100 protein-coding genes and 12 pseudogenes are annotated in these 94,987 nt (G+C 43.5%); 103 read left to right on the plus strand and 9 right to left on the minus strand.

The window, feature by feature from the left end:
• The 18 genes from DW059_RS05465 to DW059_RS05540 all read left to right on the plus strand — a co-directional run.
• On the plus strand, positions 1 to 832 hold an 832-nt coding region (locus DW059_RS05465; RefSeq protein WP_147326029.1), incomplete at its 5' end, for a tyrosine-type recombinase/integrase.
• The gene (locus DW059_RS16405; RefSeq protein WP_242986132.1) at positions 819 to 1,385 is read left to right on the plus strand and encodes a hypothetical protein; all 567 of its coding nucleotides are present in this window, start codon (positions 819 to 821) and stop codon (positions 1,383 to 1,385) included. The genes DW059_RS05465 and DW059_RS16405, both read left to right, overlap by 14 nt.
• A gap of 140 nt (positions 1,386 to 1,525) precedes the next feature.
• Positions 1,526 to 2,326, plus strand: coding sequence for a tyrosine-type recombinase/integrase (locus DW059_RS16410; protein ID WP_242986133.1), 801 nt, complete (start codon positions 1,526 to 1,528; stop codon positions 2,324 to 2,326).
• Positions 2,310 to 2,717 carry a DUF6262 family protein gene (locus tag DW059_RS05475; protein WP_117592877.1) on the plus strand — a complete coding sequence of 136 codons (408 nt, stop codon included), beginning with the start codon at positions 2,310 to 2,312 and terminating at the stop codon, positions 2,715 to 2,717. The genes DW059_RS16410 and DW059_RS05475 overlap by 17 nt, the downstream gene beginning before the upstream one ends.
• A gap of 20 nt (positions 2,718 to 2,737) precedes the next feature.
• Positions 2,738 to 3,118, plus strand: a complete 381-nt coding sequence (locus DW059_RS05480; protein ID WP_117592879.1) for a TnpV protein — start codon at positions 2,738 to 2,740, stop codon at positions 3,116 to 3,118.
• A 131-nt stretch (positions 3,119 to 3,249) separates the two neighbouring features.
• Positions 3,250 to 3,546, plus strand: coding sequence for a hypothetical protein (locus DW059_RS05485; protein ID WP_117698104.1), 297 nt, complete (start codon positions 3,250 to 3,252; stop codon positions 3,544 to 3,546).
• Between the two features lie 172 nt (positions 3,547 to 3,718).
• A complete protein-coding gene (locus DW059_RS05490) occupies positions 3,719 to 4,057 on the plus strand; it encodes a hypothetical protein (RefSeq protein WP_442969766.1) in 339 nt (112 codons plus the stop codon).
• Between the two features lie 208 nt (positions 4,058 to 4,265).
• Complete coding sequence (locus DW059_RS05495) at positions 4,266 to 4,781, plus strand: type II secretion system F family protein (protein WP_117698106.1); 516 nt, start codon at positions 4,266 to 4,268, stop codon at positions 4,779 to 4,781.
• The gene (locus tag DW059_RS05500) at positions 4,775 to 5,998 is read left to right on the plus strand and encodes a type II secretion system F family protein (protein ID WP_117698107.1); all 1,224 of its coding nucleotides are present in this window, start codon (positions 4,775 to 4,777) and stop codon (positions 5,996 to 5,998) included. The genes DW059_RS05495 and DW059_RS05500 overlap by 7 nt, the downstream gene beginning before the upstream one ends.
• A 95-nt stretch (positions 5,999 to 6,093) precedes the next feature.
• On the plus strand, positions 6,094 to 6,318 hold the full coding sequence (locus DW059_RS05505; RefSeq protein WP_330408293.1) for a Flp1 family type IVb pilin: 225 nt from the start codon (positions 6,094 to 6,096) through the stop codon (positions 6,316 to 6,318).
• A gap of 36 nt (positions 6,319 to 6,354) precedes the next feature.
• Positions 6,355 to 7,797 carry a DUF5702 domain-containing protein gene (locus DW059_RS05510; RefSeq protein WP_117698108.1) on the plus strand — a complete coding sequence of 481 codons (1,443 nt, stop codon included), beginning with the start codon at positions 6,355 to 6,357 and terminating at the stop codon, positions 7,795 to 7,797.
• A gap of 158 nt (positions 7,798 to 7,955) precedes the next feature.
• Positions 7,956 to 8,702, plus strand: coding sequence for a TadE family protein (locus DW059_RS05515; protein WP_117698109.1), 747 nt, complete (start codon positions 7,956 to 7,958; stop codon positions 8,700 to 8,702).
• A 104-nt stretch (positions 8,703 to 8,806) separates the two neighbouring features.
• Complete coding sequence (locus tag DW059_RS05520; RefSeq protein ID WP_117698110.1) at positions 8,807 to 9,211, plus strand: prepilin peptidase; 405 nt, start codon at positions 8,807 to 8,809, stop codon at positions 9,209 to 9,211.
• A 59-nt stretch (positions 9,212 to 9,270) separates the two neighbouring features.
• Positions 9,271 to 9,411 (plus strand): hypothetical protein, encoded by a 141-nt coding sequence (locus tag DW059_RS15875; RefSeq protein ID WP_158552046.1) that lies wholly within the window; start codon positions 9,271 to 9,273, stop codon positions 9,409 to 9,411.
• Positions 9,395 to 10,627 (plus strand): DUF6382 domain-containing protein, encoded by a 1,233-nt coding sequence (locus DW059_RS05525; protein WP_117698111.1) that lies wholly within the window; start codon positions 9,395 to 9,397, stop codon positions 10,625 to 10,627. The genes DW059_RS15875 and DW059_RS05525 overlap by 17 nt, the downstream gene beginning before the upstream one ends.
• A gap of 87 nt (positions 10,628 to 10,714) precedes the next feature.
• A complete protein-coding gene (locus DW059_RS05530) occupies positions 10,715 to 11,815 on the plus strand; it encodes a rhomboid family intramembrane serine protease (RefSeq protein ID WP_242986136.1) in 1,101 nt (366 codons plus the stop codon).
• A 79-nt stretch (positions 11,816 to 11,894) separates the two neighbouring features.
• Positions 11,895 to 12,887, plus strand: a complete 993-nt coding sequence (locus DW059_RS05535; RefSeq protein WP_117698112.1) for an SCP2 sterol-binding domain-containing protein — start codon at positions 11,895 to 11,897, stop codon at positions 12,885 to 12,887.
• A 15-nt stretch (positions 12,888 to 12,902) separates the two neighbouring features.
• On the plus strand, positions 12,903 to 13,322 hold the full coding sequence (locus DW059_RS05540; RefSeq protein WP_022242880.1) for an HIT family protein: 420 nt from the start codon (positions 12,903 to 12,905) through the stop codon (positions 13,320 to 13,322).
• 58 nt (positions 13,323 to 13,380) lie between these two features.
• Here the strand turns inward: DW059_RS05540 and DW059_RS05545 are convergent, their stop codons facing one another.
• Positions 13,381 to 14,463, minus strand: coding sequence for an undecaprenyldiphospho-muramoylpentapeptide beta-N-acetylglucosaminyltransferase (locus DW059_RS05545; RefSeq protein WP_117698113.1), 1,083 nt, complete (start codon positions 14,461 to 14,463; stop codon positions 13,381 to 13,383).
• A gap of 150 nt (positions 14,464 to 14,613) precedes the next feature.
• Between DW059_RS05545 and DW059_RS05550 the strand changes: the two genes are divergently transcribed.
• The 3 genes from DW059_RS05550 to DW059_RS05560 all read left to right on the plus strand — a co-directional run bounded on the left by DW059_RS05550 (position 14,614) and on the right by DW059_RS05560 (position 17,876).
• Entirely contained in the window at positions 14,614 to 16,017 is a 1,404-nt protein-coding gene (locus tag DW059_RS05550; protein ID WP_117698114.1) for a hypothetical protein, read from the plus strand.
• A 119-nt stretch (positions 16,018 to 16,136) separates the two neighbouring features.
• The gene (locus tag DW059_RS05555) at positions 16,137 to 16,436 is read left to right on the plus strand and encodes a hypothetical protein (RefSeq protein WP_117698115.1); all 300 of its coding nucleotides are present in this window, start codon (positions 16,137 to 16,139) and stop codon (positions 16,434 to 16,436) included.
• Between the two features lie 93 nt (positions 16,437 to 16,529).
• On the plus strand, positions 16,530 to 17,876 hold the full coding sequence (locus tag DW059_RS05560; protein ID WP_117698116.1) for a glucose-6-phosphate isomerase: 1,347 nt from the start codon (positions 16,530 to 16,532) through the stop codon (positions 17,874 to 17,876).
• A 193-nt stretch (positions 17,877 to 18,069) separates the two neighbouring features.
• Here the strand turns inward: DW059_RS05560 and DW059_RS05565 are convergent, their stop codons facing one another.
• Entirely contained in the window at positions 18,070 to 19,881 is a 1,812-nt protein-coding gene (locus DW059_RS05565) for a methyl-accepting chemotaxis protein (RefSeq protein WP_117698117.1), read from the minus strand.
• Positions 19,882 to 20,132: 251 nt separating this feature from the next.
• Between DW059_RS05565 and DW059_RS05570 the strand changes: the two genes are divergently transcribed.
• The 20 genes and pseudogenes from DW059_RS05570 to DW059_RS05665 all read left to right on the plus strand — a co-directional run bounded on the left by DW059_RS05570 (position 20,133) and on the right by DW059_RS05665 (position 35,550).
• Complete coding sequence (locus tag DW059_RS05570; protein ID WP_117698118.1) at positions 20,133 to 21,314, plus strand: cell wall hydrolase; 1,182 nt, start codon at positions 20,133 to 20,135, stop codon at positions 21,312 to 21,314.
• A 132-nt stretch (positions 21,315 to 21,446) separates the two neighbouring features.
• Complete coding sequence (locus DW059_RS05575) at positions 21,447 to 22,373, plus strand: SPFH domain-containing protein (protein ID WP_022242887.1); 927 nt, start codon at positions 21,447 to 21,449, stop codon at positions 22,371 to 22,373.
• A 100-nt stretch (positions 22,374 to 22,473) separates the two neighbouring features.
• Positions 22,474 to 23,463, plus strand: coding sequence for an ornithine carbamoyltransferase (argF, locus tag DW059_RS05580; protein ID WP_117698162.1), 990 nt, complete (start codon positions 22,474 to 22,476; stop codon positions 23,461 to 23,463).
• A 6-nt stretch (positions 23,464 to 23,469) separates the two neighbouring features.
• A pseudogene (locus DW059_RS17550) lies at positions 23,470 to 24,445 on the plus strand (biotin--[acetyl-CoA-carboxylase] ligase).
• A gap of 94 nt (positions 24,446 to 24,539) precedes the next feature.
• Positions 24,540 to 24,887 (plus strand): DUF6145 family protein, encoded by a 348-nt coding sequence (locus DW059_RS05590; RefSeq protein WP_022242890.1) that lies wholly within the window; start codon positions 24,540 to 24,542, stop codon positions 24,885 to 24,887.
• Position 24,888: 1 nt separating this feature from the next.
• Entirely contained in the window at positions 24,889 to 25,659 is a 771-nt protein-coding gene (locus tag DW059_RS05595) for a type III pantothenate kinase (RefSeq protein WP_117698119.1), read from the plus strand.
• Positions 25,656 to 26,626, plus strand: a pseudogene (gene dusB, locus DW059_RS05600) (tRNA dihydrouridine synthase DusB). Before DW059_RS05595 ends, dusB begins: the two are co-directional and overlap by 4 nt.
• A complete protein-coding gene (locus tag DW059_RS05605) occupies positions 26,623 to 27,258 on the plus strand; it encodes a hypothetical protein (RefSeq protein WP_117698120.1) in 636 nt (211 codons plus the stop codon). The pseudogene dusB and the gene DW059_RS05605 overlap by 4 nt, the downstream one beginning before the upstream one ends.
• Before the next feature lie 29 nt (positions 27,259 to 27,287).
• Positions 27,288 to 27,767, plus strand: a complete 480-nt coding sequence (greA, locus tag DW059_RS05610; RefSeq protein ID WP_117698121.1) for a transcription elongation factor GreA — start codon at positions 27,288 to 27,290, stop codon at positions 27,765 to 27,767.
• An 18-nt stretch (positions 27,768 to 27,785) separates the two neighbouring features.
• Positions 27,786 to 29,270, plus strand: a pseudogene (gene lysS / locus DW059_RS05615) (lysine--tRNA ligase); the annotation flags it as partial.
• Between the two features lie 245 nt (positions 29,271 to 29,515).
• Positions 29,516 to 29,737 (plus strand): DUF6462 family protein, encoded by a 222-nt coding sequence (locus DW059_RS05620; protein ID WP_005340583.1) that lies wholly within the window; start codon positions 29,516 to 29,518, stop codon positions 29,735 to 29,737.
• Between the two features lie 8 nt (positions 29,738 to 29,745).
• Positions 29,746 to 30,204, plus strand: a complete 459-nt coding sequence (locus DW059_RS05625) for a DUF6462 family protein (protein ID WP_004611514.1) — start codon at positions 29,746 to 29,748, stop codon at positions 30,202 to 30,204.
• Positions 30,205 to 30,207: 3 nt separating this feature from the next.
• Entirely contained in the window at positions 30,208 to 30,492 is a 285-nt protein-coding gene (locus DW059_RS05630) for a DUF6462 family protein (protein WP_005340582.1), read from the plus strand.
• A gap of 153 nt (positions 30,493 to 30,645) precedes the next feature.
• The gene (locus DW059_RS16725) at positions 30,646 to 30,768 is read left to right on the plus strand and encodes a hypothetical protein (RefSeq protein WP_004611516.1); all 123 of its coding nucleotides are present in this window, start codon (positions 30,646 to 30,648) and stop codon (positions 30,766 to 30,768) included.
• Between the two features lie 273 nt (positions 30,769 to 31,041).
• On the plus strand, positions 31,042 to 31,188 hold the full coding sequence (locus DW059_RS05635; RefSeq protein ID WP_227135588.1) for a hypothetical protein: 147 nt from the start codon (positions 31,042 to 31,044) through the stop codon (positions 31,186 to 31,188).
• 292 nt (positions 31,189 to 31,480) lie between these two features.
• Positions 31,481 to 31,576: pseudogene (locus DW059_RS17555) on the plus strand (ParM/StbA family protein); the annotation flags it as partial.
• A gap of 130 nt (positions 31,577 to 31,706) precedes the next feature.
• The gene (locus DW059_RS05650; protein ID WP_055261068.1) at positions 31,707 to 32,180 is read left to right on the plus strand and encodes a PcfB family protein; all 474 of its coding nucleotides are present in this window, start codon (positions 31,707 to 31,709) and stop codon (positions 32,178 to 32,180) included.
• 38 nt (positions 32,181 to 32,218) lie between these two features.
• Positions 32,219 to 33,199, plus strand: a pseudogene (locus tag DW059_RS17790) (type IV secretory system conjugative DNA transfer family protein); the annotation flags it as partial.
• A 91-nt stretch (positions 33,200 to 33,290) separates the two neighbouring features.
• A pseudogene (locus DW059_RS17795) lies at positions 33,291 to 35,170 on the plus strand (DUF4368 domain-containing protein).
• A 26-nt stretch (positions 35,171 to 35,196) separates the two neighbouring features.
• Complete coding sequence (locus DW059_RS05665; RefSeq protein WP_117698124.1) at positions 35,197 to 35,550, plus strand: TnpV protein; 354 nt, start codon at positions 35,197 to 35,199, stop codon at positions 35,548 to 35,550.
• Between the two features lie 58 nt (positions 35,551 to 35,608).
• Here the strand turns inward: DW059_RS05665 and DW059_RS05670 are convergent, their stop codons facing one another.
• Entirely contained in the window at positions 35,609 to 36,601 is a 993-nt protein-coding gene (locus DW059_RS05670) for an AraC family transcriptional regulator (RefSeq protein ID WP_117698125.1), read from the minus strand.
• Between the two features lie 205 nt (positions 36,602 to 36,806).
• Between DW059_RS05670 and DW059_RS05675 the strand changes: the two genes are divergently transcribed.
• The 11 genes from DW059_RS05675 (at position 36,807) to mobQ (ending at position 47,383) form a co-directional block, all read left to right on the plus strand.
• Entirely contained in the window at positions 36,807 to 37,391 is a 585-nt protein-coding gene (locus DW059_RS05675; protein WP_040462692.1) for an MptD family putative ECF transporter S component, read from the plus strand.
• Positions 37,388 to 38,131, plus strand: coding sequence for an energy-coupling factor transporter transmembrane component T (locus DW059_RS05680; RefSeq protein ID WP_004797307.1), 744 nt, complete (start codon positions 37,388 to 37,390; stop codon positions 38,129 to 38,131). The genes DW059_RS05675 and DW059_RS05680 overlap by 4 nt, the downstream gene beginning before the upstream one ends.
• A gap of 12 nt (positions 38,132 to 38,143) precedes the next feature.
• Positions 38,144 to 39,616 (plus strand): ABC transporter ATP-binding protein, encoded by a 1,473-nt coding sequence (locus tag DW059_RS05685; protein ID WP_117698126.1) that lies wholly within the window; start codon positions 38,144 to 38,146, stop codon positions 39,614 to 39,616.
• Positions 39,613 to 41,358, plus strand: coding sequence for an ABC transporter ATP-binding protein (locus tag DW059_RS05690; protein WP_117698127.1), 1,746 nt, complete (start codon positions 39,613 to 39,615; stop codon positions 41,356 to 41,358). Before DW059_RS05685 ends, DW059_RS05690 begins: the two co-directional genes overlap by 4 nt.
• A gap of 14 nt (positions 41,359 to 41,372) precedes the next feature.
• Positions 41,373 to 43,109, plus strand: a complete 1,737-nt coding sequence (locus tag DW059_RS05695) for an ABC transporter ATP-binding protein (protein ID WP_004797310.1) — start codon at positions 41,373 to 41,375, stop codon at positions 43,107 to 43,109.
• Between the two features lie 11 nt (positions 43,110 to 43,120).
• Positions 43,121 to 43,492 carry a metal-dependent transcriptional regulator gene (locus DW059_RS05700; protein ID WP_117698128.1) on the plus strand — a complete coding sequence of 124 codons (372 nt, stop codon included), beginning with the start codon at positions 43,121 to 43,123 and terminating at the stop codon, positions 43,490 to 43,492.
• 478 nt (positions 43,493 to 43,970) lie between these two features.
• Positions 43,971 to 44,384, plus strand: a complete 414-nt coding sequence (locus tag DW059_RS05705; RefSeq protein WP_062808220.1) for an RNA polymerase sigma factor — start codon at positions 43,971 to 43,973, stop codon at positions 44,382 to 44,384.
• 103 nt (positions 44,385 to 44,487) lie between these two features.
• Positions 44,488 to 44,940, plus strand: a complete 453-nt coding sequence (locus DW059_RS05710; protein WP_117698129.1) for an RNA polymerase subunit sigma-24 — start codon at positions 44,488 to 44,490, stop codon at positions 44,938 to 44,940.
• Positions 44,941 to 44,950: 10 nt separating this feature from the next.
• The gene (locus tag DW059_RS05715) at positions 44,951 to 45,412 is read left to right on the plus strand and encodes an RNA polymerase sigma factor (protein WP_009296689.1); all 462 of its coding nucleotides are present in this window, start codon (positions 44,951 to 44,953) and stop codon (positions 45,410 to 45,412) included.
• Between the two features lie 48 nt (positions 45,413 to 45,460).
• A complete protein-coding gene (locus tag DW059_RS05720; protein ID WP_024739841.1) occupies positions 45,461 to 45,751 on the plus strand; it encodes a DUF3847 domain-containing protein in 291 nt (96 codons plus the stop codon).
• A gap of 186 nt (positions 45,752 to 45,937) precedes the next feature.
• Positions 45,938 to 47,383, plus strand: a complete 1,446-nt coding sequence (mobQ, locus tag DW059_RS05725; protein WP_117698130.1) for a MobQ family relaxase — start codon at positions 45,938 to 45,940, stop codon at positions 47,381 to 47,383.
• A gap of 107 nt (positions 47,384 to 47,490) precedes the next feature.
• Here mobQ and DW059_RS05730 read toward each other — a convergent pair whose 3' ends face one another.
• Both DW059_RS05730 and DW059_RS05735 read right to left on the minus strand, forming a co-directional pair.
• Entirely contained in the window at positions 47,491 to 47,781 is a 291-nt protein-coding gene (locus DW059_RS05730; RefSeq protein WP_002596328.1) for a type II toxin-antitoxin system YafQ family toxin, read from the minus strand.
• Positions 47,778 to 48,056 (minus strand): type II toxin-antitoxin system RelB/DinJ family antitoxin, encoded by a 279-nt coding sequence (locus tag DW059_RS05735; protein ID WP_005924829.1) that lies wholly within the window; start codon positions 48,054 to 48,056, stop codon positions 47,778 to 47,780. The genes DW059_RS05730 and DW059_RS05735 overlap by 4 nt, the downstream gene beginning before the upstream one ends.
• 126 nt (positions 48,057 to 48,182) lie before the next feature.
• Here DW059_RS05735 and DW059_RS05740 point away from each other — a divergent pair, with 126 nt between their 5' ends.
• From DW059_RS05740 to DW059_RS05885, 31 genes and pseudogenes are all read left to right on the plus strand, one after another.
• Positions 48,183 to 48,581, plus strand: coding sequence for a cysteine-rich VLP domain-containing protein (locus DW059_RS05740; RefSeq protein WP_117698131.1), 399 nt, complete (start codon positions 48,183 to 48,185; stop codon positions 48,579 to 48,581).
• A 112-nt stretch (positions 48,582 to 48,693) separates the two neighbouring features.
• Complete coding sequence (locus tag DW059_RS05745) at positions 48,694 to 49,428, plus strand: phage replisome organizer N-terminal domain-containing protein (protein ID WP_117698132.1); 735 nt, start codon at positions 48,694 to 48,696, stop codon at positions 49,426 to 49,428.
• Positions 49,425 to 50,288, plus strand: a complete 864-nt coding sequence (locus DW059_RS05750; protein WP_117698133.1) for an ATP-binding protein — start codon at positions 49,425 to 49,427, stop codon at positions 50,286 to 50,288. Before DW059_RS05745 ends, DW059_RS05750 begins: the two co-directional genes overlap by 4 nt.
• A gap of 64 nt (positions 50,289 to 50,352) precedes the next feature.
• Positions 50,353 to 50,526, plus strand: a complete 174-nt coding sequence (locus tag DW059_RS05755; RefSeq protein WP_005924807.1) for a transposon-encoded TnpW family protein — start codon at positions 50,353 to 50,355, stop codon at positions 50,524 to 50,526.
• A 77-nt stretch (positions 50,527 to 50,603) separates the two neighbouring features.
• Positions 50,604 to 50,969, plus strand: coding sequence for a hypothetical protein (locus tag DW059_RS05760; RefSeq protein ID WP_117698135.1), 366 nt, complete (start codon positions 50,604 to 50,606; stop codon positions 50,967 to 50,969).
• A gap of 85 nt (positions 50,970 to 51,054) precedes the next feature.
• A pseudogene (locus tag DW059_RS05765) lies at positions 51,055 to 51,888 on the plus strand (VirD4-like conjugal transfer protein, CD1115 family); the annotation flags it as partial.
• Positions 51,889 to 52,022: 134 nt separating this feature from the next.
• Positions 52,023 to 52,151, plus strand: a pseudogene (locus tag DW059_RS05770) (Maff2 family mobile element protein); the annotation flags it as partial.
• Between the two features lie 414 nt (positions 52,152 to 52,565).
• Positions 52,566 to 54,767: a HelD family protein gene (locus DW059_RS05775; RefSeq protein WP_117649098.1), complete on the plus strand. Its 2,202-nt coding sequence runs from the start codon at positions 52,566 to 52,568 to the stop codon at positions 54,765 to 54,767.
• A gap of 100 nt (positions 54,768 to 54,867) precedes the next feature.
• Positions 54,868 to 55,199 (plus strand): annotated as a pseudogene (locus DW059_RS17565) (winged helix-turn-helix domain-containing protein).
• 400 nt (positions 55,200 to 55,599) lie between these two features.
• The gene (locus DW059_RS05785; protein ID WP_117649095.1) at positions 55,600 to 55,995 is read left to right on the plus strand and encodes a plasmid mobilization protein; all 396 of its coding nucleotides are present in this window, start codon (positions 55,600 to 55,602) and stop codon (positions 55,993 to 55,995) included.
• On the plus strand, positions 55,967 to 57,598 hold the full coding sequence (locus DW059_RS05790; RefSeq protein WP_117649093.1) for a relaxase/mobilization nuclease domain-containing protein: 1,632 nt from the start codon (positions 55,967 to 55,969) through the stop codon (positions 57,596 to 57,598). Before DW059_RS05785 ends, DW059_RS05790 begins: the two co-directional genes overlap by 29 nt.
• Before the next feature lie 25 nt (positions 57,599 to 57,623).
• Positions 57,624 to 58,136: a DUF5720 family protein gene (locus tag DW059_RS05795; protein ID WP_117649091.1), complete on the plus strand. Its 513-nt coding sequence runs from the start codon at positions 57,624 to 57,626 to the stop codon at positions 58,134 to 58,136.
• Positions 58,137 to 58,139: 3 nt separating this feature from the next.
• Positions 58,140 to 58,526: a cysteine-rich VLP domain-containing protein gene (locus DW059_RS05800; protein WP_117649089.1), complete on the plus strand. Its 387-nt coding sequence runs from the start codon at positions 58,140 to 58,142 to the stop codon at positions 58,524 to 58,526.
• Between the two features lie 121 nt (positions 58,527 to 58,647).
• Entirely contained in the window at positions 58,648 to 59,376 is a 729-nt protein-coding gene (locus DW059_RS05805) for a replication initiator protein A (protein WP_117649087.1), read from the plus strand.
• A gap of 63 nt (positions 59,377 to 59,439) precedes the next feature.
• Positions 59,440 to 60,291: an ATP-binding protein gene (locus DW059_RS05810; protein WP_117649085.1), complete on the plus strand. Its 852-nt coding sequence runs from the start codon at positions 59,440 to 59,442 to the stop codon at positions 60,289 to 60,291.
• On the plus strand, positions 60,288 to 60,485 hold the full coding sequence (locus DW059_RS05815) for a transposon-encoded TnpW family protein (RefSeq protein ID WP_117649083.1): 198 nt from the start codon (positions 60,288 to 60,290) through the stop codon (positions 60,483 to 60,485). The genes DW059_RS05810 and DW059_RS05815 overlap by 4 nt, the downstream gene beginning before the upstream one ends.
• Positions 60,486 to 60,619: 134 nt before the next feature.
• Positions 60,620 to 62,239, plus strand: coding sequence for a recombinase family protein (locus DW059_RS05820; RefSeq protein ID WP_117649081.1), 1,620 nt, complete (start codon positions 60,620 to 60,622; stop codon positions 62,237 to 62,239).
• 91 nt (positions 62,240 to 62,330) lie between these two features.
• Positions 62,331 to 62,414: pseudogene (locus DW059_RS05825) on the plus strand (Maff2 family mobile element protein); the annotation flags it as partial.
• A 3-nt stretch (positions 62,415 to 62,417) separates the two neighbouring features.
• Positions 62,418 to 63,290, plus strand: a complete 873-nt coding sequence (locus tag DW059_RS05830; protein ID WP_117698137.1) for a VirB6/TrbL-like conjugal transfer protein, CD1112 family — start codon at positions 62,418 to 62,420, stop codon at positions 63,288 to 63,290.
• A 12-nt stretch (positions 63,291 to 63,302) separates the two neighbouring features.
• The gene (locus DW059_RS05835) at positions 63,303 to 63,710 is read left to right on the plus strand and encodes a PrgI family protein (protein ID WP_117698138.1); all 408 of its coding nucleotides are present in this window, start codon (positions 63,303 to 63,305) and stop codon (positions 63,708 to 63,710) included.
• Positions 63,658 to 65,754 carry a VirB4-like conjugal transfer ATPase, CD1110 family gene (locus tag DW059_RS05840; RefSeq protein WP_242986138.1) on the plus strand — a complete coding sequence of 699 codons (2,097 nt, stop codon included), beginning with the start codon at positions 63,658 to 63,660 and terminating at the stop codon, positions 65,752 to 65,754. Before DW059_RS05835 ends, DW059_RS05840 begins: the two co-directional genes overlap by 53 nt.
• Positions 65,750 to 66,628, plus strand: a pseudogene (mobV, locus tag DW059_RS05845) (MobV family relaxase); the annotation flags it as partial. The gene DW059_RS05840 and the pseudogene mobV, both read left to right, overlap by 5 nt.
• A gap of 8 nt (positions 66,629 to 66,636) precedes the next feature.
• The gene (locus DW059_RS05850; RefSeq protein ID WP_002596257.1) at positions 66,637 to 67,491 is read left to right on the plus strand and encodes a ParB/RepB/Spo0J family partition protein; all 855 of its coding nucleotides are present in this window, start codon (positions 66,637 to 66,639) and stop codon (positions 67,489 to 67,491) included.
• 45 nt (positions 67,492 to 67,536) lie between these two features.
• A complete protein-coding gene (locus DW059_RS05855) occupies positions 67,537 to 67,767 on the plus strand; it encodes a YdbC family protein (protein ID WP_002596258.1) in 231 nt (76 codons plus the stop codon).
• A 70-nt stretch (positions 67,768 to 67,837) separates the two neighbouring features.
• Positions 67,838 to 68,029, plus strand: coding sequence for a stage II sporulation protein R (locus DW059_RS05860; protein ID WP_117698139.1), 192 nt, complete (start codon positions 67,838 to 67,840; stop codon positions 68,027 to 68,029).
• A 54-nt stretch (positions 68,030 to 68,083) separates the two neighbouring features.
• Positions 68,084 to 70,087 carry a recombinase family protein gene (locus DW059_RS05865; RefSeq protein WP_117698140.1) on the plus strand — a complete coding sequence of 668 codons (2,004 nt, stop codon included), beginning with the start codon at positions 68,084 to 68,086 and terminating at the stop codon, positions 70,085 to 70,087.
• Positions 70,084 to 71,079: a helicase gene (locus DW059_RS05870; RefSeq protein ID WP_117698141.1), complete on the plus strand. Its 996-nt coding sequence runs from the start codon at positions 70,084 to 70,086 to the stop codon at positions 71,077 to 71,079. Before DW059_RS05865 ends, DW059_RS05870 begins: the two co-directional genes overlap by 4 nt.
• A gap of 137 nt (positions 71,080 to 71,216) precedes the next feature.
• Positions 71,217 to 74,666 carry a YodL domain-containing protein gene (locus tag DW059_RS05875; RefSeq protein ID WP_442969765.1) on the plus strand — a complete coding sequence of 1,150 codons (3,450 nt, stop codon included), beginning with the start codon at positions 71,217 to 71,219 and terminating at the stop codon, positions 74,664 to 74,666.
• Entirely contained in the window at positions 74,624 to 75,286 is a 663-nt protein-coding gene (locus tag DW059_RS17800) for a DUF4316 domain-containing protein (RefSeq protein WP_330408299.1), read from the plus strand. Before DW059_RS05875 ends, DW059_RS17800 begins: the two co-directional genes overlap by 43 nt.
• Positions 75,287 to 75,290: 4 nt before the next feature.
• Complete coding sequence (locus DW059_RS05880) at positions 75,291 to 75,503, plus strand: transposon-transfer assisting family protein (protein ID WP_117698142.1); 213 nt, start codon at positions 75,291 to 75,293, stop codon at positions 75,501 to 75,503.
• Between the two features lie 182 nt (positions 75,504 to 75,685).
• The gene (locus DW059_RS05885) at positions 75,686 to 76,801 is read left to right on the plus strand and encodes a PDDEXK nuclease domain-containing protein (protein ID WP_117698143.1); all 1,116 of its coding nucleotides are present in this window, start codon (positions 75,686 to 75,688) and stop codon (positions 76,799 to 76,801) included.
• Positions 76,802 to 76,850: 49 nt separating this feature from the next.
• On the opposite strand, the gene DW059_RS05890 is transcribed toward DW059_RS05885, so the two are convergent.
• Positions 76,851 to 78,221 carry a relaxase/mobilization nuclease domain-containing protein gene (locus DW059_RS05890; RefSeq protein ID WP_117698144.1) on the minus strand — a complete coding sequence of 457 codons (1,371 nt, stop codon included), beginning with the start codon at positions 78,219 to 78,221 and terminating at the stop codon, positions 76,851 to 76,853.
• Positions 78,170 to 78,511, minus strand: a complete 342-nt coding sequence (locus DW059_RS05895) for a MobC family plasmid mobilization relaxosome protein (RefSeq protein WP_117698145.1) — start codon at positions 78,509 to 78,511, stop codon at positions 78,170 to 78,172. Before DW059_RS05895 ends, DW059_RS05890 begins: the two co-directional genes overlap by 52 nt.
• A 390-nt stretch (positions 78,512 to 78,901) precedes the next feature.
• Here DW059_RS05895 and DW059_RS05900 point away from each other — a divergent pair, with 390 nt between their 5' ends.
• From DW059_RS05900 to DW059_RS05945, 11 genes are all read left to right on the plus strand, one after another.
• The gene (locus DW059_RS05900) at positions 78,902 to 79,561 is read left to right on the plus strand and encodes a response regulator transcription factor (protein ID WP_117698146.1); all 660 of its coding nucleotides are present in this window, start codon (positions 78,902 to 78,904) and stop codon (positions 79,559 to 79,561) included.
• Positions 79,558 to 80,952, plus strand: coding sequence for a sensor histidine kinase (locus DW059_RS05905; RefSeq protein ID WP_117698147.1), 1,395 nt, complete (start codon positions 79,558 to 79,560; stop codon positions 80,950 to 80,952). Before DW059_RS05900 ends, DW059_RS05905 begins: the two co-directional genes overlap by 4 nt.
• Positions 80,945 to 81,784 (plus strand): hypothetical protein, encoded by an 840-nt coding sequence (locus DW059_RS05910; RefSeq protein ID WP_117698148.1) that lies wholly within the window; start codon positions 80,945 to 80,947, stop codon positions 81,782 to 81,784. The genes DW059_RS05905 and DW059_RS05910 overlap by 8 nt, the downstream gene beginning before the upstream one ends.
• Before the next feature lie 161 nt (positions 81,785 to 81,945).
• Positions 81,946 to 82,812, plus strand: coding sequence for an ABC transporter ATP-binding protein (locus DW059_RS05915; RefSeq protein ID WP_117698149.1), 867 nt, complete (start codon positions 81,946 to 81,948; stop codon positions 82,810 to 82,812).
• Positions 82,813 to 82,865: 53 nt separating this feature from the next.
• Positions 82,866 to 83,591, plus strand: a complete 726-nt coding sequence (locus tag DW059_RS05920) for a hypothetical protein (RefSeq protein WP_117698150.1) — start codon at positions 82,866 to 82,868, stop codon at positions 83,589 to 83,591.
• Between the two features lie 14 nt (positions 83,592 to 83,605).
• Positions 83,606 to 84,826: a hypothetical protein gene (locus DW059_RS05925; RefSeq protein WP_117698151.1), complete on the plus strand. Its 1,221-nt coding sequence runs from the start codon at positions 83,606 to 83,608 to the stop codon at positions 84,824 to 84,826.
• 170 nt (positions 84,827 to 84,996) lie between these two features.
• Positions 84,997 to 86,037, plus strand: a complete 1,041-nt coding sequence (locus DW059_RS15880) for a hypothetical protein (protein WP_158552049.1) — start codon at positions 84,997 to 84,999, stop codon at positions 86,035 to 86,037.
• A 203-nt stretch (positions 86,038 to 86,240) separates the two neighbouring features.
• The gene (locus tag DW059_RS05930) at positions 86,241 to 87,050 is read left to right on the plus strand and encodes a C39 family peptidase (protein WP_158552051.1); all 810 of its coding nucleotides are present in this window, start codon (positions 86,241 to 86,243) and stop codon (positions 87,048 to 87,050) included.
• Between the two features lie 26 nt (positions 87,051 to 87,076).
• Positions 87,077 to 87,496: a hypothetical protein gene (locus DW059_RS05935; protein WP_117698153.1), complete on the plus strand. Its 420-nt coding sequence runs from the start codon at positions 87,077 to 87,079 to the stop codon at positions 87,494 to 87,496.
• A gap of 84 nt (positions 87,497 to 87,580) precedes the next feature.
• Positions 87,581 to 88,255, plus strand: coding sequence for a hypothetical protein (locus DW059_RS05940; protein ID WP_117698154.1), 675 nt, complete (start codon positions 87,581 to 87,583; stop codon positions 88,253 to 88,255).
• 49 nt (positions 88,256 to 88,304) lie between these two features.
• Complete coding sequence (locus tag DW059_RS05945; RefSeq protein WP_242986139.1) at positions 88,305 to 88,754, plus strand: winged helix-turn-helix domain-containing protein; 450 nt, start codon at positions 88,305 to 88,307, stop codon at positions 88,752 to 88,754.
• A 20-nt stretch (positions 88,755 to 88,774) separates the two neighbouring features.
• Here the strand turns inward: DW059_RS05945 and DW059_RS05950 are convergent, their stop codons facing one another.
• Positions 88,775 to 89,032: a helix-turn-helix domain-containing protein gene (locus DW059_RS05950; RefSeq protein WP_117698156.1), complete on the minus strand. Its 258-nt coding sequence runs from the start codon at positions 89,030 to 89,032 to the stop codon at positions 88,775 to 88,777.
• A gap of 172 nt (positions 89,033 to 89,204) precedes the next feature.
• Here DW059_RS05950 and DW059_RS05955 point away from each other — a divergent pair, with 172 nt between their 5' ends.
• On the plus strand, positions 89,205 to 89,540 hold the full coding sequence (locus DW059_RS05955) for a hypothetical protein (RefSeq protein ID WP_117698157.1): 336 nt from the start codon (positions 89,205 to 89,207) through the stop codon (positions 89,538 to 89,540).
• A 93-nt stretch (positions 89,541 to 89,633) separates the two neighbouring features.
• On the opposite strand, the gene DW059_RS05960 is transcribed toward DW059_RS05955, so the two are convergent.
• Positions 89,634 to 89,984, minus strand: coding sequence for a helix-turn-helix domain-containing protein (locus DW059_RS05960; RefSeq protein ID WP_002593580.1), 351 nt, complete (start codon positions 89,982 to 89,984; stop codon positions 89,634 to 89,636).
• A 524-nt stretch (positions 89,985 to 90,508) separates the two neighbouring features.
• Between DW059_RS05960 and DW059_RS05965 the strand changes: the two genes are divergently transcribed.
• From DW059_RS05965 to DW059_RS06000, 8 genes and pseudogenes are all read left to right on the plus strand, one after another.
• The gene (locus DW059_RS05965) at positions 90,509 to 90,949 is read left to right on the plus strand and encodes a sigma-70 family RNA polymerase sigma factor (RefSeq protein ID WP_006859230.1); all 441 of its coding nucleotides are present in this window, start codon (positions 90,509 to 90,511) and stop codon (positions 90,947 to 90,949) included.
• Positions 90,933 to 91,181, plus strand: coding sequence for a helix-turn-helix domain-containing protein (locus DW059_RS05970; RefSeq protein WP_002593582.1), 249 nt, complete (start codon positions 90,933 to 90,935; stop codon positions 91,179 to 91,181). The genes DW059_RS05965 and DW059_RS05970 overlap by 17 nt, the downstream gene beginning before the upstream one ends.
• Positions 91,182 to 91,621: 440 nt before the next feature.
• Entirely contained in the window at positions 91,622 to 91,816 is a 195-nt protein-coding gene (locus DW059_RS05975) for a DUF6462 family protein (protein WP_055264249.1), read from the plus strand.
• Positions 91,817 to 91,917: 101 nt separating this feature from the next.
• Positions 91,918 to 92,097, plus strand: a complete 180-nt coding sequence (locus DW059_RS05980; protein ID WP_227700698.1) for a hypothetical protein — start codon at positions 91,918 to 91,920, stop codon at positions 92,095 to 92,097.
• A gap of 37 nt (positions 92,098 to 92,134) precedes the next feature.
• Positions 92,135 to 93,376: a tyrosine-type recombinase/integrase gene (locus tag DW059_RS05985; RefSeq protein ID WP_117698158.1), complete on the plus strand. Its 1,242-nt coding sequence runs from the start codon at positions 92,135 to 92,137 to the stop codon at positions 93,374 to 93,376.
• A 175-nt stretch (positions 93,377 to 93,551) separates the two neighbouring features.
• A pseudogene (locus DW059_RS05990) lies at positions 93,552 to 94,061 on the plus strand (hypothetical protein); the annotation flags it as partial.
• Positions 94,062 to 94,272: 211 nt separating this feature from the next.
• Complete coding sequence (locus DW059_RS05995; protein WP_005330834.1) at positions 94,273 to 94,719, plus strand: hypothetical protein; 447 nt, start codon at positions 94,273 to 94,275, stop codon at positions 94,717 to 94,719.
• Between the two features lie 62 nt (positions 94,720 to 94,781).
• Positions 94,782 to 94,987: Type 1 glutamine amidotransferase-like domain-containing protein (locus tag DW059_RS06000; protein WP_158552054.1), on the plus strand; the 206-nt coding region annotated here is incomplete at its 3' end.

A 94,987-nucleotide genomic window follows, 5' to 3' on the forward strand; every position in this document is an offset into this window, starting at 1 on the left:
TTCACAATTTTTAAAATATCTGGATGGACAGAGTAAGAAAGTAACTGAACTGGAGATACAAGATATAGCGGATTATGTATCTATTTTGGATGTGTCCGATATTAAATATTCCACGTTTAACCGATATATAACTCATATACATACATTTCTACAGTTTTTGAAAATGAAAAATATTGAAGTGTTGAAGTTTTATCCGGAACGATTTTTAAAAAAAGGTTTTCCAGAACACAACGAAAGAAGTGTTCCAGAAAAAACAATTGCTCATCTGATTAAGGAGTTGCCGGCATTCCCAGAGCATTTACAGTTGATGTATTTGATTTTGTTTTGCACAGGAATTAGGAAAAGCGAGGTTTGTACAATAAAATCGGGAGCCTTTTATTCACAAGGCAATGAGAATTGGATGCGCATATATCAAAGCAAAATGCGGAGGGAAAAAGTCATTCCTGTTCCGAGTTTATTGGTTGGACTGGTGAACGATTATGAAAAAAAGTACGGAATAAAAAATGGGGAGTATTTATTCAAAAATAAAAAAGGTGGTGCATTTAATGGACAGACATTTTCAAATCAGATGATTCGGGAGTGTAAGGCTCGTGGGATTGCCTGTGGAGATTATATCTTTAGAGCACACGATTACAGACATAACCTTGCAACTTCAATGTACGGAAATGGAGTTTCTATACAAGGGGTACGAGATTATCTGGGACATTCAAGTGAGAATATGACAAAACAGTACATTGATTTCATGCCGGAACGTATTGTATCGGCTGAAGATAAATATTTTTCAAGAAATCAGTCATTTAAATTGAAAGGAGTAGAAGATGATGAAAGGTAATATTAATTTGATTTCTTATGACTGTTATCAACAAGCTACAGAAAAACAGTTGGCTGGGCTGAAATGGAAGGAAAACAGGGTGTACTACATATCAGAGATTCGTAATGAAAAGATACAGGATGAGATTTATGGGTATATCGATGATAGATGTAGACGTTTATCATTATCAACAGCCGTAAATGATATTTACAGATTTGATCTGTTGAAAGAATTTCTGAATGAGAAGTGTACAAGCTGTAGCAGCATTACTGATAAAAAATGGGAAGAACTGGAGAGAAGCTATAAAGCATTTTTATATAAAAAAGGATTGGCGCTGTACGTTAGAAGAAATAGACCGGATAGGCGGAATGTTGAGCAACAAAATAGCGCTCAGGTTTCTTTTCTGAAAATGTATTATGAGTATGTTGTGAAGTGTAAAACAGCAGATATTCCAGAAAATGAAAAAGATGTATGGGATATGAGAAAGCTGGATATTGTGCCAAGGAGTAATCCGATTCGTGGAAGATATAGATTAGATTTTCGTGAGATAGGCAGAGAGAATTTAAAGAGATAATAAAGAGAATATTGTATAGCCACTGCCAGACAAAAGCAATGGGTAGTATAAAAGGCGAATTGTGTGGATTCCGTCGGTTTGCTAGATTTATGTATGATCGGTTTCCAGAAGTAAAGCATTTTACAGAAATTAGCAGGGATATGATAGAAGATTATCTGGTTTATATAAAAACGGATACCGGTCTTACATCAGTCAGTTACACAACAGAACTGTCGGTTTTGGATAATCTGCTGGATGAAATTGGGCGGGAACTGGAAATAGAAAATTTATGCAATCTTTTTCTGTCCAGTGATTGCAGAGCATATGACAACGCTTTGCCAGAAGCGTATTCAGATGCAGAAATCAGGAGATTTAATAGTGCATTAACAAAATTAAAGCCCCAGTTAGGAAGATGTCTAATAATACATCAGATGCTCGGTACAAGAATAGAGGATACGTTGACTTTGCGAAGGGATTGCTTATCTGAGAAATCTGGGCATTATTTTATAACTATTCTCCAGCATAAAACAAGGAAATACAAAAGACCAGTCAGCGATCAGCTGGCAGAAGTGATTAGAAAAGCAATAGAAGTTTCAGAAAAGGACCATCCAGATTCAGAATATATTTTTTTGCAAGATAATGGGAAATTATATACAGATTCAATGCTGAAATATCATGTAAATATCATGATTTATGAAAATGATATCAGGGATGATAATGGAAATTATTTTGAGTTTCGTACACATCGTTTTAGACACACTTTTGGAGTAAAACTTACAGAAATGAAATTAGATGATGATAGCATTGCAAGGCTGTTGGGGCATAAGGATACACGAACCATACCACATTATCGGCGGTTAAGAAACGAAGCATTAGCGGAGGATACAAAGGCTGTACGAGATGAAATGAATGAATTATTAGCACAATACAGGAGGGAAAAGGAAAATGCAGAAACACGATAAAATGGTAGCACTGGCAAAAGAAAAAAGTGCGGAAATGACGGAAACAGCAATAACAGCTATTGAAACAATGTATAGAAAAAATATAAAAATTTCAGTTGCTGAACTTACAAAATTAACAGGACTTTCCAGAGGTTTTTTCTATAATAATCCGAATGTGAAACAGGTCATGATGGAATTGAAGGAAAAACAACAGGGAATGATATTGCGAAATCCTAAAAGCGATGCTATTGCAAAAGCACAGGAAGCACGGATTAAGAGTTTAGAACAGAAATTATCCGATAGTGTTCCGAAAAACGAATATGAGAATCTACAGAAAAAATATGAAGAATTACAAGTGAAATATAGTCAAATGAAAAAGGGAACACTGTTGAAGATGTACGACCAATTATAGGAAGAAAAGGAGAATATTTTATGCAGAACGAAATTTACGATGAGAAAAATGGACTTACTTATATGTTATGTGGTGATTATTATTTGCCGGAATTGGCACTTAAAGATATTGAACCAACATATGGGAAATATGGGATGCTTCGTAAAAGCTATTTACAGGAACACAGAAGGGCAAAATATCAAATATTGTTGTTACAAGGAAAACTTGTTGAGCATTTGAATCAGATTGATGCAGAAGCAAGGGATAGGGAAGAACAATTAGTAAAACAGATGATGGAGAAACAAGGAATTACAGAGAAATTAAAAAGACAGGACAACATGGAATGGACTAGGAGGATGAATACCATTTGTCATGATGCAGAAGAGATGATTTTGACGGAAATGATATACACGAAAGGATAATGAACTGTATTGGATAGCAAGAATTTTGCAGCCCGGATAGCAAAAAAGTGGAAGTCCGGATAGCAAAAAAATGGAAGTCCGGATGGCAGGATTCTTGCTGTCCGGAAAGATAAAAAAGTGAGGGATTAAAAATGTTGGTTAAGTACATAATAAAAGTGTTTTTGTGTTTGATTCTTGTAGTAATGACATTGATTTGCTGGTTATTAAAAATTCCTATGATGTTGGGAAATATTTTTCTTTACTTTTTATCAATTATATTTATTCTGACAGGTGTTTTGAGCTATGGATTTGCATTGGAATCTGCAAGAGAATGTGGTCGAATGATAATAATTGGGATGGCATTTGGTGCAATACCAGACTTTGTCCCATTTTTGGGAAAAAGTTTAGAGACATTGGTTGACAAACTGTTGAGTATGATAAATGAATGAGAAAGTCGATATGAAAGAGGGCTGTGAAAGGTTCTCTTTTCTTTTTGCAACTGTGAAATGGCAAGATAATAACGTTATATACATTGTGTATTAAGTACAGATATTGTATTTCTGCATGATGGGAACATAGGGAGTCCATATAAAGGCACTGAATACCGGACACTCCGGCAGCCTGAGTACCGGACATGCCAATTCGGCAATGGATATGGTAAGCCGCCTTGAGACGATGGTGCTGATGGGAATGGATATGCCGCTGGCAGCAATCCAGAGCCAGATAGCATCGGCCATTGATATTATCATACAACTTGGCAGAATCCGGGATGGCAGCAGAAAATTGCTGCAGGTTGTAGAAGTGAAGGGGGTAGAAAATGACAAGGTATGTTTACACGAGCTCTTCCGGTTCCGGGAGAAAAAAGAACAGGGAAGCATCGGCGGAATCTGGGAGAAGAAAGGAGAACTTCTCTATCAGGAAAAATTACAGGCTGCCGGATTATCGTCAATATCATTTTAAGAAAAGACAGTTTTTATTATATGTTGGAGAATTTCTGCTGCTGGATATTCTGATAGGCTGGCTATTTTATCAGTCCACTCTGGCACTTCTTGCAGGATTTGGTTTATGTCCAGTATTTCTTCGAAACAAAAGGAATTCTGCTAAGATACAGCGCCAGAATGATTTAAAGCTTCAGTTTAAGGATGCACTGCTATCGGCAGCAGGAGCAATGCGGGCAGGATATTCCATTGAAAATGCGTGGCGGGAAGCAAAAAAAGATGTGATACAGCAGTATGGCATGGAAAGTGATATGGCGGTGGAAATGCGCCAGATGATACACCAGATGGACTGTAATGTGCCATTGGAGCAGCTGTTAGAGGATTTTGCAGAGCGGAGCCGGATAGAGGATGTAGAGCAGTTTGCGGGAATTTTTTCTTATGCCAAGCGGAGCGGCGGGGATTTTACTGCAATTATGGGAAATACAGTTCGGCAGATGGCAGAGCGGATGGAATTGCAGGAAACCATAGAGACAGCATTGACAGCAAGGAAGATGGAACAGAAGGTAATGAATGTAATTCCCTTATTTATACTGGCATTTGTCAATGTGACATCGGGAAGCTTTTTGGAAGCATTGTATGGGAATGTGGCGGGGGTGCTGATTATGACAGGGTGTCTTATTCTCTATGGACTGGCATATCTTTGGTCAGAGAAAATCGTAAGACGTATTGGAGAAAGTATATGTTAAAGCAAATGAAGAAGCAAAAGAAAAAGCTGGCAATTCTGGTACTTCTGGCAGCAGTTTTACTGGGAATTGCAGCGGAGTGGATGCAAAAGCAGGAATCTCATTTTAAGGAGAACCGTTTAATAAGAAATGAACCGGGGGAAGGAGACTATCAGGAATCCTTAAATTATATAGAAGAAGATAGCGGGGAAAAAGGGCAGATTGTATTAAATCTACAGGAACGCACTTTAACAGCAGCGGAATGGAAAGAGATATTGCCGGAGGCAGAAAAAGAAGCAGAAGAAGTATTTCGAAACGGGCAGCAGGCAGACCATGTTAGTGGACAGGTGGTTTTATGCGAACGTGTTAAAAATGGTCTCATTTCCGTGGAATGGAAGTTAGAACCGGATATCTGGATTGATTTACAGGGAAATATAGAGGAAGAAAATCTTTTGTCGGGGCAGGTGGTGAATGCTACCGCAATTTTGTCGAATGGAAAAAATCAGGCAGAGTATTCCTTTCCCATCTGTCTTTATCCTTCAGAAAACCAGAATGAAACCAATCTGGGGAAAAAGATAGAACAATATCTTTATAATCAAAATGCAGAAGAAAAAGAAGTGGAGCTGCCACAGAATATGGATGGTGTAGCACTTCGCTGGGAAGAAGAAACCGAGAAGCCGTTGGTTATTTTTCTCTTCCTGGGGATATTTGCAGCAGTAGTGATTCTATGGAGTGGGAAAAAGGAACAACAGGATGCAAAAAAACGTTGGGAAGAGGAATTGGTAAAAGATTATCCGGAAATGGTTAGTCGATTGGGATTATTATTAGAAGCCGGTATGTCATTGCGTCAGGCGTGGAAGAAGCTGACAGATACATATGAGAGTAAGCAGAAGAAGCAAAGACTGCCAAAACGTGCCGGTTACGAGGAAATGCTGCTTACCAGAAGAGAATTAGAGGATGGAATGGGGGAAAGCCTGGCATATGAGCGGTTTGGAGAACGATGCGGGCTGGCATCCTATCGCAGGTTTGCATCTATTCTGACACAGAATCTCAAGAAGGGAACGGTAGGAATCGGCAGAATTCTTGCAAAAGAATCAGAGGATGCATTTTCCCAGCGAAAGACTATGGCGCAGCGACTGGGAGAGGAAGCAGGAACAAAATTATTGTTTCCCATGCTAATGATGATGGTGGTGATTATGGTCATTCTTGTTGTGCCTGCATGTATGACCATGCACATATAAGTACCAGGCAGCCGTAAGAAGCTGTCGGTGGCAGGCTTCGGCTGTAAGGAGATAACAGGTAACTAAAACAATAGGTAAATAAAGGAGGAAGGAACATGAAAGATGTAGTAAATGTAAAACGAACAAATCCAATGAACGTTGTAAAAAGAATAAAAGGAAGTCTGACCCGGTTTTTAAAAGAGGAAGATGGAGTAGGTGTTGTGGAAGTGGTTCTGATTCTGGTGGTTCTGATTGGACTGATTGTTATTTTTAAATCAAAACTGACGGTTCTTTTAAACAGTATCTTTTCGACAATTACCCAGCGGACCGGTTCTTTGTAGAAAATGGAAAGAGCAAGGGAAAAAGGGAGTATTACATTGTTCTTAAGCCTTGCATTGACGATGATTTTAAGTCTGGTATTTACTCTGCTGGAATCTGCACGCCTCTATGGATTAGAGGCGCAGAGCAAAATGGAAACGGAACTTTTGCTGGAATCCAAAATGGCAGAGTATGATACCGCACTTTTTGAGCAGTATCATCTCTATTTCCTGGAGGCAGGCAGGAAAGGAGAGCCGGAACTTAGTAGTCTGGAACAGTCATTGCAGGAACTTGGAGAAGAGAACCTTAGGGCGAAGCCGGGATTCTTAAAAATGTCATATACCAATCTTTATGAGATGCAGTTAGAGAACTGCTATATTACGAATTATACAATGGCAACCGATGATGCGGGAGCTGAATTTCGAAGGCAGGCAGCAGATTATGTAAAGCGTACCATGGGAATTGCGGCCATTGAAAAATTATATGAAAAGGCAACAGAAGCAAAGGAACTGACGGAAGACAATAAAGACATCGAGAAGAAGTTCGAAGCTGCTATTCAGGAGACCGATACACAGAGTGGGCTGGAAAGAAACACAAAACGGAATGCCGCAAATCAGAAGAATGAGAATCCACTGGATTATGTAAAAGAACTTAAGAATAAAAGTATCCTGTCACTGGTGGTAGAAGATGTATCAGCGGTATCGACACAGACCATTGATTTATCCGATGATATTGCAAAGAGAACCTGTTTTACAGGAAATGGGCAGGCACAGCAGGAGGATATGACAACGGGACTTTTCTTCCGGGAATATTTATTGAAGCAGTTTAGTGATTACCGAAATCAGAGTGAGTCGGAAGTGTTGCAATATGAGATGGAATATCTCATTGCAGGGAAAGATTCTGATGTGGCAAACCTTGCTGGCGTTGCAGAACGCATGCTGGCGATTCGTGAGGTGGCAAACTATATTTATTTGAAAGGGGATGCCGAGAAAACGGCATTGGCGAATACCATAGCACTTGTAACTGCGGGCTGGACAGCTAATCCGGCGGTAGTCAAGGTGGTAGAAGAAGGAATTCTTGTGGCATGGGCATTTTCAGAAAGCATAAAAGATGTAAAAACGCTTTTAAAGGGTGGCAAGGTTCCTTTTTTAAAAGGAAATGCCGAGTGGACATTAGACGTTGGAGCATTGTCGGAATCCTTTGCAAAAGAAGAGGAAAGTAAGACCAGTGAAAGTGGTTTAAGTTATGGGGATTATTTAAGAATTTTATTATATCTTACCGGACAGGAGAAGCTTACCTATCGGGCAATGAATCTGATGGAGCAGAATGTCAGGCTGCTGCCGGACCGGGAGAATTTTCGGATGGACTGCATGATTGGTAGTATGGAAATACAGTGCAGTTATCTGTCAAAACCATTGTTCTTCGGGTGGTTTGGAAGTGGCGAAGGCTTCAAAGGAGATTATCATTTTCAGGAAAAAAATTCATTTTCCTATGTTTATTAACAAAAGAAGAAAGGGGGTGCATAAAGGTGTCTCTTCTCAGAATTCAAATAAAAAATCAATATAAAAAAACTCTCTCTAACCCAGATAATACAAATCTATTGTATAGCAATTCTACGAACAGAAAAGAGACACCTTTATGTGCCTCCACAACGGCGTCTATGACAATAGAAGCAGCTATCGCATTGCCACTGTTTGTAATCTGTATACTATCGGTAATCTTTCTTTTCCGGGTATTGGAATTACAGCAGGATGTGGAATATGCCTTGCAATATGCTGCCAGAAAAAGTGCCATTCATGCACATATGACACATGAAAGCGGGCTGGAATCTGTTGTGCCAATTGCAGAAGCAAAAATCATATTTCAAAGAAAATTAGAAGAACTGAAAGCACCGGTAATTTATGTGGAAGGGGAAGAAAAGGGATTCTCTTTTTGGCGTTCTGAATTAATGGGAAATGATATTGATTTATGTGTATCTTATCGGATTGAAAATCCATTACAGTTATTGGGACTATTTTCTTATGACATGGATCAGCGGGCAAAAGTGCATAAATGGATTGGTTATACAGGCAGTGGAAATGAAGATGGAACTTATGTCTATATTACAGAGACAGGGAAATCCTATCACTGGTTTTCGGACTGTACCTATTTGGATTTGAGCATTCTGGCAGTGCCGGAAGAGACGGTATCCGGATTACGGAATGATTCCGGGGCGAAATATAAAGATTGCGAAAAATGCCGCATAGGAAAGAAAGATACCAAAACAGTATTTGTAACAGAATATGGAGAGGCAGTGCACAATAGTCTTTCCTGCAGTGGGTTAAAGCGTACCGTATACCGTATTTTGCTGGAAGAAGCGGGAAATCATTCATCTTGCGGAAAATGTGAAAAGAGAAAAGCTTCCTGAGGGAATAAACGTATCAGATAAAGAAACGGCAGATAGCAGGTTATAAGCAGTAAGTAGTAGATAGCAAATAACGAATAATAAGGAGATAAGGGGATGGTGACGATATGTTCTGTACTTGGAATGTTGGGGATATGTTCCATCGAAGATATCCGAAAAAAGAAATACAAAGCATAAGAGTATTGTGTTTTGGCATTGGTGGGATTTTACTGCATCTCTGGCAGAGAAACCAGTCATTATACAGCATGTTAGGAGGGATTGCCGTCGGGGCAGCAGTTATTATTTTGTCACTGGTGTCTGGTGGAATTATTGGAATTGGCGATGGACTGGTACTTTGTGTAGCGGGAATTTACATTGGAGGAATCAATACCATGCGTCTGCTTTTGACGGGACTTTTCCTATCCTCTCTGTATGCACTGGTATTGCTGTTCATGCACAGAAAAAGACGAAAAGACACCATTCCTTTTATTCCGTTTCTGCTGGCAGCATATCTCATTCTGTTGATTTTATAAGACAATGGAAAAAGAAATGTTATCTGCCGGCTTCTTATACCATAGAGGCGGCAGTTATAGTGCCAATGATATTGGCAATATTCTGTACCCTGATTGTAGTCAGTTACGAACTGCATGACAGGGTAAAGATGGCGGCAGAAGAAAGCAGCAAGAACAAAATAGAATGTATGGAGGAAATTTATATTGGAGATATGTTATAAGAGAAATCTGAATCAGAGTTATATGTTTATTACATCAGATCCCGCGTATTCCGGATATCAGATTCATATGTGCCGGCAGAATCATATTCATAATTTATTGCAGTTTGAACCGGTAGTTTCAGAAGGGGAGACACAGTTTCGATATGAAATTACCGGAAAACGTTCTTTGGATCATGTTTTGGAGAGCAGTGATTTTGCCATAGATATGTTTGCAAAAATGTTAGAAACTTTATTGGGAATCTGTCAGGAAATCCGGCCATATCTTTTGGAGGAAGAGGGAATTCTATTAGACCCGGAGAGTATTTATCTTGAGAATGGAACCAAGAAGTTCTATTTCACCTATTGCCCCGGCAGACAGGAACCTGTTACAGAAGGATTCCGAAAGCTGATGGAATATCTTCTGGCAAAGATTAATCATGAAGATGAACAGATGGTTCTTGCATCTTATGAGGCATATCAGAAATCAACAGAAGAAGGATTTTCTTTGGGTGAAATCCTAAGGATATTATATCAGTACCGGCAGCAGGATGTAGAGGATTATGTACCGGTCCGGCAGAAATCTGTTTCATCTAAAAAGGTAGAGGCATTGCAGAAGGGCATTATGCCATGGGAGCAGGAAAAGAAAGATGCAGCTGTGGAGGAAAAGCCAACTGCAAAGAAAAAGAAGGGGTATTGGAAAAAATATGAGATAGATACAATTGAAAAGGATGATGAATATTATAAGAAGGATGCTCAAAGCCGTGGCTGGAATATGGCAATGGAAGAAAAATTGCAGGAGTGCATTGCTGCAATCAGCCGGATTCCGGCATTCTTAACAGGAAAGATAAATCATGAGAAGGAGGAGGAACCAATCGTGTGTACACCTATGGATTACAAAGAAATGCAGGAGGAAAATCCGACCGTTTATCTTGGAACGGAGCGGGCTCCGGAAGGAGTTCTGCGTTACGATGGAAAAGAGGATATTTCGAATATCCGGATGGAGTATTTTCCTTTTATCATAGGTAGCAGTGAGCAGGCGGACGGAAATGTATGTATACAGGGAGTCAGCCGCATGCATGCCCGCATTACCAGAGAGAAAGAGGATTATTATGTGGAAGATTTAAATTCCATGAACGGAACATGGCTCAATGGGAAAATGCTGGCATATCGTGAGAAGGAGCAGTTATGCATGAATGATGTGATTCAGCTGGGACGTGAGCGGTTTACATTTCTTTAAGAAAAAGGTTATATTTCCTTCGTTGACAGTGTCTTTTGAAAGTGTTATTGTCAGATTCATAAAAGACTGGAAGAAGGATAAGTTATATTGATTCAGAAAATAGATGCATGTTTAAAAGAGCGGGGATATTCCTTTATCAAAGTGTCACCGGAAGAGGTTGGGGTATACTATAGATTTACAGAAGGAAGGGCACAGGTGGTTGCTGGAATATTTATGCATCCGGGATTTGTACTGGAAACAGAAAAATTGCAGGCAATTCAGACAAAACTGCAGGAGCTGTTTCTTCATCCGGAAGGAAGGATTCCGGGCTGTGAACAGAATATGGCAATCTATCAGGTGGAGTTACTGACGTTACTGGTTGCAGATGATATAGGACAGGCACGTATGCTCTGTGGCAGCTGTCGGAATGTCTGGCTTATTAATGAGCAGACAGGGCAGCTTATGATTTTTGAAAACCAGCCGGGAGATTTCTATGGATTAAGAGATACATTACAGGAACAGATATCCGGTGGTGGAAGGCAAAGAGGTTATGCTTCACAGGGGTATGCACAGACGGATAATTACCGTAGAACAGAAGAGAAGCGAGGTCTTACTTTGTGGCAGAGGATAAAACAGTATCCGTCCTGGTGTAACGCCGGCATTGTTTTGATAAATATCATAGTATTTCTGTCATTGAGCGTACTTGGCGATACGGAATCTGCAGCTTTTATGGAACAACATGGAGCAGTATTTCTGCCGGATGTATTTGGACAGGGAGAATGGTGGAGACTGTTTACGGCCATGTTTTTACATTTTGGACTGGCACATCTTGCAAATAATATGATTGTATTATTCTGGACTGGAGACAGACTGGAACGTCTGATAGGAAAGTGGCGCTATCTTATCATTTATTTTGGCGCAGGATTGTGCGGTAATCTGCTTTCACTTCTGGTAACACAGGGCAAAGGAACCCTGACGGTGTCAGCAGGTGCCTCAGGTGCCATTTTTGGTGTATTTGGAGCTTTACTCTGGGTAATAATTGCCAACAGAGGAAGGGTAGAAGAACTGAATATCAGAGGAATTGTAATTATGATTGCATTGAGCCTATATTATGGATTTACCAGTACCGGAGTGGACAACTGGTGTCATGTAGGCGGACTGATTAGCGGATTTTTCCTGTCACTGCTTCTATATCGCAGAAAGGATTGATTTTATTCCGGAAAATTTATATACTGTTGATATATGATTGAATGAAGTAAGATGAAAAACTTAAGATACGGAGGCAGAAATGAAAGTAAATATATATTACGGTGGTAGAGGACTTCTGGATGATCCTACTTTATATGTAATCGGGAAAATGGAAGAAGTTTTAAAAGAGCTTCGTGTCAGTGTGGAACGATATAATATATACGAGCACAAGAATAGCATCTCTACGTTGCCGCAGACCTTAAAGGATGCAGATGGAATCATTCTGGCAACGACAGTAGAGTGGCTTGGAATTGGTGGTTATATGCAGCAGTTTTTGGACTCCTGCTGGCTTTACGGAGACAAGGAAAAGATTAAGACAACCTATATGCAGCCAATCGTTATGTCAACCACGTATGGAGAACGTGAAGGGGAACTGACATTGTCCAATGCATGGGAAATTTTAGGCGGTCTGCCGTGCAGTGGAATGTGTGGCTATGTAGATGATCTGGTAAGCTTTGAAATGAATCATGACTATTCCCTGATTATTGAGAAAAAAGCAGAAAATCTTTATCGTACAATTTCTCAGAAACAGAAGAGTCTGCCGACTTCTAATCAGGCGGTAACCAGAACCATCCTGCGGACACAGCAGATGGATTTAACACCACAGGAGAGTGAGCAGTTATCACAGTACGTGGCAGATGATTCTTACGTAAAGAAACAGAAAGAAGATATTGAAGAATTAGCGTCCATGTTTAAGGATAAGTTAAGTGTACAGCAGAATGACACGCAGACAGAATATATTACAGAATTAGAAAGCCATTTTGTGCCACAGGGGGATTTCACGGCGAACTATCTCTTTATGATTGAAGAGAAAAAGAAACCATTGGTAGTCGAAGTAGCAGGAGAAGAGTTAAACTGCTATTATGGACAACAGGAAAATGTAGATGTATATGCGAAACTTACGGGAGAAGTCATGAATAATATTTTAGCTGGCAGAATGACATTCCAGAGAGCATTTATGACCGGTGAGATGACCGCAAAAGGAAACTTTAAGACATTGCGTACCTTAGATCAGATTTTTATTTTTGAATAGAAAGAAGGAGTAACCATGAAAGACGATAATTGTATTTTTTGTAAACTGGCAGCAGGCGATATTCCGACAAATACCGTATATGAGGATGATACATTCCGTGTCATTATGGATGCCAATCCTGCAACAAAGGGACATTCCTTAATTATTCCCAAAGACCACTTTGCAAATCTTTATGAAATGGATGAGGAAGTAGCAGCAAAAGCAATGAAGCTTGCTAAGAAAATGGCAGTTCATATGAAAGAAAAATTAAACTGTGATGGATTTAATTTACTTCAGAACAATGAAGAGACTGCAGGACAGACAGTATTTCATTTCCATATGCATCTGATTCCAAGATACAAGGGAGACAAGAATGATGATATTTTAAAATATACTCCATTAGAGCTTTCTGATGATGAAATGAAAGAAATTCTGGATATGATAAAAGTAAAATAAAAAAGAAAAATAAAGGTGTAAAGTCTTATATAGAATCAGGACTTTACACCTTTTGCACTTATGCTTTCTTCTTCTTTTTCTCACTGGCTTCTTCAATGAGCTTAAGAATAGTATGAATAGAATCTAACTGCTGGCTGGACTTCATATTAGAAATATAAGTCTTCTTTTCTGTCATGACTTTCTTAATGGCAGCATCTAAGGTTTCTTTGGTCAGATTCTCTTCTTCAATTACATAGCTATACCCTTGTTTTTCAAAAGAGCGGGCATTTAAAATCTGGTCACCACGGCTTGCAGCAGCAGACAGTGGAATCAGAATATTTGGCTTGTGAAGAGCAAGCAATTCACAGATTGCATTTGCACCGGCACGGGAAATGACAAGAGAGCTTAAAGCAAACATATCCCGAAGTTCTTTCCCGGCATATTCAAACTGGACATAGCCGGAACGGTTGTTATATAATTTATCTATATTTCCTTTCCCACAGAGATGGATAATCTGATAGTTGGCAAGCAGGTCATCTAAGAGACCACGTACCGCATCATTAATAAATTTGGAACCGCTGCTTCCACCGACTACTAAGATAACCGGTTTATCCATGGTAAAACCACAAAGTCTGGCAGCCTGTTCTTTGTCGCCGCTTAAAAGTTCCTGGCGGATTGGAGAACCGGTAAGAACTGCCTTATCCTTTGGAAGATAGTCTATAGTTTCCGGGAAATTACAGCAGACCTTGCAGGCGGCTGGAATTGCAATTTTATTAGCAAGACCAGGTGTCATATCGGATTCATGAATAATAGCAGGAATACGGAGGCGTTTCGCTGCGAGAACGACAGGAACGGAAACGAATCCACCTTTCGAAAAGACAACGTCCGGTTTGATTTTTCTTAAAAGAGATACAGACTGTGCGTAGCCTTTGATCACACGGAATGGATCTGTGAGATTACGGAGATCCTTATAACGACGGAGTTTTCCTGAGGAAATTCCATAATAAGGAATGTTCTGTTCTTCAATTAACTGTTTTTCCATGCCGGCATAGGAACCGATATAAGAGATTTCATAACCAGCCTCTTTTAAAGCAGGAAAAAGAGCAATGTTTGGAGTTACATGACCGGCGGTACCACCGCCTGTTAAAACGATTTTTTTCATGAAAAGAATCCTTTCTTTAATATCAGATTACTTACAATGTAAAATGATTTGCTGAATAATATATTATACTCTTGGTAAAAAAAGTCAACTCTATTTAAAACCTTATACAATCGTAAAAATACCAGAAAATAAAGCGGGGGGTATGTGAAAATGAAAGCATTGTATTATCGGTACTTATTTGAAAATGTGGAAAATGGAATGATTCAGGCAGGCAGTATCTATAACGAGGAGAATGACTGCAGTGTGAATTATGTATACTTATCCGGAAATCCTACGAACAGTAACATAAACGACGGTGTAAGCAGTAAAGACAGCAGTAGAACAAATGATATAACAGGCATCGGTATCTTGGACAAAAGAACCATCAGAAGACTGGCCGGTGCACCGATAGATCTTGTGGTAGTAGGAGAATATACGAGGGACTGTCTTGGCATATTGTATGCACTATTGCAAAATACGACGATTCAGACGGTGATTATGCCTTATGTAGCACCGATTCACCGGATGCTGGTGGAGCAGTGGATATCGGAGGAACAGGATATGGAAGAGAAGGCATTACCGGAACAATGGATATTGGGGCCGGAAATGTCACCGGAAAAACGATTAGAATTTTCCTGCCTCATCCGGCATCCTTACCATGCATTAAAGAATATGGGGGTGGAAAATGTCTATTTATTATATGGAAATTGTCCGCCCTGTTCCCTGGACGCAGTGCAGAATGCCAGAAAAGGAAATTATTTCGAACTGGCAGATGCAGAGGATTTAGAAACGATAAAGATTATGGAACGGGAATACATTCCGGTGGTCAAGGCCGGATGCATCATTAAAAATAAGTGGGTATTTTATTTTTCTGCATATGGAATGAATGTAATGGAACTATATCAGTTTACCAGAAGATATTATACGAAAGAAGGCTATGACAGGGCACTTCGTCATCCGGAAAATATACAGTATCAGGCGGGAATGCAACGGTTATTAGAGGCATATAAGAAGACTTACGGTTTGGAAGCATTTGCAGCAGTTATTATGTATGCAGGTCCGGGTCAGGTAAAAGAAAGCGGAAGTAAAATCAATGGTGCCATGTATGAACAGTCTTTTGGCAGAGAAAATCATTGTTCTCCGTATCTGGATGCCGGCAGAACGGTATGCATGTTAAAATGTATCCAGCGAAATGATTATGGAATGCTCCGGAACCAGTTTACCAGGGAGAGCAGAACCCTTCGAATGGGCGTACTGTTTTTGGGAAATATTGATATGCACAAAAATATGGAAGAGATTTTAAAACGTTATCGGGGCTATGGAAAGACGGTACGGATTGTATCGATTCCCGGCAATGACGATGTGTCAAAATGGAATCCGGAATTTCCGTGGAAATTTGAAGGAGAAGGTATCCGTTATTGGGTTGGAAATATCAATGAGCGAATGGATACGAAGATACTAAAAGATATTCTGCTGGCTGGGTCCTATAACCGGATTATCAGCGTAAATGAAGAATATGGCTACTGCCTTTCCGGCTATATGTTGGATGGGGAAGAATATCAGCAGCTTTTGTAGAAGACCGCAGAAACAAAGGGAAAAATGGAAAAAGATGCGGCGAAAACACGGCGTTGTCCTCTTTTCAAATGGAATGTTCCTTTTTATAATAGAAAGAAAAAGGAAAAGAGGTTATAAGAATGGGAGCTTTCATGAATTTGGTGTATGAATATGCAAATTACATAATTCTGGCAGGAATGCTCTTACAAATGATAATAATTCTGCAGGTTCTGGTTAAAGTGAACCGGACAGACCGCAGATTACAAATGATACAGGGAAAAGTAGAAGATTATCTGAATGTCATATTAACTGAAGACAGTGGAAAAGAAGAACCATTGGTATCGAGACAGGAAGAACAGATGCGGGATTCTATTGAAAAGAAGAGAAAACAGCAGGAAGAAGCGGTATTTAATGCTGTTTTGAAGGAAATTTTTCCTTGATAAATGCATATAGGTTTGATAAAATAAACTCTAATGAAATTTTATTCATAATTAGGGAATTGTGTATAGAAAAAACAAAGGAGTGAATTTGAAATGAGTAAAGTAACATTTGATTACTCAAAGGCAGCTTCCTTCATCAGTGAAGAAGAAGTTGGCTATATGAGCAAACTTGTAGACAATGCAAAAAAAGAGTTATTGGATAAAACCGGAGCCGGAAATGATTTCTTGGGCTGGCTGGATCTTCCGGTAGATTATGATAAGGAAGAGTTCGCAAGAATTCAGAAAGCAGCAGCTAAGATTCAGTCTGATTCTGAAGTGTTAGTAGTAATCGGAATCGGTGGTTCTTACCTTGGTGCAAGAGCCGCAATCGAATTCTTAAGACATGGATTTTATAATAATGTTTCTAAGGAAGTTCGTAAGACTCCTGAGATTTATTATGCAGGAAACAGCATCAGCGGAAGCTACTTACAGGGACTGCTTGATGTAGTAGGAGACCGTGATTTCTCCGTAAATATTATTTCAAAATCAGGAACAACAACTGAGCCTGCAATCGCTTTCCGTATCTTCAAAGAAAAGTTAGAGAAGAAATATGGTAAAGAAGAAGCTGCAAAGAGAATTTATGCAACCACAGATAAAGCAAAGGGAGCATTAAAACATCTTGCAGATGAAGAAGGATATGAGACATTTGTAGTACCGGATGATGTCGGAGGACGTTTCTCCGTACTTACCGCTGTAGGACTTCTTCCAATCGCAGTAAGTGGTGCAGATATCCAGAAATTAATGGATGGAGCTGCAGAAGGAAGAAAACTTGCTTTAGAGCAGGATTTCACAGAGAATGATGCATTACAGTATGCAGCAGTTCGTAACATTTTATTAAGAAAAGGCAAAGCAGTAGAAATTCTTTGCAACTACGAGCCAAGTCTTCATTATGTATCTGAATGGTGGAAACAGTTATTCGGAGAGAGTGAAGGAAAAGACCAGAAGGGTATCTTCCCGGCATCTGTAGATTTAACAACAGACTTACATTCTATGGGACAGTTCATTCAGGATGGTTCCAGAATTATGTTTGAGACTGTTATGAACGTTGAGACTCCGAAGCACAATATCACAATTCAGGAAGAACCGGTTGACTTAGACGGATTAAATTATCTTGCTGGAAAAGATATGGACTTTGTAAATAAGAGTGCAATGAACGGAACCATTCTTGCACATACCGATGGTCAGGTTCCAAACTTCATGGTAAAGATTCCAGAACAGAACGAATTCTATTTAGGAGAATTATTCTACTTCTTCGAGTTTGCATGTGGTGTCAGCGGATACCTGCTTGGAGTAAATCCATTTAACCAGCCAGGTGTAGAAAGCTACAAGAAGAACATGTTCGCATTACTTGGAAAACCAGGTTATGAAGAAGCAAGAGAAACATTAATGAAACGTTTATAAAAACTGCTGAAGCAGGGTAAGATGGAATCATTTAAATTTGAATCAGTCCTTGCATTACAGCAAAAAAAGAACTCCATCCGATTGGAATATCCAGCCGGGTGGAGTTCTTTCTATGCTTTACAGGAAATTGCTTTCCTGTAAAGTAAAAAACGCTCCGCGAGAATGTGCCAAGGCACATTCTTTGTTATGCATATTATAAAGTAAATGAATTCATATTTTCTTCCAGGATGGAAGCAATCTCTTTCAGACGATTTGCATTTTCCATGATTTCCTGCATAACATTGCTGACTTCCATAACGGAAGCGGAAGTTTCTTCGGTACTTGCTGCATTCTGCTGGGCAATTGCGGTAAGATTCTGTACGACATCCACAACATCTCCACGGGCTTTATCAAGCTGTGTTGTTTTGGTAGCAATCTCGCCTACGCCACTGATAGAAGAACTGATTCCATCACGAACCTGTTCGAATACCTGACCGGTCTTATGTACGTTTTCGCTCTGCAGGTTCATAATAGTTTTAACCTCATCCATGGTCTTAACTGCTTTTTCAGAATCTTCAATCAAAGCATGGATAATCTGGTCAATCTGGTTTGCAGATTCATTGGACTGGTCAGCCAGTTTCTGAATCTGCGATGCAACAACGGCAAATCCACGTCCTGCCTCACCAGCACGGGCTGCTTCGATAGAAGCATTTAAGGAAAGCAGGTTTGTTTCTTCTGCGATGGAAGAAATCAAAGTTGTAGCCTCTTTAATCTTCAGGGCAGAGATATTAGTTATATTGGTCTGTTCATAAATAACATCAATAGAAGCAATTGCCTGCTGGTTGATGTTGTCCAGCTCTTTCAGGGTGGCAGCAGCTTCTTCGCTGGATTCACGCATCAGGTTAGCAGTGCTTGTAAGATTTTCAACCTGACTGTTGGTATGTTCAATCATGTTACCCATATTAACGATATCATCGGTAGCTTTCTGGGTTTCGGAAGCCTGGTTGGTAGCTCCGGTAGCAATTTCATTTACTGCAGTTTCTACATTTCCTACGGTTGATGTTGTGTGGGATGCATTGGTATCCAGTTCAGTAGATGCATTGTAAAGCAGTTCACTCTGGGACTTAATCTGTGAAACAATTGTAACTAACTTCTCACGTAAATCTCCGATAGCTCTTGCCATCTGCCCGGTTTCATCTTTACGTTTGCTGATGCGGATAGTAGTCGGGCTTTCCGCAAAGTTCAGGGAAGAGAAACGTTTGATAACATTGGTAATCTCTACAATCGGACGGGTCATTTTACTTGCAATAAGGAAAGAAATGATTCCCAGTACAATAAAGATAACAATTGCGGCACCACCGGCGCGGGCATAAATTGCATCCTTAGCACTTAAAATATCTCCACGGTCAGCGGTAATGACCAAAATAGCTGCTTTATTAGAAGTAACATAGTAAGCCGCATATTTTTCAGCACCTCTGAATTCATAGATTGCCATACCCTTCTGCTGTTCTTTACCTGCTTCCAAATCAGCTACCACCTGTTTAATAGCGGCATTTTCTACAGGTTGTCCGACTTTACTTTCATCCGGATGGTAAATCATGGTTCCATCTGAACCAACCACATAGGCGTAACTGGAATCCAGATTATTGATACGGACATCACCGATCAGAGTTTCAAGATATGCCTGATTTAAAATAATGTTACCGCTCCGGTTCAGGGCAGCATCAACATTTAATCCGCAGGTATCACAGACATCACGCATATAGCTTTCAGCCAGAGTGGAAATTGCATTATCCGCAACCGGTATAATCATAATCAGAAGAGAAGCAACACTGATGATAATACTCAGCAGAACTAACTGTACAACATTAAAGCGCATGGAGTGAAGTCCGGCCTTTTTCTCCTTCTTCGCCTTCTTCTCCTTAGGCGCTTTTGGTGCTTTCTGCACTTTCTGCGCTTTCACAGGCTTTGGAGCCTTTACTGGATTCTGCTTCAAAGCAGAATCTTTTTGCTTACGTTCCTTCATAAAAATACATCCTCCTTGATAACCATTACGAAAAAGACGAAATCTTTTCTTGTGATTTTGCGTAATTATTATTAGGAAATTATATCATGAATTGGATAAAAAGTACAGAAACTTGACAAATTAAAAATTACTTTTGTTATAATCCGTGATGTAACAAATTTGTAATAAATGTAATAAAAATGAATAAAATGACATATACTTGTTAATAATCCTTAAAAAAGAAAAACAAGGTATATGTTATGGAGGTCAAAATGAATTTAAGAAAAAGAGTGATTGAGAGCACAATTATAGCAGTGATGCTTACCGTTGTCACAGCAGTCACAGCAGTTATGCAGACAGCACCAGTAGAAAATGTACCAGAACCGCAGCAGGAAACAAAAGCTGTGGCAGATGTACAGGCAGGTGGCTCCGCCGGCATTATAGAAGAATTGGCATCATTGGGAGACGCGGCAACCGAGCAGGCATCCATTGAACGTGCAGATGTAGTGGTTGTTGCAGAAGCACAGGAAGAGGAGCCTCAGCTTAGTGAGGAGCAGCAGGCATGGAACAGTAAGCTTATGGCAAATGTGGATGATTTCTTATATATAAGAAGCTCCGCAGATGGAGAGTCTGAAGTAATTGGAAAATTATATAAAGGTGCAGCAGCTGATATCGTAGAGACATTAGATGGCTGGTATCATATTACATCCGGTTCTGTAGACGGATATGTAAAGAGCGAATATTGTGTGGCAGGTCAGGAAGCATATGCTTATGCACAGACCGTATGTGACACCGTAGCAACCGTAACCACCGGTGGTCTTCGTGTCCGCAGTGAAGCAAATCCGGATGCATCTGTTATCAAGGCAGCATCAGAAGGAGATAAGCTTGTAGTTGATACACAGACAGAATCTCCGGAAGGATGGGTCGCAGTCAGCTTAAAGAATTCCACTGCATTTGTATCTGCAGATTATGTAACCGTATCCTTAAATGTAGCATCAGCAGTTTCCATGGAAGAAGAAAGAGCTGCATTGGAAGAGAAGGCTGCAGAAGAGGCAGCAAAGAAAGCTGCACAGACTACAACAACCATGGTAACACAGAATGCATCTGTAGCAGCAAACTGTGATGAAGTAACACTTCTTGCTGCATTAATCCAGTGCGAAGCAGGCAGTGAGTGTTATGAAGGCCAGCTGGCAGTCGGAGCAGTTGTTATGAACCGTCTGAGAAGTGGTGCATATCCATCCAGCCTTTATGATGTAATTTACCAGAGCGGTCAGTTTACACCAGCAGGAAACGGAAAAGTTGCATCTGTTATTTCAAGCGGTGTCAGCGGAAGCTGTTTACAGGCAGCACAGGAAGCATTATCCGGTGTAGATAATACCGGTGGAGCATTAAGTTTCCGTCGTGCAAGTTCCGGTCAGGCAGGAGTAGTCATCGGAAACCATGTATTTTTCTAGGAAAATGTAAGAAAATATAAGAGAGTATAAAGTCAGGGTGTCAAAAGAAGTTTTTGGCACCCTGTTGTAATCTTGGAAAAAGTATAGTAATATGTGAATAGTTATTCAAAATATAAGTTTTGGAGGGTAAAAATGGAAGGATTAATAGCACTTATCATTTTAGTAATACTAGTACTGGTAATTATTGTATCCTGTATCAAGATTGTACCGCAGGCAAATGCAGTTGTTGTAGAGCGTTTGGGCGGATATCTTGCAACCTGGGGCGTAGGTCTTCATTTTAAAGCACCGTTTATTGACCGTATCGCAAAGAGAGTTCTTTTAAAAGAGCAGGTGGTTGATTTCCCACCACAGCCGGTAATTACCAAAGATAATGTAACCATGCAGATTGACACCGTTGTATATTTCCAGATTACAGACCCGAAGTTATTTGCTTACGGTGTTGAAAATCCGATTATGGCAATCGAAAATCTGACAGCAACCACACTTCGTAATATCATCGGTGATTTGGAATTAGATGAGACCCTTACTTCAAGAGAGACCATCAATACCAAGATGAGAGCTTCCCTGGATGTGGCAACAGACCCATGGGGAATCAAGGTAAACCGTGTAGAGTTAAAGAATATCATCCCACCAAAGGCAATTCAGGATGCCATGGAGAAACAGATGAAGGCAGAGCGTGAAAGACGTGAAGCAATTCTTCGTGCAGAAGGTGAGAAGAAATCTACGATTCTTGTAGCAGAAGGTAAGAAAGAATCAGCAATCTTAGATGCAGAGGCAGAGAAGACTGCCGCAATTTTACGTGCAGAGGCACAGAAGGAAGCAACCGTAAAAGAAGCAGAAGGTCAGGCAGAAGCAATCTTAAAGATTCAGCAGGCAAATGCAGACGGACTTCGTTTCTTGAAAGAAGCAGCACCGGACGATGCTGTATTACAGCTTAAGAGCCTGGAAGCTTTTGCAAAGGCTGCGGACGGAAAGGCAACAAAGATTATCATTCCATCTGAGATACAGGGCGTTGCAGGACTGGTAAAATCAATTACAGAGGTTGCCGGAGATAAATAATTAAAAAGGAAACCATAAACCTAAAATGAAATCGGGCTGCCACATCTATGTAGGACAGCCCGTTTTGTATCAAAGAGTAAGAAGAAAAGAGGAAAAAGCAATGAATTTAAAAGGACGTAATTTCTTAAAACTGATGGATTTTGAACCAGAAGAAATCCTCTATATGATAGATCTGGCAGCAGACCTGAAAGCAAAGAAGAAACAGGGTATTCTGCATGACAGCCTGATTGGGAAAAACATTGCCCTGATTTTTGAAAAAACCAGTACCAGAACCCGCTGCTCATTTGAAGTGGCAGCCCATGACCTTGGCATGCACGTAACTTACCTTGACCCGTCAGGCTCCCAGATTGGAAAGAAAGAGAGCATTCCGGATACCGCAAGAGTTTTGGGACGTATGTTTGATGGAATCGAATATCGTGGCTATGGGCAGGATATCGTAGAAGAACTGGCAAAATATGCAGGCGTTCCGGTATGGAACGGACTGACCAATGAATTTCATCCGACCCAGATGTTAGCAGATATGCTGACCATCCGCGAGCATCTTGGCAGATTAAAGGGCGTAAAGCTGGCATATATGGGAGATGCCCGTTATAATATGGGAAATTCCCTGATGGTAACCTGTGCAAAACTGGGAATGCATTTTGTGGCATGTACCAATAAAAAATATTTCCCGGATCCAAAGCTGGTTACATATTGTGAAGATGTGGCATCCCGCACAGGCGGAACCATTACTCTGACAGAAGATGCCATGGAAGGAACCAGGGGTGCAGACATTGTCTATACTGATGTGTGGGTATCCATGGGTGAGCCGGAAGAGGCCTGGAAAGAGCGTATTACAGACCTGATGCCATATCAGGTAAATAAGAAGCTGATGGATAATGCAGGAGAGCAGGCGTTGTTTATGCATTGTCTCCCGGCATTCCATGACCTTAAGACCAGGATTGGACAGGATGTCTATGAGAAATTCGGATACTCCGAGCTGGAAGTAACCGATGAAGTATTCGAAAGTGAGAAATCCATCGTATTTGATGAAGCAGAGAATCGTATGCATACGATTAAGGCAGTTATGCTTGCAACTTTAGGAGAATAAGAACCTATGAAAGCAAAAATACTTGCAGCACTGCGGGAAGCGGAAGGTTATGTTTCCGGACAGGAGCTTTGTGAACGCTTTGGTGTATCAAGAACGCAGTGTGGAAGGCAATCAATCAGTTGAAAAAGGATGGCTATGAAATTGAAGCGGTGCAGAACCGGGGCTACCGGATTGTAGGCGCACCGGATATCTTAAGCGAAAATGAATTGAGCAGCATCCGTAAAACAGACTGGATTGGAAAGAAAATCTATTATTATGATGAAACAGATTCTACTAATGTAAGAGCCAGCCGTCTTGCAGAAGAGGGTGCAGAGCATGGAACCCTTGTGGTGGCAGACCAGCAGGATGCCGGAAAAGGCAGACGGGGAAGAGGCTGGAGTTCCCTGCCGGGAACCGGAATCTTTATGACACTGATTTTAAAACCGGAGCTGAATCCTTCCAATGCATCCATGCTGACACTGGTGGCAGCCATGGCAGTGGCAAAGGGCATTACCCGCTGCACCGGTATGGAAGCAAAGATAAAGTGGCCAAATGATATTGTCATCAACGGTAAGAAAGTAGTAGGAATTCTGACGGAAATGAGTGCACAGATGGATTATGTAACCATATTGTGGTTGGTATAGGCATCAATGTAAATAATGAAAGTTTTCCGGAAGAAATTGCGCAGAATGCCACCTCACTTCTGTTACAAAGTGGAAAACGGGTAAACCGCGCAGCATTAATAGAAGCTGTCTGGGAAGAATTCGAGCATTATTATGACCGGTTTATGGCATATCAGGATTTACGGGATCTGCGGAAGGAATACGATGCAAGTCTTGCCAATAAAGGGCAGAAGGTAAGAGTGTTAGACCCGAAAGAGCCATTTGAGGGAGTGGCACAGGGCATTACCGACCGGGGCGAATTAATCGTGGATACCTGGGAAGCAAGAAAACTGGTGTCTTCCGGGGAAGTATCTGTCCGCGGGATTTATGGATATGTATAGATATGCATCGAGATAGATGTTTATAGGATAGACAGGAAAAGCCACATTTACCAGATATAAAAAAGGCATAAATAAGAAAAAGGAGTATGAATATATGGAGCAGGAAGAAATCGTTTTATGCGGTTCCAGCGCTTATACCAAGAAATTCTATCTGAATCCGTTGTTTAACGGACTTCCGGAGGGAATTAAAGAGGACTTGAATATTCTTTGTGTACTGTATACAGAGGATATCGGAGGAACACTGCAGCTTATATTTGACAAAGAGGGAAATCTTAATTTCCGGACGGAATGTGAGGATGGAGATTTCTTCTATGATGAAATCGGCAGTGTGTTAAAAATCAAACAGATGCAGCGGGAAAAGACAGAGCTCTTTGAATCGCTTGAAATGTATTACCGTGTATTTTTCCTGGGAGAAGAATTCACAGAAGATAAGGAGGACTAATATGTTACTGGCAATTGACGTAGGAAATACCAACATTACCATTGGAGTGTTTGATAAGGAAAAATTAATCACAACATTTCGTATGACAACAAAAATGCAGAGAACTTCTGATGAATACGGTATTACAATCATTGATTTATTAGAGCATAACGAGATTTCCCATAATGAAATCAAGGATGCCATCATTTCATCGGTAGTACCAAATGTCATGCATTCCCTCTGCAGTGGAATGATTAAATATTTTGATATTCAGCCAATGGTTGTGGAACCGGGCGTGAAGACAGGAATCCGTATCACATCCGAGAATCCGGCACAGATTGGCGCAGACCGTATTGTAGACGCTGTAGGTGCATATGAGCTTTATGGCGGACCGGTTGTAGTAATCGACTATGGTACAGCAACCACCTATGACTTCGTCAATGGAAATGGAGATTTCTTCGCAGGAGTAACTTCCCCGGGAATCCGCATTTCTGCAAAGGCACTCTGGGAAGATGCCGCAAAGCTTCCGGAAATCGAGATTAAGAAACCGTCTACCATCCTTGCAAGAGAAACTATCAGCAGTATGCAGGCAGGACTGATATTCGGACAGATTGGACAGACAGAATATATCGTAAAAAATATGATAAAAGAATCCGGACTTAAGGATGTAAAAGTAGTTGCAACCGGCGGACTGGGTAAAATCATTGCAAATGAGACAAAATATATTCAGTACTACAATCCGACACTGACATTAGAAGGAATGCGTCTTATTTACGCAAAACAGAAACGATGAAACTGACAATAGGAAATGTAACACTTGATAATAATTTGATATTAGCACCAATGGCAGGGGTAACAGACCTGCCATTTCGTGTACTTTGCAAAGAACAGGGAGCAGGACTTATCTGCATGGAAATGGTCAGTGCTAAAGGCATTTATTATAATAATAAGAATACCGAGAGCCTGCTTGCCATTGATGAGCGGGAGCATCCGGTTTCCCTGCAGCTTTTTGGCTCCGACCCGGAAATTATGAGCGAGATGGCAAAGCGTATCGAGCATCGACCTTTTGATATTCTTGACATCAATATGGGATGTCCGGTGCCAAAGGTAGTCAATAATGGTGACGGCTCTGCACTGATGAAAAATCCGATTCTGGCAGGTGAAATCATCGAAAAAACAGCAAAAGCCATAAAGAAGCCTCTGACGGTAAAAATCAGAAAGGGCTTTGATGATGCCCATGTCAATGCAGTAGAGATGGCACATATTGCGGAAGAGTCCGGGGCAGCTGCCATTGCGGTGCATGGACGGACCAGGGAACAGTATTACTCCGGCAAAGCGGACTGGGAGATTATCCGGAAAGTGAAAGAAGCAGTAAAGATCCCGGTCATCGGAAACGGTGACATTTTTACCCCACAGGATGCGTACCGGATGCAGCAGGAAACCGGCTGTGACGGGCTGATGATAGCAAGGGGAGCACAGGGAAATCCATGGATATTTGCACAGATTAACCATTTCTTAGAAACGGGGGAAGAACTGCCGAAGCCATCCGCCAAAGAAATGGTGGATATGGTGCTGCGTCATGCAAAGATGCAGATTGCCTTTAAGGGCGAATTTACCGGAATGCGGGAAATGCGTAAGCACGCACCTGGTACACCGGCGGCTACAAGCATGCATCCAGCTCGAGCCTGCTCAATGAAGTGGAGACTTACGAACAGCTGGAGGAATTATTAGAAACCTTTGCATCATATAATGAAGCATGAAATGGTGGAAAAAATTAAAAAGTCTTTTACGCAGGAATAAAAGCAATCTGCAATCGGAAAACAGGAACAGCCGTCAGGAACAGAATAACTTTATTGAAAAAGAAATTTATTTTCCCTGCAATGCATTTTTTCGGAAAATAATCGAAGCAGTATTAGAGCAGAAAGGCATTTCCTACCGGGACATGCGGCTGTTTGTCATTGATGCGGAAGCGGGGGAATATCTTCAGCAGGAGGAAGAACAGTATATGCTCCGGCAGCTTTATCCGGGACTTAATGTATATACGCTTTGCACCGGTCAGTCAGAACATCACCAAGGGGAAATAGAGTATCTCTATGAGGAACTGGGACTGATAGTAGAAGTGATTGGAAAAGAGGAAAATGCAATTCAAAAGGGAACCGGTCCGGAAGAGGGCAGACTGATACTGGATTTTGAAGCTGAGGGAAGAATCCGGGAAGAATTTCTGTCGGAAAAAAGTATCTATATTTCCATTTATAAAAGGAACTGGTATCAGCGGGCAAATCTTGACATTGAGGTACCTATTGGGTATAATATTATGATTGTTAAGGGAACCGGTTTTACAGGCTGTGAAGCGGTTTCAGATCGATTAGAGCGAGAATTTTATGCAGAATAGAAAATCTATAAAAGGAAGGGCTAATAAGCATGGATAAGAAAAACATTTTGACCTATCAGGGTTTACAGAAACTGGAAGACGAGTTACAGAATCTGAAAGTGGTCAGAAGAAAAGAAGTTGCACAGAAGATTAAAGAAGCAAGAGAGCAGGGAGACTTATCTGAGAACGCTGAGTATGATGCAGCAAAAGATGAGCAGCGTGATATCGAAGCAAGAATCGAACAGATCGAGAAAATCTTAAAGAATGCAGAAGTCGTAGTAGAAGAAGAAGTTGATTTAGACAAGATTAACATCGGATGTCAGGTAAAAATCCTTGATATGGAATTCGATGAGGAACTGGATTATAAAATTGTTGGTTCTACAGAGGCAAACAGCTTAAAGGGAAAGATTTCCAACGAGTCTCCGGTTGGTAAAGCATTAATCGGTGCCGGCGTTGGTGACGTAGTAGAAGTTGAGACCCAGATGGGTAACTTAAAATATAAAGTATTAGGAATCCAAAGATCAAACTAACAGATTAGGAGAACAAAGATGGCGGAACAGAAGAACGTACAGGAACAGGATATTAACCAGTTAATCAAGGTGCGCCGTGATAAGTTAAAAGAACTTCAGGAAAATGGAAAAGATCCGTTCCAGATAACCAAATATGATGTAACAAACCACAGCACAGATATCAAAGACGACTTTGATGCTTTTGAGGGAAAAGAGGTATCTATCGCAGGTCGTATGATGTTCAAACGTGTGATGGGAAAAGCTTCTTTCTGTAATGTACAGGATTTAAAGGGAAGCATCCAGGCATATGTTGCAAGAGACGAAATCGGAGAAGATTCCTATAAAGATTTCAAGAAATATGATATCGGAGATATTTTAGGAATCAAAGGAAAGGTATTTAAGACCAAGACCGGAGAAATCTCTATCCATGCATCTGAGGTAACTTTATTATCCAAGAGCTTACAGATTTTACCGGAGAAGTTCCACGGACTTACTGATACCGATACCAGATATCGTCAGCGTTATGTAGACCTTATCATGAATCAGGAATCCAAGCAGACTTTCATCAAACGTTCCCAGATTATCAAGGAAATCCGTAATTTCTTAGCTGGACGTGACTTCATGGAAGTTGAGACTCCTATGCTGGTTTCCAATGCAGGTGGAGCAGCCGCAAGACCGTTTGAAACACATTATAATGCATTAAATGAAGATGTAAAGCTCCGTATTTCTCTTGAGTTATACTTAAAGAGACTGATTGTTGGTGGCTTGGAGCGTGTTTACGAAATCGGACGGGTATTCCGTAACGAAGGTGTTGATACCCGCCACAATCCGGAATTTACATTGATGGAGTTATACCAGGCATACACCGATTATGAAGGCATGATGGAACTTACCGAGAGCATGTTCCGTTATCTTGCAGAAAAAGTATGCGGCACTACAAAGATTACTTACAATGGCATTGAAATCGACCTTGGAAAGCCTTTTGAGCGTCTGACCATGAACGATGCCATCAAGAAATATGCCGGCATCGATTTTGATACCGTAGCAGATGATGAAGCTGCAAAGGCGCTGGCAAGAGAACATCACATTGAATTCGAAGAGCGTCATACCAAGGGTGATATCATCAACCTCTTCTTCGAAGAATTCTGTGAGAAAGAACTGATTCAGCCGACCTTTATCATGGATCATCCGGTAGCAATTTCTCCGCTTACCAAGAAGAAACCGTCTGATCCAACCAAGGTAGAACGTTTTGAATTATTTATCAATACATGGGAAATGTGTAATGCATATTCCGAGTTAAATGACCCGATTGACCAGCGTGAGCGTTTCGCAGCACAGGATGCCGCATTCGAAGCTGGTGATGAGGAAGCAAACCATACTGATGAAGATTTCTTAAATGCATTGGAGATTGGTATGCCGCCTACCGGTGGAATCGGATATGGAATCGACCGTCTGGTTATGCTGTTGACAGATTCACCGGCAATCCGTGACGTATTGCTCTTCCCGACAATGAAGAGCTTGGATAAATAAACCTAGTGTTTATGCGGGGTTGAGGCATTTGAGTACGTCAAAGGACGCATTAAAAGACGCATTTTGACATAGTCATTTACATCAGTATGAAAGAGTACACAATCTGAAAAGAAAAAGATTCAATCAAATATGAACTACTAAGAGGACATTTTCTAAAGAAATTTAGAAGATGTCCTCTTTTTTGCGTTATGGAGAAAATACGTCATTTGTTATGAAGTCAAAGTGAAAGGAGCACAGCAATGAATGAATCAAAGAAGAAAGATAGATATGAGGATGCAAAAAAGTTTGTAAGATATTCAGATGGTGCAAAAATGTACAGTATGGGAATGACAAAATTTCAAGAAGTGGCTAAGGATGCCAAGGCTTGTTATAAAATTGGTCAGCTTGTACTTGTTAATACAGAAATATTGGATAAGTATCTTGAAACTTTTCATATTACAGATTCTGAGTTTTATAAGTAGGTGATGTTATGGTAAATACATTGAGTGGTTCAGTTTGTGCCTATAGAAAAGAAACTGTAAAACCAAGATTTATTCGTATTGATGAGGTAATGGCTTTATTAGATGTAACACAAGATGAGGCAATGGATATAGCGTTGGCTGCTGGAGCAAGATATCAGCTTGCAAAGATTATATTAGTACATAAGGAAAGGTTGATGAAATTTATGAAACATTCTGCAAGAGTTCCTAGTTCAAATAAAATTGTGGAAAAGAAGTTTGTGAGAATCGGAGAGGGTTCAATGACTTACAGCATAGGACATCATAGATTTATCGAAATGGCTAGAGCAGCTGGAGCTGTATATAAGATAGGCGAAGCAAAAGGAAATACTATTCTGATTAATCTGGAGGTGTTTGATGAATATATGGAGCAATTCAGAGAACCGCCAACAGAAATGAAACATCCATTGCCAAATGTGAAAGGAGACTGATGAATGAGTTACTCATATAAGTGCTATTCAGATACAAAGGATTTTATGAAAAAATTTGTCAATGCAGAGGAAGGAGCGATTATTTATGGGATAAGTAAATCGAGAATCATAGTAATTGCGAGAGAGGCAGGAGCAGTCTATAAAGTCGGTAATTCAGCATTAATCAATACGGAATTATTTGAAAAATATCTTGAACGATTCAGAGAGCCGGCAAGAGAACTGCCTAAGCATACATGGAACAAATTAAAGGAAATGACAAATACACCAAAAACTGGTGAAAATTCGTAAAAATACACCAGTGGTGTCACTTCCGTAAAATTAAAGTGCATTGTAGAATATCAATTGTCCAAGAGAGATTGGACATAACAATTGAATAATCAGTTACAGATTTGCAAAGTAGTTTGCACTACAGAATTTCTGTAGGTAGTAAAATTACGGGGCATGTACCTGGAGGATGAAAGTCACAGCTATCATATTAGTAGTCTGATGGATCGAAAGATGAAGGGCGAGAAGCTGGATGGAAATCTGGTAAAAGGAATCGGCATGTTGCGTAAGGATAATTAACCACAGAGGGCGAGAAGTTCGTCCTTATCCTCAAAAGGCTAAAAGAGGAGATAGTGCTTCTGATAATTCAGAAGGGCGTCGTGAAACACATTTTGTGGCTCGTCTGTAACTCCCGGAGGTGAGAACACCTCTTTGTACACGGGGCGATATAGGAGTCTAGAAGACTGGCGTGTACCTACATGCTTAGCGTTAAGCATAGCCATGTAGACTATATCACTTCCAAATTCAAATTCTGTCTATATGGCAACTAATTTGAAGGAGGATAAAGTGGTGATGGGATTTAGCATAGCATTAATAATTATTGTTCTTATCGTATTGTATTCGTTAGCTAGGACGGCAGGAGAGTCGGACAGGACAATGGAACAGATAAGAGAGCAATCACTCCTTGGAAGGGAGGAGAGCTCTGGTGGGAACAGTTGAAAAAAGAGATAAGCATAAGAAACGCAGGTTTGTATCTCCAGAAGAAAAGCTTGAAAGAGAATTAAAAGATTGTATGCATTGTAGATTCTTCTGGGGACATAACAACAGATGTGCCAATGGAACATGTTGTAAACCATCTAAGAAAAAAGAACAGAAACTTCCGACGGAATGTGTCGGATGTCCATATTATCAAGGGAATGGTTATTGTTTTCCTTGTATGCGAAAGCTGATAGGAAAGTAGGTGGTTAAGATGTTCAAGTGGCTGTTTAAGAAGAAAGGATGTGCAAAACATATGAATAACAAGTTAGAAGTAATCGGCATTGATCATGGCTGGTCAATGATGAAAACAATCTCTCAGGTATTTGTCACAGGTGTTAAAGGCTTAACACTGAACTTTTAGCACAGGGATACAGTGTGGAAGAGGTCGAGAGCAGTAAGTATGGCAATGAAAACACAGCTTCACAGGCTGTTGGTTCCACCCTAAATCAAGTTGGTGCAGATAAGGAAGGAGGTACACCGTGCAGGAGGAAACAACACAGAAAACCATTGCTCTTGCAATCAAGACTTCCAAACTGACCGCAAGCGTGTTACAGAAGGCGATGAAGATGTATCTGGAACACCAGAAGCATAAGGAGCCTTCCCATGGGAAAATCCCGGTAAAAAAGCTGGTCGGTCAGGGAGAGGGTGCAAAGTCCATTGAGGTTACGGATAGCAATATTAAATCCTTTGAGCGTGTTGCAAGGAAATACAATGTCGATTTCGCAGTAAAAAAGGATAAGACCATGGAACCACCCAAGTATCTTGTATTTTTCAAGGGCAAGGATGCCGATGTGATTGCACAGGCATTCAAGGAATTTGTCAAAGTTAATGAGAAAAAACAGCAGCGTCCGTCACTCAGACAGAAACTGAAAGGACTTCAGAAGATTGTTGCACAGAATAAAAATAAGGAGCGCAGCAGAGAGAAAAATAAGGACAAGGGACAGAGCTTATAAGCAAGGTCATTGACGGGATTGTGAAAGATTTGCAGTCAATTCCGAAAACTCTCAAAGAAAAAACAAAAGGGGTAAATAAAAAGCAGCTTGCCCTGAAATGTGCTCCCTATGTGATCTTCGGGTATGTTCTGAATAAGGTTTCATGGCTGTATGGACAGCAGGCAGGTGATAACACCTTACAGAAGGTGTTGGACACAATCAATGGGATTGGAGGTGCGTTCCATAATCCGCTACCAAGTTTTCTGCCGAGGGATTTACTGGTAGGAGTGGGTTGCGGAATTGGATTTCGTATGGTAGTTTATTATAAAGCGAAAAATGCAAAGAAATTCCGGCAGGGAGTGGAGTACGGTTCAGCAAGGTGGGGAACCGCCAAGGATATTGAACCGTATGTTGATCCTGTATTCGAGAACAACGTATTATTAACTGCAACGGAGAGACTTATGATGTCAGGCAGACCAAAACAGCCGAAGTATGCGAGAAATAAAAACATACTTGTAATCGGTGGTTCCGGTTCCGGCAAGACCAGATTTTTTGTTAAGCCGAACCTCATGCAGATGCACAGTTCCTACGTTGTGACTGATCCCAAAGGCACAGTCCTCGTGGAATGTGGCAAAATGCTGTCTAAGAATAATTACCGGATCAAGGTGCTGAACACGATTAACTTTGCAAAATCAATGCATTACAATCCTTTCGCTTATATCCGTAGCGAAAAGGATATTCTGAAACTCGTAAACACAATCATTGTAAATACCAAAGGGGAAGGACAGCAAGCCTCTGAGGATTTCTGGGTGAAAGCGGAAAAGCTCTATTATACAGCCCTGATCGCATATATCTGGTACGAAGCACCGGAGGAGGAACAGAATTTTTCCATGCTGATTGATCTGGTAGATGCCAGTGAAGCAAGGGAAGATGATGAGAATTTCAAAAATGCGGTTGATCTGCTGTTTGAGGAGCTGGAACAGGAGAACCCGAACCACTTTGCTGTCAGACAGTATAAAAAATACAAGCTGGCGGCAGGTGATATATGCTCTAAGTGACTTCTTAATCATGGTTTTTGTCATGGTTAGTGAAGCAGTCACTTAGAGCATTTTCATTTCAGGAGGTACAGCCATGAGAAACGAAAAAATCACCCCACTGTACGAGCGTTTGAGCCGCGACGATGAGTTACAGGGCGAGAGCAATTCCATATCCAACCAAAAGCAGATGTTAGAGGATTTTGCCCGCCGGAACGGGCTGCCCAACCCTACGCACTTTACCGATGATGGTATCTCAGGCACCCGTTTTGATCGCCCCGGATTTTTGGCGATGATGGAGGAAGTGGAGGCAGGGCGTGTAGAGGCAATCGTCATCAAGGACATGAGCCGGTTGGGGCGCGACTATCTAAAGGTCGGTCAGGTCATGGAGGTTTTGCGGCAGCGCGGAGTTCGGCTGATTGCGATCAATGACGGTGTGGACAGTCTGAAAGGCGATGACGATTTTACCCCGTTCCGCAACATTATGAATGAATTTTACGCCCGTGATACCAGCCGGAAAATCCGCTCTGTGTTTAAGTCAAAAGGCATGAGTGGCAAGCACCTGACCGGCACTGTGATTTACGGCTACTTATGGGACGAAAAACGGGAGCATTGGCTGGTAGATGAGGAAGCTGCCGAAGTGGTACGCCGTATATTCTCCCTCACGCTGGAGGGATATGGGCCTTACCAGATCGCCTGCAAATTATCCACAGACAGGATTGAAATTCCTGTCGTACACCTTGCCCGATTCAACGAAGGGGTGAACCGTTCAAAGCCGGTCAAAGACCCCTATGGATGGGGATCATCTACCATCGTGAATATCTTGAAAAAACGAGAGTATTTAGGGCACACCATCAATTTCAAGACCCGCAAGCACTTTAAGGACAAGAAAAGCCACTATGTTTCTGAGGACAAATGGACGATCTTTGAGAATACCCATGAAGCCATTATCGACCAGCAGACCTTTGATTTGGCGCAGAAAATCCGCAGCAATGTACGGCGTTATCCAAACGGCTGGGGCGAAGCGGCTCCCCTCACAGGCTTGCTCTATTGTGCCGATTGTGGCGGCAAGATGTATGTCCACCGCACCAACAATGGCAAGCGGGTTTCTCAATATACCTGTTCCAATTATACCAAAGTTCCGTGTGGGACACGATGCTCCACTCAACACCGTATCAATGAGAGTGCCGTTCTGACATTGGTTTCCGACACGCTCCGGGCTATCGCTGAATATTCCAAAAATGACCGGACGGAATTTATTCACACTGTTCAGGAGACGCAGGTTGCTCAACAGAGTGCCGATATATCGAAAAAGCGCAGGCGTCTGGCTGCTGCCCAAAAGAGAGCCGGAGAACTGGAAAAACTGATTTGCAAAATCTATGAGGACAACGCCCTCGGCAAGCTGCCGGATGCACGATATAGGGCGCTTGATGCACAGTATGCCAAAGAGCAGGACGCACTTGAGATTGAAATTGCGGAGCTGGAAAAGGCTGTTACCGGCTACGAGCAAAGCCAGAAATCAGCGGAGAAATTTATAGCCCTGATTGATAAGTATGAGAATTTTGACACGCTGACAAACACCATGCTCAACGAGTTTGTAGAGAAAATCCTTGTCCACGAACGCGCCCGAAAAGGCAGTCAGGACACCACGCAGGAAATTGAAATCTACTTCAATTTTTTAGGACGTTATATCCCACCATCCTTACAGCCGGTTCCTTTAACCCCGGAGGAACAGGAAGAACTGCGAAAGAAGGAGGAACGCAAGGACAGGCTTCACCAGAACTACTTACGCCGCAAGGCCAACGGCAAGCAGAAGGAATGGGAAGAACACTACAACGCCAAACGCAAGGCCCAGGTGGAGGCAGCAAAGGCCACAATCCGGGCCGAGGACATGGAGAAGGGCATTTTTACCACCGTCAGCCAGTTACCCAGCAGGAGCCGCGCAAGGCCACCGTATCGGCCAGTGCCACAGTTTAACCATCACAGTGCAAAGGAGAATGAACATGAGCGAATTGACTTACACCCGCTGCGGAGATTACTACATCCCTGATCTGAAACTTTCCGAGCAGCCGGAGGCCCCCATCGGCAAGTATGGCCGTATGCGGCAACGCTACCTGAAGGAACACCGGCCCGGCCTTTACAGCAGCTTGATTTTGAGCGAAAAGCTGTACCCGCACCTGTTGGAGATTGACTGGGCGGCGCGGGAGCGGATGGACGCCATGCTGCCCCGCATGATGGAGGCGGCGGGCGTCACCGAGGAACTGAAAGCCCGTGACCCCATGCGCTGGGTGGGGCTGATGAACACGCTGAAAGCACAGGCGGAGGAAGTTATTTTTCAAGAATTGATTTACGCATGAAATTTTAAGCATAAGTAAGGCGGATTTTGCTGACAAGCGGCAAATCCCGGCCTTAGTCTTATCCGTTTTCCAAATTCTTTGAACGCCTATATTCCAGCGGCGATAGTCCAAATTGCTTTTTGAATACCGAAGCAAATTTGCTCTGGTTTATATATCCAACCTGCTCCGCTGCCTCTGCTACAGACAGCTTTGTGGTAGAAAGTAATTCTGCGGCTTTTTTCATACGGGTTTCACGCAGATACACGGAGATGTTCTGTCCAAAAACTCCCCGGAAATAGTTTTTCAGGCTGGTTTCACTGACGGAAAACTGTGCAGCCAGTTCCCACGCAGGATGGTGCTGGCGCAGATCAGAAGTGATGATTTTTTCCACACGCTTTGCAATATCTACCTGTGTTTCTGTGAAGAATGTGCAGGCTTGAGAAGGCGGTATTTCTTTCAGATTCTGGAGCAGCGAAAAAAGCGCCAGGGTATAGATTTTCATTTGCATAATGGAAAGCGGCACAGAGATATCCAACAAGGACCACAGTTTTTTTAGTATTTCTTCTATTTCGGGAGAAATGGCCGAGATATAAGTGCTTCCAGCCGGGCAGTAAAGCTCTCTGATTTTGTGGAAATCAATATCAAATTCCGTTTGTATCCAGGCACTTTGCTCTGCTGCGGCATCCATATCAATAAAAAACTCCATACCTTCATAAATTCGGCGGGGATAAACATATTGCTGTCTGGCAAAGCGTTCTGTCAGAGATATTTCACCGTCTTTCACATACACAAAGTTTCCGTTATTCAGAATGAGCTCACACCGCCCGGTTACGCAGTAATTTAAGAGCAGCGGGCCTGTTTCTATGGAGCCATTATCACGAAAGTCCGGAGCTGCCCATGTGGGTGAATTTATAAAAATATAGGCTAAGGTGAGTCCGGGAAACAATGGGAAAAAGGTCATAGAGCCTTTTCCATCTTTCTCTTTTAAGATGAGCTCGGCGCTATATTCACTGCGTTTTATGGATATACCGGGGACTTCAATGCTTTTCTTAATGATTTCATCTATCTTCATTTCATAACTCCTACTATTCGGTTTTTTGGCGGGCCTGCTTGAATTGGCAATTCTATTATAAAAGCAGGAACCCAGCCAGTCAACCTTAAAACTCGTTGCTGTTTGGAGCTAAAAAGACGATTGGTTGTAGAGAACTGTGTCGTACTATGGTATCTTATAAAGAGGTTAGTAAATGCTAACCAGCAAATGAATGGAGGTATTCGTTATGAATAACAAGTTACAAACAAAAGACCTGATTAACCTCGGTCTGTTCACGGTTCTTTACTTTGTCATCGGGTGCTGTGTTGCTATTCCCATTGGGTTTGTTCCGATCTTTCTTCCTGTCCTCGGAAGTCTGTGGTCGCTGATTACCGGCATCCCTTTCATGCTGTTCCTCACCAGGGTTAAGAAATTCGGCATGGTTACAATCATGGGCGTTTTGAGCGGCCTGCTGATGGGGCTTACCGGCATGGGTTTCTGGGGTGTGCCTATGGGGCTGATTTTCGGCTTGCTTGGAGACCTGATTTTGAAATCCGGCGATTATAAAAGTGCAAAGAAAAGTATTCTTGGTTATGCAGTATTCAGTCTGTGGATGGTCGGTACATACATCCCCATGTATTTTATGGTCGAGGACTCCTGGGCCAGCTTTGCCGCCAGTTTCGGTGAGGAATACGCCGATCGGGTAATGGCGGTCATGCCGATGTGGAGCATTATCCTTGTGGTTGCCGGGATTTTTGTCTTTGCCATTTTGGGCGGTCTGCTTGGAAAAGCACTCCTGAAAAAACACTTTGCGAAAGCGGGAATTGCATGATGGAGGGGGTATCCTTCTCTGCCACAACGGACAATCGCAGAGGGATTCGGCTTGATCCGCGCACGAAGTTGATTTTGCTGCTGACGGTTACTACATTGATGTTCAGCACCAGCAACGAAGGGATTATGAATTTTATAAAACCTGTGTTAAGCCTGATCCCCTTTGTGCTGATCCTGTCGGAACGCCGCTTCAAAACGGCAGGCAAGTATCTGTTTTTATATCTTGCCTGTTTTGTATTGGAACGCATAGCTCTGACGACATTAAGTGGTCTGTTGTCCTTTGTGGTTTTGGCAATTACATCCATTATGACGCGGTTTGCCCCAGGCATTATGACGGGGGCCTATCTGCTTTCTTCAACCTCAGTCAGTGAGTTTATCGGTTCTATGGAACGTATGCACCTGACAGAAAAAATTATAATTCCTATGTCTGTTATTTTTCGTTTCTTCCCCACAATCAGCGAAGAATACCAGGCAATCCGGGACGCAATGAAAATGAGAGGCATACGATTTGGTGGGAAAAACCCATTTTTAATGGTGGAATACCGTCTTGTACCGCTGATGGTGTCCGTTGTAAAAATTGGGGATGAACTTTCCGCCGCTGCACTGACGCGGGGGCTTGGCGCTCCGGTCAAACGGACCAACGTATGTCAGATTGGTTTTCATATTCAGGACATGATTGCTGTTCTGCTCTGTGCTTTATGTTTTGCGCTGTTTTTGATGGGACAGTATTTTGTTTTTTAAGGGGGTGAGCTTATGATAAAGATTGACCATATTTCATTTTCCTATGGAGAAGAAAACGAAAATACCGGGGGCGTCCGGGATATTGATCTAAATATAGAAGATGGTCAGTTTGTTGTCCTCTGCGGTGAAAGCGGGTGTGGAAAGACCACGATTACCCGCCTGATTAACGGGTTGATCCCTCATTATTATGAGGGACAGATGGCGGGAGAAGTATGGGTAAATGGGGAAAAGGTTTCCGAGCAGCCTCTTTACGATACAGCCGCAGTTGTAGGCAGTGTGTTTCAAAACCCCCGGTCCCAGTTTTTCAATGTGGATACAACCAGTGAAATTACATTTGGCTGCGAAAATCTTGGACAGCCAGAAAAAGACATCCGAGAACGGTTTGCAAAAACGGTTCTGGATTTCCGGCTGGAGAAGCTGATGGATCGTAATATCTTTCACTTATCCGGTGGAGAGAAACAAAAAATTGCCTGTGCCGGAGTATCCATTATGGAACCGGATGTTCTCGTTATGGACGAACCCTCGTCCAATTTGGATGCAGCGTCCATCCTTGATTTGAGAAAGATTCTTGCGTTCTGGAAGTCGCAGGGGAAAACAATTATTGTATCGGAACACCGGCTTTATTATCTCCGTGGTCTGGCGGATCGGTTTATTTACCTGGCAGAGGGGCAGGTGAGCCGTGATTATTCTGCGGCAGAATTTGAGCAGCTCACGGAGCAGCAGCGATCTAATATGGGACTGCGCACATTTGCTTTAGAGCGTCTCCTGCCTCCGGTTCTACCGCAGCAGGAAAAGACTGCCCTTGCGCTCCATAATTTCCGCTTTGCCTATAAAAATGAACCGGAAACCTTACATATCATGGATTGTGAAATTCCCACAAACCGAATTGTTGGGATTATTGGGAATAACGGTGCCGGTAAATCCACGTTCTCTCGCTGTTTCTGCGGCTTGGAGAAGCGCTGTGGGGAGATTGTCTGGAACGGAAGAAAATACCGTCCGAAAGACCGGCTGAGTACCTGCTATATGGTCATGCAGGAGGTAAATCATCAGCTTTTTACCGAGTCGGTTCTTGATGAAGTGCTGATTAGTATGGAGGAAGAAAACCAGGAGCGGGCAGAGGAAATCCTGAACCGGTTAGATTTGCTGGCTTTTAAGGACAGGCATCCCATGTCCCTTTCCGGCGGCCAAAAACAGCGGGTAGCGATTGCCTCGGCAATCGCTTCTAAACGCTCTATTTTATTTTTTGATGAACCGACCAGCGGCCTTGATTATAAACACATGAAAGAGGTTGCAAATGTCCTGCGACAAGTCAGGGACACGGGTATTACCGTGTATGTCATTACTCATGATCTTGAGTTGATATTAGACTGTTGTACGGATATTGTCCATTTTGAGAACGGTTCCATCATTGACCAATTCCAAATGGATGAGGCGGGTCTTGAAAAAATCAGAAACTATTTCATAAAGGGGGTATCTGTAAAATGAAGGAGGAAAAGAAGGAGTCACCCATAGGCATCTTATGGGGATGGGGCAAACCCTATCACGGGAAATTCATCGGCAGCATTGCCCTTGCGGTATTAGGCGTAGCCTGCCAGATGGTGCCTTATTTCTGTGTAGCTCATATTGTTACGCTGATGTTGTCCGGGGATCAGAATTTTTCGCACTATACAGCAGCTTGTGTTATTGCGCTTTGCGGTTATTTGGGAAAAGTCATATTCTCAAATCTTTCCACAACAATTTCTCACACAGCGACCTATTACACGCTGCGAGATCTCCGGGAGAATATTACCGAAAAACTGGCCCGCGTCCCGATGGGGACGATTTTAGATACTCCGTCCGGTCAGTATAAAACGACGATTGTTGACCGGGTAGAAGGGATGGAGCCAACCTTCGCGCACCTGATCCCGGAAATGACTGCAAATGTGCTGGTGCCTTTGGTAATTGTCGTGTATCTATTCGTCATGGACTGGCGCATGGCTCTCCTGTCCCTTGTCACGCTGGTGGTGGGCCTTGCTGTTATGTCTGCTGGCATGAAGAACTATCCCGTTAAGTGGGAGGGCGCGGTTAAAGCGGGAAAGAAGATGGCAAACGCCATTGTAGAGTACATTGGTGGGATTGAGGTAGTCAAAGCATTTAGTCAATCCGCCGGTTCCTACAAAAAATATTCTGACGCAGTAAACTACAATGCCAACTACTATGTGGGCTGGATGAGAGAAAACCAGAAAACCATGAGCGCCTACAACGCCATTTTGCCCTCGGTGTTGATCTGTGTGCTACCCTGCGGCTTCGCGTTCTGGCTCTCCGGTAGCCTGGAACTTTCCACTTTCCTGTCTATCGTAATTTTCTCGCTGGGCCTTGTTGGGCCGATTATCGCGGCCTTTACCTTTACGGACGATTTGGCCGTATTGGGGACAAATGTGGAAGAAATCAGCCAGCTTTTGAACGCTGAAGAACTGAACCATAAGGATGCGCCGGTCAAGCTGGCAGACACCGGCATTTCTCTTAGGTCTGTGTCTTTTTCCTATGACGGGACAACAGAGGTTTTGCATGATGTGAATCTCGCCATCCACCCCGGAACCATGACCGCCCTTGTAGGGCCGTCCGGCTCCGGCAAGTCTACGGTGGCGAAGCTGATTGCCGGGTATTGGGATGTTACATCCGGCAGCATTACCCTCGGCGGCCATGAGCTGAAGGATATGCCGCTGTCTGAAATTGCAGACCAGATTTCCTATGTATCTCAGGACAACTACCTGTTTAACCGCAGTATCCGGGAGAATATCCGCATGGGAAGCCCCAGTGCCACGGACGCAGAGGTGGAGCAGGCAGCCAAACAAAGCGGCTGCGACGCCTTTATCCGCAAGCTGGATAATGGCTATGATACGGTTGTCGGCAGCGCCGGTTCCCATCTTTCCGGCGGTGAACGCCAGCGGATTGCCATCGCCCGCGCCATGCTGAAAAATGCGCCGGTTGTCATTTTGGACGAGGCAACTGCCTATATCGATCCAGAGAATGAGGCGCTGGTACAGAAAGCCATTTCCACTTTAACTGTCGGCAAGACCCTGATTGTGATCGCACACCGGCTGTCTACCATTGTTGGCGCAGATAACATCGTTGTGGTGAAGGATGGAACCATCCACGCACAGGGTACGCATGAGAAACTGTTGGAAACCTGCCCCCTCTACCGGGATATGTGGCAGGCGCATATCGGCGCGAAAGACCAGATGTAAGGGGGTGTTGTCAGATGTATGGAACATTGAAAAAAATCTTTGCTTTTGCAGGCAGCAAAAAAGGGCTTTTGAAAAAATCCCTGTTGTTTGCGTTTCTGTCCGGGCTGTTTTCAGCCATGCAGTTTGCCGCCCTCTTTGTAGTGATCGGTGCGCTGGTATCTGACAACCGGGACGGAAGCATTGTCTGGATTTCGTTGGGAATTATGGCGGTATCCCTCATCGGGCGTATTATCACGACCTACTTTTCCACGATGGAGCAAACGGAAACTGGATATTGCATGGTAGCGGAAAAGCGTATCCACATTGGAGATCGGCTGCGCTATATCCCGATGGGCTACTTCAACAAGAATAGTATCGGGAACATTACCGCCATTGTCACAACAACTTTGGGCGATGTAGAGAACTCAGCAGCCCGTGTCCTGGTGTCAGTGCTGGGCGGTTTTTTCAACTCGGTTGCCCTCGTCATCGTCCTGTTGGTATTTGACTGGCGGATCGGTCTTGTGGCCGCTGCCGGTGTCCTGATTTACCTTGCGGCGGCGGAACTGGCGCTTCGCAAATCTGCCGCGCTCAGCGGGGTACGCCAGCACACACAGGAGTCCCTTGTGGAGTCTGTGTTGGAGTACATTCAGGGGATGGGGATTGTCAAAGCATTTGGACTGGAACGGGACAGCACGCAGTCTATCGGCAGTGCAATTAAGGCGAGCTGCCGGGACAACCTGAAACTGACAAAGGCCAGTGTTCCCTATGACGCCATCAAACAGGCCGTTGTCCGGGTGTTTAGCGTCCTGTTGCTTTTGGCCTCGGTCTGGTTCTGGCTGGACGGCTCCCTGTCGCTGGCCTACGGCTTGATTTTGGTGATTGCTTCTTTCATGGTGTTCAACGATTTGGAGAACGCCGGGAATATGGCCTCTTTGCTGCAAATGCTGGCGGCCTCGATGGATACGGCAAACTCCATTGATGACACGCCGGTGATGGACGAGAAAGGCGCTGACATTACGCCGAAGTCCAGCGAGATCGTGTTTGACAAGGTGGATTTTTCCTACGCAGACCGCAAGATATTAGATCAGGTCAGCTTTACCATTCCCGAAAAAACGACTACGGCCATTGTCGGCCCTTCCGGGGCAGGAAAGACAACGATGTGCAATCTGATTGCCCGTTTTTGGGATGTGAATGCCGGGAAGATTACCATAGGCGGTACGGATGTACGGGATTTTAAGCTGGACAGCCTGATGAAGAATATCTCGATGGTGTTCCAGAGCGTATACCTCTTTGCAGATACGATTGAGAACAATATCAAGTTTGGCTGCCCGGATGCTACCCATGAACAAGTGGTTGAAGCGGCGAAAAAGGCTTGCTGCCATAACTTTATTTCTGCCCTGCCGGATGGCTATGACACCGTGATTGGCGAGGGAGGCGGTAGTTTGTCCGGCGGCGAGAAACAGCGGATTTCCATCGCCCGCGCTATGCTGAAGGACGCACCTATCATCATTTTGGACGAGGCAACAAGCAGCGTTGACCCGGAGAATGAGGATGAATTGCAGCGGGCTATCGAGGCATTGACCCATGACAAGACCATCATCATGATTGCCCACCGTCTGAAAACCGTCCGCAACGCCGATCAGATCCTTGTACTGGACAACGCTCATATCGTCCAGCGCGGCACTCATGCGGAGCTGATCCAGCAAAAGGGCCTGTATGCCGATTTTGTATCGGCCAGACAGGAGGCCATCGGCTGGAAGCTGGCTCAGTAAAGGAGGTTCAGATGAAACTTCATGCGTCCGGGGAGGACTACCTGGAAACCATCCTTGTTCTCCAAAAGAAACGCGGTATGGTGCGCTCCGTAGATGTGGCCCGGCACATGGAGGTATCAAAGCCCAGCGTGTGCCATGCAGTGGCTACCTTGCGGGACGGCGGCTTTCTTATGATGGACGAAGATCACTTTCTCCATCTGACCGATGTGGGCCGCGAGGTAGCCGAAAAAATCTACGAGCGTCACTGCTTCTTTACCGAGCAGCTTATCACCGCAGGCGTTGACCCCAAAACTGCGGAGGCCGATGCCTGTCGTATTGAACACATCATCAGCGATGAGAGTTTTGACCGGCTGAAAGAGGTAGCCGAACAAGAGCAAAACTAAAACCGAATAAGCCAAGCGATCCTGCCCCGCAAGACGGGGAAAGAAAAAAACCGTTGCAGGGCAGGCAGCTTTGTGCGCCCAAAATGGATTTTCCGGGTACTGCGGCGGTTTTGAGTAACATCAAGGCCGCCGTTCCTTATGCCCTCGACAAAGGAGTGACGACTACACGCTGACACGGCGGCTTTAGGAGGGAACCGCCATGAAGCACATTGACCGTCGACAAATTCAGACGATATTTCACTACCGTCAAAAAAAGCCCAGTCAACGAACAGGCCCCGTCTGGTAGCCGGTGCGAAAATTGTCATTCTGTAAGTGAATATTGGAGTTTTTGCGCTCGAATAGCTTTTTGCTGTCCGGGCGCTTTTTTGTCCCTATGGAGCCGGAACATCGGGTCAGCATGGCCCGAACTTTATCCCCGGTGCCGTTCTCCGCCGCCCCATTCAGATTTTCCCGAAAAATCTGAATGGAGGAAAGGCAGATGGAAGTTACCATCAATTATAACGGACAAGCTGTGGCCGTGGAGGTCACGCTGGAAGTCTATGAATTTCTTGACCGGGCCGATCACAAAACGGAGAACCTGTTCCATGAACAGCGGCGGCATTGGGATGGCCGGGAGTTTGACGAGTACATCATTACCACCGAGGGTGTAGGAGCCTACGGCGAAACGCCGGAAGAATACCTTTGCCGCAAGGAAACACTGCATGAGCTGATGGCTGTTCTGGACACCTGTACCGAGGCCCAGCGCCGCCGGTTCTTGCTCTATGCGCTTGACGGACTGAGCCTTGCAGAGATCGGTGTGCTGTGCAGTTGCTCCAAAGTGGCTGTGTATCAAAGTGTGGAGGCGGTCAGAAAAAAATTTATAAATTTCTTTGAGAACAGGCTTAACGAATGACCTGTTTTCTGGCTACCAAGTGAAAGGGATCATTTCCCTTATCTCAGCGAGGGGCGGACAGCGGATGAGCTGCCCGCCTCTCCGATTTTCAGGAGGTAAGCCTATGAAAACAATCAATCTGCGGTGGATGTATCCCCACTACCGGCATGACGAGTTTGTGGATGTTACGGACGAGGTATGGGCAGCGATGTATCAGGCCAAGCGGGAGATGGAGAACTATGAGCGTCGGAAAGTCTACCACCGCGCCTACTACTCTCTGGACGCATACAGCTGGCTGGAAAATTACGCACTGGAACACAGCAGATCGCCGGAAGATATTTTGCTGGAACGAGAAGAAATGACCACCCGCCTATACCTGATTGCAGCTCTGCCGGTGGCTCTGGCTCATGCCACTCCGACACAGGCCCGCCGTGTTCACGCCTACTACATTGCTGGTATCAGGCAGCCGGAAATCTCTCGGATAGAGGGCGTCCACAGCAGCAAGGTCAGCGTTTCCATCCGCCGGGGTCTGCGGAATATGCGCCGCTGCTATGATGGCCTTTTCCAAACAGAGTGAGGGCATGCCTATGCAGACCATCAATCTCAAACAATATTATCCATTTTGCAAAGAGGACATTTTTGTGGAGGTGTCCGATGAGATCGTCGAAGCGTTTCTTCTGGACAAGAGAGCCGAGGCCGCCAGAGATCGCAAGATGTTCCGGTATAAGGCGTTTTATTCCCTCGATTGTAACGATGGAATCGAAAATGCCGCCATCGGCTGGGCGCAGCCATCGCCGGAGGACTACCTGATAGAAAAAGAAGAATTAGCCGAATACGAAGAACTGATACGGCGATTGTACGAAGCCATTTCTTCCCTGCCGCCTATGCAGGCTCGCCGTGTCCACGCCCGCTATATGCTGGGTATGAAAGTGAAAGATATTGCCGCAATGGAGGGTATCACGCCATCACAGGCGGGAAAATCCATCCATGCCGCACTGCGGAGGCTGCGCCGGTACTTTGCGCGTCAGAAATGGACGGTCAATCTATGAGTATTTCCATCAATCTATGAGTATTTCCAAAGAAAAGAGGTGCCTGACATGAACGAAAAAATTACAGCCCACCCCCAAAAAGAAGAACGGGAGAAAGTCCTGAAGGAGATTCGGCAGCTTGAAAACCGAAAGAAGATTTTGGAGAACAAGCAGCGGAACGAAGAACGCAGGGTTCGCACCCGCCGCCTGATTGAACGCGGAGCCGTTTTGGAGGGGATTTTTCCGCTGGCTCCCGACCTTTCCGGCGCGGAGGTCAAAGCATTTCTGATTGCCCTGTCCCATCTTCCGGGGGCTGCGGAATTGACTGCAAACCTGCCAAAATCCGGGGACACGCCATAAGTCCCTTGTTTACAAGGGCGCACTTATACACCGTTGCCGGTGCTGTGCGCCCTGCCGGGGGTATTGCGTACTTCGTCCGCGATGGGAAGCTACGCTCCCCAAACCCCTTGTGCGCTCTGCGCAGCCAAACACCCGCTTTGCGTTTGTCCGGCTCCACAGAGCCTATTATCCCCTCACTGAAAGGAGGTGTTCCCCATAGATTTCTGTCATATCCCCGTCAGTATCATCAAGCGCAGCGCAGGCCGTTCTGCCGTTGCCGCAGCTGCTTACCGCAGCGGAACCAAGCTGACAAATGAATGGGACGGAATGACCCACGACTACACCCGGAAAGGCGGCATTGTCCATGCGGAGATCATGCTGCCAGCCCACGCCCCGCCAGAATTTGCAGACCGTTCTATCCTCTGGAACAGCGTGGAGCAAATCGAGAAAGCAAGGGACAGCCAGCTTGCCCGCGAGATTGAGGCAGCTTTGCCCCGTGAACTGTCCGGCGAACAACAGCTTGCCCTTGTGCGTGCCTATGTGAAGGACAACTTTGTAGACAAAGGAATGTGCGCCGATTTTGCTATCCATGACAAGGGAACCGGCAACCCTCATGTCCATATCATGCTGACACTCCGGCCTTTGAAAGAAAATGGACAGTGGGGCGCAAAGTGCCGCAAGGCATACGATCTGGACGAGAATGGACAGCGTATCCCGGATGGGAAAGGCGGCTGGAAAAATCATCGGGAGGATACGACCGACTGGAACGATAAAGGAAATGTGGAGATTTGGCGGGCAGCGTGGGCAGCCTACACCAACCGGGCACTGGAATCTGCCGGTAGACCGGAGCGCATTGACCACCGCAGCTACAAGCGGCAGGGCATTGATAAAATTCCCTCTGTCCATCTGGGGCCAGCCGCCAGCCAAATGGAAAAGCGCGGTATCCGCACCGACAAGGGAGAAGTAAACCGGCAGATCGACGCCGACAACAAGCTGCTCAAGGAAATCAAGGCTCGCATTACCCGTCTTTATCTCTGGTCGAAAGACGAAGCGGAAAAACCACAAACGCAGCAAAGCAGCTTGACCGCCTTGTGGGAGGCCCAGCAGCAGTTGAACGCTCCCCGCACCCGCACCGGCAAAATCCGAGCTTTGCAGGAAAGCGCTGCGCTATTCAGCTTTTTGCAGGCAAACGGCATCCAGTCTATGCAGCAGCTTCATGAAAAAATCGCTGATATGAACAGCTGTTACTATGACCTGCGGGGAAAGATCGTCAAGGCTGAGCGTCGGATCGCCATTCTTACCGAACGCGGGGAGATGTGGGAACAGTACAACCAGTACAAGTCCATCCACAAACAGCTTGCCAAAGTAAAGCCGGAAAAGCGGGAACAGTTTGAGCAGCGCCACAGCCGGGAACTGATCCTGTATGACGCAGCAGCCCGGTATCTGAAAGAATTGAAAGACAGCGGCGAGGGGATCACCCCGAAGGCATGGCAGCGGGAGATCGACCAGCTGACCGCCGGAAAGCAGACGGACACGCTTGCCATGAAATCCATGAGGGAGGATTTGAAAGCAGTGGAACGGCTCCGCAAAACCGCCGATCAGCTGTCACGACAGGAACGGGACAAGCCTCACGACCGGGAGCCGGATCGGTAAAGGATACTGCATTTTGGCGTACCCCTGTCAAGTGCGTCGCGTTTCACGACACCCTTTTGCACACAGAAAAACCGCCGTACAGGTTTCCCCATACGGCGGCAGTCGGTTTATTTGCCGAACAAGTCGCTGTGTGTGCCGGTGCGGGCCAGCGTCAGCACCAGAACATCATCCTCTATGCGGTAGACAAGCAGCCAGTCCGGGAGAATATGACATTCCCGATGGCCTGCCCAATCGCCGGACAGGTCATGGTCACGGTTCTTATCCGGCAGCGGTTCGCCCATCGCCAGCAACGCTACGACCTGCTCCAGCAGTTCGATCTTCAAGCCACGCTTGATGGCTCGTTTGTAGTCTTTTTTGAAACTGGTCGTGTACTTGACGGTATATTTGGTTTCTTTCATCTTTTCAGGTCAGCAAATAACTCGTCAAGGTCATTGTAGCCCTTTACAGACGGGTCTTTTGCAATCCTTTCCGCTTCCAGCATGGCAGCAACCGTTTCTTTGTTCGGCTGTTCCAGCCTTACTTCAAAGGGAATGCCGCCTTCACGAAGCGACTGGCGCACAAAGATGTTAAACGCCGTAGTCAGGTTCATGCCAAGTTCAGTAAACAGTGCGTCCGCCTGCGCTTTCAAATCTGCGTCCATGCGGATACTGATGTTTGTGGTATTTCCAGCCATACGATCAACCCCTTTCTGCTGGCAATTATAGTATATGCCATTTGCACGAAGAAAACAATACTTTGCACGAATATTTAACAATAAATTCATTTAAGGAGGTTACCGACTTTATGAAAGAAATCATTTATGAAGAACAATAAGTCTGAACCTATCCTCGTCATGGATTACCGCCAGTACCGCAGAGTGCGGAGGCTGGTGCATGAGTGCTGTAACTACATCGACGGAAACTGTATCGCCCTGGACGATGGGGAGGAATGTGTCTGTGTCCAGTCTATTTCCTACTCCCTGTTGTGCAGGTGGTTTCGGGCGGCGGTATTGCCGCAGGATAAGGAACTGGAAACGGCGCTGTTCCACCGGCTGAATGCTAAGAAATGCGCCGTATGTGGGGCGCTGTTTACCCCCGGTTCCAACCGGGCCAAATACTGCCCGGAATGTGCCGCACGCATGAAGCGGATCAATGCCGCAAAGCGCAAACGGAAACAACGGGAGAAATGTCACGCTTTAGGGGCTGAAAAACCCTTGTAAATCAAGGCTTTTTTCGAGGGTGTCAAAGGTAGGCTGATAGATTTATCTTCCGACCACTAAAACGGCCTTAAAATGCGTACAGAATCCCAAGAGAAACCCCAAGGAGGAACCCATGTCAGACAATCGAAAATATTACTACCTGAAACTCAAAGAAAACTATTTTGACGATGACTCCATCGTGCTGCTGGAAAGTATGCAGGACGGTGTGCTGTACTCCAACATTCTGCTCAAGCTGTATCTGAAATCGCTGAAACACGGCGGGCGGCTCCAGCTTGACGAGAATATCCCCTACACGGCACAGATGATCGCCACCATCACCCGCCAGCAGATTGGCACTGTGGAGAGGGCCTTGCAGATCTTTTTGAAGCTGGGTCTTGTGGAAGTGCTGGACAGCGGCACATTCTACATGAGCAACATCGAACTTTTAATCGGCCAGTCCTCTACCGAGGCTGAGCGAAAGCGGGCTGCGAGGCTCCAAAATAAGGCTCTTTCTGCGCCCCGGACAAACGGCGGACATTTGTCCGACATTCGTCCACCAGAGATAGAGATAGAGTTAGAGAAAGAGATAGAGATAAAGAGAGAGATAGAGAAGGGACACCCCGCCCACACCTATGGCCGTTACCAGAATGTTTTCCTGACGGATGAAGAACTGGCGGACTTGCAGGCCAGCTTTCCTGCTGTATGGGAACAGTACATCGAAAAGCTGTCCGAGTACATGGCTTCTACCGGCAAGCGTTATCAGAGCCATGCAGCCACCATCCGGCGCTGGGCCGGTGAGGACGCAAAAAAGGCAGCCCCGCCCACCCGCAACCGGGATTACAGCGTAAAGGAGGATGAAACCGTATGATGGAGATTACCGCAGAAATCCGGGCGCTGATCGACAAGGCAGCCGTCGGTATGGAACTGGCCGTGGACGAGTACATAGACCCGGCAGACGGCCTCATTCACTGTAAGAAGTGCGGCGGCCAGAGGCAGACTGTTGTGCCATGCTTTGGGAAACCGGGCTACTTCATGCCCCGCTGTATCTGCCAGTGCCAGCGGGAGGCCGAGGAACAGCGCAAGGCCGCCGAGGAACGGCAGCGCCGCATGGAGCGTATCAAGCGCCGGAAGGCCCAGGGCCTGCAAGACCGCTATCTGTACGACTACACCTTTGCCAACGACAACGGCCAAAATCCCCTGATGGACAAGGCCCGCGCCTATGTGGAGAACTGGAAGGAGGCTTACAAGAACAACACCGGCCTGCTGTTGTTCGGGGATGTGGGAACCGGCAAGTCCTTTTTCGCCGGTTGCATCGCCAACGCCCTGCTTGACCGGGATGTGCCTGTGCTGATGACGAACTTTCCCACCATTCTGAACCGCCTGACGGGGATGTTTTCCGAGGACAGGGCCGACTTTATCGCCAGCTTTGATGAGTACGACCTGCTTATCATTGACGATCTGGGTGTAGAGCGCAGTACCGAATATGCTATGGAGCAGATGTTTTTCGTCATCGACAGCCGCTACCGCAGCCGCAGGCCCATGATTATCACAACAAACTTGAAACTGTCCGAGCTGAAAAACCCGCCTGATCTGGCCCACGCCCGTATCTATGACCGTATTCTGGAACGGTGTGCGCCGATTCTTTTTGACGGGAAGAATTTCAGGGAAGAAAATGCCGGTGCTACCCGACAGGCAGCAAAAGACATTGTAAACAGTAAGCAAGACTGATTTTTTACCGGGCGGCACAGACCCGTTCGGAGAAAGGAGCGCCATGAACAGAGAACCCCGTGCTATGCAGGTGGCAGACGCCGCTACTGCGTCCAGAGCGCCGGAAAACACGCCAGCGATGGTAAAGAAAATCGGTAAGACAACCTACAAGGTTCATGTCCATTTCAGCAATACCAGCACAGAAACCATGAGCGATAAAATCAAGCGTATGCTCAAAAATGAAATTCAGCAGATGTGACAGACTGATAAACGAAGCCGCCTTGTGCTAAACTGATGATGGTACGCACCAAAATTTTTGTCAAGGAGGACACGAAAATGCTTTACACAGAAAAAGAGAGGCATGAAATTGAACGAGTAAAGGAGGTCTTTGCGGAACATCTGCGGCAAAGCCCTGATTTTGAACTGCTCTGGTCGGACAAGGTAGGCTATGTCTGGCTGGCGATTGGCGTCAATCCAGTCTATGTGGATACCGGTATCAGAATCGAATCAGCCGCCGATCTCTGCGGCAGGTGTTTGGATGATGTTGCTACGGATGTTTTATATATGACAGGCAACGATCATGCACTGGAAGCAGCCGATCCGCTGGAATTGGCCGAAATCAAGCGGCGCTGGGAGCCATATATCAACCAGCTGCCAGACTATGCGTATCTCTGCAAAGACCTGCTGAACGGAAAAATGTAATCTATCAAACGAGGTGTCAGGAGCCATACGGTGCTTCTGGCACCTTTTTTGTAGATTTTTGTGAATTTGATTAAAAAGTCCTTGACAATTTGTCTCTGGAAAGACAGCAAAATCAATTCTGATTAGCTGTGGTGCGAGGTTGGCGCCATTTGATATTAAGGAGCTGCGTGACCTGACTTCTTATGATGAACTGGAGCTTGATACTCTGGGAGAAAAAAAGACAGCATTGTTTGTCATTATCTCGGATACTGATGCGACATTCAATTTCATTGTAAGTATCATGTATTCGCAGTTGTTCAATCTGCTTTGTGACAAGGCAGATGATGTATATAACGGGAGACTGCCGATTCACGTCCGGTGTTTACTGGACGAGTTTGCGAACATCGGGCAGATTCCACAGTTTGAGAAGCTGATTGCTACTATCCGTAGCAGGGAAATATCAGCTTCTATTATTTTGCAGTCAAAGTCACAGCTAAAGGCTCTGTACCGGGACAACGCTTCCACGATTGAAGGAAACTGCGACACTACCCTGTTTCTGGGAGGAAAGGAGAAAGATACTCTGAAAGATCTGGCAGAAATCCTTGGAAAAGAAACGATTGACCTTTACAATACCTCGGATACGAGAGGTACGAGCCAGTCCTACGGTCTGAATTATCAAAAGACCGGAAAAGAGTTAATGAGTCAGGACGAGATTGCGGTCATGGATGGCAGTAAGTGTATCATGCAGCTTAGAGGTGTAAGACCTTTTTTCTCAGATAAATTTGATATAACGAAGCATAAGCAGTACCCGCTGTTATCCGATTATGACAAAAAGAATGAATTTGACATTGAAAAATACGTCAAGAACCGGAACAAACTGCGTTTTAAGCAGAATGATATGGTGGATGAGGTATGCGATGTCGGAGAAATCACAGCTTAACTTCTGGTCACAGCGTCCAGAAGTGACCTTACAACTAAATATTGGAACTATTGTTATGGGAGTTTTTCTGAAAAATCATAAATCAGAACAGCTCCCTTTTTTATTTCATTTTTCAGGAAAAAGGAGACAAACGAATGAGCTTTTTTACAGCATCAGTAACAGGACTTAAAACAGTAGTAACCGCTATCGGAGCAGGTGTAGGCGTGTGGGGAGTTATCAATCTTCTCGAAGGATATGGAAACGATAATCCCGGTGCAAATGCTCATGTACGGTAGAGAAGCAAGCAACCGAAAACAAGAGATAGACCGCCAGCACCACACTATTCCGAACAAAAGAACCAAAGACAAGCATTATGGAAATGTGCATAACAGGCTATGGAATCATGGATAACTCTATTCACAGGACATGGAAAGCTAAGGTGCAGCTTTCCCACGTTCTGTAAGAAGAATTTACTGGGCTTGTATTCCTGTCTGCTGAAGATATGGGATAATGGGAAAGGCTACTGACCTTTTTACTATTGCATATACAATATTTTTGTATTCTCTCTCCCACCATAATAGTATCATACAAATTTCATGATTACAAGACTGTTTATATAGGCAAACGTGTGCTAAACTAGCCTAGCAATGTATCAGTGAGAATTTTTCTGTTGTTTTTTATCAAGGAGGGTATTTTTTATGGGAAATAATCAATCAGAAAGAGAGTACGAAGAAATAAGATTAAAGCAAACTATATCTTTAGCCGAGGAACAATTAAAACAAGCAAAAGAAGCAGCAGAAAAAAAGAAATCACAAATTATCGAAGCCAAAAAAGAAGTTCGTGAAAACGCAACACATAGTGTTACAAATCTATACACTTCTGACGGATTTGAGGCACTTGTTGAGTTAAGTCAATATATGAACCCTGTTACAGATAAAATTGTAGATTATGAAGAAGAAGAACACAGAATACTTTTACTGGAAAACATGATAAAATCACCATATTTTGCCCGTATTGATTTTAAATTTGATGATGAGGAAGAATGTGAAAAAATATATATCGGACGTTCCTCTCTACGGAAAAACAGTTATCAGGAGATGTATGTTTATGATTGGCGATCACCGATTGCAAGTATTTTTTACCGCTTTATGAAAGGAGAAGCATTTTATGACGCTCCATGCGGGCGGGTAACAGGTGAACTCAAATTAAAACGTCAGTATGAAATAAAGAATGGAGTGTTAAAGTATTTTTTTGATACAGATGTGCAGATTGTTGATGAATTTTTAAGACAACTATTATCACAGAATACCACCGCCAAAATGAAAGCGATAGTTGAAACAATACAACAAGAACAGGACGCTGTTATCAGAGATATGGAAAACGACCTGTTAATGGTGCAGGGCGTGGCAGGAAGCGGTAAAACTTCCATTGCCCTTCATCGGGCAGCTTATCTTATGTATCAAGGATTACAGACAAAGTTGTCCGCAAATAATATTATGATTATTTCCCCTAATACTATATTTGAGCAATATATTTCTAATGTGTTGCCCGAATTGGGAGAAGATAATGTTATCTCCGTTGTATTTGAGGATATTCTAAAAATGCTGTTAAAAGGCAGGAAAATTCAGTCCAAGAACGATTTTTTAGCAAAAATAATTGCTCCCTCACAATACAAAAAAATTTATAAAGACAGTATCGAGTTTAAAGCGTCAAAACTTTTTGGGGAAATATTAGACAAATTTATTTATGATATTCCATGCCAATGGATAGAATTTGATGATGTTTATTATGAAGGAACATGTGTTGTAAACAGGCAGACTCTACAAGATAAGATACTGGGAAGAACAGAAACTCCATTAGGCATAAAGTTAGAGCAATTAGAAGATTATATTTTAGAACTAATATTTGGAACAGGAAAGGGACGGGGACATAAAGCAGAAAAAAATTTAGTAAAGCAGGAAATACAAAAATTTATAAAAATTGATATATTTGAGTTGTATAAAACATTATTTAGCAATGAATCCTATTTTTTCAGTTTATTGCAAAATAATAATTCCTCAGAGAGCATAAAGGAAATCCGGGAATATACGAAAGAAAATCTGGAAGCAGGCTGTATATACTATGATGACGCAATAGCAATGCTTTATTTATATTTAAAAATATACGGAACGAATGAATATAAAAATATCAAGCAGGTTGTCATTGATGAAGCTCAAGACTATTACCCGCTTCAATATGAAATATTCGGCTTATTATTTCCAAATGCTAAATTTACAATCTTAGGGGATATGAAACAAACCCTTGCCAAAAAAGAGGATATATCTTTCTATGAAGAAATTCATAAAATACTGAATAAGAAAAAATCTTCTCTTATCGTGTTGAACAAAAGTTTCCGTTGTACGAATGAGATATTAAATTTTAGCTTAAAATTCATAGAACAAAGTCCACAGATAAAAAGTTTTAATCGGAAAGGGGATAGCCCGGAAGTATTTATTGCGGATAATTCCGAAGTCTTTATTGACAAGATTGTTGAAGAGGTAAAATCATGCCAAGAAAAAGGATTACAGTCAATAGGATTAATTTGTAAAACTGAAAATAATTCCATCTGCTTGTATAACAAAATAAAGCACAAACTAGATATACAAATAATCAGAAATGGAAGTGCAGCAGAGTTACAAGGTGTATTCATTATACCAGTATATATGTCAAAGGGGTTGGAATTTGATGCCGTCTTAATTTGTGATGCAGACAATCAAAACTACTATGATGAAGATGATAAAAATCTCTTATACGTTGCCTGTACCAGAGCACTCCATAGACTTAGCTTATTTTGTGAAAAAGAAGTTAGCCCATTGATATATGCAACTTCTAAACATACAAAACTAGCGCAGACAGAATAGGTCATGAAAACACATGGATAAGTTAATAATAATTCGGACAGATAATCAGAACAACTTATATGAACAAATTATATCGTTAATAACTGCCAATCAAGCTAAAATGGAAACCATGTCTTTTGGTGTTTTTCCTACACTCTTTTTTCCGGGACTGGAAATAAGGCAGCACCAACGCCGGGTATTTAGGGACGGGGAGGAAATAAACCTTACCCGCCTTGAATACAGTACCTTGTATTCCTTGCTTCCAATCCCGGCAATGTCCTCACACAAGAACAGATTTTTGAAGCCGTTTGGAACATGGATAGCGATAGCTGCCATTCAAGTGTTGTCAACGTGATTTACAACCTACGGAAAAAGATAGAGCCGGACAGCAAAAACCCCACCTACATAAAGACCGTTTTAGGCATAGGCTACAAGTTTGCTTCCGGGGAATGACAACCGAATAACCGCCGCCCTTTTTGGCAGTCAGTAAACAGGAAATCAGAAAAAGGTTTCCTGTTTTTTTGCGCCCGTTTTTGTCAAATACTGTTACGAAAACACGAAAAGATTTTCCGGGGGACTTTGCCATATTTTTCTTCCAGTGCGTAGTAATAATGACGGGAAAAATATTGCCGCAAAGTTGGCAGAAGCCCCGCCCTCTCCGTCGAGGGTATCAGCAGAAGCCTACACAGCGGAATCCGTCACTTTCTTAGAGCAAGATTCTACCACAGTACCAAATTTCGCCTACCGGCTCATTTTGTCCTGCGGGAATCTTGTTGGGGTTGCCACCCCAAGCCCGCCTTTTTGCGGCTTGTGCCGCTTGAAAAAATCCACCCACGAAAGGAGGTTCACAGCCATGAAAAAATACAACACGCCCCACCGCCGCCGGGTAATTAAGACGCGCTTGACCGAGGAAGAATACGCCGAGTTTTCCGAGCGTGTCACCCTCTGCAAAATGAGCCAGTCTGAATATATCCGGCAAGCCCTAACCAAGTCAAGAATACGCCCGGTTATCACCGTTTCCCCGGTCAATGATGAATTGCTGTCTGCCGTTGGGAAGCTAACTGCCGAATATGGCAAGATAGGCGGCAACTTGAATCAGATTGCCCGCTGTCTGAACGAATACGGCGCACCTTATAACGCACTCTCCCAAGAGGTGCGAGCCGCCATAGCAGAGCTTGCTGCCTTGAAGTTTGAAGTCTTGCAGAAAGTAGGTGAAGCCGTTGGCAACATTCAAACATATCAGCTCTAAAAATGCCGACTATGGAGCTGCCGAGCAGTACCTAACTTTTGAGCATGACGAGTTTACCATGAAGCCCACTCTTGATAAAAATGGGCGGCTTCTCCCCCGTGACGATTACCGCATAGCTTCCCTTAATTGCGGCGGGGAAGATTTCGCCATAGCGTGTATGCGCTCCAATCTGAAATACGGCAAGAACCAAAAACGGGAGGACGTAAAGAGCCACCATTACATCATCAGTTTTGACCCCCGTGACGCACAGGACAACGGCTTGACCGTAGACCGGGCGCAACAGTTGGGCGAGCAGTTTTGCAAAGAGCATTTCCCCGGACACCAAGCCCTTGTATGCACCCACCCGGACGGGCATAACCACAGCGGCAACATTCATGTGCATATCGTAATCAATTCCCTACGGATTGCCGAAGTGCCGCTACTGCCCTACATGGAAAGACCAGCGGACACAAGGGAGGGCTGCAAGCACCGCTGTACGGACGTAGCTATGGAGTATTTCAAAGCGGAAGTCATGGAGATGTGCCACCGGGAAAACCTCTATCAGATTGACTTGCTGAACGGGAGCAAGAACCGTGTCACCGAGCGTGAGTATTGGGCGAAGCGGAAAGGACAAGCCGCACTGGATAAAGAGAACGCTTCCCTTGCCGCCACAGGAGAGCCGCCCAAACTTACAAAATTTGAAACCGACAAGGAGAAGCTACGGCGCACGATCCGCACCGCCTTATCCTCTGCTATCTCTTTTGAGGACTTCTCCGGGAAGCTGCTACAACAGGGCGTGACCGTCAAGGAGAGCCGGGGGAGGTTATCGTATCTCACCCCGGACAGGACGAAGCCAATCACCGCCCGGAAATTGGGTGATGATTTTGACCGTGCCGCCGTACTGGAAACACTCACCCTAAACGCACAGAACGCCGCCAGAGCCGCCGAAAAGCCCTCACCCAAAGAGGAATACCCACACAGCATAAAAGACCGCTTACAGCGCAATAAAGCCGCTATAAATGCCCCGAAAAATGACGGAGTACAACGCATGGTAGACATAGCCGCCAAGAGAGCCGAGGGCAAGGGAAAAGGCTACGAGAAATGGGCGACCTTGCACAATCTGAAGCAAATGGCGGCGACCATGAGCATTTACGATGAATCCGGCTTTTCTTCCCCGGAAGAACTGGAAGCCGCCCTTGCCGCCGCCAGTGCCGGGCTGCATGAAGTGACCGGGAAGCTGAAAGCCGTGGAAAGCACCTTGCGGGAGAAAAAGGACTTGCAGAAGCAGCTATTAGCCTACATCAAGACCAAGCCCGCCCGTGACGGATTGCGGGCGCAGAAAACGGAGAAAGCCCGGAGAGCCTACCGTGAGCAGCACGAAAGCGATTTTATCATTTCCGAATCTGCCGCCCGGTATTTCAAGGCACAGGGAATCTCCAAGCTGCCAGCGTCCAAAGCCCTACAAGCGGAGATTGAGCAGCTTACACGGGAGAAGAACACGCTTTACAACGAATACCGGGAGAAGAAAGAAAATGTCCGGGAATTGCAGACCATAAAGGGCAATATCGAGCAGATTTTGAGGGGCGCACCGAGCCAGCAGAAAAAACACGAACAGGAACGATAATAAAACAGCCACAGGAGGTATCACAATGAGATTTACAAACAGCGAGCTTGAAATGATTTACCAGTACGTCGTACCCACCAAAGCGGAAACCATAGGCGGCATGAAAGAAACCGTACCCGTGATTAAAGACCTGTTGACAAGGGTAATCATGGAGAACGCCATAGAAAAGCTGCAAAAGATACCAGAGCCGGACTGCAGCCAGTTCATAGCCGACAACAAAGCCCGTTTCCTTGCGGGGCATGAAAACTCTATCCGGCGGCTTGCGGAAGCAAAGGCACAGCAGCCAGTCATGCAGGGGCATGACTTGACGGGCATGGAGCGTTTTCTCCCCGAAACCCGCCACATGATAGTCCTTGACGTAAAGACCAGTGACAGCCCCGTGGGATTTCCGGGGGAACGCCACCGCTATTTCCTCTCTGATGAGGGCTATAAGAACGCAAGAGCCAGCGAGGGGCGGGGAGAAATCAAAATAAAGAGCCATGCCGCCGTAGCCGCCGGGAAGCTGTACCCGGACAGGAAGCCGGAAAGGGAGCGTTAAGGCATGGGCGCAAAGATACCGGGTATGGACTACCGCCAGCACCGGGCGGCGTGTCGGCTTGTGCATGAGTGCTGCAACTACGATAACGGCAACTGTATCTTGCTGGATAACGGCGAGCCTTGCGTATGTGTGCAGAGTATCAGCTATTCCCTCTTGTGCCGCTGGTTCATTGCCGCCGTGCTGCCGCTGGACAGGAAACTGGAAGCCGCCCTACTCCACCGGGCAGACAGGAAACGCTGTACCGAGTGCGGCGGGTATTTTCTCCCCAAGTCAAACCGGGGGAAATACTGCCCGGATTGCGCCGGACGCATGAAAAGAACCAAAGCCGCACAGCGCAAGCGGAAACAGAGGGATAAATGTCACGCTTTAGGATATTCCAAACCCCCGTAAATCAAGGCTTTTTTGACCGCCCTCAAAGGGTATGTGATACTTTTATCCTTTACCCCCGGAAAAGCCGTTTTTATTGCGTAACAGAAGCCACAGACAGGAGGTGAATGCCATAGCCGATTATATGACCGCTGAAACAATCATACCGTCCTATCTCCCCTACCCCCGTTTTCTGCTGAAAATGGACTTGTCACAGACCGCAAAGCTGCTCTATGCGCTGCTGTTAGACCGTTCCACCCTCTCACAGAAGAACGGCTGGCAGGACGACGAGGGCAGGGTTTACATAGTCTACCCCATAGCGGAGATGGCGGAAATACTGGATAAGGGCAGGACGACTATTCAGGACGCATTGAATGAGCTTGCCGCCGCCGGGCTTATGGAACGGAAACGGACACGCTTTGCCGCCGCCAACCACATCTATGTGAAAGTGCCGCCAGTAGTACAGGTTTCCGTACCTATGACAGCCGGAAACCCGGACACCATAAGCCCGGAAAGCCGGACTTATGACGACCGGGAAACCGGACTTATGATGTCCGGAAAACCGGCTCCTAACAACTATAATATAAACAAACTAAAAGAGAGCCACCAAATGGGAGTGAGTGGGGAACAGCCCGCACCCTTTGGCAGATACAAAAATATTTTCCTCTCTGAAAGCGAATATGCGGAACTGAAAGAGGAATACCCGGACAGGCTGGAACGGTTCATTGAGGAATTGAGCCAGCATATAGCCGCCAACGGGAAAAGCTACACCAACTATGCCGCCGCTATCCGTATATGGGCGGGGCGTGACAGGAAAGGCACGGGGAAGAAAGGAATCCCCGATTATTCCTACAAAGAGGGCGAGAGCCTTTGACAACAGAAATAGAACGCCCCGTAAACAGGGCGTGAAAGACCATGAACAAGGAGGAACGATTTTATGTGTGATTATGATAATGCCATTTTCCGGCTTGCCACAACACAGGAAGCAGAGCCGGAGGACTACACGGGCGAGGACGGGCTTTTATATTGCGGGAGCTGCCGCCAGCCCAAAGAAGCCTATTTTGCAGAGGGCAAGACGCTTTTCGGACGTGACCGCCACCCCAAAGAATGTGACTGCCAGCGGAAACGCCGGGAAATGCTGGAAGCCGCAGACCGGGAACAGAAGCACCGGGAGGAAGTGGAACGGCTGAAAAGAAAGGGCTTCACCGACCCGGCTATGAAAAGCTGGACTTTCGGGAACGACAACGGCAAATGCCCCCAAATGGAGAAAGCCCGCCGCTATGTGGAACAATGGGAGCAGATAAAGGACGGAAACCACGGAATGATTTTATGGGGAGAAGTCGGCACAGGCAAGAGCTATTTTGCCGGGTGTATCGCCAATGCCCTTATGGAGCGTGAAGTATCTGTCTGCATGACAAACTTTGCGGCGATACTCAACGACCTTGCCGCCAGCTTCAAAGACCGCAACGAATATATCTCCCGCCTTTGCAGCTTCCCCTTGCTTATCCTTGACGATTTCGGCATGGAGCGTGGCACGGAATACGGCTTAGAGCAAGTCTATAACGTGATTGACAGCCGATACCGCAGCGGCAAGCCGTTAATCGTGACAACGAACCTCACGCTGGAAGAATTGCAGAACCCGGAGGACACCGCCCACGCCCGGATTTATGACCGCCTTACGGAAATGTGCTGCCCCGTCTGCATTACCGGGGAGAATTTCAGAAAAGGCAAAGCACAGGCGAAAATGGAACGCCTTAAAACGCTGCTGAACAGAAAGGAGAGCCTATGACCGACACCCCCAACAGAAGCACCGCTACTACTGCCCGCCGCCCGGATTGTGTGACCGAGGTACGCCGGGGGAACACCGTCCTTGTGGTTTCCGGCTATTTCAAACAGGACACTACCGCCACCGCCGCCGACAAGATGATGAAAGTGCTGGAAGCGGAAAGCGCAGCCGGGGGAACTGCCGCCCACGCCATGTAAAGTGACATTCCTTACTGAAATTTATTCGACATTATGTGTCATAAAGTAGCAAAAAGGACTGTACAGCCAGCCCCGCCGTGTGGTATAATAAACTTACGGAATAGTGGGGCTGGCTGTCGGAAACGGAGGAAACCATGTTAAGACAGACCACCCAAAAAATCACCGCCCTTTATCCGAGGTTATCCCATGAGGACGAGCTGCAAGGCGAGAGCAATTCCATAAGCAACCAGAAGCGAATCCTTGAAAACTACGCAAAACAGAACGGCTTCGGCAATCTGAAATGGTACACGGACGACGGTTATTCCGGGGCGAATTTCCAAAGACCCGGCTTCCAGTCCATGCTTGCCGACATTGAAGCGGGGCTTGTGGGAACGGTCATTGTAAAGGATATGTCACGGTTAGGGCGAAACTATCTTCAAGTGGGAATGTACACAGAAATGATTTTCCCACAGAAAAACGTCCGTTTCATTGCAATCAATGACGGAGTAGACAGCGCACAGGGCGACAACGATTTTGCACCCTTGCGTAACATTTTTAATGAATGGCTGGTGAGGGATACGAGCAAGAAAATCCGGGCGGTAAAACGCTCAAAAGGCATGAGCGGGAAGCCTGTCACAAGCAAGCCCGTGTACGGCTACCTCATGGACGAGGACGAAAATTTCATCATTGACGAGGAAGCCGCCCCCGTGGTGAAGCAGATATACAGCTTATGCCTTGCCGGGAATGGACCGACCAAGATAGCCCGTGTCTTGACGGAACAGCAAACACCCACGCCGGGGACGCTGGAATACCGCCGGACGGGAAGCACACGCCGCTACCACCCCGGCTATGAGTGCAAATGGGCGACAAACACCGTGGTACATATCCTTGAAAACCGGGAGTACACGGGCTGCCTTGTGAACTTCAAGACCGAGAAAGTGTCCTACAAGGTAAAGCAGAGCAAGGAGAACCCCGCCGAAAAGCAGGTAATCTTTGAGAACCACCACGAGCCAATCATAGACCGTGACACATGGGAGCGTGTGCAGGAGCTGCGCAAGCAGCGCAAACGCCCCAACCGCTATGATGAAGTGGGCTTGTTCTCCGGCATACTCTTTTGTGCCGACTGCGGCAGCGTCATGTACCAGCAGAGGTATCAGACGGACAAGCGGCGGCAGGACTGCTACATATGCGGCAGCTACAAGAAGCGCACGGCAGACTGTACGGCGCACTTTATCCGCACCGACCTCTTGACCGAGGGAGTGACCGAGAATTTACGGAAAGTCACCAGCTACGCTGCCAAGCACGAAGCCCGGTTTATGAAGCTGTTGACCGAGCAGACCGAGGACGGGAGCAAACGCCGGAACGCCGCCAAGAAGAAAGAGCTGGAAGCGGCAGAAAAGCGGATTGCGGAACTCTCCGCTATCTTCAAGCGGCTGTATGAGGACAGCGTGGCGGGGCGCATATCAGACGAGCGTTTCACGGAGCTTTCGGCAGACTATGAAGCCGAGCAAAAGGAACTGAAAGAACGTGCCGCCGTTCTGCAGGGCGAGCTTTCAAGGACACTGGAAGCCACGGCAAACGCTGTAAAGTTTATGAAAGTAGTCCGCAAGTACACCAGCTTTGAGGAACTCACCCCTACCCTTTTACGGGAGTTTGTGGAGAAAATCGTAATCCACGAATCGGAAGCCCTTGACGGGAAACGCCGGGGGAAGCTCCGCAGACAGGAAATCGAAATCTATTACTCTTTTGTCGGCAAGGTAGAATTGCCCGACTAAAGCCCGACCCGTCCGGCAGTCAGCCGGACAGGGAACGGCAAAATTTTTTACACTTCTTTTACTTCTTTATCTCACATGAGCAAAATCACAGGGCATCAAGCAGCTTATGAGTGGCGGTGGCATCATCATTGTGGCACAGACGGTAATTCCACAGCTTACTACGCTGTTCTCATAATTCATGGGCGGGATCATTGACAAGATTACTGAATTCATAAAGGAACTGTTGCAGGGGTGGGTTCTGACCAACTTTGAAACCATGTTTACCGATGTCAATGACAAGGTAGGCACGATTGCAGGGGAGGTCAGCAAAACTCCCAGCACATGGAACTCCGGTATTTTTGATATGATAAAAGCCTTGTCCGACAACGTGATGATTCCCATAGCGGGTATGATCATCAGCTTTGTACTCGTCTATGAGCTTATTTCCATGGTCATTGATAAAAACAACCTGCATGACTTCAATACAGCAATCTTTATCCGCTTTTTTATGAAAGCATGTATTGCAGTCATGCTTCTTAGCAAGACTTTTGACATTGTAATGGCGGTATTTGATGTGGGAAGCCATATCGTAAATTCTGCCGCATCAGCGATTACCGGAAGCACCAGTATTGATGTGGCAAGCACTTTGCAAACAATGTTCAATGAGCAGTTTTCGGAAATGAGCATAGGAGAGCTGTTGGGACTGGGAATGGAGACCATGATCGTCAGTTTATGTATGAAAATCATGTCAGTCCTTATCACCGTCATTCTTTATGGGCGAATGATTGAAATATATCTTTATGTATCAGTAGCACCAGTTCCCTGTGCAACCGTAACCAACCGGGAATGGGGAACGATAGGAACGAATTATTTTAAGGGGCTTTGTGCTCTAGCATTTCAGGGATTTTTTATGATGGTATGTGTTGCAATCTATGCAGTGCTTGTGGCAGGTGTGGCGGTTGCTGATAACCTGCATACCGCACTCTGGTCAGTGGCGGCATATACCGTTATCTTATGTTTTTCACTCTTTAAGACTGGTTCATTATCGAAATCTATCTGGAATGCGCACTAAGGGAGGAATGATATGGCAATATCCGTGCAGGTGCCAAAGGATTTGTCCGGTATCAAGACAAAAGTGGCACTGAACTTAACAAAGAGACAGATCATCTGTTTCAGCGGTGCGGCAGTAGCCGGAATCCCCTTGTACTTTTTAACAAAGGGACTGATCGGAACATCAGCTGCATCACTGCTTATGATGGGAGCAATGCTTCCGTTCTTCTTTTTTGCAATGTATGAGAAAAACGGGTTCCCGGCGGAGAAGATTTTGTATTTTATGCTCCGGCAGAAGATACTCACACCGGGCATAAGACCATACCGGTCGGAAAATTTATACAAGCAGTTGGAAGAAAAAGAAAAATTACGAAGGGAGGTTCGTTATCTTGAAGAAAAAGCAAAAGGCAGAACCGGAAAGTCGCAGAAAAAGCAGTTATAAGGGCAATAGCAGGAATAACAGCAAAAGCGGTGGTCTTACCTTTTCAGAGAAGAAGCGTCTTATACAGTTGAAACATATTTTATCGGGAAAGAGCAATGAGAAAGAAAAGCCGACTACCGCACAAAAGACGATTACTTTTGAAAAGATGTTCCGGGACGGTATCTGTCAGGTCAGCCACCGTTATTATACAAAGATGGTGGAATTTTTTGATATAAACTATTCGCTTTTGGAAGTGGATGAGCAGGCGGACATACTGGCACAGTACAGTAAGCTCATCAATTACTTTGATCCGTCTGTGAAGTTTGAACTGGTGCTTTTCAACAGGCAGGTCAACGAGCAGATGCTTACGGAACAGTTTGACATTCCATGGCAGGAGGACGATTTTAACGACATTCGTGAAGAATATACGGAAATGTTAAAGAAGCAGGCGGCAAAGGGAAACAATGGTATCATCAAATCAAAATATCTGATTTTTGGTGTGGAGAGCAATGGCTACAAGGAAGCCAAGAGCCGCCTTAATAACATTGAAAAAGATGTCATACGGAACTTAAATAACATAGGAACCCTTGCGAGGGGACTGGACGGAAAGGAAAGACTGCGTATCCTACATGAATATTTTAACCAGGATACCATGGAGCCTTTTCGCTTTTCGTTTAAGGATCTGGCAGAATCCGGTAAGTCGGTCAAGGACTATATTGCACCGCCGGGATTTGATTTCCGCTATCCAAACCGCTTTAAGTCGGGAAATATGTATGGCTGCGTATCCTATCTGGATATTATCGCACCGAAGTTTACGGACGAGCTGATCAAGCAGCTTCTTGACATTGATGCCAACCTGACAATCTCCATGCACATGCAGACGGAAGATCCGGTAAAGGCAATCAAGAAGTTAAAAGCGGTCATTTCCAATATTCAGAAGATGAAAATTGAGGAGCAGAAAAAGGCAGTCCGGAGCGGTTACGATATGGATATTTTACCGACTGACATTGTGACCTATGAAAAGGATACGCTGGAATTTCTGGACGACCTGAATACGAGTAACCAGAAGATGATCAACATGACATTCCTTATTACCTGTTATGGCAGAACCAAGCGGGAACTGGAGAGCTTAATGCAGAGGGTGTCCGGTATCATTCAGCAGGCAAACTGTGACCTCAGATGTTTACAGTATTTACAGGAGCAGGGCCTTATGGCATCTGCACCGATTGGTTGCAATGAAACCGGAATTGAACGCACCCTTTCCACAAAGAGTACCGCAATCTTAGTACCATTCTGCACACAGGAATTGTTTATGCCTGCTCCGGCAATCTATTATGGATTAAATGCACTCAGCAACAACATGATCATGGCTGACCGCAAAAGACTTCGTACACCAAACGGAGTTATCCTTGGAACACCGGGAAGTGGTAAGAGTTTTAGTGCAAAGCGTGAGATTTTAAGCTGTTTCCTTATCACAAAGGACGATATTATCATCTGCGATCCGGAGGGCGAGTATTTTGCACTTGTGGCGGCATTACATGGACAAGTGGTAAAACTTGCCACCAATTCCAAAGACTATCTGAACCCTATGGATATTCAGTTGAGCCATAAGGGGGATAAGGAAGCATTAAAACTGAAATCGGATTTTATCATAACATTATGTGACCTGATCGCAGGTGGCAAGGATGGTCTGGAGAACGATGAGAAAGGTATCATCGACGAATGTATCCGTCATATTTACGATAAATATTTTGAAAATCCGGTGCCGGAAAATATGCCGATACTGGAGGATTTATACAACGCACTTCTGAAGCATAAGAATCCAAAGGCAGAGCGTATCGCAAACAGCCTTGTGCTGTATGTGCATGGTTCCCAGAATTATTTCAACCACCATACCAATGTGGACAGTGGCAACCGTATCATGTGCTTTGACATCAGAGACTTGGGAAATCAGTTAAAGGAACTTGGAATGTTGATCGTGCAGGATGCGGTTTGGAACAGGGTATCACAGAACAGGGAGCGAAAGATTGCAACACGTTATTACTGTGATGAGTTCCACCTATAAAAGCAATCCAGATATAGATATGGAACGCTCGAAAGATAACTACCATCTTGTGAATCCGCCGAGGTACACCTACAAGAAAGAGATTAACCGCATGGTAGCCGAAGCAGGGTGCAGGACGAGGAAAGATAGCGTGATGATGGTGGAAACGCTTATCACGGCTTCGCCAGAATTTATGAACAGCCTGCCGCCCAAAGAACAGAAAGCGTATTTTACGATGGCTCTGGATTTCATTTCAGAGCGTGTCGGGGAGAAAAATATCCTCTCCGCAGTCGTCCACATGGACGAGAGAACGCCGCATATGCACCTCTGTTTTGTGCCGATTACACCAGACAATAAGCTGTCTGCCAAAACAATTTTAGGCAATCAAAAGAGCCTGTCCGAATGGCAGACCGCCTACCATGAGCGGATGTCCTCACGGTGGAATCAGCTTGAAAGAGGTCAGTCCTCAATGGAAACGAAGCGGAAACATGTCCCCACATGGCTCTATAAGTTGGGCGGCAGGCTTGATAAACAGTATGAGGAAATTGTGTCTGCACTGTCCGACATCAACGCCTTTAATGCAGGGAAGAAGCGTGACAAGGCTCTGGAACTGATTGCGGCATGGCTCCCAGACGTGGAGAAATTCTCAAAGGAAATCAGTAAGCAGAGTGCCTATATCAATAGCCTAAAGGAGCAAATCGGGCAGGAATCAGACTATGCGGGGCGTATGCGTGATGAAAAGTATGAGCAGGAACTAAAGGTGCAGAAAGCGAACCAGAAGATATTTGAGTTGCAGAGAACCAACGAGCAGATGGGGCGGCTGCTCTCAAAGATACCGCCCGAAGTGTTGGAAGAATTGCAGAAAAACCATAAAAGCAGAGCGAAAGAAAGGTAGATATGTGAATGAAGAAACAGGATTTTAAGGTGTTAAAGACCAAAGACTTGTACCCGTTTCCCGACAATCCGTTTCATGTGGCAGAGGATGAAACGCTGTCAGAATTAGCGGAAAGCATCAAGGAATTTGGCATTGTCACGCCGATAATCACACGCCCGAAAGAGGACGGGAACGGCTATGAAGTGATTGCAGGGCAGCGGCGTGTCCGTGCGTCTGAACTTGCAGGGATAAATACCGTGCCTGCGTTTGTCCTGCCCTTAGACCGTGACCGAGCCATCATCACCCTTGTAGACAGTAATTTACAGCGTGAGAATATCCTGCCATCAGAGCGGGCGTTTGCCTACAAGATGAAATCCGAAGCCATGAAGCGGCAGGGTTTCCGCACAGACTTAACCTCGTCACAAGTTGTGACGAAGTTGCGGACGGACGACAAGGTGGCACAGGGCTTCGGCGTAGGCAGGATGACCGTACAAAGATTTATCCGTTTGACGGAACTGATACCGCCGATTTTGCGGATGGTGGACGAGGGGAAAATCGCCCTCACGCCTGCGGTGGAACTGTCCTTTTTGAAGAAAGACGAGCAGGAAAACCTCTTTGCCACGATGGAGAGCGAAGAAGCAACGCCCTCACTCTCACAGGCACAGCGGATGAAAAGCCTAAGCCAGAGCGGGCGGCTTGACATGGATACGATATTTGCAATTATGACGGAGGAAAAGGGAAACCAGAAAGAAACCTTGAAAATCAACACAAGCAAGCTGAAAAAGTATTTTCCGAAGAACACAACGCCGAAGCAGATGGAGGAAACCATCATTAAACTTTTGGAGCGTGAATTGCAGAGGAAACGGGGCAGGGACAGCCGCTAATCTTCTCTTTTCGGGAGGTAAATGCAGAAAATTGAGGTATGAAGAATGAAAGAAATCCAGTATGAGATTGTAAAGGAAATCGCCGTATTGTCTAAGGGCGACAGCGGCTACACAAAAGAAATCAATCTTATCTCATGGAACGGAAGAGAGCCGAAATATGACATCCGCAGCTTTTCCCCGAACCGTGAGAAGTGCGGAAAGGGTATCACGTTGAACGCTGATGAAGCAGCAGCACTCCTTGAAGCATTACAGAAAGAAGTAAACAGCGGGGATTGATGGTATCTGATTGACAGGGCGGGGCGTTTCCAGACGTTCTCCTGCCCTGTCTGGAAAGGAAGATTTAAGTATGGGCGAGGATAAGAAAGCAGATAAAAAGAGAAATCGTATCGTGCCGAAAGCACCAGTTCAGATGATAATCAGCCGTGAATATGTCGGCACGCAGACAGTCACAGAAGCGTTTATCCCGATTATTTCCGAGGATATTCGGAAGAAGATTGCCGAGGGCGACACCTTCGACAATGAGGGGCTGTCCGCTTAGAATGTACGCAATGGAACATGAAAACAGATAGGACAGATATGGAGGTTTTACAGTATGGCAGGAATAAGAATGGAGAACAAGATTTATGAAGTCGGCATGTACTGCCGCTTGTCAAAAGACGATGGCACGGATAACGAGAGTGCGAGCATTGCGACACAGAAATCCATCCTCACGGATTATGTGAAAAAGCAGGGATGGCACTTAGCAAAAACGTATGTGGACGACGGTTACTCTGGTACAAATTTCCAAAGACCAAGTTTCCAGAACATGATTAAGGACATTGAAAGCGGTCTGATAAACTGCGTTATCACGAAAGATTTATCTCGTCTGGGGAGGAACTATCTTGATTGCGGACTGTATCTGGAAGTGTTTTTCCCAGAGCATAATGTGAGGTATATAGCGGTCAATGACGGCGTGGACACGCTCAATAAATCCGCTATGGACATCACGCCTTTCCGCAACATCCTAAACGAAATGTATTCCGCCGATGTGTCGGTCAAGATAAAATCGGCGTACCGAGCGAGGTTTCAGCAGGGGAAATTCATGGGGACGACAGCACCATACGGTTACGTCAAAGACCCCGCCGACCACAACCATCTGCTGATAGATGACAAAGTTGCCCATGTGGTAAGGGAAATATTTGACCTTGCGTTAGCGGGCAACGGAATCGCCAAAATCCGCAAGCACATCAACAAACAGCATATCTTACGCCCCGCCGCTTATGCGGCGGAGCAGGGGGCAACAGGCTATGAGAGGTATTTTGAGGAGAATGAGGAGAACCGTTATATTTGGAGCGAGAACAGCGTAAGGGGCATTTTAAGAAGCCCGATATATGCGGGAAACCTTGCAGGCTACAAGCGGATTGCCGCCAACATGAAAAGCAAGAAACGCCCCTCTAAGCTGCCCGAAGAATGGGAAGTGATACCAGACACCCATGAGGGGATAGTCACGCAGGAGGAATTTGATACCGTACAGCAGCTTATTACAAGCCGCAGATTACCAGAAAACAAGGGCGGCTTTGAGAACATCTTTGCAGGCGTTATTAAGTGTGCGGACTGCGGCTATGCGATGCGGGCTATGAGTGCCAACAGGAGGAAACGCCCCGACATCATCGACTGCGTACAATATTCCTGCAATAATTATGGCAGATACGGTAATATCATGTGTACCGCACACAGCATTGAAGCGAGGGACTTGTTCAACGCTGTCCTCACCGACATCAACCGATTTGCGGATATGGCAGTCAATGATGAAAAGGCAGTGAGGGCGATTGAAAAGCGGCTCACGGAAACAGACCAGAGCAAGGCAAAGGCACTGGAAAAGGAGCAAAGAAAACTGAACAAACGCCTTGCAGAACTGGACAGGCTGTTTTCCTCACTCTATGAAGATAAGGTGATGGAGCGTATTACCGAGCGGAATTTTGAGATGATGTCGGGAAAATACCAGAAAGAACAGCTTGAAATTGAAGCAAGGCTGAAAGAGGTAACGGAAACGCTCAGCGACAGCTATGAGAAGACGCAGGGTGTCCGTGATTTCCTCTCCCTAATCCGCAACTATCAAGGCATTAAGGAACTGGACGCAACCATCATAAACGCACTTATAGACAAGATACTTGTTTCGGAACGTGAGAAACTTACAGACGGAATGGTGCGGCAGGAAATCAAGATTTATTATAAATTCATCGGCTTTGTCGGTGAATTACATATCACACCGACAAAGCGGTGGACTGCGTTAAAGCCTAAGAATTGTACGGTGTGCGGTGTTGAATATGTTCCCCGCTCTGGCATATCGAAGTATTGTCCTGCTTGTGCCAAGAAGATACAGAGGGAGAAATCAAACGAGAGCAAACGCAGGAGCAGGGAGCGAAACAGACAGGCATGTATTGAACTGTCCGCAAAAAATGACCGACTGATATTGAACAGCAGGAGGGAAGAATCTTACGACAGGGCAACCAGAATGATAAGGTCAAGATATTTCGTTATGTTACGGAAGGTACGTTTGATAGTTACTCATGGCAGCTCATTGAGAATAAGCAGAAATTCATCGGACAGATCATGACCAGTAAATCCCCGGTGCGAAGCTGTGAGGATGTGGATGAAGCGGCACTTTCCTATGCAGAGGTCAAGGCACTTGCCACAGGCAATCCCTATATAAAAGAAAAAATGGATCTCGATATTCAGGTATCAAAGCTGAAACTGATGAAGGCAAACCATACCAGTCAGAAGTACAGGCTGGAGGATAACATCACACAGCATTATCCGCACCAGATCGCTGTTTTTAAGGAGCGTATCGAAGGCTTTACTGCCGATATGGAAAAATATGCGAAAAATAAGCCGGAGGATAAGGAGCAGTTCTTTATGCAGGTGGGCGGAAAGCCATACACCGATAAGAAGGAAGCTGGAACTGCGATCATAGCCATGTGTAAGGAAATCAAAGGCATCAATGCCAGTGCGGATGTAGGGGAATATCTTGGATTTAAGTTGAATGTAACCTTTGATTCTTTTAACAATAAGTTTGTGATGAATGTCAAAGGTGCCATGAGCCACCCGATGGAAGTAGGCTCTGATCCGCTTGGAAATATCACAAGAATCAACAATGTACTGGAAGCCATGCCAGTACAGCTTGAGGAAGCACAGATGAAGCTATCCAATGTGAAACATCAGCTTGAAACAGCAAAAGCAGAGGTAGACAAGCCATTTCCACAGGAAGCAGAACTTGCCGAGAAACTGGAGCGTCTGGCAGAGCTTAATTCTTTACTCAACATGGATGAAAAGGGCGATGATGCGATTGGTATGGATGATGAAGCCGCAGAACCGGAAAAACCACAGGAAACTGTGAAAACAGTGGATAACAAAAGGGACGAGGTCGCAGATATGCCAGCAAAGCAGAGTAATCTTGGGAAAACGGCTATGGGTGGTAAGCTGTCAGACCGACCGGCAGAACGGACTTCATTGCAAGAAAAACTCGCAGCAATGAAGGCAAGGGTGTCCGGGACACCTGCAGGAAGGGATGCAGCGGATAAGGCAAAGAAAAAAGAAGAAATATTATAGGAAAATCTATTTTATTCCTACGTTTATTCCCAACCTGTCAGCATTATTTGGGTTGGGAATATTAAAAAGTGTTATAGCAGTTTATGTAAGGGCAGTCTGTAGTGGCTGCCTTTTATCGTACAAGATGGAGGTCGTTTATGGCAGACAACAATACAGAAAAACAGCGTGTGCAGGAGCTTACGAACAAACTGGAGCAGGGATTGCAGGACTTATTCAACAGCGATAGTTACCGCAATTATCTTAGTACAATGTCAAAATTTCATAATTACAGTTTTAACAACACGCTCTTAATTGCGATGCAAAAGCCTGACGCTACGTTAGTGGCCGGATACAAGGCTTGGCAGAAAAATTTTGAGCGTCATGTAAATAAAGGGGAAAAGGCAATCCGTATCCTTGCACCTGCACCCTATAAAATCAAAGAGGAGAGGGACAAGATTGATCCGGTCACACAAGAACTTTTACTTGATAAAGACGGAAATCCGCAGAAAGAGGAAGTCGAGATAACAATTCCGGCATTCCGGGCAGTATCCGTTTTTGACCTATCTCAGACGGACGGAAAGCCGATACCGGAACTTACAGCAAAGGAGCTTCTTTCAGATGTGGAAGGCTATCAGGATATGATTCGTGCGGTAGAAGCTATTTCGCCAGTACCGATTGAACTGGAGGAGATAGCCGGAGATTCCAAAGGCTACTATGACAGGGAAGCAAAGCGGATTGCGGTGCAGGAAAACATGAGCGAGAGCCAGACCTTAAAGACCATGATCCATGAGGTGGCTCATTCCAAGCTGCACAGCAAGGAAGTGGAGCAGGATGAGCAGATGCGAAAAGACCGCAATACTAAAGAGGTGGAAGCGGAGAGTGTGGCGTACACCGTTTGTCAGCATTTTGGTGTAGATACCTCTGATTATTCTTTTGGGTATATTGCAGGATGGAGCAGCGGAAGAGACACCAAAGAACTTAGATCTTCCATGGACACGATACGGAGAACCGCTTCGGAGCTGATTACCGGGATAGAGGAACAATTACAGGAATTGCAAAGGGACAGGGAAGTATCACAGGAACAGACAAAGGAAAGTATTCTGCTCATACAGAATACTGATCTTTCAGAGTTTAGTCTGCTTGATGTTTATGGTATGGACAGACCGGAACTGATGCAGGCACTATCAGAAATGACGGATGACGACAAATTGAGCATACAGGCGTATTTGGAAAGCAGGGGTGCATGGACAACGGAAATCGGCAATCAGGATTCTAGAGAGTATGGAGAGTATCATCTGGATGTGCGTTATAACACGGATACGGATGAGCTGATTGATATGAAGGAGAAAAAGGCAGTCTATGATAAGTCAATGGAGCCAATCAATGCCGATGATGTGGTTGTCAAGTTCGCTTCCGCCTTTGAAAGCGAATGGGAGGTCTTAAAAATCACAAATATGTCGAGGGAAGATGTCGGAAAAATGCTCAAAGATATGGCTTCTCTTGATGAAAATGAATGGGATGGCAATTACCTTGAATATATGGAAAAACGGGGAGCGGAAATCACGTTACTTGCGTCCAGTAGTAAGGGATTAAATGGAAATCTGCCAGACTTTTGGGATTATGAATACGATTTTGATGAAGGGCTTACGGATGTGGAGGAACTGTCTGCCATGCAACAGGCAGAGTATATCATTAACCGGTTGGAGCATGGACAGCCTGCCTTTTCTGATGATGAAAGAAATCTGATTGTAAATTATGCCTACAAGCTGGGGAACATTGAAAAAACAAGGGAGCTTGCAGAACATATCTATGCACAGGAAGTGGATGGAAATCAGGATGTCGCATTAGCAATGATTGATGCACAGGCAGAAATCGACACACTCCCGGATAGCATGGTAGGTGTACCTGAAATGCAGGAATATGGTTATACATGGAATGAAATGCTTCCGTTGACGCAGGAGAGAGCATTGAAGCTGTTCGACGATGATTTGCCTGTGTATCTTCTGCATACGGATGGTTCAGAGACTACTGTGTCCGACAGAAAACAGATTACAGAACATGACGGGATGTGTGGCATTGAAAAAGGGGACTGGCTGAATGAACGAAAGCTCCAGATGATGCAGGAAGAACTTTCAGAGAGTGATTCCAACAGGGAAGCACAGCTTTTGTATGGAAATACCGATAAATATGGCATTTATCAGTTGAAGGATGATCCTGAACTGGATAAGTTTCGCTTTGAAGGAACGGAAAGCCTGAAGCGTATGGGAATAACCAAAGATAATTTTGATGCTGTATTGCCGGAAAATTATAAGCTCGTGTATATGGGAGAACTGACGGAATTGCAGGGACAGACACAGTCGGAAACATTAGAAGCAATCTATACAAAGTTCAATATTGACCACCCGGCAGATTATAAGGCTCATTCGCTTTCAGTCAGCGACATTGTAGTATTGCATGAGGATGGCGAGAACAGCGCACACTTTGTTGATTCTTTTGGATTTACGGAACTGCCGAAGTTTATGCTGACATTGGAAGGCAAGGAGAACGAAATACAGACAGAGCTTGCGGTACATATCGCAGACCGTTATATCCTTATGCATGAATGTGATGAAGGATACGATTACTCCATTCTGAATGAACAGTATCACTTGCTAGATGGCGGTGTTTATGACAATCCGGATATTACGATTCAAAGAGCAATGGATATGGTAATTGCAGACCTGAAAGAACCACGCTTTTCAGCGGTTACAGAGCAGTATTATCGTGACGAATATTTGCAGGGCGAAGTATATGCGGGTTCTGAGGTTGAGATTGTAGATTACGAGGAGCTTTCAGAGAAAGCGGAACAAGTGGAGCAGGCTGAATTGGAAGCACGACAGGCAGAATTTAGAGAGAACAATCCAGATGTGGTTGCAGATTTCCGTGCAAAGACAGAGGAGCTTTTTCACAGTCTTGACGGGCAGAGTGCAGAGGATATTGAAAAGACGGTATATGCTTATGTGCAGTCGCAGATAGACGAGTACGGTCTGGATGCAGAAATTGTGGATGTGGTAGTAGCCGGAAGCCGTTGCAGAGGTATCGAAAAGGAAAATTCGGATTTGGATGTGGTTGTGGAATACACCGGTTCCACCAGAGAAGATGATCTTTTCAATATGCTTCATGAGGACAGCATTTACATTGCAGGTATTCAGGTAGATATTAACCCGATTACAGAGGGCAAAACCGGAACGCTGGAGACATATTTGCCGGAGGTGGAAACCTACCTGCAGGAGAAGGCACAGCAGGAACAGATCAACAATCAGCTTGTCACGCAGGGGAGAGAAAACGCACTGGAACAGCAACCGGAAAAAGAAAAAATAGCAGAAGAAAATATAATATCGGAACTGGAAAAAGAGCCTGTGATTGAACCAGAGACAGTTCATATCACATTTACAGTTGCGGAGTGTGGAGAATTTCATAATATGGGCGAATACCATGAGGGCATCGAAACGATTGAGGAAGCAATAAAGATCTACAATGCCATTGATCCTTCCCGTATGAATGGGATTCCTCGATTGGTGTCAATATGCACATTGAGGGGACAGAAGAATGGGAAGATGAGCAGGTAGACATTGTAAGCGGCAAGTGCATTGATGTTGATTTCCTGAATTATACACCGGAGCTTCGTGATACTCCAAAGGTACAGGATGCAATTAAAAAGCTGATTGCGGCATATCCGGAGAAAGATGTAATTGATGTGGAGACAAAAGAGCAGAAGATACAGACACTTGCGGCAGAGCTTGACCAGTTATCTCAGGACATTGATCCGTATGGTTATGCCGACACCGTATCAGATAGAGAAGCACAGGTACTTATGATTGCAGATGATATAAGAAATGGCAACATTGAACCGTTTCAGGATTTCTTGCAGACTGCCATAGAGGAAGGGACGGACGAGGACAGCGAAAGACAGGCAAAAGAACTGCTTGCAAAGCTGGCTGAGTATAAACCTCTTGCCAAGATCGAGGAGATTGAGGAGCAGAATTATAACATGATTGATGACAGACTCAACAATGGCGTGGAGAAATTCAATCGTGAGGAAGAAAAGAAAGAACAGCAGGAAAAGCCACAGGCACGTTCTTCTCTAAAAGAGCGGCTTGCTGCCAAACAGAAAGAAGTGGCGCAGGGAAAGAATAAAGATGCCAAGGAACAGGATAAGACTAAAAAGACGAACAGGGAGGAAATATAGGAATATGAATCATCCATTTACAACGGTAGAAGAAATCAACTTCATGTGTGTTTTTGGGACATCAGACAGAATGAAAATGATGGAAGAAATCAGACGGGCAATGCTGCACATAAAGGACAGTGATATGGAGGAGCTTGCTGGGCAGGTGTTGAGAAAGCTAGATGGAATGACAGATAAGGAATTTTTGAAAATTTCTTTAGAAGCAGCAGAAGAATAGCAGTAGTAAGTGGGTAGGTAGTCGGTTGCAATGGCTGGCTACCTGCTTTTTATTTTACAATCATAAAATTGATTGTGAAAAATCGTTGGGTAAGTTATAATTTCGGTATGCGTTTTGATATTAGAAAAACAAACATTTTATAAAAAATAATTGGAAATCATAGACAGTTTGGAGGTCTTAGTGTGAAAAACGAAAAATTGGAAATCATAGAAAGTAATGAGTTTCAAAGTTTATTTGATAAATCAAAGAAATTGATTGACAGTGCCAGAAGTAATATGGGACAAATGGCAAATGCAATTACGGTTCTTACCAGTTTTTTGCTGGGAAGATATATTGTAGAGCAGGAACAACAGGGAGCAGAAAGAGCTAAGTATGGAGCAAAAGTCCTGGATTCCTTGTCATCATATTTGACAGAAGAATACGGAAGAGGTTTCTCAAGAAGTAATGTTGCGGGAATGCGGCAGTTCTATATGGCTTACAAAGACAGAGAGAATGAAATTATCCAATCGGGAATTGGACAATTTGAACAGGCTTTTGGAATTGTCCAATCAGGAATTGGACAATTAGAAACGGCATACAAAAAAATACCATTTAAGCTGAGTTGGACACATTATCAGATACTTATGCGTATAGAGGATAAGGACGAAAGAGACTTTTATGAAAAGGAAGCAATACGTTCTAACTGGAATGTAAGCACCTTGAAAAGACAATTTCACTCCAGTTTGTATGAAAGGCTTGCATTGAGCAGGGATAAAAATGATGTGATGCGATTGGCAAATGAAGGTGCCGTTCCGCAGAAAGCAGAAGATATTTTACATACTCCGTATGTACTGGAATTTGCAGGGCTGGAGGATAAAGCAGCATATCATGAAAGTGATCTGGAATCGGCAGTAATTGGGAAAATGCAGAAGTTTCTTTTGGAGTTGGGGAAAGGATTTCTCTTTGAACAGCGCCAAAAGAGATTTACATTTAATGACAAAAATTTTTATGTTGATCTGGTTTTGTATAACAGACTGTTAAGGTGCTATGTCTTGATTGATTTTAAGATTGATGAGCTTACACATCAGGATTTAGGACAGATGCAGATGTATGTAAACTATTATGACCGGTATGAGAAAATTGAGGGAGAAAATCCGACGATTGGTATCTTACTCTGTAAGCAAAGTGATGAGGCTCTTGTCGATTTAACACTCCCGGAAAATGCCAATATTTATGCAAAAGAGTATAAATTATATTTGCCGGATAAAAAGCTGTTACAGAAAAAGCTAAAAGAATGGTTAGATGAAGAACAGAATTGATTCAGAGGGGAGAGTGCTATCTGATGGGATAGCATTCTCCCCTATTGTTTTATAAGCTGTGATTTTTGTTTTTTGTCTGTTGTTCCTGCACCGGATTGGCTTGTGTTTGACTGAGGTATTGATTCAGATTTTCCAGTTTTCGGTTTAATGATTGAACCTCTTTTTCACATTTCTTGTAGGTGGAAGTCATTTCATTTTTCTGTTTCATCAGTTCCTGATATTCCGCTTTTAGCTTATCAACATTCAATCCTTTTAAGTTTATCCCAGTCTGCTCAAGTACACGTCGTGCACCGCCATATAGAATGAGCTGGCTTTCGTATCGGCGGAAATATGCGTCTGGGTTCTTTGACTTTTTGTAGGCGATGTGATAGGAGCGGTTGGTTTTGTACTGTTCGGCATATTTGATGATTTCTGCAAGGTCTTTCATGCGGTGTTCCAGTTTCACAACGCTCTGTTTGGCAGATTTTCCCGCTTCGGTTTTCACAGTAATCTGATGCTTCAGATCGGAGAGAGAACCAACTTCATTATAGCTTTGTGTAGCAATCTTCAAATTCTCGATAGTTGCCCATTGTTGGAGTCCGGGACTGTTTTGAAATTTTTCATCCGAGGTATCAATGAGCCTGCGGGCAGAGTAGTCTTTTTTCGGAATAACAGATTTTCGCTCACGCTTCATTTCGATGCGTTCTCGGATACGTTCCTTTGTGTATTCCTTACCAAGCGATTTCGTACTGCCATGGACAAAACGTTCTTTATCCAGAGGACGGAAAGAGATGTATTTGGCAGCACCTTCTTCAAAAGATTCCCCTTTAATTTCATATCCTTTGGCTCTCATTAAAAGTAAAAAATCTTCGTATGTGGAAGCTGACTTGATGCAAAAATTGATGTCCCTTCTAAGCTGGGTTTTCCAAGTAGAGCCATTCTGATCAGACTGCCATTCTTTGTATTTTTTACCACGTTCACCACCCGGAATGATGATGGAAAGGTTATGCGCTTTGCATAGTTCATCACTCAGTTTCCGTATGTGGTAATACGACTGTTTGCAGTCGTGATATTTGTTATGCTCGATGTTATCAGCAGCACAAAATATGATGTGATTATGAATATGTCCTTTATCAATGTGTGTGGTGAGAACATACGAATATTTCCCTTCTAAAACCTTGTCAGCAAGTTCTTTTCCAATGCGGTGAGCTTCCTCATAACTGACTTCTCCCGGAGCAAAAGCCTGTATCAGATGATAGGCTTTGTTAGGACTGTTCTCTCTGCAGTGGTCGAGGGTATATTTGAAGTCATAAGCTGCGGTTTCCGGAGAACAGGCATAAGAGGAAACGAACATTTTTTCATCGGTCTTTTCGGGGTTGCAGATGTAGTCTATCGCTTTATCAACGGTTGCTTTGATAGCATGGATTTTTGTGTACGCCATACTTTATTCATCAACTCCTTTACTTCGTTTATATCCTCTTGATAAATGTTTCCGGTGCTGTTTACCCTCTTTGCGATCTGGTTTAAATTGGAGCTGATACGTCCCAACTCCGTATTGTAATTTCGCAGGTAACTGTAATCAACATCATACACATATCCATATAAGATCAGCTTGCGCAGGAACGCAGACATACTCTTCATGCCGGATGCTTTGAATTTGGTGTTGAGGATGTATTGCTCATCATTGCTGAGATAAAATTGCACCGGATTGGTGCGGTTTCGATTTGCCATTTCTGCCACTTCCTTTCTCTCTTTTGGGTACAAAAAAACTGCTGTAAAATGTTCGATTTTTACAACAGTTCGTTTCAGGTTTTATTCAGTTTTGGGCGCAATCACCCACAGCAGATTGTAGCAAAAGCGGCAGGAAAGGTCAAGGTATTCCACAGGAAAACCGAAGAAAAAATAAAAGAGGGTTAGGGACACTTCCCTATGGAAATTCATACGCACAGACGATAGGAAAGTGTGGGAAATTTCGCCTGTGTCATGACACAGGCAGTGCTTGCTATGGTTGTTTTCGACACTCCCGGAGGGTGTGTCGGCTGTATTTAAGATTACTTAAGTTTTATGACACAACTAAGTCACAAGTCTGTAGTATAGTTATTAAAATGGAGGATTGTATCAATGCAGAAGATATTGATTGTTGAAGATGAGGAAGCAATAGCTAATTTAATTAAGATAAATCTTTCAGCGGAAGGATACCGCTGCACCTGTGCCTATGATGGAAAGACAGGCGCAGATTATATCGAAAGGGAAACTTTCGATTTGATTTTGTTAGACATCATGCTGCCGGAAATTGATGGTTATGAGTTATTGGAATATATTAAACCGAGTGGTACACCCGTGATTTTTTTGACTGCTAAAGGCGCTTTGAATGACCGTATCAGGGGATTAAAACTCGGAGCGGATGATTATATTGTGAAACCATTCCAGATAGGGGAACTATTGGCACGAGTGGAAGCGCTGCTTAGAAGATATGGGAAGATAAATAAAAAGTTGTCTTTTGGGGACATAGAAATTGATATAGTTTCCAGAACGGTCAGTAAATCTGGAGTGCCAGTTGAACTGACGGCGAAAGAATTTGATTTGTTAGTAGAGCTTGTACAAAACAAGAATGTAGCTTTATACCGGGAGAGATTATATGAAAAGGTATGGGGAGAGGTATTTATGGGAGATACCCGAACATTGGATTCACATATTCAGCGATTGAGGAGAAAATTAAATTGGGAGAAAGAAATCAAGACCGTATTCCGTGTGGGATATAGGCTGGAGGGAAATGAATGAAATTATTTCATAAAATATTTCTGTGTTTCATGCTGATTTTTGGAATTACTTTTCAGACAGCCGGTTTTTTATTGATAGATTTTGCGTCCAGGAATGCAATCAGTCAGGAAAAGAAATATGCTTTTCAGGATTTCCAGTACAATAAATACATACTGCAATCTATTCTTTATTCCGAACCCGATTTTTTTGAAAAGGAAGAAACTGAGCTTGCGGGTATTTCAAGTAATTTTACTGTTCCTATAGCTGTATATGGAATAGATGGAGAGTATCTTTTTTCCAATATAGCGATGCAACCGTGGGAACTTGATGTTCACGAAGAAGATGATGATAGGATATCCTTTCGGATTTGTGAAAAAGCGGGAGAAAGTTATATTTTTGTATATGATTATGTCAGACAGGACGAAAATAGCATGTATCTGATTACACAGACCGACATCAGTTCAGTGATAGATGCACAGAAAAGTATGATGGTCTATTTTCAGAAGTTATATATAGTTCTTTTATTTATCAGTTTTCCAGTGATATTCCTGCTGACAAAAGTAATTACAGCCTCCATAAAGAAAGTGGGAAAAGTAGCAAGGAGGATTGCAGGAGGGGAGTATTCTGAAAGAATCAGAACAAAAGGAAAGGATGAAATTGGTGAACTGGCATCTGATTTTAATCTGATGGCAGAGCAAGTAGAAGAAAAGATTGCCGAATTGTCAGATGTGGCAAGGCAGAAAGAAGATTTTACAGCGAATTTTGCGCATGAGTTGAAAACTCCATTGACATCCGTAATTGGCTATGCAGATATGTTGTACCAGCGTGATTTGCCCAGGGAAGAAGTAAAGAGTGCTGCCGGATATATATTGAATGAAGGTATGAGGCTTGAGTCTCTGTCGTTGAAATTGATGGATTTATTTGTGCTGGACAAGCAGGACTTCTTCTTAGAACCGTTATCTGTACAGGAAATGTTTGAAAATTTGCGGCAGGGCATAGAACCTGTATGCGAAAAGAATAGGGTGGCGTTGCATTTGGAATTAGAAGAGAGTTGTATAGAAGTAGATTTTGACCTTTTCAAGACAATGATATTAAATCTGGTGGATAATGCAGTAAAGGCGGATTGCGAAGATATATGGATTAGAGGAAAGCAGAGTAAGAATTTTTATCAGATTATGATAAAAGATAATGGAAAAGGGATACCGGTGGATGAACTTGGGCGGATTACAGAGGCTTTTTATATGGTGGATAAGTCCAGATCAAGGAAACAGCATGGGGCAGGACTTGGAATGGCTCTGGTGGCAAAGATCGTGGAAATACATAGGGCAAAGATGAAAATAGAAAGTGATGGAAGAACAGGAACTGAGATTAACATAGCATTCCGTCTGCAGGAGGGAAAACTGGATGAATAAAGCATATAAATATACGCTTTTTACTGTATTTCTTTCTCTTGTTTTTGCTTTTGGCAGCATGGTAGGAATGAATTTTATCTTGGAAGCAAGGGAAAAACAAATGTTGACGGAAAATGGGAGAGTTGTGGTGGAAGCACCTGTCCGGGCATGGCAGAAAGAGGAGGATAGAGAGGAAAGAGAAAACTTGGGAAATTCTGATCAGGAAAACTATATACTTACAATGGAACAAGTAGCAGAGGCAATTGGCAGTTGGAACAGCCGGACGGGTGAGACTGTGCATAATCCGGTGGTGGGACAAATTTCCATGGCGGAGGCAATACAGAAAGGGGAAATGTGGTTGTCAGATATGGGGATAGAAGCAAACGAACAGGAGTCGGATGTACATTTTGTGAATGCCACATTGGGTGTTCCAAAGCAGAATGAATTGTCCGGTCAATTGGAGCCATATTATAGTTTCTGGACGGTACAGTTTTCGGGTGAGGTAGTGAATGCGATATTGTATATCAATGCTGTTACAGGGAAAATACTGGGTGCAGAAGTTTCTTTATATAGGAATTTGCCGGATAAGTTGCCTGTTGAGAAGCTAAGTCTGTTTGTGGAATTGGCAGGATTGCAAGAAAGTGATACGGAAACAGTATTTGACCCTGATGGAACATCAGCATTTTTGGAGATGGCCGACAGTCGGTTATGTGCAGAGATGGAATTTCAGCGCAGGCAAAATGGATATTTCGACTTGACCCAATACGGACAGGACAGTATGGGCGCCAACCCAGATCTATATTATAATGAATATGCGGTCATTACTTATAAATTAGCGGTAATGGGAGAATAAAATTTCTTAAAGAGAATATATTTTACAACTTTAACACAACTTTGCCGAAAGTAAGTCACAATACCCAGATAGGATGTAAATGTATCCTGTCTGGGCATTTTTGATTTTGCGACGATTTATCAAGGCAAACGGGTTGGAAATAGGCATAAGGAGGCATGGAAATGGAGTTACAGGTAAAACATCTGTGTAAACGCTATGGGAGAAAAGAGGCGCTTCAGGATGTCAGTTTTACGTTGCAGAAGGGCATCTACGGACTGTTAGGCGAGAACGGAGCGGGGAAAAGCACACTCATGCGGATGATGGCTACTGTGGATTTCCCGACCAAAGGAGAAATACAGTATAATGGAAAAGATATATTTGCGATGGATGAGGAATATAGGGGTCTGATTGGATATATGCCTCAGAATTACAGTGTCTATCCCGGATTTACCGCAAGAGACTTTCTGGAGTATATGGGAGTTTTGAAAGGAATCCCAAAAGGTAGGCTTGAATCAAGAATAAATGAAGTCCTGGAATTTGTAAACCTTTCAGATGTTGCAGGGAAAAAGGTAAAAACCTTTTCTGGGGGTATGAAGCGCAGGATTGGGATTGCACAGGCAATCATCAATGAGCCGGAGATATTGATATTTGATGAACCCACTGCAGGTCTTGATCCTACGGAGCGTATTCGATTCTCCAATATTATCAGTGACATGGGAAAGGACAAAATAGTTCTGTTGTCAACCCATATTGTCTCTGATATTGAGGCAATCGCAAATGAAATTGTGGTAGTGAAGAAAGGGAACATTTTGAAGACAGGAAATGTGAATGAGATTGTCAAGAGTGTAAAGGGACAGGTATGGGAGACGGTTGTAAGTCATGAAGTGTACCAAAAATTGCGAATGGAGCGGGCGGTAATCCATTTAAAACAGATGGGGAAAGAAGTGCAGGTGCGTTTTGTGGGAGAACAATATCCTGGTGTGGAGAATTATCAGGCAGAGCCGACATTGGAAGATTACTATATCTTTGCAGGTGGCGCTAATGCTTAGTAAATGAGATTTATAATAAATAATTTTGAAGTAAACGGAGGCAGTGAAAAACGATGAAGAGAAAAAAGATATTTTCAGGGTTGGTATTATTTGCAATGGTTATGAGCATAACCGCCTGTGCAATGGGTAAAGACGATACATCGGAAGTTCAGATTATGCAGACGGAATCAATTTCTACAGAAAAGGGAAATGATGAGCAGAAGGAAACGACTTCACATGATACTCAGAACAGTGAAATGCAAGATAGTGAAAATCAGGCGACAGAGATGCAGCAGTCTGAAAAACAGGAGCCACAACAGCTCGAAACGTGGGAATCACAGCAGCAGGTGCAGGATGAGGCAGATGCAGATTTGGAAGAAAGGCTTGCTCAGTATCGTGAGGAAAGGGAAGGTATGACAAATGTTGCAATGGGTAACGGAGTGTCAGGATACGGTGCCCCCAATGCAGATAATTTTGGCTTTCAGGCAGATACAGCGGATTATATGCAGAATTTTGATTCCAGAGAGTTGAATAAGGCTTATGAAACAGCAAAAAAATATGTGACAGAGACTCTGGCAATTTCTGTTGAAACAAAGGCAGTTGTATATCCTTGTATTGATTCAAGAATTACCGAAATATATGAAGCAGAGGATAAGGGTGTGGCAGATGGCTATGATTCAAAGAATATTTTTGTCTGTGAATACTGTGATAATGGAACTTGGCAGTATTTAATTCTTGTGAGGGATGGAAAAGACAGCGGCTGGAGTGTAATTCATCATGGCGGTTCTTATAAGGAATAATGGAGGACTGAAAATTGAAGGACTTAATCAGACTGGAATATAAAAAAATGTGGAATGGGATATCCTTGGTTTCCCTTGTGGCATTAAGTGTCCTTACCATACTTTTTGCTATTGTTACACTGAATCTCCAGTACAGAACCATAGACTCAGATGGAAATATGGTAAAAGGACTGGCTTCATTCCGGACATTAAAAGAGGTATCAGAGGATTTGGAGGGGGTACTGAATGGGGAGTATATCCGGGGATTGATTGAAAAGTACGATGCTAGTTATGATAAGGCATATCTGGCTGAAAATCGAGGCTTTTTGGGAACAGGAGGCATGACAAAATATATCGTGTCTAATTATGTGATCAATTACGCTTATTATGGTCCTTATATGTCTAATGGAAATGAAAAAGTAGGGCTGGATTACGATTTTTTGGATTCCGAGGAAAACTTTTACCATAAATATAAAGAGGCGGTACTGGAGCAGCTTTTGTATGTGAATGAAGAAAATGGGTTGTTCCCGTATTCGGCGAAGCAGACTTCTATATTGGGGCAGAAGATCCAGAATATAAAAACTCCTTTCCGGATTGCCTACCACACGGGTTGGGCTAATGTGTTTGGGTATTTTGGTATGGAATATCCCGTCTTTTTTATCATTCTTGCATTCTGCTTGTCTGGATGTTATGCGAAAGACAGCACAAATGGTATGGATGAACTGACGCTAGCTTCTATATGTGGAAGAAAAAGGGACATGCAAGCAAGATGGATTGCAGGAAATCTGTTTGCTGTCGCGTCCTACTTGATTTACGTTGGGATACTTATTGTGGTACATGGAGGGATAGCAAGTCTTCATGGTCTGGGAGCTTCTGCACAGACGTTTTGGTTTGAGTGCCTCCATAATTTCAGCGTAGGGACTGCACTGCTGATTGTATTTTTTTGTGGGTTGGCAGGAGCATTGGTTATGGCAAACTTAGTGATGTTCTTGTCTATAAAGATAAAAAATGCAAAGATTGCTGCGGTTTTAGGCATTATTGCAGTGGTTCTGATGTTCCGGCAGGCATCCACATATAGCCAGATTAAAATGTTCAATCCGCTGCAGTTTAAAGAGAGTGCATTGTTGACAGATTTTCTGTTTATTGGGAATACAATGATTCCATATTTTGTAATAGCCCTTTTCTTAAGTGCGTCATATATAGCCGTTTTGTGGCTGGTTCTACGGCTTTCCTATAAAAGGTATCGGTTGAATTAATAGAGAGGCGGCACAACATAATGTCAATGTAGAAAATGAGGTGACGTAAGATGATAGAAATTATAAAAATTGAGAGCAAAAGGATTTTAAGTAAAGAAAAGTTCCTGTTGTTTCTGGCAATTGTGTTCCTGTTTTCTGTTTGCAGCACATATATCTCCCTACGAGGTTATATGGTGCCGGATATAGATGGGATTGCTATCACCTGGCAAGAAAACCTTGCTCATGCAAAGAAAAACCTGCAGGGAAAAAACATAGACCGGGAGTTGATTGAGTCTGTACGGCAGCGGGAGAATTTTATCTATGTTGATGAAAACAGTCTGGAAGAGATTGTCAGGTTAAACTATGAGGGGGAATCCATTCGAAAATTGACAGATGCGGAAGTAGGCAGTTTTTATCAAACACGCCTTTCAAGAATCAGGACTATGTTGGAAGAAAACCAGTATATACAATATACGCAGGAAGAAGAGGATCATTTTTTGCAGAAGGCGAAAGAGCTTTCCGAGATACCCTTTGGCTATGCAGAGGGATGGAAAACATTGAATAGGGATATGGGAATATTTGTCCCATTGTTATTCATAGTTATATCAGTCCTGCTGCTTCCGCTTTTTGGAACTGACCCGAAGGTAAGCATGAACGAACTGTATCGGTCATCCAAATATGGGAAGAACCCTCTGGATACGGCAAGGATACTGACGGCATTTATAGTGGGGATAGCATTATACGCTTTGGGAATGATTTTGTTTTTTGCAATAAAGATGATGCCTTTTGGGCTAGACGGAGGAACTCAGTATATCCAGAGCAATATGACGACATTTTTTTCACTATATAATATTACATACCTGCAACAGTATTTCATTAACGTAACGATTGGTTGTATCGCACTCTTGTTCGTTATTTGTCTGCTTCTCTTCATTACGATAGTTATGGAGAAAATAATGAACAGTGCGGTAGTGTTTACATTTTTTTGGATTACGTTATTACTTTTTGATCAGATGTATCTATGGCATGTAAACCATTATTTTGCAAATTTCATGCCATTAAGAATGACTTCTTTTTCACATTATTATATTGGCAATGAGATATACAGGATATGTGGATACACGCTATCATGCATGACCTGGAGCATTTTGTTATCAAGTCTGCTTGCAGGAATTCTATTGTTATCGGCGATAGGATGGGAAAAAGTGAAGAGGAAAAAAGGATTGTATTAACCCTAAGAGCGGGTTTGAAAAAAGGGAATAATTTACGAGGAAAAACGGGGGTGGTAGACAATGATGGAAAAACCAGGAGGGGAGAGAGAAGAAAGAGAAAGCAGTCAGGAAATGGGCTATTTCTTATTGTTCTCATGATACTTTTGGCTATACTTACATCCTGCATTAGAAATATGAAAGCGGAATTGGAAGAAATGCAGATCATGCTGAAGCGAATAGAGGTCTTACAGTATGGAAGCGTTGAAACTACAGCCCAAACGGAAGAAAAAACGGATTTTGTAGGCAGCATTGACATAATAGATGTAGAAAAGCCTGTACAGCGTACGTGGACAGAAACGCTGCAAAGACTGGACGAATTAGGGCAGATAAATCCGGTTATTGAGGAAATCAGTAAAAACAACTCTCTCTATCCGGAAAGTATGCTGACAGCTTTGGCAAATAATCCAGAGATGGCAGATTTTGTATCAGGATATTTGGATGAAAATGGGAGAACTGTAGAAGGACTGACTTATTTAGAAAGGGAACAGGAATATCCGCTATTTCTTCAATGGGATACCAGATGGGGATATTTACCCTATGGTGATGACAGCATCATTGGATTGTCGGGATGCGGCCCAACATGTATGTCAATGATTTTATACTATCTAACTGATGATGAAGCGCTTACACCGGATAAACTTGCCGCCTATGCTATGAGCAATAATTATTATGCGGAGGGAATAGGAACAGCATGGGTATTTATGGAAGATGTTCCTCTGTTATATGGGATTAAAGTAAGTGAGCCGAGAGTAACAGAGCGTGCCATAAAAGCTGAACTGGATAAGGGTGCTGTTATCATATGTGCAATGGGTGAAGGAGATTTCACTGTGTCGGGACATTTTATCGTAATATACGGCTATGATGAAACGGGATTTAAAGTGAATGATCCAAACTGTGTAGCAAGGAGTCGGAAAAGATGGGCTTTTAATGAAATAGAGCAGCAGATTAAAAAGATTTGGACTTATGAAAGATAATGGATGAAAGTAGGGGGTGAGCTTTTGTGGATAAAGTGAATTTAGCAACATTATGTCTAAACCTTTATGAAGGAATGGAAGATTGTTTTGCGGGGTGTAGTTATTCTGTTAAGCCGATGCCAAAGGATGAAGCGTTTAATAGGGAAATAGTCATTGGGGAATACATATATTGCGCATTACAAACGATAGTGAGAGAGATGATACGAGTATTCGGTAAACAGAATAATGAAATTACAATATCAACCTATCGAGCAGGAATTGTGATTCTGGGACTAGAGATTTCAAATAAAGAGTTAACGGATTTGTGTTTGTCAGATGGAAGTAAATTCATTATACAGCAGTCAAGGCTTGGTCTGGCACTGGCATTTCTCAAGCTGGAGCAAGTAAAAATAGAGCAGTTTTTTGGAGCACATGGGGACGGGATTGCATTTGGTTTATCAAGTTAAAGGACAATACTATATGAAATTTCACTGCAGTTACTTATGAAATAGAGACATCTTTAAAATCCAGTTAAAAATAAAGGAGAGGCCATGAATAAGTTGATTAGTGATCATGAAGATGAAAAAGTAGACGAGTTGATCGGAAAAGTGCTAAACGAGAGAGCAGAAAAGATAAATGTACCGGATGGAATGAAAGAAGAAATTGATGAAAGAATAGGGAGGACGTACACTATGCGTAAAAATGTAAATAAGAAAATAGGCGTCTACATATTGACAGGAATTATCTTAATTGCAGTCATTATTGCAATAACAGTAATCACAATAGGGAAAAAGATCCCGCAAAGCAGCGAAGTTTCCAATCCAACATTTACCGATGAGAATGGTGAGGTATATGTTGCAGCTTTTTTAAAAGGTATGACAGAAAGCACAATAACCGTAGATTTGATCGAGTTCATTACGGATGATAATGAGGAAAGGATAAGGGAACTGAACATTATGGAAGATGATATGCCGGATGGTTACTATATATATAATCCGGATGAACAAACCGTTGTATGGGAATTAAATATGCAAACAGTATATAAGTTTATTGACTGGAATGGGGATTTTACAGGCTCCGAATATCCGGAAGAATATACTACGACGGATGTTCAGGAGTTCATGAAATACGTTGAGACATATGAAGATGCTGCACCTGGGATGCCCTTTTTCTTTCAAGTGGAGGATGGTGTAGTAAGACTTGTCTTGGAAAAAGCTATTGCATAGCATAGTGATATAAGTGCGTTTGGCAATATACCTGTTATGGCAGTAGGGGATGATAGGAGATGATTATTTTGGGAAGATAATGGTTCTGACGTTTAATGATAACGAAGAAGATCTGTTTCAACGCATTATGTCCTATGTTAATATAGGCACAAAGTGTTTGGCGGTTGTAGATACTCATAAAAATATTTTAAGGTTCGGAGAATTAGAGATTAACGAGAGCAAACGTATCATAACTAAGAAAAACTCAGAAATTGAATTGACCTTTATTGAATTTGAGATTATCTTACTGCTTGCTCAAAATGCTGGAACGATTTTCAGCAAAGAGCAAATCTATGATATTGTCTGGAAAGAACCATATTCCGGTGACTATAATATTGTTATGAGCCATATCCGGAACATCAGAGAAAAGATAGAGGATAATCCGAGTAAACCGTTCTATATACAGACGGTATGGGGAGTAGGTTATCGTTTTAACAAAAATTTAAGCAGTGGTCTGTAGGCGAAAATACAGATCACTGCTTATCTTTCTTCTTTGATGCCCAATAGATATTCACAGGATACATGGAAAAAATCTGCCAGGGCAACCACTTCATAATCCGGGACAAAGCGTGTCCCCTGTTCAATCCGAAGAACAGTCAAGTCATTAAATTCATATCCGGCAAGCTGGAGCTGTTCTGCCAGTGCTTTTTGCGATAGCTGCCTTTCGGTTCGCAATTCCTTTACTCTCTGACCTATCAGATTTTTGGAATTGTTTTCTTTATTCCAGTAAATTTTCAAATCATCACCAACTTTCTAAAGATGAAGTGCCACATGATTGATTTTACGGAATAATCTTGATAATATACTTCTAAAGATGAAGCGAACGAAAATAATGTTGTTACAAATAATTTGGGGATTGATAATACTGCCTGTAAAATGCAATACTTATCTAGAGAAAGGTGGACACAAAATGAACGAAGTATTTGAAAAGCTATCTGATGTTTTTGAGGAGCTTCGAAGTGAAGCAGACGAACGTGAGTATTCCATACAGACAGAGGAAACAAAGAAAGCTGATAAGGAACTGAAAAAAGCAAACCGGGAATATGAAAAATTCTTATCTGAGCTTTCTGCAGAGCAGAGAATTTTTTTGGAAAACTATATGGATATTGTAGATCATGCACACTTTCAGGAGCAACAGAGAGCCTATTATCAGGGTATAGTAGATGCAGTACAGATACTTGCCGGATTGGGGATTGTTAAAGAGAGTGTTAAGGTAAAAGAGTTATTGAATACAATAATGAAATAAGTAAGCAGGGTGGAGCGTCCGATCATGGAACTTCCACCCTGTTTTTCTTCAGAATAATTCAGAAATAATCCAGAAAAAATCGAAATCTTTCTGCTATTCTGTCTCATGGGTTTTATATGTACGAAGATAGGCTTCTACCAATGCTAGAATGGTGGTTATCTGATCGTTTGTACATTCTGAAAGATAAACCAGCAGTCTTTGGTAATCCAGATTATCAGTTGGAGCTGCCGGATAAAAGAACGGATCAGCAGAGATGTGTAAAGCACGAATGAGCTGACCAAGTTTTTCAAGGCTTGGAACATTACCATGATTTTCAATCTCTTTGATATATCTTGATGAAACACCGGATTTTTCGGATAATTCATCATAAGTCAGCTTTTGGTCTAATCTGGCTTTCTTCAGGCGAAAACCCATGTCTTTATCAATTTTCTTAGATTTAGCCATGTCATGCACCTCCGTATATAGTGTATAGTTCACCATTTAAAAAGAAAATGAACTAATAACGCACTATATCAGAGGGATATAATGCACTTAAATAAAATAAGTAACTTTGGATATTGCATATAAAAAAACGCAGTATTCAAAGGTTTTTTCTCATGTTTTTATCCTTTGAATGTGTTTGGGAGAGCTATGTATTCTGAACCGTTGAAAGGATATTTTTGTATTTGGAAAATATTATCCTGCCCATTGCGTGGAAGGACAGGTAAATAGGTTGCATTTTAAGTAATGCGGCAAATTCTACAATTGAAAGTGCATTATATACACTCGCAAAATGTGGAAAAAATTTAATATCAGCTATAAACAGCGTCCTGTGGGTATGTGCTCATAAGGGCGTTTTTTATATACAGAAAAATTTTTCTAAAAATTTTTCAATCCACCCGAACATCTCCCCAGTTTCATTTGGGAGATACTCCGGAAGGGAAAAAAGGCAAAAGCTTGGCATTCGGAACGGGAGGAGGTGAACTCGTATGGGGCAACCTTCTTCTAAAGATGAAATGACTATCCGGCACCAATTTGACCGGTTATGCCAGATGGCATTAAAAGGCGAAGCTGTAAATTATTACAAGCACATGGACTATCGCAGGAAACACGAAGTTACATTCTCTGAACTGTCGGAAAAGGAGCTGAGCAAGTTATTTACTATGGATGAGTATGGAACAGAATATCATCATTTTGAAGTGCATGGCTATGACATTGAAGTGAAAAATACCCTGATCGCTGAAGCGTTGAAGGAACTTACAGAAAGAAAAAGGAATGTCATTTTACTTTCGTATTTTATGGAAATGAGCGATGCGGATATTGCAAGAGAAATGAATCTGGTTCGCAGTACCATTCATGAACACAGAACACGCTCACTTGAAATTTTGAAGAAGATCATGGAAGGAATAGCAGATGAAAAAGATGTATAAAAGCAGAAATGAGGAAAATTTGTTGCCTTTCCATATTATAAAGGCAGCATCAGAGGGCGATGTAAGTGCCATCAATGCAGTGTTAAAACACTATGAGGGATACATAATCAAATTGTCTACCAGAAAATTATATGACGAAAGTGGACAGGTGCATTACTGCATTGATGAAACGCTACGTCGCAGATTGGAAACCAAGCTGATTACAAAAATATTGGCTTTTGAAGTTGCATAGCATCCGATCAGAAAATTCCTTTCCTATTCATTGATTGGAAATGATGCAGCGTTGTACCTTGACAACTGAATATTTTTGCATACAGGACGTGAGGATATGTCGAGCCACTAGGTAGGTTCGTAAAGATGTGCCTGCTCTTTTTAGAGTGAACGTGAAGAAGTGTTGAAACATTACATTGAAGCAAAGGTATGGAGCGAGAAAAATCTGACAAAATGTGTGGCAGTAACACAGGGCGATGAAGCATATCTGTAATAATGATACTTCCGGATTGTAAAGAGATTTGCAGTCCGGTCAATTTGAATGACGGTGCAAGACCGATGTGGGCAGAGTAATGACCTGCCACCTGTATTGCATTTTTATCTGCCGATGAGAGCCTGCAATGGTGTGTGGGTTGTCATTGGCAGATAAAATGCGTGTTAAATTTAAGGAGGATTTGAGTAATGCAGAGGAAGCCAAAGACAATAAATAAGAAAAGACTGGTCAGATATAAGGAAGGGGCAGAAATGTACAGCATGGGTATGAATAAATTTCAGACTCTTGCCAAAGATGCGGGAGCAATTCTGAAGATAGACAGAATGGTGTTAGTAGACCTTGATGTGTTTGACAAATATCTTGAGTCATTTCGGGTGAAATAAATTTTGCAGACAAGGAAAAAGATTTTGGTTTAACCAAAATTCACTTGACTTTTGGTTAAACAGAAAGTATAATGATTATGAAATGGATGGAGGTGTATATTGTGGCTAGAACAGGTAGACCGAAGTCTGATAATCCTAAAAAAACTCTTATCGGATTAAAACTGACGGAGGAAGAAGCTGCAAGACTGAAAGGATATGCGTCCAAACATGACATGACCATAACACAGGTGCTACAAAGAGGTATTGATATGCAGTATGCAATGGATAAACCGGCTGAGTAGCTAGTACAAAATCTCTTTCCTTGAGAGAGGAGACGAGATGGCGAAATCAAGAAAGGATAACAAAGGGAGAGTATTAAGAAAAGGCGAAACTCAACGCAGTTGCGATGGTAAGTATGTATATACTTATGTTGATCCGGAAGGAAAGCGCCGGAGCATCTATTCTAAGGACATCATGGAATTGCGGGAGAGAGAAGTTAAACTGATGAAAGATCAGCTTGATGGGTTGGATGCGTATGCAGCCGGAACATCTACAATCAATTTTGTTTTTGACAGATATATATCGACAAAGGCAGAGTTGAGGGAAACAACAATGCGGAACTATAAATATATGTATGATCGCTTTATACGAGGTGGATTTGGCAAGAAGAAAATTGCCGCTGTGAAGTATTCTGATGTATTGCAGTTCTATCAGCATTTGTTGAAAGAGAAGGAAATGCAGATAAATACGCTAGAAACAATTCATACTGTTTTACACCCGACATTTCAGCTTGCTGTGCGTGATAACATCATTCGTGTTAATCCAAGCGATGGAGTAATGACACAGATTAAAAAGCAACCGGGGAAAAATCACGGTGTGAGACACGCTTTGACAGTGGAACAACAGAGAGCCTTTATACGCTATATTGATGAAAGTCCTACATTTTACCACTGGGCATCATTTTTTAAGTTCCTGCTTGGAACAGGTTGTCGAATAGGAGAAGCAATCGGTATCCGATGGGAAGACATTGATTTAGAAAAAAGGACGATCAGTATCAATCATAGCGTGGTTTATTACAGTAGAGAGTTCAAAGAACATCCGATATGTTCATTTGCTGTATCTCTTCCAAAGACAGAAGCTGGTATACGCACGATTCCGATGATGGATACGGTTTATGATGCACTCCAGATGGAATTGGATGACCAGAAGGAACATGGATTTAATGAAACAGTGATTGATGGGATGAAAGGATTTATCTTTATGAATCGTTTTGGCAATATCCATAATCCGCAAGCTGTAAACAGAGCAATCAAGCGTATATATGAAGCACACAATGCAGAAGAAGTGGTAAAAGCTGCAAAACAGCACAGAGAGCCTGTGATAATACCACATTTTTCATGTCATCATTTGCGACATACCTTTTGTTCAAGGTTTTGCGAAAATGAAACAAACTTAAAGGTAATTCAGTCTATTATGGGACACGCAAATATCGAAACAACCATGGATATTTATGCGGAAGTTACCGATACTAAAAAGCAGGAAGCAATTCAAAATTTAGCACACAATTTAGATGTATTTTAGGAAAGAGTCCGGCATGGACTGACGAGAGTACGACAAAATGTGTGCCATACGACAAGAGTACGACAAATTCGAGTGGTGTAATCAGCATAAATATGTTATTATAATAATGTTGGAACACCGAAAAAGGCTTTATTAAAGGAAAAAGCATTAAAGTAAATTAAATTGATGTGAAATCCCGACAATGAAGAGCCTTGATTCTGACAAGAAGAATAACAGTGCAAAATCAGCTGTTGCAGCTTCCACACAGGATGCAGAGTCAGCAGCAGGTGACAGCAATGGATTCTTTACTGCAAATGAGAAGATTGATTTCTCAAATGTAAAAGTTGAGCCTTTATTCGAGGAAGCAGTAGACTTCGATACATTCAGCAAGTCTGATTTCCGTGCGGTAAAGGTTAAGGAATGTGTTGCAGTACCAAAGTCAAAGAAACTGTTACAGTTCACACTTGACGATGGAACAGGCACAGACCGTACCATCCTTAGCGGAATTCATGCTTTCTATGAGCCGGAAGAACTGGTTGGAAAGACACTGATCGCTATCACCAATCTTCCACCTAGAAAGATGATGGGAATCGAATCCTGTGGTATGTTACTTTCAGCAGTAAATAACCTTAAGGATTCAGAAGATGAAGAACTTCATCTTCTTATGGTTGATAACCACATTCCGGCAGGTGCAAAGCTCTATTAAGATGATGTAAAGATGTACCGTTTTACCAAATAGACGGGACGTACTTCATTTGATAAAAAACTAAAAAAACAGCGATTTACATCAAACTTACATCAATTGATGCAGAAATCGGTGCAAGCAAGAAAAAATCGCATAATTAGTGCAATGAGTGGGCAATTCCAATCGGAGTTGCCCATTTTAAAACAAACAGAAATACAAATCAGAGTTTGTGATGGTAGATAATATGGAATGGTTTAATGTTTTTGGGCTGATTTTTATTGCAGTCATTATGATACCCAATGTTGTATTTGCGATTAAGTGTAAAGATGGATTTGATAATAAGTGGAACAATAAATATGTTGAGGTCACAGAACAAGTAGGGAGATTGGGTTGTTTCGGATTCATGATAATCAATATTCCGGGAACTTGGTTCGGGTGGTGGTCTGACGAAGCATTTGCACTATATCTGATTGTAGATACCATATTGGTAATGCTTTATTGTGCTATTTGGATTATATGTTTTAAGAAAAACAGCGTTTTCAGAGCATTAGCACTTTCTATTATTCCTTCAATGTTGTTCTTATTTAGTGGGATTATGAGTAGGTCAGTGCTATTGATTATTGCATCAGTATTATTTGCACCAAGTCATATTGTGATTTCATATAAAAATGTAAAATGATATTTACAAATTCAAGTTTGTTAAATTGGAAAATTAGAATTTATATATAAAGGAGAATATTGATGAAACTGTTTTTATGTTCGCACTTTTCAAGTGTAGGAAGTCTGATAAAGGAAGAAATTGAAAATAAAAAAGTCGCATTTATTCCAACAGCTTCGCTGCGTGAAGGCTACACCGGTTATGTCGGCTCGGCTCGAAAATTATTCAAAAAGTTGGGAGCAATCGTAACTGAAATTGATATTTCAACGGAGGCTTATTCAACGATACA

Origin of the sequence: Roseburia sp. AF42-8 (genome assembly GCF_003435965.1) — a bacterium.
GTDB classification, from domain to species: domain Bacteria; phylum Bacillota; class Clostridia; order Lachnospirales; family Lachnospiraceae; genus Roseburia_C; species Roseburia_C amylophila.

Bases quoted from the DNA above. Each gene is read 5' to 3' on its own strand.
- DW059_RS05565 (WP_117698117.1), bottom strand. From the start codon at position 19,881: ATGAAGGAACGTAAGCAAAAAGATTCTGCTTTGAAGCAGAATCCAGTA.
- DW059_RS05635 (WP_227135588.1), top strand. From the start codon at position 31,042: ATGGGATTTAGCATAGCATTAATAATTATTGTTCTTATCGTATTGTAT.
- DW059_RS05515 (WP_117698109.1), top strand. From the start codon at position 7,956: ATGACAATAGAAGCAGCTATCGCATTGCCACTGTTTGTAATCTGTATA.
- DW059_RS05705 (WP_062808220.1), top strand. From the start codon at position 43,971: ATGGAAGTTACCATCAATTATAACGGACAAGCTGTGGCCGTGGAGGTC.
- DW059_RS05670 (WP_117698125.1), bottom strand. From the start codon at position 36,601: ATGAAGATAGATGAAATCATTAAGAAAAGCATTGAAGTCCCCGGTATA.
- greA (WP_117698121.1), top strand. From the start codon at position 27,288: ATGGATAAGAAAAACATTTTGACCTATCAGGGTTTACAGAAACTGGAA.
- DW059_RS15880 (WP_158552049.1), top strand. From the start codon at position 84,997: ATGGTGCCGGATATAGATGGGATTGCTATCACCTGGCAAGAAAACCTT.
- DW059_RS05855 (WP_002596258.1), top strand. From the start codon at position 67,537: ATGAAAGAAATCCAGTATGAGATTGTAAAGGAAATCGCCGTATTGTCT.
- DW059_RS05495 (WP_117698106.1), top strand. From the start codon at position 4,266: ATGCGGGCAGGATATTCCATTGAAAATGCGTGGCGGGAAGCAAAAAAA.
- DW059_RS05835 (WP_117698138.1), top strand. From the start codon at position 63,303: ATGGCAATATCCGTGCAGGTGCCAAAGGATTTGTCCGGTATCAAGACA.
- DW059_RS05930 (WP_158552051.1), top strand. From the start codon at position 86,241: ATGCTGAAGCGAATAGAGGTCTTACAGTATGGAAGCGTTGAAACTACA.
- DW059_RS05965 (WP_006859230.1), top strand. From the start codon at position 90,509: ATGGGGCAACCTTCTTCTAAAGATGAAATGACTATCCGGCACCAATTT.
- DW059_RS05520 (WP_117698110.1), top strand. From the start codon at position 8,807: ATGTTCTGTACTTGGAATGTTGGGGATATGTTCCATCGAAGATATCCG.
- DW059_RS05970 (WP_002593582.1), top strand. From the start codon at position 90,933: ATGAAAAAGATGTATAAAAGCAGAAATGAGGAAAATTTGTTGCCTTTC.
- DW059_RS05895 (WP_117698145.1), bottom strand. From the start codon at position 78,511: ATGGCAAATCGAAACCGCACCAATCCGGTGCAATTTTATCTCAGCAAT.
- DW059_RS05750 (WP_117698133.1), top strand. From the start codon at position 49,425: ATGATGGAGATTACCGCAGAAATCCGGGCGCTGATCGACAAGGCAGCC.
- DW059_RS05690 (WP_117698127.1), top strand. From the start codon at position 39,613: ATGAAGGAGGAAAAGAAGGAGTCACCCATAGGCATCTTATGGGGATGG.
- DW059_RS05785 (WP_117649095.1), top strand. From the start codon at position 55,600: ATGAAAAAATACAACACGCCCCACCGCCGCCGGGTAATTAAGACGCGC.
- DW059_RS05560 (WP_117698116.1), top strand. From the start codon at position 16,530: ATGAGTAAAGTAACATTTGATTACTCAAAGGCAGCTTCCTTCATCAGT.
- DW059_RS05630 (WP_005340582.1), top strand. From the start codon at position 30,208: ATGAGTTACTCATATAAGTGCTATTCAGATACAAAGGATTTTATGAAA.
- argF (WP_117698162.1), top strand. From the start codon at position 22,474: ATGAATTTAAAAGGACGTAATTTCTTAAAACTGATGGATTTTGAACCA.
- DW059_RS05915 (WP_117698149.1), top strand. From the start codon at position 81,946: ATGGAGTTACAGGTAAAACATCTGTGTAAACGCTATGGGAGAAAAGAG.
- DW059_RS05995 (WP_005330834.1), top strand. From the start codon at position 94,273: ATGGTAGATAATATGGAATGGTTTAATGTTTTTGGGCTGATTTTTATT.
- DW059_RS05710 (WP_117698129.1), top strand. From the start codon at position 44,488: ATGAAAACAATCAATCTGCGGTGGATGTATCCCCACTACCGGCATGAC.
- DW059_RS05820 (WP_117649081.1), top strand. From the start codon at position 60,620: ATGTTAAGACAGACCACCCAAAAAATCACCGCCCTTTATCCGAGGTTA.
- DW059_RS05955 (WP_117698157.1), top strand. From the start codon at position 89,205: ATGAACGAAGTATTTGAAAAGCTATCTGATGTTTTTGAGGAGCTTCGA.
- DW059_RS05905 (WP_117698147.1), top strand. From the start codon at position 79,558: ATGAAATTATTTCATAAAATATTTCTGTGTTTCATGCTGATTTTTGGA.
- DW059_RS05540 (WP_022242880.1), top strand. From the start codon at position 12,903: ATGAAAGACGATAATTGTATTTTTTGTAAACTGGCAGCAGGCGATATT.
- DW059_RS05745 (WP_117698132.1), top strand. From the start codon at position 48,694: ATGTCAGACAATCGAAAATATTACTACCTGAAACTCAAAGAAAACTAT.
- DW059_RS05535 (WP_117698112.1), top strand. From the start codon at position 11,895: ATGAAAGTAAATATATATTACGGTGGTAGAGGACTTCTGGATGATCCT.
- DW059_RS05920 (WP_117698150.1), top strand. From the start codon at position 82,866: ATGAAGAGAAAAAAGATATTTTCAGGGTTGGTATTATTTGCAATGGTT.
- DW059_RS05700 (WP_117698128.1), top strand. From the start codon at position 43,121: ATGAAACTTCATGCGTCCGGGGAGGACTACCTGGAAACCATCCTTGTT.
- DW059_RS05850 (WP_002596257.1), top strand. From the start codon at position 66,637: ATGAAGAAACAGGATTTTAAGGTGTTAAAGACCAAAGACTTGTACCCG.
- DW059_RS05800 (WP_117649089.1), top strand. From the start codon at position 58,140: ATGGGCGCAAAGATACCGGGTATGGACTACCGCCAGCACCGGGCGGCG.
- DW059_RS05890 (WP_117698144.1), bottom strand. From the start codon at position 78,221: ATGGCGTACACAAAAATCCATGCTATCAAAGCAACCGTTGATAAAGCG.
- DW059_RS05500 (WP_117698107.1), top strand. From the start codon at position 4,775: ATGTTAAAGCAAATGAAGAAGCAAAAGAAAAAGCTGGCAATTCTGGTA.
- DW059_RS05900 (WP_117698146.1), top strand. From the start codon at position 78,902: ATGCAGAAGATATTGATTGTTGAAGATGAGGAAGCAATAGCTAATTTA.
- DW059_RS05870 (WP_117698141.1), top strand. From the start codon at position 70,084: ATGACCAGTAAATCCCCGGTGCGAAGCTGTGAGGATGTGGATGAAGCG.
- DW059_RS05605 (WP_117698120.1), top strand. From the start codon at position 26,623: ATGAAATGGTGGAAAAAATTAAAAAGTCTTTTACGCAGGAATAAAAGC.
- DW059_RS05665 (WP_117698124.1), top strand. From the start codon at position 35,197: ATGAGCGAATTGACTTACACCCGCTGCGGAGATTACTACATCCCTGAT.
- DW059_RS05810 (WP_117649085.1), top strand. From the start codon at position 59,440: ATGTGTGATTATGATAATGCCATTTTCCGGCTTGCCACAACACAGGAA.
- DW059_RS05715 (WP_009296689.1), top strand. From the start codon at position 44,951: ATGCAGACCATCAATCTCAAACAATATTATCCATTTTGCAAAGAGGAC.
- DW059_RS05545 (WP_117698113.1), bottom strand. From the start codon at position 14,463: ATGAAAAAAATCGTTTTAACAGGCGGTGGTACCGCCGGTCATGTAACT.
- DW059_RS05755 (WP_005924807.1), top strand. From the start codon at position 50,353: ATGCAGGTGGCAGACGCCGCTACTGCGTCCAGAGCGCCGGAAAACACG.
- DW059_RS05940 (WP_117698154.1), top strand. From the start codon at position 87,581: ATGAATAAGTTGATTAGTGATCATGAAGATGAAAAAGTAGACGAGTTG.
- DW059_RS05910 (WP_117698148.1), top strand. From the start codon at position 80,945: ATGAATAAAGCATATAAATATACGCTTTTTACTGTATTTCTTTCTCTT.
- DW059_RS05960 (WP_002593580.1), bottom strand. From the start codon at position 89,984: ATGGCTAAATCTAAGAAAATTGATAAAGACATGGGTTTTCGCCTGAAG.
- DW059_RS05740 (WP_117698131.1), top strand. From the start codon at position 48,183: ATGAAGAACAATAAGTCTGAACCTATCCTCGTCATGGATTACCGCCAG.
- DW059_RS16410 (WP_242986133.1), top strand. From the start codon at position 1,526: ATGATAGAAGATTATCTGGTTTATATAAAAACGGATACCGGTCTTACA.
- DW059_RS05945 (WP_242986139.1), top strand. From the start codon at position 88,305: ATGATAGGAGATGATTATTTTGGGAAGATAATGGTTCTGACGTTTAAT.
- DW059_RS05985 (WP_117698158.1), top strand. From the start codon at position 92,135: ATGGCGAAATCAAGAAAGGATAACAAAGGGAGAGTATTAAGAAAAGGC.
- DW059_RS05795 (WP_117649091.1), top strand. From the start codon at position 57,624: ATGAGATTTACAAACAGCGAGCTTGAAATGATTTACCAGTACGTCGTA.
- DW059_RS05815 (WP_117649083.1), top strand. From the start codon at position 60,288: ATGACCGACACCCCCAACAGAAGCACCGCTACTACTGCCCGCCGCCCG.
- DW059_RS05625 (WP_004611514.1), top strand. From the start codon at position 29,746: ATGGTAAATACATTGAGTGGTTCAGTTTGTGCCTATAGAAAAGAAACT.
- DW059_RS05695 (WP_004797310.1), top strand. From the start codon at position 41,373: ATGTATGGAACATTGAAAAAAATCTTTGCTTTTGCAGGCAGCAAAAAA.
- DW059_RS16725 (WP_004611516.1), top strand. From the start codon at position 30,646: ATGTACCTGGAGGATGAAAGTCACAGCTATCATATTAGTAGTCTGATG.
- DW059_RS05680 (WP_004797307.1), top strand. From the start codon at position 37,388: ATGATGGAGGGGGTATCCTTCTCTGCCACAACGGACAATCGCAGAGGG.
- DW059_RS05685 (WP_117698126.1), top strand. From the start codon at position 38,144: ATGATAAAGATTGACCATATTTCATTTTCCTATGGAGAAGAAAACGAA.
- DW059_RS05735 (WP_005924829.1), bottom strand. From the start codon at position 48,056: ATGGCTGGAAATACCACAAACATCAGTATCCGCATGGACGCAGATTTG.
- DW059_RS05730 (WP_002596328.1), bottom strand. From the start codon at position 47,781: ATGAAAGAAACCAAATATACCGTCAAGTACACGACCAGTTTCAAAAAA.
- DW059_RS05880 (WP_117698142.1), top strand. From the start codon at position 75,291: ATGAATCATCCATTTACAACGGTAGAAGAAATCAACTTCATGTGTGTT.
- DW059_RS05865 (WP_117698140.1), top strand. From the start codon at position 68,084: ATGGCAGGAATAAGAATGGAGAACAAGATTTATGAAGTCGGCATGTAC.
- DW059_RS05505 (WP_330408293.1), top strand. From the start codon at position 6,094: ATGAAAGATGTAGTAAATGTAAAACGAACAAATCCAATGAACGTTGTA.
- DW059_RS05760 (WP_117698135.1), top strand. From the start codon at position 50,604: ATGCTTTACACAGAAAAAGAGAGGCATGAAATTGAACGAGTAAAGGAG.
- DW059_RS17800 (WP_330408299.1), top strand. From the start codon at position 74,624: ATGCACATTGAGGGGACAGAAGAATGGGAAGATGAGCAGGTAGACATT.
- DW059_RS05860 (WP_117698139.1), top strand. From the start codon at position 67,838: ATGGGCGAGGATAAGAAAGCAGATAAAAAGAGAAATCGTATCGTGCCG.
- DW059_RS16405 (WP_242986132.1), top strand. From the start codon at position 819: ATGATGAAAGGTAATATTAATTTGATTTCTTATGACTGTTATCAACAA.
- DW059_RS05575 (WP_022242887.1), top strand. From the start codon at position 21,447: ATGGAAGGATTAATAGCACTTATCATTTTAGTAATACTAGTACTGGTA.
- DW059_RS05550 (WP_117698114.1), top strand. From the start codon at position 14,614: ATGAAAGCATTGTATTATCGGTACTTATTTGAAAATGTGGAAAATGGA.
- DW059_RS05555 (WP_117698115.1), top strand. From the start codon at position 16,137: ATGGGAGCTTTCATGAATTTGGTGTATGAATATGCAAATTACATAATT.
- DW059_RS05570 (WP_117698118.1), top strand. From the start codon at position 20,133: ATGAATTTAAGAAAAAGAGTGATTGAGAGCACAATTATAGCAGTGATG.
- DW059_RS05805 (WP_117649087.1), top strand. From the start codon at position 58,648: ATGACCGCTGAAACAATCATACCGTCCTATCTCCCCTACCCCCGTTTT.
- DW059_RS05595 (WP_117698119.1), top strand. From the start codon at position 24,889: ATGTTACTGGCAATTGACGTAGGAAATACCAACATTACCATTGGAGTG.
- DW059_RS05775 (WP_117649098.1), top strand. From the start codon at position 52,566: ATGGGAAATAATCAATCAGAAAGAGAGTACGAAGAAATAAGATTAAAG.
- DW059_RS05485 (WP_117698104.1), top strand. From the start codon at position 3,250: ATGTTGGTTAAGTACATAATAAAAGTGTTTTTGTGTTTGATTCTTGTA.
- DW059_RS05830 (WP_117698137.1), top strand. From the start codon at position 62,418: ATGGGCGGGATCATTGACAAGATTACTGAATTCATAAAGGAACTGTTG.
- DW059_RS05720 (WP_024739841.1), top strand. From the start codon at position 45,461: ATGAACGAAAAAATTACAGCCCACCCCCAAAAAGAAGAACGGGAGAAA.
- DW059_RS05590 (WP_022242890.1), top strand. From the start codon at position 24,540: ATGGAGCAGGAAGAAATCGTTTTATGCGGTTCCAGCGCTTATACCAAG.
- DW059_RS05620 (WP_005340583.1), top strand. From the start codon at position 29,516: ATGAATGAATCAAAGAAGAAAGATAGATATGAGGATGCAAAAAAGTTT.
- DW059_RS05475 (WP_117592877.1), top strand. From the start codon at position 2,310: ATGCAGAAACACGATAAAATGGTAGCACTGGCAAAAGAAAAAAGTGCG.
- DW059_RS05975 (WP_055264249.1), top strand. From the start codon at position 91,622: ATGCAGAGGAAGCCAAAGACAATAAATAAGAAAAGACTGGTCAGATAT.
- DW059_RS05480 (WP_117592879.1), top strand. From the start codon at position 2,738: ATGCAGAACGAAATTTACGATGAGAAAAATGGACTTACTTATATGTTA.
- DW059_RS05675 (WP_040462692.1), top strand. From the start codon at position 36,807: ATGAATAACAAGTTACAAACAAAAGACCTGATTAACCTCGGTCTGTTC.
- DW059_RS05875 (WP_442969765.1), top strand. From the start codon at position 71,217: ATGGCAGACAACAATACAGAAAAACAGCGTGTGCAGGAGCTTACGAAC.